General features: G+C 37.7%; 115 protein-coding genes and 1 riboswitch (2 of these 116 running past the window's edge). Of the genes, 11 read left to right on the forward strand and 104 right to left on the reverse strand.

From position 1 onward, the window contains the following. The 4 genes in view from H3T55_RS02395 to tmk are tightly spaced (at most 14 nt apart) and all read right to left on the reverse strand, a layout consistent with a single transcriptional unit that may run on beyond the window. Positions 1–66, reverse strand: partial view of a stage 0 sporulation family protein gene (locus H3T55_RS02395; protein WP_087639380.1) — the start only. The gene continues 774 nt to the left of window position 1, outside the view; the window shows 66 of its 840 coding nt (coding positions 1–66); it begins with the start codon at positions 64–66; the stop codon falls past the left edge of the window. Positions 67–80: 14 nt separating this feature from the next. Next, on the reverse strand, positions 81–1,031 hold the full coding sequence (holB, locus tag H3T55_RS02400; protein WP_225532860.1) for a DNA polymerase III subunit delta': 951 nt from the start codon (positions 1,029–1,031) through the stop codon (positions 81–83). A gap of 1 nt (position 1,032) precedes the next feature. Beyond that, positions 1,033–1,362, reverse strand: a complete 330-nt coding sequence (locus tag H3T55_RS02405; RefSeq protein ID WP_069662228.1) for a cyclic-di-AMP receptor — start codon at positions 1,360–1,362, stop codon at positions 1,033–1,035. A 14-nt stretch (positions 1,363–1,376) separates the two neighbouring features. After that, the gene (gene tmk / locus H3T55_RS02410) at positions 1,377–2,021 is read right to left on the reverse strand and encodes a dTMP kinase (RefSeq protein ID WP_225532859.1); all 645 of its coding nucleotides are present in this window, start codon (positions 2,019–2,021) and stop codon (positions 1,377–1,379) included. A gap of 149 nt (positions 2,022–2,170) precedes the next feature. Here tmk and H3T55_RS02415 point away from each other — a divergent pair, with 149 nt between their 5' ends. Continuing rightward, positions 2,171–2,836 carry an O-methyltransferase gene (locus H3T55_RS02415; protein ID WP_225532858.1) on the forward strand — a complete coding sequence of 222 codons (666 nt, stop codon included), beginning with the start codon at positions 2,171–2,173 and terminating at the stop codon, positions 2,834–2,836. 160 nt (positions 2,837–2,996) lie between these two features. Here the strand turns inward: H3T55_RS02415 and H3T55_RS02420 are convergent, their stop codons facing one another. The 11 genes from H3T55_RS02420 to H3T55_RS02470 all read right to left on the reverse strand — a co-directional run bounded on the left by H3T55_RS02420 (position 2,997) and on the right by H3T55_RS02470 (position 14,586). After that, positions 2,997–4,055: a hypothetical protein gene (locus tag H3T55_RS02420; RefSeq protein ID WP_225532857.1), complete on the reverse strand. Its 1,059-nt coding sequence runs from the start codon at positions 4,053–4,055 to the stop codon at positions 2,997–2,999. 460 nt (positions 4,056–4,515) lie between these two features. Beyond that, complete coding sequence (locus tag H3T55_RS02425) at positions 4,516–4,716, reverse strand: cold-shock protein (RefSeq protein WP_087639394.1); 201 nt, start codon at positions 4,714–4,716, stop codon at positions 4,516–4,518. 184 nt (positions 4,717–4,900) lie between these two features. Next, positions 4,901–5,497, reverse strand: coding sequence for a recombination mediator RecR (gene recR / locus H3T55_RS02430; RefSeq protein WP_087639393.1), 597 nt, complete (start codon positions 5,495–5,497; stop codon positions 4,901–4,903). A gap of 445 nt (positions 5,498–5,942) precedes the next feature. Beyond that, the gene (locus tag H3T55_RS02435) at positions 5,943–9,272 is read right to left on the reverse strand and encodes a MucBP domain-containing protein (protein WP_225532856.1); all 3,330 of its coding nucleotides are present in this window, start codon (positions 9,270–9,272) and stop codon (positions 5,943–5,945) included. Between the two features lie 18 nt (positions 9,273–9,290). Beyond that, positions 9,291–10,418, reverse strand: coding sequence for a DUF916 and DUF3324 domain-containing protein (locus H3T55_RS02440; protein ID WP_225532855.1), 1,128 nt, complete (start codon positions 10,416–10,418; stop codon positions 9,291–9,293). A gap of 81 nt (positions 10,419–10,499) precedes the next feature. Then, positions 10,500–11,297 (reverse strand): WxL domain-containing protein, encoded by a 798-nt coding sequence (locus H3T55_RS02445; RefSeq protein ID WP_225532854.1) that lies wholly within the window; start codon positions 11,295–11,297, stop codon positions 10,500–10,502. A 29-nt stretch (positions 11,298–11,326) separates the two neighbouring features. Beyond that, positions 11,327–12,145 (reverse strand): WxL domain-containing protein, encoded by an 819-nt coding sequence (locus H3T55_RS02450; protein ID WP_225532853.1) that lies wholly within the window; start codon positions 12,143–12,145, stop codon positions 11,327–11,329. 5 nt (positions 12,146–12,150) lie between these two features. Beyond that, positions 12,151–12,474, reverse strand: coding sequence for an LPXTG cell wall anchor domain-containing protein (locus H3T55_RS02455; RefSeq protein ID WP_225532852.1), 324 nt, complete (start codon positions 12,472–12,474; stop codon positions 12,151–12,153). Between the two features lie 220 nt (positions 12,475–12,694). Then, entirely contained in the window at positions 12,695–13,168 is a 474-nt protein-coding gene (locus tag H3T55_RS02460) for an ASCH domain-containing protein (protein ID WP_225532851.1), read from the reverse strand. Further along, the gene (locus H3T55_RS02465) at positions 13,155–13,892 is read right to left on the reverse strand and encodes a winged helix-turn-helix domain-containing protein (protein WP_225532850.1); all 738 of its coding nucleotides are present in this window, start codon (positions 13,890–13,892) and stop codon (positions 13,155–13,157) included. The genes H3T55_RS02460 and H3T55_RS02465 overlap by 14 nt, the downstream gene beginning before the upstream one ends. An 88-nt stretch (positions 13,893–13,980) precedes the next feature. Beyond that, entirely contained in the window at positions 13,981–14,586 is a 606-nt protein-coding gene (locus tag H3T55_RS02470; RefSeq protein ID WP_225532849.1) for a TetR/AcrR family transcriptional regulator, read from the reverse strand. A 348-nt stretch (positions 14,587–14,934) separates the two neighbouring features. On the opposite strand from H3T55_RS02470, the gene H3T55_RS02475 reads away from it, so the two are divergent. Then, on the forward strand, positions 14,935–16,425 hold the full coding sequence (locus tag H3T55_RS02475; RefSeq protein WP_225532848.1) for a helix-turn-helix domain-containing protein: 1,491 nt from the start codon (positions 14,935–14,937) through the stop codon (positions 16,423–16,425). A 110-nt stretch (positions 16,426–16,535) separates the two neighbouring features. Here the strand turns inward: H3T55_RS02475 and H3T55_RS02480 are convergent, their stop codons facing one another. The 4 genes from H3T55_RS02480 to H3T55_RS02495 form a co-directional block, all read right to left on the reverse strand. Next, positions 16,536–17,186, reverse strand: coding sequence for an HAD family hydrolase (locus H3T55_RS02480; RefSeq protein WP_225532847.1), 651 nt, complete (start codon positions 17,184–17,186; stop codon positions 16,536–16,538). 87 nt (positions 17,187–17,273) lie between these two features. After that, positions 17,274–17,588, reverse strand: coding sequence for a YbaB/EbfC family nucleoid-associated protein (locus tag H3T55_RS02485; protein ID WP_087639367.1), 315 nt, complete (start codon positions 17,586–17,588; stop codon positions 17,274–17,276). Between the two features lie 15 nt (positions 17,589–17,603). Beyond that, entirely contained in the window at positions 17,604–19,358 is a 1,755-nt protein-coding gene (gene dnaX / locus H3T55_RS02490; protein WP_225532846.1) for a DNA polymerase III subunit gamma/tau, read from the reverse strand. Between the two features lie 211 nt (positions 19,359–19,569). Further along, on the reverse strand, positions 19,570–21,063 hold the full coding sequence (locus H3T55_RS02495; RefSeq protein WP_225532845.1) for a helix-turn-helix domain-containing protein: 1,494 nt from the start codon (positions 21,061–21,063) through the stop codon (positions 19,570–19,572). Positions 21,064–21,303: 240 nt separating this feature from the next. Between H3T55_RS02495 and H3T55_RS02500 the strand changes: the two genes are divergently transcribed. After that, positions 21,304–22,326: a sortase gene (locus H3T55_RS02500; protein WP_225532844.1), complete on the forward strand. Its 1,023-nt coding sequence runs from the start codon at positions 21,304–21,306 to the stop codon at positions 22,324–22,326. Between the two features lie 19 nt (positions 22,327–22,345). Here the strand turns inward: H3T55_RS02500 and H3T55_RS02505 are convergent, their stop codons facing one another. The 4 genes from H3T55_RS02505 to H3T55_RS02520 are packed head-to-tail and all read right to left on the reverse strand — an operon-like array spanning position 22,346 to position 27,045. Next, the gene (locus H3T55_RS02505) at positions 22,346–23,332 is read right to left on the reverse strand and encodes a LacI family DNA-binding transcriptional regulator (protein ID WP_225532843.1); all 987 of its coding nucleotides are present in this window, start codon (positions 23,330–23,332) and stop codon (positions 22,346–22,348) included. Positions 23,333–23,348: 16 nt separating this feature from the next. After that, positions 23,349–24,830, reverse strand: coding sequence for a UDP-glucose--hexose-1-phosphate uridylyltransferase (gene galT / locus H3T55_RS02510; protein WP_225532842.1), 1,482 nt, complete (start codon positions 24,828–24,830; stop codon positions 23,349–23,351). 11 nt (positions 24,831–24,841) lie between these two features. After that, entirely contained in the window at positions 24,842–25,831 is a 990-nt protein-coding gene (gene galE / locus H3T55_RS02515) for a UDP-glucose 4-epimerase GalE (RefSeq protein WP_225532841.1), read from the reverse strand. Between the two features lie 53 nt (positions 25,832–25,884). Beyond that, positions 25,885–27,045, reverse strand: coding sequence for a galactokinase (locus H3T55_RS02520; protein WP_225532840.1), 1,161 nt, complete (start codon positions 27,043–27,045; stop codon positions 25,885–25,887). 160 nt (positions 27,046–27,205) lie between these two features. Between H3T55_RS02520 and H3T55_RS02525 the strand changes: the two genes are divergently transcribed. Continuing rightward, on the forward strand, positions 27,206–27,373 hold the full coding sequence (locus H3T55_RS02525; RefSeq protein WP_087639359.1) for a DUF3042 family protein: 168 nt from the start codon (positions 27,206–27,208) through the stop codon (positions 27,371–27,373). Between the two features lie 278 nt (positions 27,374–27,651). Further along, positions 27,652–28,083: a GNAT family N-acetyltransferase gene (locus tag H3T55_RS02530; RefSeq protein ID WP_225532839.1), complete on the forward strand. Its 432-nt coding sequence runs from the start codon at positions 27,652–27,654 to the stop codon at positions 28,081–28,083. Between the two features lie 226 nt (positions 28,084–28,309). Here H3T55_RS02530 and H3T55_RS02535 read toward each other — a convergent pair whose 3' ends face one another. From H3T55_RS02535 to H3T55_RS02575, 9 genes are all read right to left on the reverse strand, one after another. Beyond that, positions 28,310–28,540, reverse strand: coding sequence for a hypothetical protein (locus H3T55_RS02535; protein ID WP_225532838.1), 231 nt, complete (start codon positions 28,538–28,540; stop codon positions 28,310–28,312). A gap of 49 nt (positions 28,541–28,589) precedes the next feature. Continuing rightward, positions 28,590–30,422 (reverse strand): FAD/NAD(P)-binding protein, encoded by a 1,833-nt coding sequence (locus tag H3T55_RS02540; protein ID WP_225532837.1) that lies wholly within the window; start codon positions 30,420–30,422, stop codon positions 28,590–28,592. A 30-nt stretch (positions 30,423–30,452) separates the two neighbouring features. Then, on the reverse strand, positions 30,453–30,812 hold the full coding sequence (locus H3T55_RS02545; protein ID WP_225532836.1) for a DUF488 domain-containing protein: 360 nt from the start codon (positions 30,810–30,812) through the stop codon (positions 30,453–30,455). A gap of 137 nt (positions 30,813–30,949) precedes the next feature. Continuing rightward, positions 30,950–31,348: a rhodanese-like domain-containing protein gene (locus tag H3T55_RS02550; protein WP_087639353.1), complete on the reverse strand. Its 399-nt coding sequence runs from the start codon at positions 31,346–31,348 to the stop codon at positions 30,950–30,952. Positions 31,349–31,363: 15 nt separating this feature from the next. Further along, positions 31,364–32,335: an ROK family glucokinase gene (locus H3T55_RS02555; RefSeq protein WP_087639352.1), complete on the reverse strand. Its 972-nt coding sequence runs from the start codon at positions 32,333–32,335 to the stop codon at positions 31,364–31,366. After that, positions 32,336–32,554 carry a YqgQ family protein gene (locus tag H3T55_RS02560; RefSeq protein WP_087639351.1) on the reverse strand — a complete coding sequence of 73 codons (219 nt, stop codon included), beginning with the start codon at positions 32,552–32,554 and terminating at the stop codon, positions 32,336–32,338. A gap of 77 nt (positions 32,555–32,631) precedes the next feature. Further along, a complete protein-coding gene (locus H3T55_RS02565; RefSeq protein WP_225532835.1) occupies positions 32,632–33,333 on the reverse strand; it encodes a rhomboid family intramembrane serine protease in 702 nt (233 codons plus the stop codon). 9 nt (positions 33,334–33,342) lie between these two features. After that, positions 33,343–33,882, reverse strand: coding sequence for a 5-formyltetrahydrofolate cyclo-ligase (locus tag H3T55_RS02570; RefSeq protein WP_225532834.1), 540 nt, complete (start codon positions 33,880–33,882; stop codon positions 33,343–33,345). A gap of 115 nt (positions 33,883–33,997) precedes the next feature. Continuing rightward, positions 33,998–34,927, reverse strand: a complete 930-nt coding sequence (locus H3T55_RS02575) for an alpha/beta fold hydrolase (RefSeq protein WP_225532833.1) — start codon at positions 34,925–34,927, stop codon at positions 33,998–34,000. A gap of 120 nt (positions 34,928–35,047) precedes the next feature. Between H3T55_RS02575 and H3T55_RS02580 the strand changes: the two genes are divergently transcribed. Next, positions 35,048–35,602: an AAA family ATPase gene (locus tag H3T55_RS02580; protein ID WP_225532832.1), complete on the forward strand. Its 555-nt coding sequence runs from the start codon at positions 35,048–35,050 to the stop codon at positions 35,600–35,602. Between the two features lie 46 nt (positions 35,603–35,648). Here H3T55_RS02580 and H3T55_RS02585 read toward each other — a convergent pair whose 3' ends face one another. The 7 genes from H3T55_RS02585 to H3T55_RS02615 all read right to left on the reverse strand — a co-directional run bounded on the left by H3T55_RS02585 (position 35,649) and on the right by H3T55_RS02615 (position 46,098). Further along, on the reverse strand, positions 35,649–37,379 hold the full coding sequence (locus H3T55_RS02585; RefSeq protein WP_225532831.1) for a Na/Pi cotransporter family protein: 1,731 nt from the start codon (positions 37,377–37,379) through the stop codon (positions 35,649–35,651). Between the two features lie 306 nt (positions 37,380–37,685). Further along, positions 37,686–38,405, reverse strand: coding sequence for an MIP/aquaporin family protein (locus tag H3T55_RS02590; RefSeq protein WP_088271459.1), 720 nt, complete (start codon positions 38,403–38,405; stop codon positions 37,686–37,688). Position 38,406: 1 nt separating this feature from the next. Further along, the gene (gene glpO / locus H3T55_RS02595) at positions 38,407–40,239 is read right to left on the reverse strand and encodes a type 1 glycerol-3-phosphate oxidase (RefSeq protein WP_225532830.1); all 1,833 of its coding nucleotides are present in this window, start codon (positions 40,237–40,239) and stop codon (positions 38,407–38,409) included. 19 nt (positions 40,240–40,258) lie between these two features. Beyond that, positions 40,259–41,767 carry a glycerol kinase GlpK gene (glpK, locus tag H3T55_RS02600; protein ID WP_087639343.1) on the reverse strand — a complete coding sequence of 503 codons (1,509 nt, stop codon included), beginning with the start codon at positions 41,765–41,767 and terminating at the stop codon, positions 40,259–40,261. A 462-nt stretch (positions 41,768–42,229) separates the two neighbouring features. After that, positions 42,230–43,714, reverse strand: a complete 1,485-nt coding sequence (locus tag H3T55_RS02605; protein ID WP_225532829.1) for a helix-turn-helix domain-containing protein — start codon at positions 43,712–43,714, stop codon at positions 42,230–42,232. Beyond that, on the reverse strand, positions 43,704–45,038 hold the full coding sequence (locus tag H3T55_RS02610) for an FAD-dependent oxidoreductase (RefSeq protein ID WP_225532828.1): 1,335 nt from the start codon (positions 45,036–45,038) through the stop codon (positions 43,704–43,706). The genes H3T55_RS02605 and H3T55_RS02610 overlap by 11 nt, the downstream gene beginning before the upstream one ends. A gap of 142 nt (positions 45,039–45,180) precedes the next feature. Continuing rightward, on the reverse strand, positions 45,181–46,098 hold the full coding sequence (locus tag H3T55_RS02615) for an LCP family protein (RefSeq protein ID WP_225532827.1): 918 nt from the start codon (positions 46,096–46,098) through the stop codon (positions 45,181–45,183). 131 nt (positions 46,099–46,229) lie between these two features. Then, positions 46,230–46,398: riboswitch (M-box (ykoK) riboswitch) on the reverse strand. A 370-nt stretch (positions 46,399–46,768) separates the two neighbouring features. Between H3T55_RS02615 and H3T55_RS02620 the strand changes: the two genes are divergently transcribed. Beyond that, positions 46,769–48,283 (forward strand): lysozyme, encoded by a 1,515-nt coding sequence (locus H3T55_RS02620; protein ID WP_225532826.1) that lies wholly within the window; start codon positions 46,769–46,771, stop codon positions 48,281–48,283. A 151-nt stretch (positions 48,284–48,434) separates the two neighbouring features. Here H3T55_RS02620 and H3T55_RS02625 read toward each other — a convergent pair whose 3' ends face one another. The 13 genes from H3T55_RS02625 to H3T55_RS02685 form a co-directional block, all read right to left on the reverse strand. Next, positions 48,435–48,827, reverse strand: a complete 393-nt coding sequence (locus tag H3T55_RS02625; protein ID WP_225532825.1) for a DUF4809 family protein — start codon at positions 48,825–48,827, stop codon at positions 48,435–48,437. A gap of 228 nt (positions 48,828–49,055) precedes the next feature. Next, the gene (locus H3T55_RS02630; RefSeq protein WP_225532824.1) at positions 49,056–50,552 is read right to left on the reverse strand and encodes a helix-turn-helix domain-containing protein; all 1,497 of its coding nucleotides are present in this window, start codon (positions 50,550–50,552) and stop codon (positions 49,056–49,058) included. A 150-nt stretch (positions 50,553–50,702) separates the two neighbouring features. Then, a complete protein-coding gene (gene lepB / locus H3T55_RS02635) occupies positions 50,703–51,410 on the reverse strand; it encodes a signal peptidase I (protein WP_225532823.1) in 708 nt (235 codons plus the stop codon). Positions 51,411–51,443: 33 nt separating this feature from the next. Next, positions 51,444–52,109 carry a hypothetical protein gene (locus H3T55_RS02640; protein WP_225532822.1) on the reverse strand — a complete coding sequence of 222 codons (666 nt, stop codon included), beginning with the start codon at positions 52,107–52,109 and terminating at the stop codon, positions 51,444–51,446. Between the two features lie 59 nt (positions 52,110–52,168). Then, positions 52,169–53,209 carry a DUF916 and DUF3324 domain-containing protein gene (locus H3T55_RS02645; protein ID WP_225550080.1) on the reverse strand — a complete coding sequence of 347 codons (1,041 nt, stop codon included), beginning with the start codon at positions 53,207–53,209 and terminating at the stop codon, positions 52,169–52,171. Between the two features lie 135 nt (positions 53,210–53,344). Further along, entirely contained in the window at positions 53,345–54,193 is an 849-nt protein-coding gene (locus H3T55_RS02650) for a WxL domain-containing protein (protein ID WP_225532820.1), read from the reverse strand. Positions 54,194–54,224: 31 nt separating this feature from the next. After that, complete coding sequence (locus tag H3T55_RS02655) at positions 54,225–55,016, reverse strand: WxL domain-containing protein (protein ID WP_225532819.1); 792 nt, start codon at positions 55,014–55,016, stop codon at positions 54,225–54,227. Next, positions 55,013–55,333 carry an LPXTG cell wall anchor domain-containing protein gene (locus tag H3T55_RS02660; RefSeq protein ID WP_225532818.1) on the reverse strand — a complete coding sequence of 107 codons (321 nt, stop codon included), beginning with the start codon at positions 55,331–55,333 and terminating at the stop codon, positions 55,013–55,015. Before H3T55_RS02660 ends, H3T55_RS02655 begins: the two co-directional genes overlap by 4 nt. 20 nt (positions 55,334–55,353) lie before the next feature. After that, the gene (locus H3T55_RS02665) at positions 55,354–60,096 is read right to left on the reverse strand and encodes a beta strand repeat-containing protein (RefSeq protein ID WP_225532817.1); all 4,743 of its coding nucleotides are present in this window, start codon (positions 60,094–60,096) and stop codon (positions 55,354–55,356) included. 68 nt (positions 60,097–60,164) lie between these two features. After that, positions 60,165–60,872, reverse strand: coding sequence for a winged helix-turn-helix domain-containing protein (locus H3T55_RS02670; RefSeq protein ID WP_225532816.1), 708 nt, complete (start codon positions 60,870–60,872; stop codon positions 60,165–60,167). A 318-nt stretch (positions 60,873–61,190) separates the two neighbouring features. Continuing rightward, positions 61,191–62,312: a tyrosine-type recombinase/integrase gene (locus H3T55_RS02675; RefSeq protein ID WP_225532815.1), complete on the reverse strand. Its 1,122-nt coding sequence runs from the start codon at positions 62,310–62,312 to the stop codon at positions 61,191–61,193. Between the two features lie 430 nt (positions 62,313–62,742). Beyond that, entirely contained in the window at positions 62,743–64,134 is a 1,392-nt protein-coding gene (locus H3T55_RS02680; protein WP_225532814.1) for a M24 family metallopeptidase, read from the reverse strand. Between the two features lie 16 nt (positions 64,135–64,150). Next, on the reverse strand, positions 64,151–64,912 hold the full coding sequence (locus H3T55_RS02685) for a DeoR/GlpR family DNA-binding transcription regulator (protein WP_225532813.1): 762 nt from the start codon (positions 64,910–64,912) through the stop codon (positions 64,151–64,153). Between the two features lie 309 nt (positions 64,913–65,221). Between H3T55_RS02685 and H3T55_RS02690 the strand changes: the two genes are divergently transcribed. Both H3T55_RS02690 and H3T55_RS02695 read left to right on the forward strand, forming a co-directional pair. Then, a complete protein-coding gene (locus tag H3T55_RS02690) occupies positions 65,222–66,031 on the forward strand; it encodes a YusW family protein (RefSeq protein WP_225532812.1) in 810 nt (269 codons plus the stop codon). Positions 66,032–66,211: 180 nt separating this feature from the next. After that, positions 66,212–66,751, forward strand: coding sequence for a DUF924 family protein (locus H3T55_RS02695; RefSeq protein ID WP_225532811.1), 540 nt, complete (start codon positions 66,212–66,214; stop codon positions 66,749–66,751). A gap of 45 nt (positions 66,752–66,796) precedes the next feature. Here H3T55_RS02695 and nox read toward each other — a convergent pair whose 3' ends face one another. The 37 genes from nox to H3T55_RS02880 form a co-directional block, all read right to left on the reverse strand. Further along, positions 66,797–68,128 (reverse strand): H2O-forming NADH oxidase, encoded by a 1,332-nt coding sequence (gene nox / locus H3T55_RS02700; RefSeq protein ID WP_225532810.1) that lies wholly within the window; start codon positions 68,126–68,128, stop codon positions 66,797–66,799. Between the two features lie 82 nt (positions 68,129–68,210). After that, entirely contained in the window at positions 68,211–68,489 is a 279-nt protein-coding gene (eutM, locus tag H3T55_RS02705) for an ethanolamine utilization microcompartment protein EutM (RefSeq protein ID WP_069662185.1), read from the reverse strand. Between the two features lie 25 nt (positions 68,490–68,514). Then, a complete protein-coding gene (locus tag H3T55_RS02710; protein ID WP_225532809.1) occupies positions 68,515–69,165 on the reverse strand; it encodes a phosphate propanoyltransferase in 651 nt (216 codons plus the stop codon). Positions 69,166–69,182: 17 nt separating this feature from the next. Then, positions 69,183–70,709 (reverse strand): acetaldehyde dehydrogenase (acetylating), encoded by a 1,527-nt coding sequence (locus H3T55_RS02715; RefSeq protein WP_225532808.1) that lies wholly within the window; start codon positions 70,707–70,709, stop codon positions 69,183–69,185. 10 nt (positions 70,710–70,719) lie between these two features. After that, positions 70,720–71,259, reverse strand: coding sequence for a BMC domain-containing protein (locus H3T55_RS02720; RefSeq protein WP_225532807.1), 540 nt, complete (start codon positions 71,257–71,259; stop codon positions 70,720–70,722). Beyond that, positions 71,256–71,873: a cupin domain-containing protein gene (locus H3T55_RS02725; protein ID WP_225532806.1), complete on the reverse strand. Its 618-nt coding sequence runs from the start codon at positions 71,871–71,873 to the stop codon at positions 71,256–71,258. The genes H3T55_RS02720 and H3T55_RS02725 overlap by 4 nt, the downstream gene beginning before the upstream one ends. 16 nt (positions 71,874–71,889) lie before the next feature. After that, a complete protein-coding gene (locus H3T55_RS02730) occupies positions 71,890–72,153 on the reverse strand; it encodes a EutN/CcmL family microcompartment protein (RefSeq protein WP_087639304.1) in 264 nt (87 codons plus the stop codon). Beyond that, positions 72,147–72,440 (reverse strand): BMC domain-containing protein, encoded by a 294-nt coding sequence (locus tag H3T55_RS02735; RefSeq protein WP_087639303.1) that lies wholly within the window; start codon positions 72,438–72,440, stop codon positions 72,147–72,149. Before H3T55_RS02735 ends, H3T55_RS02730 begins: the two co-directional genes overlap by 7 nt. A gap of 11 nt (positions 72,441–72,451) precedes the next feature. Beyond that, a complete protein-coding gene (eutJ, locus tag H3T55_RS02740; protein WP_225532805.1) occupies positions 72,452–73,291 on the reverse strand; it encodes an ethanolamine utilization protein EutJ in 840 nt (279 codons plus the stop codon). Further along, positions 73,284–73,832 (reverse strand): hypothetical protein, encoded by a 549-nt coding sequence (locus tag H3T55_RS02745; RefSeq protein WP_225532804.1) that lies wholly within the window; start codon positions 73,830–73,832, stop codon positions 73,284–73,286. Before H3T55_RS02745 ends, eutJ begins: the two co-directional genes overlap by 8 nt. Further along, positions 73,832–74,974, reverse strand: a complete 1,143-nt coding sequence (locus tag H3T55_RS02750) for a 1-propanol dehydrogenase PduQ (RefSeq protein ID WP_225532803.1) — start codon at positions 74,972–74,974, stop codon at positions 73,832–73,834. Before H3T55_RS02750 ends, H3T55_RS02745 begins: the two co-directional genes overlap by 1 nt. A 20-nt stretch (positions 74,975–74,994) precedes the next feature. Next, positions 74,995–75,435, reverse strand: coding sequence for a EutP/PduV family microcompartment system protein (locus tag H3T55_RS02755; protein ID WP_225532802.1), 441 nt, complete (start codon positions 75,433–75,435; stop codon positions 74,995–74,997). After that, positions 75,432–75,776 (reverse strand): BMC domain-containing protein, encoded by a 345-nt coding sequence (locus H3T55_RS02760; protein ID WP_088271441.1) that lies wholly within the window; start codon positions 75,774–75,776, stop codon positions 75,432–75,434. Before H3T55_RS02760 ends, H3T55_RS02755 begins: the two co-directional genes overlap by 4 nt. A gap of 24 nt (positions 75,777–75,800) precedes the next feature. Continuing rightward, on the reverse strand, positions 75,801–76,751 hold the full coding sequence (gene cutD, locus H3T55_RS02765; RefSeq protein ID WP_225532801.1) for a choline TMA-lyase-activating enzyme: 951 nt from the start codon (positions 76,749–76,751) through the stop codon (positions 75,801–75,803). 16 nt (positions 76,752–76,767) lie between these two features. Further along, positions 76,768–79,308 carry a choline trimethylamine-lyase gene (gene cutC, locus H3T55_RS02770; RefSeq protein ID WP_225532800.1) on the reverse strand — a complete coding sequence of 847 codons (2,541 nt, stop codon included), beginning with the start codon at positions 79,306–79,308 and terminating at the stop codon, positions 76,768–76,770. Between the two features lie 24 nt (positions 79,309–79,332). Next, a complete protein-coding gene (locus H3T55_RS02775) occupies positions 79,333–80,760 on the reverse strand; it encodes an aldehyde dehydrogenase family protein (RefSeq protein WP_225532799.1) in 1,428 nt (475 codons plus the stop codon). Further along, positions 80,761–81,084 (reverse strand): BMC domain-containing protein, encoded by a 324-nt coding sequence (locus tag H3T55_RS02780; RefSeq protein ID WP_225532798.1) that lies wholly within the window; start codon positions 81,082–81,084, stop codon positions 80,761–80,763. Between the two features lie 16 nt (positions 81,085–81,100). After that, the gene (locus H3T55_RS02785; protein WP_225532797.1) at positions 81,101–81,439 is read right to left on the reverse strand and encodes a BMC domain-containing protein; all 339 of its coding nucleotides are present in this window, start codon (positions 81,437–81,439) and stop codon (positions 81,101–81,103) included. 221 nt (positions 81,440–81,660) lie between these two features. Further along, a complete protein-coding gene (locus tag H3T55_RS02790) occupies positions 81,661–81,945 on the reverse strand; it encodes a hypothetical protein (RefSeq protein WP_087639293.1) in 285 nt (94 codons plus the stop codon). Beyond that, positions 81,946–82,956 carry a DMT family transporter gene (locus tag H3T55_RS02795; RefSeq protein ID WP_087639292.1) on the reverse strand — a complete coding sequence of 337 codons (1,011 nt, stop codon included), beginning with the start codon at positions 82,954–82,956 and terminating at the stop codon, positions 81,946–81,948. Between the two features lie 19 nt (positions 82,957–82,975). After that, positions 82,976–83,260, reverse strand: coding sequence for a BMC domain-containing protein (locus H3T55_RS02800; protein WP_225532796.1), 285 nt, complete (start codon positions 83,258–83,260; stop codon positions 82,976–82,978). Between the two features lie 536 nt (positions 83,261–83,796). Then, the gene (locus H3T55_RS02805) at positions 83,797–84,657 is read right to left on the reverse strand and encodes a MerR family transcriptional regulator (RefSeq protein WP_225532795.1); all 861 of its coding nucleotides are present in this window, start codon (positions 84,655–84,657) and stop codon (positions 83,797–83,799) included. A gap of 225 nt (positions 84,658–84,882) precedes the next feature. After that, positions 84,883–85,644, reverse strand: a complete 762-nt coding sequence (locus H3T55_RS02810; protein ID WP_225532794.1) for an alpha/beta fold hydrolase — start codon at positions 85,642–85,644, stop codon at positions 84,883–84,885. A gap of 24 nt (positions 85,645–85,668) precedes the next feature. Further along, the gene (locus H3T55_RS02815; RefSeq protein ID WP_225532793.1) at positions 85,669–86,589 is read right to left on the reverse strand and encodes a hypothetical protein; all 921 of its coding nucleotides are present in this window, start codon (positions 86,587–86,589) and stop codon (positions 85,669–85,671) included. Positions 86,590–86,914: 325 nt separating this feature from the next. Next, entirely contained in the window at positions 86,915–87,343 is a 429-nt protein-coding gene (locus H3T55_RS02820) for a pyridoxamine 5'-phosphate oxidase family protein (protein ID WP_087639288.1), read from the reverse strand. A 178-nt stretch (positions 87,344–87,521) separates the two neighbouring features. Then, positions 87,522–87,785: a hypothetical protein gene (locus tag H3T55_RS02825; protein WP_225532792.1), complete on the reverse strand. Its 264-nt coding sequence runs from the start codon at positions 87,783–87,785 to the stop codon at positions 87,522–87,524. Further along, on the reverse strand, positions 87,778–88,152 hold the full coding sequence (locus tag H3T55_RS02830) for a hypothetical protein (RefSeq protein ID WP_225532791.1): 375 nt from the start codon (positions 88,150–88,152) through the stop codon (positions 87,778–87,780). Before H3T55_RS02830 ends, H3T55_RS02825 begins: the two co-directional genes overlap by 8 nt. A 1-nt stretch (position 88,153) precedes the next feature. Beyond that, complete coding sequence (locus H3T55_RS02835; RefSeq protein WP_225532790.1) at positions 88,154–89,452, reverse strand: hypothetical protein; 1,299 nt, start codon at positions 89,450–89,452, stop codon at positions 88,154–88,156. Continuing rightward, a complete protein-coding gene (locus tag H3T55_RS02840; protein WP_225550084.1) occupies positions 89,445–90,197 on the reverse strand; it encodes a tandem-type lipoprotein in 753 nt (250 codons plus the stop codon). The genes H3T55_RS02835 and H3T55_RS02840 overlap by 8 nt, the downstream gene beginning before the upstream one ends. Before the next feature lie 120 nt (positions 90,198–90,317). Then, complete coding sequence (locus H3T55_RS02845) at positions 90,318–90,620, reverse strand: WXG100 family type VII secretion target (RefSeq protein WP_225532788.1); 303 nt, start codon at positions 90,618–90,620, stop codon at positions 90,318–90,320. Between the two features lie 414 nt (positions 90,621–91,034). Continuing rightward, positions 91,035–91,184, reverse strand: coding sequence for a 50S ribosomal protein L33 (gene rpmG, locus H3T55_RS02850; protein ID WP_002296119.1), 150 nt, complete (start codon positions 91,182–91,184; stop codon positions 91,035–91,037). Between the two features lie 118 nt (positions 91,185–91,302). Beyond that, a complete protein-coding gene (locus H3T55_RS02855) occupies positions 91,303–93,435 on the reverse strand; it encodes a peptidoglycan D,D-transpeptidase FtsI family protein (RefSeq protein ID WP_087639283.1) in 2,133 nt (710 codons plus the stop codon). 177 nt (positions 93,436–93,612) lie between these two features. Further along, positions 93,613–95,553 (reverse strand): threonine--tRNA ligase, encoded by a 1,941-nt coding sequence (gene thrS, locus H3T55_RS02860; RefSeq protein WP_225532787.1) that lies wholly within the window; start codon positions 95,551–95,553, stop codon positions 93,613–93,615. 375 nt (positions 95,554–95,928) lie between these two features. Continuing rightward, positions 95,929–96,108, reverse strand: a complete 180-nt coding sequence (locus H3T55_RS02865; protein ID WP_069662156.1) for a 2-hydroxymuconate tautomerase — start codon at positions 96,106–96,108, stop codon at positions 95,929–95,931. 21 nt (positions 96,109–96,129) lie between these two features. Then, the gene (locus H3T55_RS02870) at positions 96,130–96,723 is read right to left on the reverse strand and encodes a class I SAM-dependent methyltransferase (protein ID WP_225532786.1); all 594 of its coding nucleotides are present in this window, start codon (positions 96,721–96,723) and stop codon (positions 96,130–96,132) included. 65 nt (positions 96,724–96,788) lie between these two features. Then, on the reverse strand, positions 96,789–98,261 hold the full coding sequence (locus H3T55_RS02875) for a L,D-transpeptidase family protein (protein WP_225532785.1): 1,473 nt from the start codon (positions 98,259–98,261) through the stop codon (positions 96,789–96,791). A 407-nt stretch (positions 98,262–98,668) separates the two neighbouring features. After that, positions 98,669–99,535 carry an aminoglycoside 6-adenylyltransferase gene (locus tag H3T55_RS02880; protein WP_225532784.1) on the reverse strand — a complete coding sequence of 289 codons (867 nt, stop codon included), beginning with the start codon at positions 99,533–99,535 and terminating at the stop codon, positions 98,669–98,671. 167 nt (positions 99,536–99,702) lie between these two features. Here H3T55_RS02880 and H3T55_RS02885 point away from each other — a divergent pair, with 167 nt between their 5' ends. Continuing rightward, positions 99,703–100,275 (forward strand): YdcF family protein, encoded by a 573-nt coding sequence (locus H3T55_RS02885; protein ID WP_263864619.1) that lies wholly within the window; start codon positions 99,703–99,705, stop codon positions 100,273–100,275. A 281-nt stretch (positions 100,276–100,556) separates the two neighbouring features. On the opposite strand, the gene H3T55_RS02890 is transcribed toward H3T55_RS02885, so the two are convergent. From H3T55_RS02890 to H3T55_RS02945, 12 genes are all read right to left on the reverse strand, one after another. Beyond that, complete coding sequence (locus H3T55_RS02890; protein WP_225532782.1) at positions 100,557–101,654, reverse strand: DUF916 and DUF3324 domain-containing protein; 1,098 nt, start codon at positions 101,652–101,654, stop codon at positions 100,557–100,559. 101 nt (positions 101,655–101,755) lie between these two features. Further along, positions 101,756–102,496, reverse strand: coding sequence for a WxL domain-containing protein (locus H3T55_RS02895; RefSeq protein ID WP_225532781.1), 741 nt, complete (start codon positions 102,494–102,496; stop codon positions 101,756–101,758). 60 nt (positions 102,497–102,556) lie between these two features. Then, positions 102,557–104,719 carry a hypothetical protein gene (locus H3T55_RS02900; protein ID WP_412523557.1) on the reverse strand — a complete coding sequence of 721 codons (2,163 nt, stop codon included), beginning with the start codon at positions 104,717–104,719 and terminating at the stop codon, positions 102,557–102,559. A gap of 839 nt (positions 104,720–105,558) precedes the next feature. Then, on the reverse strand, positions 105,559–106,278 hold the full coding sequence (locus H3T55_RS02905) for a YebC/PmpR family DNA-binding transcriptional regulator (RefSeq protein WP_087639276.1): 720 nt from the start codon (positions 106,276–106,278) through the stop codon (positions 105,559–105,561). 95 nt (positions 106,279–106,373) lie between these two features. Next, the gene (locus H3T55_RS02910; protein ID WP_225532779.1) at positions 106,374–107,543 is read right to left on the reverse strand and encodes a nucleotidyltransferase; all 1,170 of its coding nucleotides are present in this window, start codon (positions 107,541–107,543) and stop codon (positions 106,374–106,376) included. Positions 107,544–107,648: 105 nt separating this feature from the next. Next, positions 107,649–108,386 (reverse strand): class I SAM-dependent DNA methyltransferase, encoded by a 738-nt coding sequence (locus H3T55_RS02915; RefSeq protein ID WP_225532778.1) that lies wholly within the window; start codon positions 108,384–108,386, stop codon positions 107,649–107,651. A 1-nt stretch (position 108,387) separates the two neighbouring features. Further along, positions 108,388–108,726 carry a ribosome silencing factor gene (rsfS, locus tag H3T55_RS02920; RefSeq protein ID WP_087639273.1) on the reverse strand — a complete coding sequence of 113 codons (339 nt, stop codon included), beginning with the start codon at positions 108,724–108,726 and terminating at the stop codon, positions 108,388–108,390. A 7-nt stretch (positions 108,727–108,733) separates the two neighbouring features. Continuing rightward, positions 108,734–109,339, reverse strand: a complete 606-nt coding sequence (yqeK, locus tag H3T55_RS02925) for a bis(5'-nucleosyl)-tetraphosphatase (symmetrical) YqeK (protein ID WP_412523554.1) — start codon at positions 109,337–109,339, stop codon at positions 108,734–108,736. Continuing rightward, the gene (locus tag H3T55_RS02930; protein ID WP_225532776.1) at positions 109,329–109,973 is read right to left on the reverse strand and encodes a nicotinate-nucleotide adenylyltransferase; all 645 of its coding nucleotides are present in this window, start codon (positions 109,971–109,973) and stop codon (positions 109,329–109,331) included. Before H3T55_RS02930 ends, yqeK begins: the two co-directional genes overlap by 11 nt. A 19-nt stretch (positions 109,974–109,992) precedes the next feature. Then, the gene (gene yhbY, locus H3T55_RS02935; protein WP_225532775.1) at positions 109,993–110,304 is read right to left on the reverse strand and encodes a ribosome assembly RNA-binding protein YhbY; all 312 of its coding nucleotides are present in this window, start codon (positions 110,302–110,304) and stop codon (positions 109,993–109,995) included. A 31-nt stretch (positions 110,305–110,335) separates the two neighbouring features. Further along, positions 110,336–111,451 carry a ribosome biogenesis GTPase YqeH gene (gene yqeH / locus H3T55_RS02940; RefSeq protein ID WP_225532774.1) on the reverse strand — a complete coding sequence of 372 codons (1,116 nt, stop codon included), beginning with the start codon at positions 111,449–111,451 and terminating at the stop codon, positions 110,336–110,338. Continuing rightward, on the reverse strand, positions 111,448–111,975 hold the full coding sequence (locus H3T55_RS02945; RefSeq protein WP_225532773.1) for a YqeG family HAD IIIA-type phosphatase: 528 nt from the start codon (positions 111,973–111,975) through the stop codon (positions 111,448–111,450). The genes yqeH and H3T55_RS02945 overlap by 4 nt, the downstream gene beginning before the upstream one ends. Before the next feature lie 199 nt (positions 111,976–112,174). On the opposite strand from H3T55_RS02945, the gene H3T55_RS02950 reads away from it, so the two are divergent. Next, the gene (locus H3T55_RS02950; RefSeq protein ID WP_225550082.1) at positions 112,175–112,585 is read left to right on the forward strand and encodes a VOC family protein; all 411 of its coding nucleotides are present in this window, start codon (positions 112,175–112,177) and stop codon (positions 112,583–112,585) included. 308 nt (positions 112,586–112,893) lie between these two features. On the opposite strand, the gene H3T55_RS02955 is transcribed toward H3T55_RS02950, so the two are convergent. The 3 genes in view from H3T55_RS02955 to H3T55_RS02965 are tightly spaced (at most 14 nt apart) and all read right to left on the reverse strand, a layout consistent with a single transcriptional unit that may run on beyond the window. Next, entirely contained in the window at positions 112,894–113,679 is a 786-nt protein-coding gene (locus tag H3T55_RS02955) for an acetyl-CoA carboxylase carboxyl transferase subunit alpha (protein WP_225532771.1), read from the reverse strand. A 1-nt stretch (position 113,680) separates the two neighbouring features. Then, positions 113,681–114,547 carry an acetyl-CoA carboxylase, carboxyltransferase subunit beta gene (gene accD, locus H3T55_RS02960; protein ID WP_225532770.1) on the reverse strand — a complete coding sequence of 289 codons (867 nt, stop codon included), beginning with the start codon at positions 114,545–114,547 and terminating at the stop codon, positions 113,681–113,683. Between the two features lie 14 nt (positions 114,548–114,561). Continuing rightward, positions 114,562–115,343 carry the 3' portion of an acetyl-CoA carboxylase biotin carboxylase subunit gene (locus H3T55_RS02965; RefSeq protein ID WP_225532769.1) on the reverse strand. It continues 589 nt past the right edge of the window, so only the last 782 of its 1,371 coding nucleotides appear in the window; its start codon lies off the right edge, out of view; the stop codon is at positions 114,562–114,564.

Consider the following 115,343-nt stretch of genomic DNA (forward strand, 5'->3'; position numbering starts at 1 on the left):
TTTTCCAGGAGCAAAATAATAGATGTGACCAGCTTCACGGAAACGAACTCCTACTACTTCTACCATTTTCTTCCTCCTATTTATGTTTTAGGGTGGATCATTCGAATCACTAATTGCTCACAAACACTTTGCCAACTGACATTTGCTTCCCATTTTTGGCGTGCTTTTAAAATCAGCTCGATCCGTTGTGCCTGTTGTTCGATCACACGCTTGAGCTGTTCCTTAGAAACACTGTCAGTGAGTTGTTTGCGGTAAAAAGCAAGTAGTAAATCAAAACTCAATGCTTGCTGTTCTTTTTCTTTAAAGACTTTGACCATCTTTTTTTGAACATATACAAAGGCCTGCAGATCATCTTTGATCAAGTAATCAAACCATTGCTGCATAATTTCCCTAGCTTCATTAAACCATTCATCCTTGGATAATTCAACTGCTTTGTCAAAACTATTTGTGAGTTCTGCTAAAAGAGCTGCACTATTTTTACTGATACCTGTTTCTGTCAATGTATGAATCAATTTTTCTTTTACAAGCGGTTGAAAATGCAGTACCTGACAACGGGATTGAATGGTTGGCAAAATTTTTGCTAATGAAGTTGTTTCTAAAATCGCCAATATTTTCCCTTCCGGCTCTTCCAAAAATTTTAACAAACTATTCGCTGCGCCAATACTCATCTTATCTGCCTGCTCGATCAAAAAAACCTTTTGCGCTGTTTCCACACCGCTTTTACTGAACTCTGCTTTTAATGCTCTGATCTGATCGACCTTGATCGTTTGACCTTCAGGAGCTACACGCAACACATCAGGATGTTCATTGTCATTGATCCTCAAACAATTATTGCATTGATTACATGGAGTACTATCTATTAAATTGGTACAAAAAACATGCTTAGCCATCCACAACCCGAATTCTTTTTTACCAGTTCCTGTATCCCCTTCAAAAAGATAAGCATGGGCAAGACGACCATGCTCAAAGCTTTTTTGAAGTTGTTGGTAAAGCAACGGCTGCTGCTCACTTAAATATTGTGCTTCGTTCATCTTAATATTGGTGGAATCCTTCTACTGGGAGTACAAAGACTGTTGCTCCTCCAACCTCGACCTCTACAGGATAAGGTACTTGACCATCCATCGTAATATCTAATGTCACTGGTGTTGACACATATTGTTTACGAGACTGGCAGGTTTGTTTGATCAACTCTAATGCTTCTTCTACACGCTCATCATCGATACCAACGATAAATGTGCTATTTCCAGCTTTCAAAAAGCCCCCGGTCGACGACAACTTCGTTGCACGAATATTCGCATCGATAAACTCATTGGCTAAACGGTTACTGTCTTTGTCTTGGACGATCGCTAAAATAATTTTCATAGTCAAACACCTTCCTAAATTCTAAAATATTCTGGGTAACGAGTTACAATTGCTTGAAAAGTCGCTTCGACAACATTTTCTAAGCTCATTCTAGCATCGATCTTGATGATTCGCTGCGGATTTTCTTCAACTAACTTCAAGTATTCATGACGCACACGCTGATGAAATTCCAATCCCTCAGAATCTAATCGATCGATCTGCTGTTGACGGTTATTCCTGATTCGGTTCAAACCTGTATCAGAATCGACATCCAAATAAATCGTAAAATCAGGAACTGTTCCTTCGATCGCAAACTCATTGATCGAGGCAATAGCTTCAACGCCGATACGGCGGCCAGCTCCTTGATAGGCTAATGAACTGTCTACAAACCTGTCACATAAAACGATCTTGCCAGCTTCAAGCGCAGGTAACACTTTCTCCATCAGATGCTGACGTCTAGCTGCTGCGTAAAGCAACGCTTCTGTTCGTTCATCCATCTCTTGATTTTTTGGATCTAAAATGATTTTGCGGATCTTCTCAGCTATAGGAATACCGCCTGGTTCTCTTGTTTTGATGATGCTTTTTTCTGCTGCCAAATCCAATCTTGGATATAATTCATTCAAGACACTTGTTTTTCCAGCGCCATCTGGTCCTTCGATCGTTATAAAAATACCTTGCACTTTACTAATCCCCTAACTTACTTTGATTCCTTCTACCTATTATACTTTATCTATCACAATCAGTCTAATTGAATTGTCCGAGATGAATAGACTTTCATTTATTTACTTTCATGATACACTGATGCTATAAAGAAAAAGGAGTGAATCCATTGGAACATTTATTCTCTGATGTAGATGCTTATTTTAGTGAAAAATTGGTAGGAAGCGACCCACTTTTTGACAAACTCCTACAAAATAACGAAAAGCACGGATTACCGCCGCACGATGTCTCTCCCAGTCAAGGAAAATTTCTCTATCTTCTTGCAAAAATCAAAGGAGCTAAACGGATTCTAGAGATCGGCACCCTAGGCGGTTACAGTACCTTATGGTTTGCTAAGGCTCTTGAACCTGATGGGGAAATAATTTCTCTTGAGTTTGATCCCAAACACGCGGCTATTGCCAAAGAAAATTTAATGATGGCAAATGTTTCTGAGCAGGTAACGATTCTGATCGGCGCAGCTGCAGAAAATCTCGATCACTTAGCGGCCTCTGAAACTGTTCCATTTGACTTGATCTTTATCGATGCGGATAAAGAAAACAACTCTGTCTACTTAGAATATGCACTGAAATTAGCCAAACCAGGAACAATCATCATTGGCGATAATGTCGTACGTGATGGTGCTGTTCTAGACGCAAATAGCATAGATGGCCGAGTGATTGGTGTACGCTCATTCATCGATGATCTTGCTGCTCATCCTAAATTGAGCTCAACAGCTATAGAAACCGTTGGTGTTAAAGGATATGATGGTTTCACGATCAGTATTGTTGAATTTTGATAGTCGTTCTCTAAGAAAAACCGAATAAAAATTATTTACTCATTAAAATTATGTCTAAAGCAACCTTTTAATAAAAAACTCCAGACTCAAATCACACGGATTTGTATCTGGAGTTTCAGTTTTGAATTCTGTTATATTTTTTCTAAAATATTTTTATTAATCACAGTTTACTTTCTGTTTCTGGATTTTTTACTAAATTAGCGCCCCACATACCCGCAAAAGAAGTAATAACCATTCCAAGGACCATAGCTATAAAACTCCAAACAGAAGCTTTTGCCACCGTATTTGAAGCATCTTCTGCTTTTTCTCTCGCTTCTTTGATCGTTTCATCCAAATCATCCTTAGCTTTTTCAAGATTAGTTTGGGCTGTTTCAATTTGTTTTTGTGCTTCGTCAGAGGCTTTTTGTAATTCATTATAAATGTTCTCTGTTGCTTGATCAGCTTCTTCTTTTGAAAGTTCCGTATTTGCTGAGACAGCATTTGCAATCGCTTCACGATCAACAGAATCACCTATATTTTTTGCTCTTTCTTTTAAAGAGTTCCCAGTATCTTTAAAGATTTTATCAGCATTTTCTGGATCTTTTACTAATTCTTTGCCTGCATCCGTAATTTCATTAGTTGCTTCTTTCATTTGATCTTCTAAATAATTTGGTTGTAGTTCAGGGACATCAGTATCGGACAATACTTTTTTTACTTGAGATTGAAGTTCATCTGTATTCACTGACTGAACATTCTCTGTAACTTTATCGAAAGATTTACCAATTGTATCTGCAGTCCCAGACGCTGCTGTCTGTATGCCACTTCCTGTTGCTGAGATGATATCGCCAAATAAAGATCCTACTGCTGAAAAAGCTCCAATTGCTGTATACGAAAGAATAGCTACTAAAACTAAAACACTCGTTGCCCAAGTTAGAAAACCATGGAGTAACCCTATTCTTCGCGCTGCTACCCCGGCAATAAAGCCGCTACAAAATAAAGCCAAAATAAACGTTACAACTGTCCAAATTGTCAATCCAGTACCAACACCATCCAATGGATTATCAGAGGTTGGTTTAACTATACCAAAACCAATTGCTGAACCAATCAAACTTAATGTAATAAAGATTGCAAAGAATGAAACTAAGCCAGCTACGATTGCTCCCCACGAAATATTCACACCCGCGCCTTCATCAGGTGCCAAATAAGATACAAATCCTCTTTTTCTTGTGTTCTTTTCCATAATTTCCATCCTTTCATAAAATATTCAAACCATTTGTACAATTATTACTATAAAGGCTAAAATTATTTGGTACAAATGATACGATTATCTATAAGAGAATACTCATAAAAACAGAAAAGAGCTATATTTTTTTTCGCTTGAATTCACCTTTCCACGTTAAAATGTGTAAGTTTAAAAAGCTATGTATCAGATTTTATTCGTTTTATTGAATCGGAAAATTGAAATTCAACCCGAAATATTGCGCAACAATCACCAATTCTTTCATCTAAACTGTACTAATGACCTTTATCTATTATCCAAATCCCATTTATTATTTTACTCTCAGTAAAAAAAGCCATAATAACTTGTGACATTTAACTAATTATACTTTATAAATATTAATGGTTTGTGTCCACATTGGACTTCTGCGATAACATTATCATCTGACATAAAAAAAAAGCCACACAATGGCGGCTTTTTTTTATGCTTTATGGATGTTAACAGCTTGCATTCCACGTTGACCCTCTTCAGTATCAAAAGTTACTGCTTGACCTTCGTCTAGTGATTTAAATCCATCCGCTTGAATAGCTGAAAAGTGGGCAAACACATCTTGACCATCTTCTCCTGTGATAAAACCAAAGCCTTTGTCTGCATTAAACCATTTTACTGTACCGTTATTCATATATATTCCTCCTGTTGCATATCAAATATGCTATCTATTGCAAAAAATGTTTGATAAGCAAAAAAAAGAATTATATTATTTATGTATAACACTATAATTTACGTTTCAAAATTGATTACCTATACAGTGTAACACAAAGGAGAAACTAATGCTTGATTTTCTATCAACAATATATTAACCCTTTTTATAATTCTCGTCTTCCTTCGACTGCTTTTAATAGGGTCACTTCATCTGCATACTCAATATCACTACCCACAGATAGTCCATGTGCCAGACGAGTTACAGTAATTCCAGCAGGCTTGATCAAGCGGGAAAGATACATGGCTGTAGCTTCTCCCTCTGTCGTCGCATTCGTTGCAATAATGACTTCTTTGACTTCATCATCATGTAAACGCTGGATCAATGGCGCAATGTTGATATCTTCTGGTCCAGTTCCCTCCATCGGTGATAAAACTCCATGTAAAACATGATATAAACCATGGTACTCACGCATTTTTTCCATTGCCATGACATCTTTCGGCTCTTCAACTACCAAAATAATACTGCGGTCACGCGTTTTATCCTGACAAATCTCACAAGGATCTTCTTCTGTGATATTTCCGCATATACTACAAAAATGTAAATCGCGCTTCACACTGATCAACGCCTTAGCAAAAGCATTGACATCTTCTTCTTTCATATCAAGGGTATAAAAAGCTAAACGAACAGCCGTTTTTTGCCCGATTCCGGGTAATTTCATATAGCTTTCAACTAGTTTAGCAATGGGTTCAGGATAATGCATATTTCTTTAAACTTCCTTTCATATCAAGTGTTGATAGTGCCTATGATTTCAGGCGGTAACAAAAACAGTAACAACGTTTATTTAAAAACTAATAAGAATCAAGAATATCGCTTACATATTCAGGAAGTCTATCTAGGAAATCACTCATTGATCTTTATTTTTTCAAGCAGTTTTTTTCTACATTATTTCTCAGAACGTATATTGTACCATCTTTTTACCATAATTTCTCAATTACTTTTACTACTAACATCTCTTTTTTTCATATTTTCCATTTTAACATACTCTGCTAAGTATGATTAGTCAATACCATTGTAATGAGAAGTTTTGTCTGTGATTTTTCGATTAGTTTAAATGATATGTCTTATCACAAAATAGAACGCTCAACCATAAAATAGTTCGGGTGAATTGAACTATTTTATGGTTGAGCGTTCCTATCTTTTTCAACTCAAGGTCCTTCGATCAAGTCCCACGTCATTTCAGCATAGTATGCTTTAGTTTGAGCAATACCTGCTGGTACCTCTAAAGTAAATCCTTCCGTTCCAGTTCCCTTTTGATTTAATAAAAAGGAAAAATCTTTCTCTTCAGGATTCAATGGATTCTGCTTTGATCGGGTGACATCCAATCCAGAGTCTGTTATTTCCTGATTCTTATAAAGTAATGCTGCTTCTGAAAGTTTCTTGCCATCTATTGATTCAAATTCTTTTGTCAAGGATACATTTACTTTAAATGTACCTCGCGTTTTTTCAGTTTGATTTTTATATGACCGTGTATCTTTTACTTGAACCGTAAAGTCTTCTGCAGGATTGTCATACTTTAATGTCTGCGCAAAAGGAAGGATCTTTCCTTTAGTTAACTTTAGAGAATCAGTCACATGAATAAATTGCAGCTGACCTTCAAAAAGATAAGTAACTTCTTTTTTTTCCGCTGTCAAAAGGATGTCCATTTCATTTTCTGGTCGCTCTTTTAAAAGGTACCCTTCAGCGACAATCTCTGAAAGAGCATCCGTGACGACTTCTTTTGAAGTTAAATCGATCTGACTATTCACATTTCCCTCTATTGTAACCTGAGGATGTACCACTGTTTGATCCGTGTCTTCAAAATTTACCACGACGCTGGTTTGTGCATGATAGAGAGTTACATCGACTGCAACAGATACTTTCTTTTCACCGGTAATATACGTGAAATGAATGTCTGCTAACACTGAAGGTTCAGTCGCTCCCTGAATCCTTTCTAAATCCAACTGTTCCATTCCTAACCCGCAACTTGTGCCCTCTAATGCGCCATCAGAAAGCGGGATCAACGTTTGTCCTGTTTCTTGAATCGCATTGTATTCATACGCTTTTACTGCAGGCTCAGTGTTATCCCATTGTTCACGCAATTGTTTCTCTACGGTCGTCGTAGGCGCTTGATCCAGTGGATAGCGATAATCATTCGCATACAAGACAATATTATTTTCTGTATCAACAGTTGTGTTCTCTGCTGTTACGAAAACCCAAATTCTTCTGGTGATCTTCCCATTTTCCGTTTGATACGTAATATCTAAAGGATAAGGTTTTGCATCTTTTGCTTGTTGAAGACTTGATAGTTGTGTCTCGTCAATGATTACCCTATCAGAAAATAGGTTCTTCGTTCCATCTTCTTTAATCTCAAAGTTCGTCAAGTTCCATGCTTTTGTTTCAGCTCTCTTTTTGACTTCATCGATTGAAGCCAAATCTGTTTGAACAGAGGCTAGGGGAACACTAAAGTTTTTGGCATAAAGCGCATGATCATCATCAAGTGCCGTAAAATCATCTTTTTTATTGATCCATTGAGAAGTTGTTGTAACTTGATTGGCACTGTCAGAAATAAAGTAAGTGATTTGTTGTGGACCAACACTTTCCAAGTTTAAGCCTAAAGCTTCCCAATCGATAGAATTCGATTCTTTCAATGGGTTTTTGTTGATTCGCTTATTCAGCCAAATTTGTGAGTAACCGTCCCCCTTCAACGTCTGATCAAAACGATCAAATACACTAACAGCACTACTATCTTCCAACGTTCCATTTTTACTCCCAGTCAACAGCCAATTATCAAGGATAGAAGGATTTCCAGTTTTAAGATCTGAGTCACTAATGTCAATCATAAAAGAGTCCGGCGCTTTAATAATAGGAGCCCAATCTTCTTCAAGTTTCAAATAGGATACAAAACTATTCCCTTTTAGTGGGGATAGCTCTTGCGTTATCCACTTTTTATTCTCTAGACTTGATGTTTCACCTGGATAATTACCGTATATCACATCATCAATAAAATTGATTTCCTCGGTTTGTACCATTCCCGAGATTACAAATTCGTTTGACGGCTGTTGTCTCAGGTTAGTCAAAAGTATCTCACTTGAATCACCAGTAAAATTAAGATCGATCGGTTTAAAAATACTCGTTAATTTAAAATCTTTATCTAAAATACCAGCATATATTCCAGGACCACCTTTTACGTCTTTAAATATTCCTGTGAAATTCGAAATATGTCCAATAAAAACATATCCGTCTTCATAGAAATCAAATTTTACATTTGTATTTTTGGGTAATTCTAACAATTCAACTAAACTAGTATCTACCTTACACAGTTTTACATTTTCCTGCGATCTCACTTGAATATAGTAATCAGAAGGTTTTCTAGAATTTAGCGCAGATTCCACATCTACAGTAGAATTTTCAAATTCAAAAACGTAGTCTCGAAAAAAGGCATCTGGGCCAACTATCGCTCTAGATCTATATCTAATAATATTATTAAAGGTCCCAACTGCAGTATTTTGTTCTTCTATGGCAAAAAGTTCTGTGCCCGAAATTACACTATTTCCTTCACTAATCCATTTGAGACTTCCTTGTTTAATACGACTATAATGTTCTTTAGTTGTTATTGCGTTAGCTTTATCGGGATCTGTTCTAAGATTAAAATTGTCCGGAGCATATAAGTTATTAATTTCTCCACTAAGATATGCAAAACCATAATAATTATTTTTATCTGCCGTTATATTTTTTATAGTTGATGCCGATACAATATTTCTATCGCCATCTGACGTAAGCCCTATTGATTGATAATCATGTTCAGACTCCTTTTGACCCAAAGAAGTAGTTGGTAGTGGTATTTCACTATTCTCATCGTCTTTGGAGACCAATAATTTACCATCATCATCACTATATGAAGTCGTATTTGTATGAGATGACGAAGTTGCAAATGTAACGGTATAATTTGAAGGACTTAACTCGTATAGATAGGCTTTGCTTGATTCCGTAGTATTTGAGGGCTGTTGAATACTATTTGGAGATTGATAGACCCACTTAGAATCTAACACTTCACCAGTAGGAGACTGCAAAATAACTTTATTAGCTTCTATTTTATTGTAAGGTACATTATATGGAAAAGTCGTAAACTTTTGAAGAGAAATAATATTTCCATAACTTGTTATATACGTATTCACAATAGAATTCTTTATTTGACTACTCCACAGATATGTCGGGATTTGTTGTGATGAATCTCGTTGTTTTATCAACGTAGGTGTGACCTTATTTTCCTGTACAAACGCATCGTATTGTGGACTCTGTGCCAACAAATCAGATTCCAATAACTTTTTTGCATCAAACGGTAAGCTGAACTCATCAACAGTTCCCTTGTCAATGACAATTGGATTTCCATCATCTGGTTTTGCTTGGATGGTTTCCATATTTTTTAAGAAAAAGAAGCCTAGAACAATGAGTAAACTTCCAAAAAATAAGCATACCGGCAATTTCCTTTTTTTCATTCGATTTCCTCCTTTCTATTATTTTCTTTTTTTCTCTGGGACAACAGGTCTCTTCTTTCTTTTTTTCTTACGCAAAGCAGCTTGCTCTAATGCAATACGTTTTTTATTCTTGCTTCTAATGATCAATAGTATAACAACTATAATCAACAACAAGAGAATACTTGAGCCAATTCCTATGTAGAGCAACCATGGAATTTCATCTTCTAAACCAACTGCTTGATCATTCAACTGCTTAGCTTCTTCTGCAGTGATGGTAAACTCTTGTTCAAAATCCCACTTTTCTTGACTCACCTTAGATTCTGCCTGTAAATGAATCGTATAAGTGCCAGCTTTGTAGCGCTCATTTTCCCAGCTTATGGGAAAATTAAAATTAGTATTAGGTGCGATTCGATAGCCTTCTACTGCATTTTGATGAAGAACTTCTGTTTTTCCTTTTTGTGTGATACTTGCACGATACGACACCTCATCGATCAATGTTGGGGATGGATTTTGCAGTTGAGCTTTTACTGTGTTCCGTCCAGCAACTTGTGCTGCACGTACACTTTTTAGTGCTAAAGTCTCTTTGACTGGTTCCTCATTCATCTGGAGTTGTATCGCAATCACATAGGCAAATTTATTCGTGATCGTGATGCCTTCATCTTTTTTGTCCGCCTTTTCCTCATCCGCTTGCGTCACACGAATACCACCTAATATTTGACCAGGAATCGTTTCTTTAGGCATCTTGATTTCTATGGGTATCTTAACCTGTTGATTTGGCGGAATACTAACTGATTTATCTACTGTTACTAATTCTGTGATTGGATACTTCATAGAATCATCCACTTTTTCTTTTAGATCTGTATAATTGATCACGCCATTATCGCCTGTACTAGCAGGATTGATCGCCAAATTTAATGTAACATCTTCGTCACTTCGATTCGTGATTTCAAATTGAAGTGTTTGCTCCTGTTCAGGAGCCATCAACAAATCATAAAAACCCGCATCCCTTGTTCGCTGATTATCAGGTAAAATGGGCTTCACACTGATCGGCACTTCTTCTCCATATGCTGTGATTCCTACACTTAAAAACGATAGAAACATCAACAATCCCAGTAGAAAGTGTCTCTTCTTTTTTTTGTGTGTCTTCTGGATTTTTCGCTTCATCATACTAAAATTCTCCTCGATTAATAAAATGTTCGATTTGATCATTGATGGCTCATCTAAACAGTGGCGTAAGTAAATGCCCTCTTATGGTGTGACCGTCAATGTCCAAACGATATCTGCTTTATATTCTTTCAACTGAACTTTATCAGTTTGTTCTAATTTTAATTGAACATCTGCATTTGTTCCTCGATCGTTCACGTTTGCTGCTGCCGTTGTTGTGTAGTTTGCTTCGTCATAGTTATTTGAGAAGACCATTGAGCTGATCGTTCCATTAGTTGACTCTGCGCCAGTCGTTCCTGCTTTTGCAGAGAAAACTTCCAACGGCCCGCCATCAACATTTTTGACAGGCAGGATAGATTCTACCTGTACAGGGTTTACCATAGCTGCGGCATTGGCTTCGTTCAAATTATTCGTTACGCTTGCTCCTTTTAATACGATTCTCGAATTCGTCAATACATGTTCGGCAGCATCAGCACTTGTAAATGGTGTTTGCTGCTCAGCTGTGACTGCCCAGCGCGTACCTTCTTTCCCAGAAAGATCAGCCACTTGAAGAAACTGAGGGATTTCATAGGTGGTTCCATCTTTTTTATACGTCATGTATTTCGCTGAATAGTTTTTTGTCTGTAATGATGTTTTATTTAATCCAAAATTAAATCCAGGGACATACACTAAATGTACGTTTGATACCACTTCTTGAGTGATCGGATTTTCCGGTTCCACAGGTGTTTCTGTTCCTGGTTTGATTGGTTCAACGATCAGGCTTGAATCAGCTTCAAAGGTTGCTTCACCTTTTGTTGTAGTTTCTGCGTGTGTTTTAACTGGTGTAATGAATGCTGCTAAAACACTTCCTGCAATGATCATGCTATATACTCTTTTTTTCATTTTTTCCCCATCCTTTTATATCTATTGATTTATGGTGCTACAGATAATGTCCATGTTAAGTTTGCTCTGTATTTGTTATCTTTTTGAGCCTTTGCTTGGTCTTCTTGAGGAACATTCAATTTTACACCGGAATATCGAGCCGCATTTGGCGTTTTTACCGCATCATAATCTGTTTCATCATAATCTTTGATGAATACAGAAGATGTGATCGTATTATTTGTCGCTCCTGCTGCTTTTACTGATAATACTTCTAAAGGTGCAGTCGTTGTATCTTTTGTTGCCACTGGAATCATTGAAAATCCGCTTGTTGTATCAACACCGTTCACGCCAGCAGCAATTTCTGAATTAGTGTATGCATTGCTTCGTACGCTGTTTTCATAAATTCGAATTCGTGAATTTTCTAATGACTTACCGTCTGTTGTTTTATAAATATCATCTTGTTGAACTGTCACTGACCATTTTGTTTCACTAGAGCCTGATAGATCTGCTACTTGCACAAAATGGGGAATATGGAAACGAATCGCTCCGGCATTTTGTGTTACTTCTTCTGTCAAAGCTTCATATTCAGTTCCACCTGCAACGATTTTATTGCCGTTTCCAAACGAAATATTTGGCAAATGTGTCACATAAACATTCCCTGTTTCCGGTAATGGATCTACCCCAGGATCAACTGTAGTTGGCGGTTTTGGTCCTTCCTCAGGTAAAATTGGATCTGGACGCTCTCCCGCAGCGAATTCTGCATCCGTCGTTGTTTTTCCTGAACTTTCTTCTGCGTGTGTAAATGATGCCCCTGCTGTTACAGATAAAAGCAGTGCAGCAGTTGATACAATAATGTTCTTAGTTTTCATAAAAATCATTCCTTTTCGTCTATTTTCGTTTTCTTTCTACAATACATTGAATAAAAAATGAAACTGCATAAAATGAATAGCGCTCCTATGATGGAAAAGAGGAACATTGGTGTCTCACCAGTATTTGGCAAATTCTTTTTGATTCTCGCTACAACTCCATTTTTATCCGTTGATTCTGTAGTAGGTCTCTGTCTCGCATCCTCTTCAACAAACATGATATCTGTTCCCGTTTTTCCGCTAGTTTCCGCATATACAGGATGTTTCACACAGACAAAAAAGCAACCTACCATCAATACAGCTAAAACATATATTTGCTTTGTAACTCCCATTTTTTTTCTCCCTTTTTTTTACTTTTGTTTCACTATAAATCAGCGGAGAAATGTACTTGATCAACAACACATTTTTATCGTCTCCCCACCTCCCAACATTCCATAAATGTAAACTTTATCTCATTACTTTTTTAGTATACAAATTAAATTTCTAAAAGTGATTTACAAATCTTTTGCTTGTGTAAATGAATCTGTCTTGCAAAAAGTAATTCTTCGAAATTCATTTGAAAACTAAATCAAACTCGATACACATGACTGTCATATCCGTACTGAAGATACGATTATAAGGAGTCAATAAGTCAGCAAAAAATCGCTGATGAATCCTTTGCCACTGTTCTATCGAACGATCTCCTTCTGCTTCTTTAAAGACATGTTCTTGTGAGACATCTTGATAAGGCACTAGCGTTATTTTCTTTGCTTGAACGATTGCTTTAGGTTCCCCTTCAAATGTTGTGATCAGATGATAACTTCCCACTTCTGGATAGGGGATAGCATTTATTTGATAAATCAGCGGCAGCGTTGTTGTTGCTGTCTTTTCACCTGACCTTACTAATTCAGCTAGTTCGTTTGCAAATGCTGCATCCTTAGGATCTTCTGTCAGGAAATGCCAAACAGAATAGCTCATTTCAGTTGGTCGTTCTGACATATCCATACTCAATAGAAATTTTTCCCAAAATCCTTTAATTTTTTCCATCCTTTTCCTCCTGACAAAATCTTGTCGTTTCCATACAAAGCATATAACCTTTATTTCGAACCGTTTTGATCAATAAACGATTTCTTTTTCCTTTTTGACCGATCTCCAATTTTGTTCTTATATGAAATATGATATTTGCCACTCGGCTTTTTGGCATTTCTGTCGTAGTTCCCCAAACATGTTGATAAATTTCAGCATAAGAATATGCCTGATTAGGTTTTGTATTCAACAATTCGAATATTTTATACTCTAATTTTGTTAATTCGATTTCTGTATCATCGGCTAAAACAATGCTTAGGTTTCTCGAAAATAATTGATAGTCATCCAACTGCAGTTGCTTTTTTCTACCCATTGAGTCCCCTTGTTTTTGATAACGCATCAACGTATTTTTGATGCTCCATTTGATTTGCTCACATTCACATCTTGAATCAATGATCCCGTCTGCTCCTAGTTTAAGATAAAGTAAGTTGCTGGTTTGTTGAGCATTTTTAGTTATTACCCATATAAAGGAGTGGTTTTTCCTTTTCAAATTCATGATCAATTCGCAAACATTGTATAGTTCTTCTGATTTTGTTTCTTGTATGATGACTCCTGAATAACCATCTAAATCTAGTTGATCTTTTGCCAATACAAGTTTCTCACAATAGATCAATTCTTGATGTTCATGTTGCATCGGGATCAAACTTTCTTCTTCATCTATAGATATATAGGCAATTTTTTCCATTCTTCTATTTCCTTTCTTTTTTTCTTTTTATTTTAGTATAAATCGTCTAACAAACACCTTTACATCACGACGTTAGTTGTAAACATTTTTATTTCTCAATATTTACTAAGTTAGAACAATAAAGATCATTAAGGGCAAACGCCAACATATTCAAAATACTATTCGCAATAAATTCCGGAGAGCTGTTAAACTTTGTATAGAACCAATTTTCAACAATTGCGGTCACACCTTTCGTCATGAAAACAGCATATTGATCTAAGGCGATACTCGTAAACTTGAAATAATACAAATCAGGAAGTGCGGTTTTAAAATGTTTGAAATAAACCTCATATAGCCTTTCCATAAAATCCATACCACTTTTGTCACTAAGTAAAATAGTAATGGTCCCTTTTTCTGAATAGAAGTATTCTAATATTTCTAGTGTGTTTGGATACAACTTTTGTTTAATTTCTTCCACATTGCTCAAATCTATCTCAAATAAATAATTTGAATTTTTCTTTTGGATCTCATCAAATCGAATAATCAAGTTACAAAATATAGACTCTATGACTTCATATTTATTCTCGAAATGATTATAAAATGTCACTCTACTTATATAAGCCTTCTTTGCGATTTCTGTAATGCTCAGCTGATCTACATGTGTATCTTTTAACAAATCTAGGGTTGCTCGTTCAATGACTTTTCTTATTTCCATTTTATCCCTCCAATTGATTTAACAATCTTTTTGTTCACCTATCTATTTGAAATTTCTAATAGATTATTTTTTTAGCGAGCATCAATATATTTGCCAATTTTATCACCATTTTTTTTGGTAATACGTTCAATTAATAGGCACAGAATCTCTAATTATTGATAACCATCCTTGTCAAATTTTTGGGGAATCAAAAAGAAATAGTGAAGCTACTTCTTTAACTAATTTTTTGATGTTTTACTCAATGGGGAATATAATGATAAAAAAAGCATAAACTATTGAAATAAAAAAAACATTTACAAACATATTGAATGTGTAAATGTTTAATTTTTTAGAAAGAGAGTGATAGATATGTTAAATCAGACATTACTTGACCAAGAAATCAATACTAAACTGACTTTACTTTCTCTCTTGTATCGTAAAAACGATTGGTATTTGATGGAAGAGCTCATTGTAGATAGTTCTTTAGATCGAAATACAGTCTCTAAATATATTCATCTATTGAAAGAGGAAATCCCTCAACTATCTCCTGTAAATCCCCCTGTTTCAATCATTTATTCGAAAGCTCGTGGACTCCGTTTTGTTGGCGATAAGATTGCGTATCAGTCTCTTATATCTACATATGTAGACAAATCGATTGGTGTAGCTTTATTAAAAGATCTTTTGATTCTGGGGCAAGTTTCTATTGATCAATTCAACACACAACACTTTGTAAGTGAAAGCAGTGTAAGAAGAAAAATAAGTCAGCTAAACAAATTATTTTTACCTCATTCCTTTTCAATAAGGACTTCCCGAAGACAGATTTTTCTTTTGGGTGATGAACTTCAAATCCGATATTATGGATATATTTTTTTTTGGGAACTATATAAAGGACTAGTGTGGCCGTTTCCACATATTGATGAACATAGAATCTTAGAGTTTATTGACCGCGAGTTTAAACCTCTTGTTCCTTTAAAAAAAATCTCCATTTTGCATTGGAGTTACATCATTGCATTAAATATCGCTCGCTTTATAAAAAATAATAGTGTCAATCAAACAGATTTACCCTCCTACTCTAATTCATTAAATCAAGCGCTTAAGTTTGAGGGATCTTCTTTAAAAAGACGATTGATGACGAAATTTTCATTTTCTGAACCAGAGACAGACTATCTTTTTTTACTTTTTCAGACTGGGGTTAGAATCTTTCAAATTGATTTTTTTTTTGATCGATGCATTAACTTTCATAAGCAGGAGAATACAGAAGTATATCAAATGTTTCAATTATATTTTTCGACATTTGATCCCGATTTTTCATTGATTGGACAACGAGATCAAAACCTTTATAAATATTTGATTTTATCAACATTTACTACGGTCAGTCTATTTCCAAACTTTTCTACGACTCTTTCAGGTTATGATTATCTTGGACATCTTGACGATAATTATCCTTCCCTTCATACAAAGATAGAAGAAAAAATCGATCAAATGCGCTGTTTTTCTTCTTCAACTCTGTTGGATAATAAAAATTTTTTGACTATTCGTTTTTGTGAAGCTTATGCCCTCATTGGTAATTTGACTGATTTTGATTCAGTCATTCAAATCAAGCTAGAAACAGATTTACCTATCATTATGGAACGAATCTTATCAAAGCAATTATTTTCAATTTTATCGCCCTTTCACAATATTAAATTTATACCTCCAACTGACTTCGTAAGAAGTAGTGAAATAGATCTTGTGATCGCCTCAACATTACTATCTAAAGTTACTGACTCTAAAGAGAGCCCTATCATCTTCATTCATCCTGATCTTCAATTATCAGATATAACAAGCATTGTAGCTGCATTAGAAAATCTAAAAAAATAGTAAACGTGTCTGCTTTGCTCAGGTAAAAAGCACTAAAAATCCAGAGATATAACACTATAGTGTTATATCTCTGGATTTCTTTACTTTGCCTATTTCCCTGTCGTTCACTTTTAACCGATCCAAGAAAGAAGTTCCTTTGGTTCATCGATCAGTAAATCAGGTCGTTCTTTCGCCAATTCTACCTTCGCGTGACTGCCCCATGTCACTCCACAAGTTCCGACTTCTGCTGCTTTGCCCATTTGGATATCAAAAACAGCATCGCCTACCATTAGCGTTTGAACTGGATTCATCGAATATTTTTTCAGTAAATAATGAATACCTTCCGGGTCGGGCTTATAGTTAGACACTTTATCAGAACCCACGATTTCCGTGAAATAATCACTAATAGTCAACGACTCTAAATTTCTTTTTAGTACATCTGTCTTTTTGCTCGATACGACAAACATCATTTTTTTATGTGTTTTTAATGTTGCGAGTAACTCTTTGATCCCTGGAAAAATCTTTAGATAGTCGTTTTCGTATTCTTTGTAGCTGGTTCGAAATAAGCCAAGCAGTTCGTCAAATTCATTTTGTGAAAGAGCTCGGTTCGACATTTTCTTAAATGATTTTTCAATCGGTATACCCATATAATATTCAATCGTTTCTTTTTTAGGGATCGTCAGTCCCATTTTTTTAAATGCTTCTTCTGTTGCTTTAAACCCACATTCTTTTGAGTCTCCTAACGTTCCGTCAAAATCAAAAATCACATACTCATAGCTCACGCTTCAACACTCCTTTTATTTTCTTTTTCTAGACAAAAAAACGCAGAACCATGCAGTTATGCGATTGGCTCTACGTTTTTATTTCGTTTAAAATCCTGGTAATCCTTTAGTGTATTTACCCATTGTTGCTTCTGATTCCTTGTCAACTTTAGCTAAAGCATCATTGACTGCCATGATCACAAGATCTTGAAGCATGTCGATATCTTCTGGATCTACAACATCTTCTTTGATAGAGATGTCTTTCATTTTACGGTCACCAGTGAAAGTTGCTGTGACTAATTCGTTGGTTGATGCACCGATAAATTCTCTTTCGTTTAATTCAGCTTGCGCTTTTTCCATGTCCTTTTGCATTTTTTGGACTTGCTTCATCATTCCTTGCATATTGCCCATGCCTCGCATCATATTTATCGTCTCCTCTTAATCATTTATTACTTCAACGAGCTCTGAGCCAAAAATGGCAATCGCTTCGTCTACTACTTGATTGTTCACTTCTTGCGGTAATTCTTCTTCGTCTGTCAGTAAATGAGCACCTTCGCTTGATGCATCCTGTTCGTTTGCTGTCTGATCATTACCACTGTCTTTGTTTTGACTAATGAATGATTGTCGTAATTTTGGCCAGCTTTCTTTTGTGATGCAGACCATCTCCGGCGCATAATTAGCTAAACGACTAAGATTATTATGCAATGCTAATTGCAGCTCTTCGTCCTCCATAGCACGTCCACAAACGATTTCATATTCAAAAGCAATCACTAAACCTTTGGGACCTGCTGCGACCGGTTCACTAGCCTTCAGCATTGCCCGTTGCGTTACTGACATCATTTGCAGCAGATCATCCCACACATTTTTAACATTCAGCAAATGATCTTTGGTTGCCTCATTCAAGACCTTATAAACCATTTCTGTTGGGATCCTTAAAGTACTCTTACTGCTTGTGGCCCGTGACGTTTTAACAGGCTCAGCTTCTTTAGCTGCAACACCGTTTTTCTTCAAATCAATCAATTCTTTTTGCAGCTGTTCGATTTGTTGTTGCAGTACATTGATATCTTCAGTGGCTGCCTGCGGGATATTTTCATTTGTCATGATTGCAGGTTTGACTGCTTTAGCCAGCTTGACCGTTGCGACTTCTAAATAAATATTGGCATTATTTGTAAAACGAATATCGTTTTGAGTCTCACTTAAAATTTGGATCATTTGATAAATTTTTTCAGCATCAGTTTGACCAGCCAGTTCTTTAAACTGATCCGTCAGATTTCCGACTTTTTCCGCCAAGAGCTTTGGTGCTTGCTGGAACATCAATAAATCACGGCAATATAATAGTAAATCTTCTAAAAAGCGTCGGGCCTCTTTTCCTGAACCCAGAATACTTTCTAACGTTTCCAACGCTTTTTCGACGTCACCCGCGGTACAGCTTGAAATGTACTGATCCATCATTTCATACGTCAAACTACCTGTGACCTGCATCGCATCTGTCAGTGTGACCTTTTCGTCACTAAAGGAAATCGTTTGATCTAAAATACTCAAAGCATCCCGCATCCCGCCTTCGGCTGCGCGACCGATCACATATAATGCCTGCTCTTCAAACGCTACATTGATTTGATTTAAAATGTATGCCATATGATCGACAATATCTTGTGTTCCAATACGCTTAAAATCAAAACGCTGTGTTCTAGAGATGATCGTTAATGGGATTTTATGAGGTTCTGTCGTCGCTAAAATGAAAATAACATTTTGAGGCGGTTCTTCTAGCGTTTTCAATAGTGCATTGAAAGCGCCCGTTGACAGCATATGTACCTCATCGATGATATAGACTTTATATTCAGCTTGGGTCGGCGCATATTTAGCTTTATCACGAATATCACGAATTTCTTCCACACCATTATTACTGGCCGCATCGATTTCGATGACATCATTTAAACGACCTTCAGTGATCGCGATACATGTTTCACATTCATTACATGGCTCGCCATCCACACTGTGCTTACAGTTGATGGCTTTTGCAAAAATTTTCGCCGCACTAGTTTTTCCTGTTCCTCTAGGGCCGGTAAATAAATAGGCATGTGAGGTTTTCTTTTGCACGATGGCATTTTTTAAAGTTTGAGTAATTGCTTTTTGTCCTACTACATCATCAAAGCGCTGCGAACGCCAGACACGATACAAAGCTTGATAAGCCATGATTTACCCCTCCCTCGAAATTTCACTAGTTACTATTATACGTGATTTTTACAGATAAGGCATTAAAAAAATGTTAAAGCTGAGATAGTTTTCCTATGTCCCGCTCTAAAGTCCTTTGTTCCTACTCTTAAACCGATCCATCTACCAAGATCATTTTCTAATAAGCAGTTAACAAACACGCGTTATTTTAAAATCAAAAAAATAATCGTTCTCATGAATTCAAATATTGCACATCTTTTGGTAGTACTAATCTTTTTCTATCAATGAAACTTCTTAGATCCATGATATTTTTAAAGGACGGAATATCCTCTACGATCATATTGACCCCTTCATTTATATGAGATAGTGCATAATTTGAAATGTACAAATCAAATGTATTATCTTCTGTTTGCGGCGGTTGATCATAATAATGATATTCTTGGATCGTCATTGAAATTTTATCTCTAAAATTATCATGCAAAATCGAGCCTAACAGCTTCGCATGATCTTTTCCCAGATCACTAAGAACCAAAACAGATACTTGATGACGTTTTGCATCAGATTGCTCTGTTAACTGATCCCAGCGAATCGATATTTCATGCAGCATTTCGTTAAAATACATCGACTCCCAAGGAAATTTCGTCTTTTTCTCCAAATCGTTCAATGCTTTCGTTACCACAGCACCTAAAACCACATAAGTCTGTCTAATTATTTTGCTTGAATATAAAAAACGATCATATACCATATACTTTTTATAGGGAAACATTTTATGTTTTGCGTAAATGTGTTCAACTAAATTAACGATGCTTGCTCTACTCGCAGCTGAAATCTCGATCTTCAATGCATTCTTGATCGTATCGACTAAATCATTTCCTTGATTGAGTATATTTTCTTTTTCCTGTAAATTATCCCAACCAAAATCCCACCAAAAAATCGAATAGCAAAAATCTTCATACCAATTCTCCGGTAAAACGATCTCTAAGGGCGTTAAGATTGCTTCGACATCTTTCTGATATTTTTTGATATCAATCGTTTTTTTGACAAAGCTGTGGATGGGATCTCTTCTATTCTTGATCAAAAATCCCTGAGATTCACGAATGATCGTTACTGCGATCGAATTGACCAAATGAACAAGCTGACCATCATTCAATTCTAAATCAAATTTAGCAACTATTTTGTCCGCAAGGGCGAATATTTTTGCTCGGTCAAACGGAAAAGGCCAGTCTCTGGTTCCATAAACTTCTATAAAATACGAGGTAAAAAAGTAACGAACTTTTCGTTCATCTTTTCCATAAACATAATATGGCGAACGGCTCATGTTGATTTTTCGATCTTTCAGCGCAGACAGTATCGAATTCGACAGACGGTACAAGCTGGAATTACTTAAATAGATTTTTTCTTCCCAATATGCTGCTGACTGATTTGGCTGAAAGAAAATTGCTTCTAATAATGTAAACGCATTCGATTCTTTGATGATTTCTATATAGATATCATGAATCGAATGGTATGGTGATGTAATCAACCGAATACCGTATTTTCTTGAAACTTCTAATGTAAAATAATCTGACCAACGATCCTCTATGTACTGACAATCCAGCATAACTGTTTTTTTAGAACAATCGATTTTTTCAGCTAATTCTTCTGATGTGACCCATCCATTTGGTTCATCCAATAAATTCAATAACAGAACTCTACGGTGCATTGCTGGTGACAATAATCTTTCCATTTTTCCCCCTCTTTTCAATTTAATGTACATTTCTTCAAATTTTTCCAATGATGAGGAATATTTTGAAGAAATCCTTATTTGACAATAAGTATAGCATTATTTTGCCCTTTTTTGAATTGATTGAAAGCGCAACTCAATTGGATTATTTAAAAACAGCTTTTATTATATAAGTGTAAAAAACGAGGATTTAAAGTTTATCGATAAATGGAAAATCTCACCACTTTTTTGGAGGGATTAGACATGAAAAAAAACACAATAAGACAAACGATCATCGCTGGTTTCATCACTATTTTAGGTGTAGCCTTATTTATCGGCGGCTACATTTGGACAGATACTATCAGTAGAGCAAACACTCCGGACCCTTCATCTAAAACAGCAAAAATCCACCTTATAAAAAATGTACCGACGGATCAGGATGTGAAGAAATTAATCACAACTCCTAAGAAAAAACAAATGAAAGAAAAAATAGTAGCAGTCAATGTAAAAAAAGATACGATCGCTCCCTTGATCGACGTTTCAGAAGTAACAGTCGAACAAGACGCACAGATCGATATTTATGATGGCGTTAGCGCAACCGACGATCATGATGGTGATCTTACAGCCAAAGTGTCAGCAGAAAATACGTTAGATACTTCAATTATTGGCGATCAAACGGTTCACTTTTCTGTTACAGATCAAAATGGAAACATCGGCCATGCTGATCGACTCTATCATATTGTTGCTAAAAACGAACCTATTGCTGTTACTCCAGCTCCTGTCGAAGATACCACGATCGCACCAACTCCTGAAGCACAAACAACCGCTGCTTCTGCCACAGCAGCCCCTGAACCAGTGTCAACTCCTGCTTATGCACCTATGACATTGACGATGAATGGACAAACGATTCCTTATCAAAATGGCGGTCAAGGCAGTGGTCAAAGTATTATCGATTCAAATCCCGGCGGAGTTGCTTCCACTTGGGGCGGTGCAGCTGTCCAATCAGGAGATGACGGACAAAATACTCACTTCATCGGACACAATCCCGGAATCTTCTCTAATGTATTTTCTTTAGGCGCAGGCAGCCAAATCGTTGTGACTGATGCAAATGGTGCACCAACAACTTACACTGTACAGACGTTATTGCAGCTAGACGATTATGGCAACGAAATTGGTACTGGAACAAGCTATTGGGATTTCACGGTTGGTACTGGTGGTGGTGAACGAATCACCTTACAAAGCTGTATCAATGATGATGTGAATTTGTTTGTCATTGCTTATAAATAAGAAAGAGCATCTACGAATATTATCTCGTAGATGCTCTTTTGATCAATTCGGTAGCAACTGTGATTTTTCTTGCCACTGGTGCTGCTTCTTCTATAATGGAAAAAATGGTTGCTACTGCCAGTTCCCCCATCCATTCAGTATGAATCTTCACTGTAGTCAATGCTGGGCTCACATATTTTGCTACACTGATGTCATTAAAGCCAATCAGTGAAATATCTTCCGGCACTCGATAACCCAGTTCCTGAATCGCCTTTAAAGCACCGACCGCTAGTGCATCACTTGAAGCAAAAAAGGCAGAAGGATACTCTTTCGGATGCTGTTTTAGGTACTCTTTCATCACTTCATACCCACTATTGACAGTAAATTGTGCTTTCAAGATATATGCTTCATTCAATAACTCTTTGGATGCTAATATTTCTCTAAAGATCGTTAGACGTTTATCTTCCAAAGGCGTCAGACAGCCTTTGGTACGTTCTTCACCAGATAAAATACCGATTTCTTGATGTCCCTGCTGAATAAAATAATTCAAAACAGTGGATACACTTTGCTGAAAATCGACGACAAGCGAGTTATAGCCCCAATCTAACGCATCAAAATCAACAAATAGCAGGTTGCTGTTTAACTCAAATAAGGCATCAGCCTGTTCTTGATCAAACTTACCCAACGCTAAAATACCATCAACAGCTTCATCATTCAGCTCTTCCATTGAACGCTTGATCAACTCGATCCCCAGTTCTTCTGCTTTTTTTTCGATGCCTAAACGAATCGAGAGATAATAAATATCTTCCAGTTCTTCAGCTTCGTCGTACCACTGAATAAATAAAAGCTTAGCCTTCGCTTTTTTACTTACTTTTTTATGCTTAGTGTAATTCAACTTTTCAGCTGCTTCAAAGATTTTCTGTTTGGTTTCAAGTCCTACTGAAAGCGTAGGATCATAATTTAATACTCTAGACACGGTTGCTGGTGAAACGTCTGCTAATTGTGCGATATCTTTGATCGTTGCCATTTTCTCACCTGCCTTCTTATAAAATATTTATGAATCGCTTAAAGGCAGCCTGACCTTCTGTCGTCCGTTTATATACACCTGCATCTGCTAAGACACGAGCAAAAATTTGACCCACTTCTGCTTGAATGATTTCTTTCGCATTCTGATCATCGAACGTATACTTTGCTTTCATTTGTTCTGCCCATAATTTATGATAATCCGCCATTTGATGATCTTGTTCAAGAACATATTTTTCGACTTCATGCAATTCTTCATTTAAACGCGGAGGTAAAACAGCTAGTCCCATTACCTCGATCAGACCGATGTTTTCTTTTTTGATATGCTGCACGTCCTGATGAGGATGAAAAATACCATCTGGATACTCAGCTGATACATTATTATCACGTAAAACTAAGTCCAATTCAAACAACGGGCCTTTACGTCTAGCAATTGGTGTGACCGTATGATGAGGGATGCCATCCTCAGAAAAGGCTTGAATCGATACATCTTCATCGGAATAATGACGCCATTTTTCTAAAATATATGCTGCTGCTTCGATTAGATCCTCAGAGTTGGGACTTTGCAACCGAATGACTGACATTGGCCATTTGACGATTCCAGCATTCATCAATGGAAATTCTTTTAATTCAAAATAATATTCGATGTCTGCTTTTTCCATAGGGAACACGTGACGGCCGGCTTGGTAATGATCATGGCTTAAAATAGAACCCCCAACGATCGGCAAATCAGCATTTGAACCAACAAAATAATGAGGCAGCACTTCTGTGATTTTTAGCAAACGACGAAAAGTATCTTTTGAAATCACCATCGGCCGATGCTCCTCTGACAAAATGATCGCATGCTCGTTATAATATGCATATGGAGAATATTGAAATCCCCAGCTCTCTCCGTCAAGGTTCATTCGGATAATACGATGATTCGTTCTTGCCGGATGATCGATACGTCCTTTATAGCCTTCATTTTCCATGCATAATAGGCATTTAGGATAATCAACTTTTACTGCTTGGCGCTCTGCTGCAATCTGTTTAGGATCTTTTTCCGGTCGGGATAAATTAATCGTGATTTCAAGATCGCCATACTCTGTTTTTGCCGGAAAAAGAATATTCTTAGCGATCGCACGCGTTTTGATGTAGTCATTTTCCTTACTCAATTTATAAAAATAATCAGTTGCTGCGGCAGGCTCTTTCTCATAATGCTGAGCAAAAAGTGCATTAACAACAGATGGCGGCGGTGTTAAAAAATCCATTAGTTGTGCTTCAAAAATCTCTCGTGCAGAAACGTCATTTTCTACAGCTCCATTTTTTACTGCTTCGCTTACTAATTCATCCAGTAACTCTAATGAGCTTTTACTGACCACTTGAGGAGCAACGGTTTCTATAGATTCCGCTCCGATCATTCCGAGAATTCGATTTTTCAAATATAAACGGTCAAGATCCATCCAACCGCCTGCTTGGATCGCAAGTGTTACAAAGTCGGTAATCGTTTGACTCATCGACATCATTGTTCCTCCTAGTCTTCATAGCCCTTCGGATGACTGATATGCCAGTCCCAAGCTGTTTTGATGATTTCTTTGATATCTGTTACTTTAGGCTGCCAGCCTAAAATTTCTTTTGCTTTTTCACTTGAAGCAACCAATTTACTAGGATCTCCAGTTCGGCGTGGTAAAATTTTTGCTGGAATCTCTTTTCCAGTCACTTCACGAGCTGCTTCCAGCATTTCCTTCACTGAATAGCCATTATTGCTGCCAAGATTGAAGATATTGCTCTCGTTGCCGTTTTGTAAATACTCTAATGCAGCAATATGAGCAGCAATCAAATCTTCGATGTAAACATAGTCACGGATACACGTCCCATCTGCCGTATCATAATCATCGCCATAAATTCCTAAGTACTCTCGTTGACCTAATGCCGCTTGTAAAATGATCGGCACTAAATGGGTCTCTGGATCATGATCTTCTCCGATCGATGCATCAGCTTTTGCCCCAGCCACATTAAAATAGCGTAACGCAACATAGCGCATTCCGTATGCTTGATCACACCACTTCATCATTTTTTCCATCATTAGTTTACTTTCACCGTACGGATTTTCCGGATTCGTAGGCATTGTTTCTACGATCGGCATTGCTTTAGGTTCACCATAGGTTGCAGCGGTTGAAGAAAAGACGATTTGTTTTACACCAAACTCCGCCATCACTTCTAATACAACCTGAGTTCCATAGACATTATTGTTGAAATAGATCAACGGTTTTTCAACCGACTCACCAACAAGAGAGCTTGCTGCAAAATGAATGACGCCGTCAATCGATTCTTTCTTAAAAATATCCTGCATAAATGCTTTATCTCGAATATCTCCTTGGTAGAAAACAGCCTGTTCATGAACCGCCTGCTTATGACCTGTTTGAAGATTATCAACGACTATAACTTCATAATTTTTATTAATTAATTGATCCACTGCGTGGGAACCAATATAACCGGCACCGCCTAATACTAAAATTGACATGGTATTGCCTCCTTGGATTTTCTTATCCTCTTCATTTTAACATAGCTCCTATTTTACTGCTTTTTTGCGCCATCAGCAATCTTTGCTACGTAAAAATCCGCCGAATACCCTACTTTGTCTAAATAGATTTGTCCCACTTTTTGAGTAAAAGCTTCAACATTTTCTTTCTGTACCAAAGCAATACTGCATCCGCCAAAACCTGCTCCAGTCATTCTTGCGCCAAGTACACCTGGTTGATCTTGAGCAGCAAAAACTAGTGTATCCAGCTCTACTCCAGTTACTTCATAATCCTCTCTTAAAGAAGCATGGGAAGCGTTCAGCAATTGACCAAAAGCAGTTAAATCATTTTGAACCAACGCATTCTTTGCTTTGATCGTTCGTTGATTCTCTGTAACTGCATGTTTCGCCCGCCGAATCAAGCGTTCATCCGAAATCAGTTGTTTGTTTGCTTCAAAGATCTCTTCTGATAACTCACCTAATGAGTCGATCGGTAACTGTATCTGTAAAAGCTGCAACGCCTTCTCACACTCTGCACGCCGCTCATTATATTTTGAATCAGCTAGCTCTCTACGCTTGTTGGTATTCATGATTACAATGACATAATCACCAAAAGCCGCTGGAACCATTTCGTATTCTAGTGTGTTGGTATCTAACAAAATAGCTTGATCTTTTTGTCCCATACCGATCGCAAATTGATCCATGATCCCAGAATTGACACCGATAAATTGGTTTTCCACTTTTTGGCCCGTTTTAACTAAGTCCAGCATCGGTACCTCCAGTTGAAATAAATCGTTTACAATCACACCCGTCAAAAGCTCTATAGAAGCAGAAGAGGAAAGTCCGGCTCCATTTGGGATCGTTCCATAAAATAAAAGATCCATTCCCTGATCGATTTGATAGCCTGCATCGATCAAATACTTGATCATTCCTTTCGGATAATTCGTCCAATCATGTCTTTTATCATAGCTCAAGTCATCCAATGAAACTTCAATGATCCCCAACTCAGAAAAATTTTCTGAATAAAAGCGAATCGATCGATCTTCACGTTTTCCAGCCAAACCATATGTCCCGATCGTGATCGCGGCAGGAAAAACATGTCCTCCGTTATAATCTGTATGTTCACCGATCAAGTTGATTCGTCCTGGAGCAAAGTAATTCCCTTGTGCTTCTTTTCCAAAGGTGGATCGAAATAATTGCTCAAGCTCTTTTTTCATGTCTATTCTCCTTCTTTTTCATTTAGTAAATTTATTATAAAATATTTACTAAATTTTATCAATAGTTTTAATTACCTTGATTTTTTCAAGCTATTGGATTTTTTTTGACTTTTAGTTCATAATAGAAGTGTCTAAATGAATGGAAAGGAGCATTATCATTATGAAAAAATTTATTTCTGGTATGCTAGTAGGAACTGCTGTTACTTGTGCCGCAGTAGCCGGCTTAGCTGCAACGATCAAAAAAACGGTCATCGATCCGATTGAAGAAAAAGAAGATATGATCGAGGAAAACCGTAAAAAAGCAATGCGCAAACGTATTTCACGTTAGAGTAAAGAACGAGAAACTCAGTAAGGACGACTTTCGTCAGCTACTGGGTTTCTTTTTTTCTGGACAGCCCACCCTGATCTGCCAATATAGGAACGAATCATTACCATTCTTTACATCAATTGACAGACCGGTCAATCCGCTTTAAGATAGATATTATAATAAAAGAGAGACAGGAGATTCTATAATGAACAGCTATTTTAATTGGGGCTATACTCAGAAAATAATTACTTTACTAACAGAAAGGAGAGGATAAAAAATCAAATAACGGAGGATGTACGATGTTAAAAAAACGAACAGCAAATAATAGTAATCATCATTTAATTATAGAAATGTGGGAACGATCTGTAAAAGCGACTCACCATTTTTTATCAGAGGAAGATGTGGCTTTTTACAAAAAAATCATTCCAGAAAGTTTAGCAAGTGTCGATTTATCTTTATGGGTCGATGAAGAGTGTGTAGTCGGTTTTAGCGGAATCGATGAGGATGAGTTAGTGATGTTATTTCTAGATCCAGATTTTATTGGAAAAGGATATGGCAGCAAAATAATCACTCATTTGATCAACAATGATGGGATAAAAAGAATCGACGTCAACACCCAAAATGAACAGGCAAAAGCGTTCTACCTACATCATGGATTCACTATTGAATCTGAAGATGAACGTGATGGATTTGGTAAACCTTATCCTATTACCCATCTAATCAAAAAATAGAAGTTGAAACTCTAATGAGAGTCTTTAGGATCACAAAAGTGACTGAGACAAAACTCTGCGAGTCAAATCCCAGTCACCTGTAATCCGGATAAACGGTGAGAGCAGAAGTAATCCCTTCGAAAATAAGAAAGAATTCACAAAAATTTGCAAAACAATTTTCGTGAATTCTTTCTTATTTCTCGGGATTAAACACTTCTGTCTCAACCTCTTTTAGTATTGCTCTTTTTTAGGATAAATTTCTTGAGAAATGCGCCATTGCTCCTTTGACTTCATCCAGTTTCTCAGGTTTGACCAAAGGCAGTACTTTTGCTTGTAATGCATGGAAATCCTCTAAAGTCATTTTTTTCGTTTGTTGATCAGCAAAACTTTGTACAAGGATCGCTTTGGCTTCTTCTTGTTTTTCTGATAATGTATTTTCTAAGAAAAACGCTAAAAATTTCTGTTGTCCGCTATGCATAAGCTTTCTCTCCTTTTTCATCAATCGAATCACATGCTTTATTACTATATCAGTTAAAAATCGTTTCGGCAATTCTATCAGCTTCCCTTAAATTCCAAGGATCGGTACCTGGTCTAGCTGTCGCCGCAGTCAGCCAATGAAGTCCCTCTGTTGGAATCCCATAACAGAACAGACCGTTGATGACCTTTTTATCCGCTCCGATCATTTGACTGTTTTTTTTGTCTACTAAAAGAGCACCCGTGGGAGAAATATCTCCAGAGGATAAGGTCAAATAATGAATCGTTCCTAAACCATCTTTTAGAAGTTGCTGTACTAACGGGTTTAAACTCAGCTGATTTTCAGTTTTTGGCAGACGAGCTTCGATCAGGAAATGAGCCGCATATTCATTTTCTGGATCGTCTTTAGAAAATGCGATAAATGTTTCGTTTCGCATTTCTATTTGCATTTCTCCTGCTAAAATATTCACGATCCCTGCTTCGATCAATGCTTCTAACTCGGCAATCCGCTCAAGCGGCGGACCGATCGATAAGAAAGCATTCAACGGCGTAAACCAATCCCAGAGCCATTCTTTCGTTTCGTCATCTGTAAAAAGGTCATGATCCAGCATAAAGCGCACTTCATCCCGCAAATCCTTCAGACTATCTAAAGCTGTTGCAAATGGCCCGAAGACATTTCCTTTTTTAGCTGCTTCAACATCCCATAATAAATAGTCCTGTATAAATTTTTTGAAAGACTCCTTCTTTTTGATTGCTTGTTTTGGTTGTTCAAGAAAAGACCAATCCCACCACTCTTCTTCCTTGATCCCAAATTTCTGAAGAACAGTTTCATGCCCTTTGGTCCGAATAAAATCGTCTGTAAACTTACTCCTATTTACCTTTGGATAGTGTTCTTTGAGCAATACCGAATAATAGGCAAATTCAACTTCCTTTTTCAACAAAAAGAAAAATTGCTCTGCAGATAAGTTTTGCTTACGCTTGAATCGATTCAAGCTTTTCTCTTTCAAAAAACGAGGCCGATATTCTTCCCCATACCCTTTTTGATTTAATCCTCTGGCATGATATGGGATTCCCCGTCTTGCTCCTGCAATGATTTTCGGTTCTTTTCCAGAAGGATGATAGACTAATTTTCCTGATTTTTCGGTGTAGGCGCCACCTCGATCGCTTGTCAGTAAGGTAAGATAGTCAAAAAAAGCCAAGCCTAGTCCCCTTATCAAAAGCGGTTTTTGCTCTTTGACTGCTTCTAGATGAGCATCAGCAGCATTTTTAGGCGCAGAATAATACAAGCGGTGTTCACTAGCATATGCTGCTAAATCGTTCATTTCTCCTGTCAGCTCATTTTCTTGATGACCTAATGCCAAAATCACCTTATCCGCAGTTGTCTCAACAGCTTTGGTGTATACTTGGAAAAGTTCACCCTCTCTTCGGACTGCACGTACAGTATCTTTGAAAAATTTTACTGACGTTTGTTCTGTCATTCGTGTTTGAACATACTCATAAAACCATTGCTGGTATACGCCATATAAAGCTCGGGAACAATGATTGTTCGGACCTAATCTTTCACATTCTTCGATGAAGAAAGCACTATTTTCGCTATTTAGTTTTCTGATAAATGGTATTGCTTCCTGCTTTAGCCACTCAAATAAATTAGGGCCTTTTGCTATTGGACCTGCTGTGCTTAAAGTTTCATCGGTAAATAGAGTGACATGTGAAACGACTGAGTTCATCAATAGTGACGTTGATTGATCTATACGCCACACTTTTCCTCCTGGACCATAAGGATCAAACATTGTAATTTGGACTACCTGTTCATCTCTGGACCATTCAATGATTCGTTCCAACGCTGAAAGTCCACGCGGTCCTCCGCCAACGATTGCTATTTTCATCTTATCCCTCCCTTCCCTGAATACAATTTTTTAGTCCAACCTATTTTCTATAATGTCTTTCAATGCAACAGCATTATTATACGTTTGATCTTTCGCACCATAAATAAATGTCACGACCGGATAACTCTGCACGATCCTCAAAAGCGTTTGTATGGCTGTTTTGGCGTCACCGTTCTGTAATTCTACTTGGTATTTTTCTACAAATTCTGGAAATTTATTTTGTTCGTGATTAAACCACTGTCTTAACTCTTTACTAGGTGCAACTTCCTTCAACCATAAATCCAGATGCTCTTTTTCCTTTGACATTCCTCGTGGCCATAATCGATCGACCAATACTCGAAAACCATCTTCTTTTCCAGCTGGTTCATAGGCACGCTTCAATTGAATCATTTCAATCACCTCATTCTTATTTTATCTTAATTGCTAAAAAAAGAAATGATTATGCTGTTCACTAAAAAGAAAAAACACAGAGAAACAAACGCCGTTCTGAATAGAGTCACCGTTTATTTCTGCTGTGTTTTGATTCATTACATATTTTTCTTCTTCGTTTTACCAGTCCAGCCTTCATAGCCGCCTTTTAAAATATAGACGTCACTAAAGCCATTTTTACGTAATTGGTTCGCTGTACGGATACTCAATGATTTTTTCTGATCATAAAGATAAACTGGTTGGTCTTTACGAATCGAATTCAATGTCGTTTTGATTGTTGTATAAGGCATATTACGCGCACCAAGAATATGACCTGCATCGAAAGAATCTTTTTCGCGGACATCAATGATCTGTGCTTTTCTCATGCCTTCTTTAAATTCTGCTTCTGTGATCGTTTTGGCAGAACGTTTCGCCATAATTCGCAGATATAACTCATTTAATCCCATTGCTAGTAAAATCGTTGCTAAAACAATATTAATAATCCATAAAACGTTCATTCCAAAATCCCTTTCTTACTGTTTCTCCATAAATTGTAAAGCTAAAGAAGCTGCTCCGATAACACCGGCTTCATTCCCTAATTGCGCTAGTTTGACCTGTGTGCTGTTGCGAACCTCAGGAAAAGTAAACTCTTCAAAATAAGCTTGGACGCGGCTACGTAAAAATTCCCCTGCCGCAGAAACACCACCGCCAATAACAACACTAGATGGATTCAAGGTATTTCCGACATTTCCAACCGCTAGCCCTAAAAAGTAACAAACACGATCAACGACCATCAGACCAAAAGGATCATCCGCCTGTGCGTAGTCAAAGACATCTTTACTTGAGACATCTTGTCCATCGTCGATTGCTTGTTTCAGCTTAGAATCACCTGCATATTCTTCCGACATATGGCGGGCAACACGCACAACTCCAGTTGCACTTGAAACAGTTTCTAAACAGCCGCGTTTTCCACATGTACATTCAAAACCACCAGGATCTACGGTAACATGTCCGATTTCACCAGCACAGCCGTTCACCCCATGCAGTAAGTTACCTTCTGCGATGATTCCGCCACCGACGCCAGTTCCAAGTGTGATAAACACAACATCGGGATTATTTTCGCCGGCTCCCTTCCAACGTTCGCCTAAAGCAGCTACATTGGCATCATTATCTAAAACAAAAGGGATTCCTGTTGCTTCTTCGATCTGTGTTTTGACCATCTGTTTTTTGGTCCAGTTGAGATTATAAGCCCCTACAACTGTTCCTTTTTCAATGTCGACACTGCCTGGAGTTCCCATGCCGATGCCAACAAAATCTTCATGTTTCATTCCATAAAGCGACAGACGATGATTGATCGATTCAATAATGTCCGGCACGATATGACTGCCTTCTTCTTGAATATTTGTTTCGATGCTCCATTTTTGCTGAATCTCACCGTCTACAGTCAAAATCGCAAACTTAATCGTTGTCCCGCCTAAATCAATCCCTATCAGTTTCTTGTCCATTTACTCGGTTCCTTTCTCAGTTGCTCTGCTTTCTTCAATTCGATGTTCTCTTTGCAAGACACTTCTTGCATGAAGATAGGTGTCTTTGTCGATCAAACGACTTTCATAAATATTTTTCAATTCGATCATCATCAGCTCGATATCATAGATTCTCGCACCAACATAAATATAGATCCCGAATTGTTTAAATAACTGCTGCACATCGTATAACGTTTCCATTTTACCTGCACTTCCTTATAAAAACTAGAGCAGATCGACCACCATACATCTATTGATCCACTCAATCATTATACAAGCTAACTGTATTTTTTAAAACCCAAGACGAAGCATACGCCTAGTAAAAATACAAAAAAGATTCCTGAAATAATTCGTTCATGGATATTGAATTCATCTGAACGATCCGGTACCGCTAACACCGTGGCAGTCAAAAAACCACCGATCAATCCGCCAATATGGCCCATGATATCTACTTGACTACTAAACAAATTAAAAATCAGATTGATACCGATAAACGTTGCATAACGTTGTACCATAAAGGAAATCGCAGGATTGTTTCTAAAATGGCGACCTAAAATAACAAATGCACCAAATAATCCAAACAATGACGTACTAGCACCTGCTGAAATTGCATTTTGTGAACCAAAAGCAAAGCTGGCAATATTTCCTGCCACTCCGCTAAGCAGATAAATTGCTAAATAACGCCAATGTCCATAAATGCTTTCAACCTGAGAACCGACATAATACAAGGTAACCATGTTTACGACAAAATGCAGCCAGCCAATATGCAAAAACATAGGAGTGAAAAGACGCCAATATTCATGCAAATAAATAATTTCAGCGCGAGACATCGCGCCCCAATCGATCAATACCTGACTGCTCGTCGAACCACCTGAAAGCTCCATCCCCAAAAATACCAGCGTCGTGATACCAAGCAATAGATATGTCACCAACGGCTGATTGAATAGTCGTTTTAATTTCATTTGAGTTTGATAATTCATGTATTCCTCCTAGCTGATAAATAATCGTTTTACCGGCTGATCAAAAGACTCGATCGGCCAGTGCTCTTGAATTTGTTCACTGAATACCAAACTACATGTTTCTCCTTGGAACTGCAGCAAAAATCGATCATAAAATCCGCCGCCAAAACCAATCCGAAACCCCGAACGAGTAAACACGATTCCCGGTACAATCAATAAATCAATCGCCTCACGGCCTACCTCAGGTTCATCAACGGGCTCTTCGACACCAAAAGCAGTCTTTGTAAATTTAGTTTCCAGCCCAACTGAATGAAAGGACAGACGCCGCTCAGTATTTGTAACAGGCATCAGCATCGACTTGCCTTCTGCCCAGCCCTGCTTTAACAAAATATGCGTATCAAATTCAAAATCCATCGGCTTCGTGATTGCGATCGTTTGCGCTTTTTGCCAGAGAGGATCGTTGAATAACTGTTGACTGATCAAGTATTCCTTTTGTTCTTTTAGTGCTGGATGATCATGGAGCCATTTCAAATTCGCCAAGCCTAATGTTCTTAAACGTGCCTTCTCCATCCAACCCCTCCTAGATAGAAAATTCCCTAAAATACAGTATTCCAATACTTCTTATCTCAATTTTTGACTTACCTTATAAGTTTATAGAAAAATACCCGAAATAGCAAACAGATGCTTAGTGATTTTCAGAATCAAGCAACTTTTTTTGCAGCCAGCTGCTGATTGCTTTATAAACTTCCTTTTTCTCTTCTTCCAGCAAAATTTCATGCCGCAGCTCAGCAAAGAGAACCAACGCTACATCGATAGCTGCTTGGTCTAATTCTTTGGCAACTTTTCTAGGTCCTTTACCAAAGTCACCGACTGGATCTTGTTCTCCGCTAATAACCAATATCGGGATGTTTTTCTCAATGTTTTCAGCCCAGCCTTTTCGATTTGCCTTATCGACCAATCGAAATAGTGTATAAAAGCCGTTGTTAGTAAAAGTAAAACCTGTCAACGGGTCTTGCTCATATCGTCGAACATTTTCCTGATTTTTACTTAACCAGTTAAAAAATCCTGGTTCCGGGAAATGTTTATTGAATGAACCAAATGCTAACTGATCCAATTTTTTATTAATTTTTTTAGGAAATGTCTTGTTTAAGCCGCCTGTTAAGGATAATGCAAGTGGCAGCATTGCAGCTTTTTGACCCGTTCCCATGAAAATAGCCCCGCTGATTTGAGGGTTATATTCCTGTAAATACGTCCGCAAAGCAAACGAGCCCATGCTGTGACCAAGCATAAAATGCGGAAGTTCGGGATATTTCTCTGCGATCCAGCTGTTGACCTGGTCGATATCCTCTAGCACAAATCCGATCGAATCACCCTTGCCGAAGTATCCATGCGTTGAATGTTCTGCAGAAATCGATGCTCCATGTCCTAAATGGTCATGACCAACAACGATAAAGCCTAGATCATTTAAGTAAACGGCAAAATCATGATAGCGCTCGATATATTCTGCCATCCCATGAATCAGTTGGATCGTTGCGACCGGTGTTTTCTCTGTTGTCCAGTAAATCAAATGATTGTCTGTCTTCTGATCTGCTGACAAAAAAGTTTGATGTTCCATTGCCATCCCTCTTCTCGATTGATACTATATATTATATGTTAGCACTGAGCGAATTACTACCCATCTTTAGTTTTAGCTACAAAAAATACAGGCAGTTCCTTTAAAGAAAGGAGTGACATGATGAAAATTCAAATCATTGGTGCTTCCGGCACCGGAAAAAGTACTTTGGGCCAATATATTGCTGAAAAAGAACTGGTGAAATGGATCGATACTGACTGCTACATTTGGCAAGACGACACCTTCACAAAGGCTCATGCTATCCCTGAACGTTTGAAACGCTATCAAAATGACCGCAAATTATTTAAAGACTTCATTGCTTCCGGCTCCGTCTTTGGCTGGAATCCTGAAGGCTTTATGGATCGTGACCTATTGGTTTTTCTTTTTCTCGATGAAGATCTGCGAATGGAGCGCCTGAAAAAAAGAGAAGTCGAAAGAGGGGGCGATTCTGCACTGATCCTTGATGAAAATGGTGAGCAAACAAATGAGTTTATTGAATGGTGCAAAACCTACTATACTGCTCAGAATCCTTCAGATATAGGAACCTATGCTGAGCACCGCTACCAAATTGAACATTCAGTAAGTCCGGTTCTAAAGCTAAATAGTGATAATTCCTTGGAAACATTACATCACTTAATCATCGACGCATTTCACAAGCAATATAAAAGAAGAAGCTGATACCGAGCTACATGTTGTTGGTATCAGCTTCTTCTTTTATTCGATCTCATTCCGATTGTAGCGTGATCACAGGATTGACCGATTGATCGACCACGATCTCCTCGGTCCCGTATCGTTCCCCTAAAATGTATTTCGCAATATGGATCGTCCGATCACTCATTCGTTCCAAATTCGACGCAATGTCAATAAATAAAACGCCATCTGCGGCACGCCCCTTACCACTGTTCATTGTTGAAATATATTTTTTCCGGAGCTTTTTGACCATTTGATCGATTTGTTCCTCTCGATCCAGCATGTGAGCAGCCATCTCTTTGTCATCATTTTCAAAGGCAACCAAAGAATCACGAATGTTTTTCATGACTTTTTCAAATAGATCGACCACATCTTCATCATATAAAATCAGAGAGTCCCGTTCAGACACTTTTCCAGCCTTCTTGTCTTTTGCTTTTTGCTTCTTTTCAAGCTGAATTGCTTCTGTAAGATTTTGGATAATGTTTCGGCAATGATCACCGATCCGTTCAAGATCTTTCGTCAGCTCCAGCATCATCGTTTGTTCATGACTTTCAGCTATCGATAATTCTACAGCCGAAAGCTGAACGAGATATTCCGTTAAACGGTTGTCGATGTCATTGATGGCTGTTTCATATTGACCAGCATTTTCTTTATCGATCTCATGCTGATTTTCATAATAGGCTTTCGTTGCATCGAAAGCGCCAAGAACATAATCACCCATTTGCAGCAACTCGATCTTCGCCTGATTAAGTGCTAAAGTTGTTGAGCTTTGAATAATAGATTCATTCAGATTCGACGGTTTGAAATCAATACTTTTATCTTTTCCTGGAATGATTTTTCGCACAAGTAATTCGATTTTGTCGATAAACCAAAATTGGATCAATAAATTCGATACATTGAATAGACCATGAGCAACAGCGATCTGCATTGCCGGCTGAAGATTAAACACATCTGAAATACGAACAACAACAGCTGTGAATGGTGTCAACAATGTCGTAAAAATAATCGCCCCGATCAAATTGAAAATCACATGCGCTGCGGCAGTTCTCTTTGCAGCCACGCTGACACCTAAAGCAGCAATGACCGCCGTGATCGTCGTACCAATATTGTCACCAAATAGAATCGGTAGCACTGAACCGATCGCTAAACTCCCCTGACTATAAAGCTGTTGTAAAATTCCGATCGTCGCACTGGAGCTTTGCAACACCATTGTCAATAACGTCCCGATTCCTACCCCTAAAACTGGATGATGAGACACATTGACCATAAGCTCAGAAAACTGCGGCAAATCACTTAACGGCGCCATTCCATCTCCCATTAGTTTCAATCCGTAAAATAAACAACCAAAACCAAAAAGGATCTGACCGATCGTATTGATTGTCTCCCGTTTTGAAAAGAAAAGTAGTATTGAGCCGACACCAATGATCGGTAAGGCATACGAGCTTAAATTGAACCCAATAATAAATGCGGTGACTGTCGTGCCGACATTCGCTCCCATGATCACACCGATCGCCTGACGTAAAGACATAAAGCCGACACTGACCAAACCAACGGTCAAAACCGTTGTTCCCGAGCTACTTTGAATAATTGCGGTCACAATCAAACCTGCTAAAACAGAACGTAAAGGTGTCGAAGTAAATGTATTTAAGATTTCCCGCAACGAATCCCCAGCGGACTTTTGCAAACCATCTCCCATATACTTCATACCGAACAAAAATATTCCCAAACCGCCTAGAAAAGGAAATAAAACCTCTTGATAGGACACACGTGTTCCTCCTCTTACCTTGACTTTTTACTTTGTTACGCATTACACAAAAACGTTTTCACTTTTAAGAGTACAGAAAAATCCATAGGTTGTAAATAAAATATTGTTATTTTCATTAAAAATTCATGGTTCCTCATTTTCTACAAGCCACTGAAATACTCTACATGAAAAAAGGCTAAGATAAAAAGCGTTTAGCTCCGATAAATTAAGAAGCAGTTGCTTTTTTTCTCGCCGTTTATTCAAAATCAAAGCCCGAAACAAAACTATTTTTTAGTTTTGCCTCAGGCTTTTCATTTTATTCTTTCATTAAACCATCAACATATATACACCAGCAGCGATTACTGCCCCGATAACAGGTCCGACGATCGGTACCCATGAATACGCCCAGTCAGAGGTTCCTTTTGTTGAGATCGGTAGTAATTGATGGGCTAAACGTGGACCAAAATCACGAGCTGGATTGATTGCATAGCCTGTTGGTCCACCAAGAGATAGACCGATCGCTAAAATCAATGCACCAACGATCAGAGGAGTCAAACCATCAGTGATAGTATTTTGTGAAAATGACAGCAGTCCTAAAACTAAAACGAATGTACCAATGATTTCTGTGATCATATTTGCTGGATAGTTACGAATCGCAGGTCCTGTCGCGAATGTTCCTAACACAGCTCCTTGATCTTCTGTTTGATTCCAGTGCGGCAAATAAGCCAACCAAACTAAGAACGCGCCAACAACAGCTCCTAGAACCTGTGCAATGATGAATGGAACAACTAATCCCCATTCAAAATTGCCAGCCATAGCCATTGCTATCGTTACAGCAGGATTCAAATGTGCCGGTCCCATAAAGCCAGAGATATAAACCGCCATCGTTACCGCCATTGCCCAACCAAAAGCAATCACAATCCAGCCGGAAGCTTCTGCTTTGCTTTTTTTCAGATTAACAGCAGCACACACGCCATCACCTAAAAGAATCAAAATCATTGTTCCTAAAAACTCACTAAAAATCTGTGTCATACTAGAAGTATCCATTTTACTTCGCTCCTTCTTTCAATGTCGTTAAATCAGATTCCGCTATTAATTGATTCAATTCTTGTTCATAGTCTGCTTTTTGTTGTTCAGACCACTCATAGTAATTGGCCATTTCAGAAATAACTCCTTGTTTGACTGTGTCCAGTGTATCTCGCATAAACAATACATGATTCGTTCTGCGAATGAGATAATCAGAAGGAGTCAACGTCATTTCGTTTTCAAGGGCATAATGTAACCCTAATGTTTCTGCTAAAGTCAAACCAGCAACTGGTGTTGTCTCAGAGACTTTTTCAAAGAGCTGTGTCACATTTGAGCCATATAAATGAGCCAAATATTCTGCATCCTCCTCAGGTAATCCTTGCTCAACGCCATATCTTGCTAACGCTTTCAATTCTGCTTCAGCATTGGCAGCATCGATATCTCCACCAGAGACTGCATATGTTTTCGAATCGATCAACTCAATAGTTTTATTAAATTCTTCTTTTAGGATACGTTGAATTTCTTTAAGCGCACCTTCAGCCATTTTACGGTAATCAGTGATTTTTCCGCCAGATAAGGTCAACAAACCATCCTCAGAACGCTCCAGCAAGCTTCCTCTAGAAACAGCTGATGGGTTTTCTTTGCTTTCAGACAAGGAATCTTCTAAGTGATTTAAGACATTTTCTACATCAAAACGAGTGGCTGTTTTTTGCCGATATTTTTCAACGATATCAATGACCTGATCAAAACTTTGGTCAGAGACCTTTCCATTATTCCCGCCATTATAATCTGAACCACCATTTTCAGAAATCAGCGGACGCAGTCCAGCCCAGCTTGATTCGATATCATCGATCGTCACATTTGCTTCAGGATAGCGATTGTTGACGATTTCCAGCAAGTAATCTACATCTTCCTGAGTCACTGTTGGATGTTCATAATCACCCGTATAGTCCGTATCTGTCGTACCAAAATACGTTTTCTTTTCTCTTGGAACAACGAAGACCATCCGGCCATCGTGTTTGCCTGTATCAAAATACGTTGGTTGGGGCACAAACAGCTTACTGCTGTCGACAACTAAGTGAACACCTTTGGTCGGACGCATTTGCGGAATCAATTTTTCCTTGGTATCCAGTCCGCGAACTTTATCAGACCATGGACCAGTTGTATTGATCACGATATTGGCTTTGATCTCAAACTCTTCACCTGTTAATAAGTCTTTTGCTTTGACTCCACTGATTTTCCCATGTTCATAAATAAATCCGACTGCTTTGACTTTACTGACCATTGCTCCACCATCTTGAGATGCGCGTTTGATATTTTCGATCACCAGTCTAGCATCATTGTTTCTAAAATCTAGATAGACACCGCCACCTTGCAGTCCTTCACGTTTAAGTTGGGGCTCACGCTCTAAGACCTCTTCTTTTGTTAATGTATAGTTTTCATATTTGGTACCGATCACGTTCGCTAAACGGTCATATAGATCCATTGCAACCTTGACTGAAAACATGTTGAAAGTCGCCTTCGGCTCATCATAAATCGGTAAAAGCATGGGATCAGGTTTGGGGATATGAGGAGCAATGGCTTGAACGACCGCCCGCTCCTGTACTGTATCCCCCACGACTTCGACATCGAAATTTTTCAAATAACGAATCCCGCCATGAACTAATTTCGTAGAACGTGAAGAGGTTCCTTCAGCAAAATCCTGCATTTCGATCAAACCGGTCTTCATTCCAGTAGCGCTTGCTTGCAGTGCAACACCTGCTCCTGTAATTCCTCCGCCAATAATCAACAAGTCTAATTGTTCGTTTTTCAAGGTTTCGATCGATTTTTCTCTTGTTTTTATTGAAAATGTCATCACTGTTCACCTCTTCCTTCTATTTCGATTTATGCTTAAACATTTGTGTTGCTGCAACGGCCTGCTGCCAGCCTTCATACAAATCATCGCGTTCAGCATCTGACATTTTTGTCTCAAAGATTTGTCCTTCTTCATAGAACGCTTTTAATTCATCCAGATCTTTCCAGAAGCCAACTGCTAAGCCTGCCAAGAAAGCTGCACCTAAAGCAGTTGTTTCAAGATTTTGAGCTTTTTGAACAGAGGTATTTAAAATATCTGCTTGAAATTGCATCAATAAATCGTTATTGGCTGCACCGCCATCTACCTTTAAGATCGGGATATCGATGCCTGTATCATTTTTCATCGTATCAATGATATCTCGTACCTGATAAGCCACTGATTGTAGTGTCGCTTTGACAAAATCTTCTCTCGTTGTCCCGCGAGTCAAACCGAAGACCGCTCCTCTAGCATCAGAATCCCAATAAGGAGCGCCCAGTCCGGTAAAAGCAGGCACTACGTATACTTCATTTTTATTATGAGATTCATTTGCGACTGCTTCTGATTCTGCAGCTGTTTGGATCATTTTTAAGCCATCTCTCAGCCATTGAACAGCTGAACCAGCGACAAAAATACTTCCTTCTAAAGCATAATAGACTTTTCCATTGATCCCATAACCGATCGTTGTTAATAAGTTATTATCTGAAAGCTGTGGTTTTTCTCCTGTATTCATTACAATAAATGAGCCTGTACCGTACGTATTTTTGACCATTCCAGGTTCAAAAGCCATTTGGCCGAATAATGCTGCTTGTTGGTCTCCAGCCATACCAGAAATCGGAATTTCACTACCATAAAAATGGTAATTCTTCGTTAAGCCATATACTTCAGAGTTAGAAGTTGCTTTTGGCAGCATCACACGCGGGATATTTAAAATATCTAAAATATCTTGATCCCAATCTAAGTCATGGATATTAAATAGCATTGTTCTGCTGGCGTTCGAGTAATCTGTTACGTGTGTTTCTCCGCCTGTCAGTTTCCAAACTAGCCATGTATCGATCGTTCCAAAAAGCAATTCACCTTTTTCAGCACGTTCTTGAGCACCTTCGACATTATCTAGGATCCAACGAATTTTTGTGGCAGAAAAGTAAGCATCTACGATCAAACCAGTTTTTTCATGGATCATGTCACCATGTCCATCCTCTTTTAGCTGATCTGCGATCGGCGAAGATTGACGTGACTGCCAAACCACTGCATTATGAATGGGAAGACCAGTCTGTTTATCCCAAACAACGGTTGTTTCACGTTGATTAGTGATCCCAATACCAGCAATGTCTGTTGGGCGAACGCCAGATTCGATCAAAGCGCCTGCGATAACCGATTGTACTGAATTCCAAATTTCATTTGCATTATGTTCGACCCAGCCTGCTTTTGGAAAATACTGTGTAAATTCCTTCTGTGAGCTTCCAACATTGTTCCCTTTTTTGTCAAAAATAATTGCTCGTGATGAAGTAGTCCCTTGATCGATCGCCATGATGTACTTTTGTTCTGACATTGTAATTCCTCCTAAATAATAAAAGTGTAGTGGGCTCGTTCTGACTCGACAGAAAAATAGGAAAAAATTGAACGGTGCTTTTCGCCGTTTCCATTTTTTATCTTTTTTCCGAGAGACAAGCCCGTGGAACTAGATAACAATAAAAGTGTAGTGGGCTCGTCTTGACTCGACAGAAAAATAGGAAAAAATCTAAGCGGTGCTTTTCGCCGCTTCTATTTTTTGTCTTTTTTCCGAGAGACAAGCCCGTGGAACTGGATAATAATAAAAGTGTAGTGGGCTCGTTCAGAATCAAATTGTAATCCTAAACAAAATTGAAAACGCTTTATATTTCATGAACTTATAATATACGCAAATTGATTCCTAAAAATGTCATCTTTTTTTTTATTTTTAAAATAAATGAATGTTTTTACTAAAAATCCACTAAGGACAAGGAAGAAGCTGAAAAATTTTCCTCAACTTCACTCAGCCTTCTTTTTTCCTATTTCCGTGATACCCTCGGATTTTCTTACGAATTTGCTCGATGTCATACGTTGATCCAAGTTCGGATAATATATAAATCTCTCCAACAGATCGGTACACTGGCGGATTCATTACATTAGTGATCAAAAGATCATAAGTGTACTTCGGATCATATGGTTCGATCGTTAAGCCGTTCAAATTTTTCAAGCTTAAAACCAATACTTGAGTCATTGCTTCTTTGTATAGCAAATCCATTTTTAAATCGATGCCTACACGGACTTCTCCAATGATTTCAAAATCAATGATCGAAAGCACACTTAAATATTTCACCAACGACCATTCATGCAGACTATTTCCAGGCTCATAACGTTCACCCAAGTAACTAAGACTTTTATCCAAAAGAACATGAGCAAATTCACCTAAACGATGACTGGATAATTGTTGCTCTTTTTGCCAAATATTCTCCTTGTCGAATAGCTCTAATTCTCCTTTAAAAAAATAAAGCCTGCTATGAATCTGTGAGAAGTAATAAAAGATCTTTTTTTCCAATTCAGGATAAAATTTTTGTGGACGATAGTATAAAATCACGTGTTCCAAAACAAATGTGTCCGCTAAGGAAGACGGTGTGCGCCGTCCGCGTACCAAGCTATACTGGATAAAATCAGTTTCAGTTAAAACAGACATACTTGTTAAGAAAATAAAATGCAGCATACTTTCTTCTTCATCGATCTCAAGCGGATAACGACTAAAAAAACGCAATACGAACGAACGAATCGTTTTAAAAAAAGGATCCTGCTCAAGGTTCTGGCTTTTATTTCGGACTTCTTTAAATGTTTTAGACTGAACTGCCAACCTTTTTTTGCTGATCGTCAACCACAGACTGATCTTCAGTTTTCCATATTCCTCAAAGGAGAGCGACAGGGCTTTTTCCAGAGCTTCGATAATTCGGATATTCTGCTGTGTCAAGGTGCGCTCCCTGTGCTGTTCGTATGGTGTCAAAAACCAATAAACTTGAAAATAAAAATATCGAATCTGCAGTTCTTCACCTTTTAGCTGTCCATTTCGGATTTTCAGACCGAATTCAGTCAGCAGCTGGTTCAACTCTTTGATTTTTCGAAATAAGGAAGATTCACTGATCATAAATTTTGTTGTCAACTGAGCCATAGTAAACTCTCGATAATGAAACAGATGATCGATCAGCTGAAACTTGATCGATGCCCGTATATAATCATCAACGACTTTACTGACTGAAAATCGATCGGACATTTCTACAGAAACCCATTGTCCATCATAAAATAAGCGACAGTCTTTACTATATGGATTTAAATAATAACCTAATTCTTTTAAATCACTTTCAAAAGATGCCTTTGATACACCTAAATGATTCAACAGCTCAGTGTCTTCCATACGACCGCCGGCTAAGATCACTTTTTTCAGTATTTGGATTTCTCTTGCTTCTTTTTTGTCTAGTAATTCTTCAGTTTTCATTGGCATCACTCCATAAAGCAGTAAACGCGAGTTGATTTGTGATATCCATAACTGTGGAGAAATAAGGATGGTATAAAAAATCTTTTTGATAAAATTGCTCTAATGTTTGTTCTGTCTGAATGCCTAACGCAAGCGTGTTGATCTTATCCAGAATATCAGCTTTTGATACCAGCTGAGCGCCCAAAATCCGATGACTTTCCTTTTCAAAAATAATTTTCCCAGAAATCTCTTTTTCTCCAGAAAATAAAGAACTCGTTTGCTTTAAATGAGCAACTTCGATCGGCTGATCATGAAAAAGGCCTTCTGCTTCAGTCAAACCTGTACTTGCTACATAATAATCAACAAGCTTCGTACCGATCGTACGAAGCGAGCCAATAAATTTTGTCGTAGGTTCTAGTATATTTTGAGCAACTACAGCACCAGCTCTAACTGCATTATTCACTAAGGGTATATAGAAAGAATCATTTGTTAAGCTATATGGCACTTGAATACAATCACCTATTGCAAAGATATTTTGATGAGATGTTTGTAAATAGTGATCCACATAAACAGTTTGATCTGTGTGGCTATCGATTTTTTCATCCAAATAACTTAAGTCTGGCCGGACATTCATTGCAAAAACAGCTCGATCGACCGTTCGATGAGAATGTTGCGTTTCTATCTGTAATCCATCGTCCTTCTCTACGATTTTTTCAACCGTTTCATCAAAATGAAACACTACCCCTCTTTTTTTCATCTCCTGTTGCACAGGTAAAATCATCTCTTGATCAAAATATTTAAATAATAGATAGTCCATTCGTTCATATAAATGAACACTTATCCCTTTACTTAACAGCGTATCAGCAGCTTCTGCACCAATTTGACCACCGCCGATCAATGCAACCTCTTTGCAATTTTCCAGCTGAGCGATCGCTTGCTTGACGCCAGGTAAAAATTTATACTTGAGCACCTTCTCAGAATCGCTCCCCATGATTTTCGTTGACCATTGGCTGGAACCTGTAGCTAAAATCAACTTATCAAAGGATAAGATATTGAGCTCGTCTGATCGTTGATAGTGGATGACCTGCTGATTTGAATCCATGCTCACTACTTTTGCATTCAACAATAACTCGATCCTGTTTTCTTTCAACTGCTGTTCTGAAACAAAGCGAAGCTCTTCGACCGTATCTACAGCTTCGTTATAATAGAGTGTCAATCCACCTGGCAGGTAACCGACTGTCGCTTGCTTTTCAACCAGATAAATCACAGCTTCAGGATATTTTTTTCGAATCGTAAGAGCTGCTGAAACTCCTGCGAATGATGCACCAATAATCACAACTTTCACTGCATGACCTTCTTTCAAAAATTACTAAACCGTTTTCTTAAAGGATAGCATATGCGTAACTAAAACGCATGAAAATAAACTAAAACGAAAAAAAGAGCAGAACATAACCCATAGAGTTATATACTGCTCCTTTTAAATAGTTCTATTTAGTATCTTTCAAAAATTCCTGGATCGCATCTGCATTTTTAGGTGCATCCAGCTCGATCACACTGCCTGATGGAGTATCATCATTAAAATTCCAGCTGCCTTCTATCGGAACTGAAAGTGATTCTAGTGGTTTGACTTTTCCTGTCAGAAAATCCTTCGCTAGATCAATAAACAAGCTTGTCGGAACATTGGTGTCGATTTTCCCGACGATTTTTCCTGCGACCTGAGGCAGTTCCCAAATTGGGATCAAATCTTTCGATTGGTCGATCAACGCATCCATTACTTGCTGTTGTCGTCTGATTCGGCCAAAATCGCCTTCTTCATCCATTCTAAAACGGGCATATTGCAATAAAGTATTGCCGTCCATGACTTGTTCCCCTTTTAGAATATCGACACCATCTAAATTAATGTCCTTCTCAGCATCTATTTTCACACCTTTTGGATAAAGCTCATCAATGATATCACTAAACTCTTTAAAATCCATCACAACGTAATAATTGATCGGTAGATCAAAATTAGTATTGAGGACTTCTTTTGTCATCTGTGCTCCACCATAGGCATATGCTGCATTGATTTTATCAAGGCTGCCATCCGGAAATGTCATATAACTATCTCTCATAATAGAAATCAATTTTGGTTGCTTCGTTTTACCGTCATAATGACCCACCATCAACGTATCAGACCGTCCTTGATCCTCATCATCGTCGCGCGAATCATTTCCTACGACCATAACAGTCAGTTCTTTATCACTTGTTTGTTCATCACCAGTAAAATTTTGATTGATCGGGGATAGTTTTGCTTCACTTTCTTCTCTTGCTGACTGAAATGAGATTGCCGCATAACAGCCCGCACTTACGATCACAAGAAGGATAGATAACAGCGTGATGATCAATATTCGTATCGGTTTCTTCATTGTACATTCCTTTCTACAGCTCACATGTATTCCTTTGGAAAAGAAAAATCCTTCACCAAGAACACTCAGCGAAGGGGATAAAGTACTTGGATAATTATCTGAGAACTGCATAAACGCAGACAGATCGACCTAGTTCTTCTCTTCGTTGAGTTTTAGCACTATATAACGTAAAAAGCATTGCTTTTAGCTGCTTAGAAAAACGCCTTAATTCGACGATTTTTGTCCTACCCGTACCTGTCTTTCGACATTTCTGAGCAGCAGCCTGTGTTTACATAGGAGCCTCACCTAACAAGTATTTATTTCATTTAAAACTATAAGCGTATCGCTTCACAAAGTCAAATTAAATTTTATAAAAAATATTTCATTTTACTACCCTTTTTGTAACAAAACTTGATTATGCTCACCACTATCCTTTCCACAACAAATAATAACAAAAGTTACTGTATAAATCCTCTTTACATTTTCTTATAAAACCGCTCAAAATAACTACTTTCTATTTTTTTAAAACGGAATACACAAAGAAAAACGACAGATTCTCGATAGTTCTGCTCTATTAAAAAAATATAAACTGTATTTAGGAATTCCACTCTAGCAGACGTGCTATCGATTCAAATGATCTTAAATCTAGTTTTGAGATACAACCAACTATATTAAATGGAGGAACAATATTATGGTAAATGAAGGAATGACTATTTCACAAAAAGGAGTTACTTTAGTAAAACAATTTGAAGGGCTGCGTTTAACTGCCTATCAAGATTCAGCTGGTGTCTGGACGATCGGTTACGGACATACTAAGGGGGTCTACGCAGGCATGTCGATTACACAAGCACAAGCAGAAGCTTTCTTGAAAGAAGATCTGTTGACTCATGCTTCAGGAATCTTTAAATATGTAAAAGTTCAATTGAATCAAAATCAATTTGATGCACTTGCGAGCTTTCACTTTAATTTAGGACCTGATATTTTATATAATTCACCGCTGCTTTCTTATCTAAATAGTCAACAATGGCAAGCAGCAGCAACTGAGATGAAGCGATATGTTTATAGTAATGGACAAATTTTACAAGGCTTAGTGAATCGTAGAGCTGCAGAAGCAGCACTTTTTTTAGAAGCTCCTTTTCCAAGCAGACCTTGTAAAGTAAAAGTTGGAAATATTGTGTTGTTATCCGGCGGCGCAAAAATCACTTCTCCATGGTCTTCTAACGAACCGATCCCAGCCAACCGTGTCAATCAATATTACAAAGTTGAAGAAATACACACACTTAGCTCAAAATGGGAAAGCTCCGAATATGAAGTCTTGATCAGCTCCAATGAAACAAGCTACCGCAAATGGATCTACGAACAAGACCTATCTCTGGCTCCAGCAGCTAAATTCAACGTTGGGCTAAAAGTTCGACTGAGTACTGCTGCAACAAATGCCAGTATCCATTGGAGCAGACGCGTATTAGAGAAAAAATACTTGGGACAAGAATACACGATCAGTCAAGTCGCACCGACCGCTGAATCCCGCAGTCCTTACCAATACCTGATCAGTAGTCCCACGTTAGGAAATCTTTGGGTCTTAGAACAGGATCTAATGGATCGGACGATTTGGTTCATCACTAATGAACCCTTTATGAATCAGGGGCACAACCAAAATCCGGAAGTCAAAAACGGGACCTTGTACAAAACGATCATCAATGATATTCCGCTGGAATCCGGCGCAAAAAGCATGGCTGAATTCGTCCGCCAAAACACTTGGCCGATGTTGACCAACGGCAATGTCTTTTTGATCGAATATCCTACACATTTGATGGTCAAAGTCGTCGGTATCAAACCGGAATGGACAGACTACATGACGTCTGAGTGTCTACGATTAACAAAAGGACAAATCCCTGCTTACGACCAGCGTGACATGAAAGTCGTCCCTCAAGCAGATAAAAAATACAACTGGGTCGAAATCGATAATTTACCAAAAGACTGGCAAGCCATCAGTAATCGTTTGCGTGGTAATTTACGCGAGAAATTCTGCCAATATTTTCTATCCACTCGTGTTTCCTATGGCAAACAAAGTGATGGCAAATTTTATCTACAAATCATCAATATCGAAAATAATGAACGCGCCGTTGAATTGGCAACTAAATTGAAACGCTGGTTCCCTGGTGATACCAATGCTTATACAAATGCGCAGGTATTTTTACAAAAATAATATCAATAAAAATAACTAATCCAACGAATTAACTAATCAAAGAAAACAAAAAGAGAGCTCCTATATCTATCTTCAGCATTTTTCATGTGAGATACGTTATAAGAACTCTCTTTTTTAAAGTAAAAAGTTATGTTATCGTCCAAGACTTTATTCAAAAATGAATGTCTAATTCTTCTAAATTAAAAATAGTACTTAAAATTTCGTTTACTTTTTCGACTAATTTCACTTTATCTATTAATTGATCGTTTGTAGAAATAGTGGTTTTATCATTAGAATAGGTCAGAAAATCATATTCTTCTTTCAATCTGACTACCTGCTGCTCTTTTTTATACAATACAAAGTCATCTACTTCGTCCGACTCATAACTTCTTTTGAATCCTTCTTGTAAAACGATTCCTGTGACCAAAGCATTCACTGTCAATTCCTCTAACGGGATTGCTTGTTCATCGATAACCAAGGTATAATTTTCATTTTCGATTATTCCACAAACATTACAGCCGCCATCTAATAAATCGACTGTTTTGGTGATCGTTGCATTTTTCATCTAAAAAAGTCCTTTCTCTTAAAGCATTCTTCAAAAGCTTACTTGTCATTAACCATTATAACAAAAATAAATTAAATACCTATAGTCTTTTTCTACACTTGATGTCCAAAATTGGAATGAGAACTGAATGTAAAAAGCTCTCTTTTTCAATCTTACTTTAATAATTTGAAATCTACTACTTTACTTAGCTGCATCAGATGATTCATCACGATTTTCAAATATAACTGACTAAATTGAATTCTTCTCCAAAAGAATTTTTTTCAATCTTTTCCGTATTCTCAAAACATCTTCAGAACGTAAGTTCTCAGGAATATAGATGATATTGCGCCTTGACGTAAACTCTTGGAATCCGTCTACGTAACTTGTTGTAATAACAATATCTGCCTCGTCTTTTGCATATTGTTCTCCTTCATTGATAAATTTAATATTATAGGATTCTTTAATGTAGCACTTTAGTTGCTGCATGATTTTTTTCTCTGCCAACAACGGAAGATCTGTATCAATATATATCAAGATCAAAGGCTCAAACTTTGATACTTCACCAATCATTGAAAAAAGAAGAGCGTAACGCCCTGATAAAAATTCTTTTTCTTTAAATAGAGGAATCTTAGTTTCATTATAAAGTTCTTCAATCAACTGGTCTATTTTACTAGCTAAATTACGATGCTTTTTTAGCAACAATTTTCCACCTGAATAATTATTGATTCCTGTAGGAAAATTTTGAAAAAGCATACAAAATAAATGATAAGAGGTAACATATTTATACAGTTCTTCTTTTAAAGTTAGATCAATTGTTTCGATTTGCTCAGAAAATTTTTGAAAAAAGGCTTCGATGCTTTGATATAATGGTGTTTTTTCTGTTCGATGAAAAAGATAAATTGGCTCTTTATAATCTTTGATGAGATAAAACTTAGCATTTGTTTGTGCCAATAAAAGAAAGAATAGACCTTCATGTTCTGTTAACTGATACTCGTTCAACCAAGGTTTTTCAGAAGCTAAAAATTTTTTAGAAAATAATTGCTGAAGCCATTTTTCAGAGAATACTACGGGATGCCCTCTCATCTGTCGTATTTTATTGATTGCTACAATATAGTATATTTCTTCAATATTCGATAAATTTCTGATTATCTTTGATTGCTCAAAAACGGCATCGACAAAAGTTTCCGCCCATTCTTTTTTTACTGTTTTAAATACCCACTCTCTTCCTTTATACAAATTCCAAATCAAACTATAAGAAAAAAATCTAATTTGTCTTTCAGATCCCTCGATCATTAAATTACCCTTTCTACTAATGATTCTGAGATTGTAATCACTTAGATGTTGATTTATATCCTGAATCCGTCTTTTTATTGTCGAATCACTGATGTAGTATTCAATCGATAACTGGACCACTGAAAGTTGTTCACTTAATAATAGTTTTCGTAGCAGAACTATAGGAAAAGATTTTTCTATAATATACTGAATAAATTTATGGTACATCTTAAAACTTTTATATGTCACCTGTACACATTTACTAGCAGATATTTCAAAGGTTAAGTCAGCAATTGCTGCATTTTTGTAGTCATTAAAGATAGCTTCCACATACTTATAAATTGTACGTTGCTCGAATCCAGTGGATTGTGCTAACTCTTCAAAAGTTGTAGCTTTTTGACTATCTTTGATAGTAGTTAATACTAGCAATTTGTTCTGAGTATAACTATCGATAAAATTCAGTACGAAATCCATAATTTACCTCCCAAGAATATCTTTCAAATTTCTCTATTCCCTATATTATACTTGGTATACAGTTTTCCACTTGGTTTCATACACTAACTTTAACACACTGATCATATTAAAATAAAAGAAAAAACACTCTGTTAAAAGAGTGCTTCTGAACTAATACTTTCTCATTTTGTGTAACGGAAAAATTCTCATTTTTGCTACACCTATTATTTCTTTTTCATCAATCAAGCCATAAAAGCGGCTATCTGTTGAGTATGGACGATTATCTCCCAAAACAAGATACTTTCCTTCGGGAATAATACTTTCATTAAAAAGCTGACTTGTCGTAAAATCTTTTGTATAAAAACTTCCACTCAAATCGGCTTGTTGTATTTCCTCAACAATAAATGTTTCTTCGACAAGCTCATTGTTGATGTATAAGTGATCTTTATCATATCTAATACTTTCTTTCGGCTTACCAATAATACGTCTTATCATTGTTCCTTTTTTGTTAGGCAACCTTACCAAAACTAAATCAAATCTATTTTTCTCACTAAGTTTACTCACAAAAACAGTCTCTTTTGAAGATAGATTGGGCATCATCGCATATCCGTCTATCCTTACGATAGTAAAGGTCACTAAAGAGATCAACCAAACAAGAATACTTGCAATAATAATAGCACTCAATAACTCTAATACTAATTTTTTAATGGTATGTTTTCTTTTTTTTCTCTTTTTACTATTTTTTCTACGTGCCTTCTTTTTCTGAAAATTACTATTTCTATCTTTATAAGTATGTCTATTTCTCTTATTTTTTTGAGTACTTCTTATTTGCCTTTCTTTTTGTAGAGATGTCTTTTTCCTGGTAGTCTTTTTACTCATTTTACCTCCTACCTACAACCTCTGACAATCAATCTATTTTTGCTCAGCTAATGACTGCTCATCAACCTTAAATTTCTTAAATACAGCTTTCTCATTTTTTTTGACTTTCTCAATATCAGCTTTAAGTGCTTCTATTTGATTTGAATCTTTATAAACTTCAACTGGCTGAGAAGAAAGATTCACTCCAAGTTCTTTCATTGATGTATAGTACCGATTGATCAACAGCTGTCCGTCACTACTTATACGATAGTCAGCTTTATTCAAAGCAAAACCAGACAAACGTGAAGCGAGTGTGTTTACATTGGTACTAATCACTTTTTCATCTCCATTATTTGCTGCTTCTTCAAGCTGATTATCAACTTCGTTTAAATAATAGTAACCATTTACGATTGCCTTTTGATCAGACTCACTTAAATTGTTTGCTTGATAATAAATTGTATATGCCGAACCAGCACCACACATCAAGCTTATGATAAAAAAAACAATGCTTATCAACAGATTCTTTTTTTGTTTTCTTTGAGCCGTTCTTTTTGCACGAATGATTCGTTTTCGCTTCTTTTTATTTTTGGTTCGGATCTTTGCTAGCCTGTTACTCTCTTTTTTTGTTCGGAAAAAAAGAAACAAAAAGAGACACATCGAAAGCAGAAACAAAATAGCAGCTGCTAAGCAGATAACTGCTATCCAATCAAGTATTGTCATTATATTTCCCCCTTCTTAACTATCAATTATCCTTTTGCTCATTGTCAACATTTAGTTGTTCACTTTTTTCTTTTTTTCTTACTTTTTCTATTTCTCTTATTTTTATTTAAGATGACACGAATCACTACAAAGATTATTGCCACTAAAACAATAACTCCTCCAACTATCATCCCAATCAATTTCCAGTCTATTCCTTGATTTTGAACAAGCCCAACAGCTTCTTTATTAAATTTATCTGCTTCTTCTTGTGTAATTCTAAAATTCTCTGTCCATTCCCAACGTTTATCACCAGAAGTTGCAATCACATGTGCCCGATAATTTCCAGCTTTCATGGCTTCACCTGCCATCCCTACCTGGAAATTTAAAATAGAATTCGGAGCCATTCTCATTTTATTTTTTTTTGACTCATATAATACAGCATCGCTTTTTTCCCCCATGATTTGGGCTTCAACTGTGAGATCTTTTAGTACTGTCGCTTGAGTATTTCCTAAATCGATTGTCACTGAATTTCTAAAGTCTGGTGATGAAGCATACGCTTTTACAAATGTCATTTCCGGCGAAAGTTCCTGATTCGTTTCTCTTAAGCGCATACCAATCACATAAGCATATTTATTGATAACCATCGTTCCGCCATCATCAACCGCTTGTTCATCATTTGATTCTTTTTGAAGTTGAATCCCGCCAAGAAGAATCCCATCAAACTCTGCTTCTGGCATCGTAATGTTCAATTTTAAATTTTCTTCTGAATTAGCTTTTATCTTTAATGATTCAGGCGCTCTGACCACATCAGTAAATTCATACTTCATTGACTTATCTGCTGAAAACTTATTTGGTCCATATTCGATGATTCCATTCGAATTCGTTCGTGCACCATTTAACTTAACATTTACTTTGATTTCTTTATCACTAGGATTTTTCAAAACAATCTCAACTGTTTGTTTTTGTCCTGGAGTCATCCGTAAATCAAAAAAGCCTGAATCTGAATTTTGGTTTTCCGGAAAAAGCACCTGATATGTAAATCCTGTTGCGCCAGCTGAATTCTGCGATGCTTGGTTTTTCTGTTCCTCTTTTGCATATGTAGAAATACTGCCTAAAATCACACTCTGTAGGAGTATAAATATAGTAAGTATAAAAAATGATTTTGTCTTCATAGATTTTCCTTTCGAAAAAAGATAGGCACTAATTTATTAGTGCTCATTAATGCCCATCTATTTAATTTTGCTAAATTCTTATTCTTAGTCGATCGCTACAGTAGAAATTGTCCAAACCACTTCTGCTGTATATCCAGATTTCGTTTTGATTGCATTACCTGGTACGAACAAGTTTACAGAACCATTTTCAATTTTGTTCTCATCAGCTGCGTTAGGTGTACCTGTAGAATCTTCAGCGGTTGGTGTACCAAAGTTTTTACCAGCTGGCGCAGTTGCACCTACAAATCCAGCTGTGTTACCAAAACCAAGTGTGAAGGTACCAAAGCCTTCATCTGCTGAATTTGTTCCCATCACGTTTACTGAGTTTGCCAAATCATAAGATAATGTAAAGCTGCTTGCTTGTGATCCTAATGTTGGGAATAATGACTTATCCTCACCAGCACCATTAATTGTTGGGTTAGTAAATGTTAATGTTGCTCCACCCAAAGTTTTAGTTGTATCTGTTGTAGAAGTGAATTGTTTTGTCATTTTTGCGCTTAATGTCCAAGGTGTACGAGCATCAATACGTTTGTCCGTTACTTGTACAAAGTTTCCGCGCACGCCATCATCTACACCATTTTTACTAATTGGTACTTGTTTCGCAAAATAGTTTTGATCCGTTGTCACAGCTTTTTGTTGCATAAATTCAAGGTTTGTTAAAGCATCAACTGTTAGTGAGCCGCCGTCAGGATTAACAACCACTGGTTCATTAGGATCGATTTCTTTTCCTGGATCTTCATGGTCAGTTGGTGGGTTTGTTGAATTATCTTCTACATACTCGATATGACCTTCACTTGTTAAAGCCTCTGGTGCCGCATGTGCTGCAGTTGGAGCTACTAAGTTTGCTCCTAGGATCGTTAATAGTGCTGCTGAGCATAATGTTCTTGTTTTCATGTGTGTGTTCCTCCAATATATGTGTTTTTATTTATGGTAACTCGGATAATATCCAAGTCATCACCGTTTGGTATTGTCCTGGTTTCGTTGTATTCGAACCAGGCATAAAAAAGTTTATTGCATTGTTCTTATATATTTGTTTGTTCTCATAAGTCACATCCAACACTGGTTTACCAGCTTCGTCTTTCAACGGTGTCAATGTTGACTGGAGACCTGCTTCGTTTTCGTCTGAAGCACCAAACTCAATCGCCCAAGTCCCATAGCCCTGATTTTTTCCAGCAGTTGCTAGGTTATAGGTCGTACCCACTTTATCTAGCTTAATAACATCTGTTTGTAAACTTGGGGCATACTGTTTATCCATTGTAGAATTTGCCCAAGCTTTATCTAATGAAATGTAAGCACCTTTCAATGTATCATTTGTATTTGAAGTAAAGGCAGTCTCTTGGCGGACTTGAATCGTCCATCCATCTCCAGTTGCTCTACTATCAGTTACTTGAATATAGTTTCCCCGCGCATTTGTGTCTCCATGAAAAAGCTGCGCATTAACAGGATAAACCTGATCCTTTTGTGAAAGCTTATTTCGTCCAAAATTCAATTTTGGAACAAAATCGATGCGTAAATATCCGTCCGTCGATGGGCTCGGTCCTGGATCAACCGGCTTCTTAGGGTCCTCAGGATCAATCACTTGAGGTGGTTCCAATGAAGCTTCAAATTGAATACTTCCATTTCCTGATAAAGACTCAGATTCCGCTTTTACCTGTTGCCCTAATATGAGAGAAGAAAAAGACACTAGAATACTAAGTAGAATCACTTTTTTTCTCATTTTTCATCTTCCTCCTTCGTCTTACGTTTTTTCAAAACAAAGAAAAGGAATACCGCAACTGCTAATATACATCCACTTAAAATCAAAGACCGTTGAACTACTTCACCTGTACTAGGAAATCTGCCTTTTGGTTTTTCAACTTGTGGCTCAGTTGACGGTTGCGTCGGTTTTGGCTCTGATTTATCCGTATAAAACTCGATAACTGCATCTTGGCCAACTTGACCACTTTCAGCAGCTAATCCCTGTAAGGGGTCAACTGAAAAGATCACACCAACAACAATAGGAAGAATACAGACTAAAATATTTTTTAACTTCATCTCACATTTCTCCTCCTTGTTTATGGTGCATTCGTCAATTCCCAAGTAATACTTGCAGTATAACTACCAGATGCCTTCACAGAGCCTATATCTGTCTGTAGTTTCAAGCCATCTCCACTAGCAGACCAAGTACTATTGACCTTGTACGGCTTTTCATCTGTATTTGTGTGTCCTGCAACCTCTTCTGCTCCAGCATTGAGTACGATTTCTTTTCCTTTGTAGACATAACGCAATGCTCCTGGAATCGTATCTTTACCATTATTTAATGGGGTATCAAGTTTTGCTGTCAGAACCCAAGGTTTACGGTTTGCACGACTATCCTGAATGGCTAAATCACGATCCATTGACTCAGGTTCATTTATTCGCTGCTTCGTTGGTTTTACAATATGCGTTCCAAACTCAATTCTATCGGGAGCTGATGCAATGAAAATAATCCCTTTGAATTGATAGGTTACCTCTGATCCTCCTGTAACGATAGGAACGATTTCAGGATTCGGCCTTGTTTCAAGTACATAATTCTTTCCTTGAACTTCTGCAATAGCGTTTAATACCTCTTGTTCTTTAGTTAAATCAACAGTTGTACCAATATTACGTTTGAATGTTATTGGCGTATGCAAAGAGTTATTTACTTCATCTACAAAATTAACAACTAGATTAGCTTCACTCGGAATCACATGGATAGTCACAGATTTTGAAATAGAGCCACTCTCAGTATCAAAAGAATACGTTACAGGAATATCCATAGGTACATCTTCTGGTACTACAGCTTGTAATCTGGTGAAGTAATCTGCAGGTGTTGCTTTTATAGATGATATTTCGCCTTTTGTATTAATTGCAAATGCATGACTGTAGTCATTTTCAAAAACCTTTTGACTCTCTACATTGGCTATATCCAACACTCGAATTGTGACATCTTGTGCGAAAATAGCATTTTGACGATCTGTTGCAACGGTAGATCCATCTTTGACTACAATAATATTGACCTCTTTTGCCATTGTATTGGTTGGGTTCACTGTTGCAGTTCCAGCCATATAGTTTATTGGTGTTATTCTAGAGTACTGATTTTCATCTAAAGGTTTTCTCAAACTTTCCAGTAAAGTATCAGTGATTGTAGACGTCAAGAATGGGCGTCCTGCTACTTTTGTATAGCTATTAACGTCTGCTTCGGTTAACAATCGTGATGCTTCTGTTTCAGTCAAAATAACGTTTCTTGCTTCTAGCTCTACTTTATTAGAATATTTTACATCTACTTCATAGCTATAATCACCATCTTTAGATGACCAGTCGACTGGACTCGAATCCGGTTGTTCTCCAATCACTTCATCTGTTGAACCGATTTTGCTCGATTTTATAGTCGTATTGTACAACCAAGATCCTGAATTTTCTTCCGGTGTAAAGGTTAGTGTTGGCAAAATCCCTGTACCCCTTGGAATGATTAAACGTCCTTTTTGAACTTTAACTCCGTTTTGTTCCGTTCCCCAAACTGATAACGTTAACGGTAAATTGTCTCTCTTCACTTCTTTCACGTTATGTTCGATGAATCCCTTCCCATCAACGATTGGATCAGTGATAGTATAGTCTATAACAGAACCCGGAATCATAATCCCGTAACCACTACCATTTTTACCAGTGACATCATTGTCACCAATAAAGGTCTTACCAGTTGATTTTTCTATTCCTTTAAAGTTAAATGGTGAAATTACCAACGCATTTGCAACAACTGGATTGATTGTCAGAACTTGAAATGCCTTGCTTTTCCCAAAATAGGTTCCATCACTATCTATCATTTTCGTAGCATCACTAGTATTTTTAATCCAAGTCAACCGATCATTATCCGAATCAACAAACTCGATATCACTAATATTGATAATCCCTGTTCCTTGACCAGATTCTAGGGTACTTTCACCTTCAATCGTCACTTTTCCAGCTGATATAAAGTTAGTTGCTCCTAGTACCCCTAAACCAGAATTATTCTTCAAATGAATATTCCCAAATTCATTGTACGTAGTGCTATGATTCGAAGCTAATGCATTCCCACCATTTTTAATATTTCCAGTTGTACCGGAAGCAGTTATTACTGTTCCATTGTCAACAGTAATTTCATTGAAGTTGATAATACCAATTCCACTAACCAAAATTGGTTCATCTTGGAAAATATTCGACTCAGCTCCTATAACTGGGACACCAATATTAAACTCAACTGATTTACCTTTAGCTAAACTTGCCTTTGCTCTGGTATTATTCAAATAATCTGTTTGATTTCCACCAGAGATCCCTCCTAACGACTTCACTCTTTGAATATTGACAGTTACATCTCTAATTAACGCATCAGCAGCAATATTACTGTATTGCGTCGCATAAAGGGTACCGATAGTTGAACCTGGAGCATCAATGTTTATATTGAGTTTTCCATTTGTGGTATCACTACTAGCCGTTCCTCCATCACCATAAACTACAGCACCATTCAGAATATCTTTTCCATTATCATTTGCGTAGATATTTAATGTCATGGTAGCTTCTTCGCCACCTTTTAGCTTAGAAACGCCACCAGCATTGTATGGTCGTCCTGCACTAACAAAAGTATTTGTAGGGAAAATAAAGGTACTAGCATATTTCGTTCGAAGATCTAGTGTTAATTCTGTACTTCCAAAGATAGTTCCTTGATTGGTTGCTCCTCCTGAAAAGCCTTGATTTCCTTTTAAAGGAGTACCAGAAAAGTCACCACCATATATCAACATTTTCGTATTTCCAAAAACTCTATGATTTGTATCCAAACCATATGTTCCACCCATAGAAGCATTAATTACACCATCTTTAACTGTGACTGTAGGATTGCCATAAATACGGTTATCCCACCAGCCTCCGCCTGATAAGAACCAGTCTATTTGACCACCATTCACAGTAGCATTAGGATTGCCATATCTTCTTAAATCGGTGTATCCAGAACCTTCTAATGTAGAAACAATTCCACCATTGAGAGTGATAGACGAATTTCCTTGATAAACACCAGAAAATCCTCCACCATATGTCCAACGAGCCAGTACATTATTCAATACTACGCTAGTATCACCATCAATAAATATTTCTGATGCATTTACGGTATTAGAACCTCCACCACCAACAATATCAAAAGGACCATTGGATTCAGTTCTTGAAGTAGTATGACTATAAGGAATTCCACCTTCTGACATGGCCAAATTATAATTTGCTGCACTCAAAGAACCGGAATACACAAAACCTTCTCCACCGGTATGACCATCTTCATTCAAAGTACCCACTGTTACAGAGGTATTACCACGAATATAGCCTGCCCAACCTGCAGCTCTAGTATATGCAACATTATCACCACCGTACGAGACAGAGCCCCCTAAAATATCGGTATGAATGTCTCCATATATTCTGAAAGTTGCAGCTGCCTCTGCTTTTGCTGTTCGTTCCTCTTTGGTTAACAGGTCATAAGAGAAATCCTGATCATTATTTGCATTGATGCCTGAGGAACCGATTGCTGTAGCTGATAACCGATCCACAGTTTCACTTCCGCCACCATTTACCTGATTGAAAGATCCTTTATTAAATTGACCAGCACGAATTGTATTAGTAATTTTTCCTTTTATAACTCCATTTTTTTTGTTGGCTCCTGAAAAATCGCCTCTTCCAGAAGTATATTTACTAATATCGACATGACTAGTAATAGCATTTGCTGTTGAAGCACTCCCAATATTTCCTGAATTAGAACCACCATAAAAATTAGAAGATGTATTATAATACGATCCATAACCTTGTAATGTGTTTGATATGCTACCACTCACATCACCATAATTAATGCCACCTATAAATTCTGAAAGAACCATTTTGGTTTGTGCATTTTTGTTATCAATCACATTTGTAACATTTCCTACTACATTAGATGGTTTCGCAGCGGTTCCTTCTCCACCACCGTAGTAAGAGGTTAAACGTCCACCCAAATCATTAATTTTTACATTAACATTTCCATTAATAGTCCCTGATTTTGCTCCACCCGAGATTGTATCAATAGCACCAGAAGTATTATTAAAGACAAGGTTCGTATCGCCAGTTAGAGCACCGCTACTACTATTTCCACCATAAAAATTCCATGTTGTTCCAGAACCAGTAGAGTTAACTGTGATGGTTGGTGAACCTACGATGTCTGTTGTATCTGATCCACCATAAATACTAAATCCGTTTCCATATGATCCACCATTTAAAGACAAATCATGGCCATTCATATACAGATTTGTTCCACGATAATCAACATTACGGAAAACAACATTTGAACCCATATAAGCACTTGTTGCAAATGTTATATATTTGGCTCCTGTAGGTAATTTTGTCTCATTGTTAATTGGATCAGTAGCAAGTGCAGTTAGAACCAATGTTTTTACTTTACCTTCTAATGCAGAGAATGACATATTCGTTGCACTAGGTGCACCAGTCAAAGCTTTTGCATCTGCACCAGATAAGTTTGCAATACTTGTTCCAATATACATTGCGTAATCTGAGTTATTACCATATTGATACAAATCATACAAAGCCGATTTCAATCCTGCCGCTGTAGATGGGTATTCTTTATTTTTCCCGCTACCACCAGGCGCAGGAACAACAACTAAACTAGTAGTACTCGTTCCACTTAGCTCTCCTGAAATCGATGTATCCACTACTCCTTCAGCATTTACTGCTTGGCTAGTGACAAAGGTGATTAGAAAAATCCCCATAAACACTAGCAAGGATTTCAATGCTTTCATTTTTTGGCCTCCTTTATTCTTTAGTGTGTTACTAAACATTCATCCCCCCTTTCAATCATATTACCAACTCACTCTGTGACCATATAACCTCTCGAGCGAACTGTTTTGATATATTGGGAGTCATTCTTTAGTTTTTTTCTTATATGAAAAATAATATTACTGACTCTATACTTCACCGTTTTTTCTTCTTCATAAGAGTTATCCCATACAATTTGATAAATTTCTCGATGTGTTAACGCTGTTCCACAATTCTGATTCAAAGCTGAAACAACTTGATATTCCAACCTAGTCAATGGTATCTCGTCACCAGAATTGATAATGATACTTTGGTTTTCTGGTAGTAATACAACTGACCGATCACTTTCCAAAACTTGCTCTGTTCTATTTTTTCTATTTTTTCTATTTTTTCTCGAACGATTCAATATATTTCGTATTTGCTGGACAGCGATTATCTGCTCATCTTTAGCCCCTACAACACCGTCTGCTCCTAAATCAAAATAAAGATACTTTTGCTTTTCTAAGTCGATGTTTGAAAATACCCAAATGAAAGCATTACTATTACGTCTAATTTTCATAATAAGCTCACACGTATTGAAAAGATCATCCATTTCTGATTCTTCTATAATAAAAACATCAGTGAAATTATTTGATAAGTCGATTTTTTCAAATTCTTTTTCTTTAGAAAATATATCTATATTAAAATCCATAGACTTGAATTCAGTTATATATTTTTTATTTGCACCACAATCATTTGATATAATCGCAACGTTGAACATACTGCTTCCCTCCATAAAGTTTATTATCATAAATTTTTTCTCACTGACTTATTTCTTTTTTTATAAATCTGCAATGTGCTGAGTATTATGTACAAGATGGAAGAACTTATCATTTTCATTTTTTCTTCTATCTTGTTATTATCTTTTTAAGAAAAGTCATTATGATTTTTTCCTCATTGTTTCACAATGCAGAAAAACGATCTATATCCCTTTGTTCATAGGGATTTCGAATGCTTTAGACTGCTACAATGACGGCTTATAGTACAAATAAAAAATGTGAATGAGATAAAAGTTGACTTTCATCTCATTCACATTTTTTTATCCCATATAATTTAACATCTTATCTATTGTTTCCATTGCCTCTTGTCTTTTTTCAAACATGGAATCTGTATATGTATCTAACGTCATCTTAGTTGATTGATGTCCTAAAAGTCGACTTAAACTTGCAATATCTATTCCTTTTTCCAAACACCTAGTAGCAAATGTATGTCTTAAAATATGGAAATGAACATTTTCGATCTCAGCTTCTTTGATGAGTTTTTTAAACCGATAATTAATTAACCGAGGCTCCGCTGCATCCCCTTTACGATTAGAAATTACATATTCAGAATTTGAGGAGAAACGTTTTTCAAGTAAGTATTTCTTTAAATTTTCTGCAATCGGTATTATTCTTTCCGATTCAGGAGACTTAGGTGTACCAGAAATCATCTTAGTTTTTGCATTAGGATTTTCTTCGTCTAATACTCTGTAGAATGTTCTTTTGACAGATAATTGATTCATTTCAAAATCGATATCCGACCATTTTAATCCACTGATTTCTCCGATTCTCATCCCTGTATATAAAGCAATAATAACAGGGGAACATTCTCTGCTTTGAAAAGCTCTAAGTTCCAATTTCTGCTGTTGAACAGTGCTTAAAGCTCTAACCTTACTTCTTTTAAATTTTGGTAAAATAATATTATCACACGGATTTTGTTCCAAAAAATTTTGATTTACAGCCTCACGAAAACTTTTCTTGAGAATATTGAAGATATTTCGTATTGTTCCAGAAGATAGATTTTTGTCAACGAGATAATCAATAAAATGCTGGATATTTAAGCGTGTAATCGTATGTAATCGGTAGGCCCCCATAGTTGGTATAATATGTTTGTTTATAAGACGGTAATAGTTATAAAATGTAGTATTTTTGATTGATCTTCTCATATATGTGTCCATCCAATAACTCAACCAATCACCATAAGTCCCATAATATGTGTTGACACTCGCTGGTGCAATTATCACCTTAGCTTTGATAATCAATAATTTCTCTTTAACCTCAGTGTATTTCTTTCCATAAACATACCCATAAATAATTCTACGATTTTCATCTCTCTTTTTTATATAACGTCCTTCCCATCGTCCATCTTTTCTTTTATAAATATTTTCACCTTTTTTCGTCATTTTTTTGATCACATCTCTTTCACATAAATTTTGACGATTTTTTTGACGGCTAATAAAAAATATGCCATTTTAAGCTTAAAAAGTTGTTTTTTAGCCAAAATCCAATATTTTTTTCAAATGAAATTAAAAAAAATATTGACTTTTCTATCTTTTTTTTATAGTATTAATCCAGTAAAATATTAATACATAAAAAAATGTACATTTTTCTGCATTGTGAAACAATGCAGAAATTTCTTTTTAACTTGAATCTTTTTATAGATTAACAAATAAGGCTTTTAATTTTTTATCAAATCGTGTTTGTTTTTTTTGCATAGATTGACCTTTTATTCAAAAGAGATGAGCTATAACTGAAAAAGTTATAGCTCATCTCTTTTAAAAACTGAATAAACAAAGCTAAAAAAGCTTGTGCTATGAATATCCATTTCATTTTCTAATTATCTACAAAAAAAGCATTTGATTTTGCTAAATAAAATGGACGTAAATAAGCTACTGTATTTGATAATGGTAATACTTCATCAGCAAGTTCAATATTTAATTCATTTTTTATATATGCTCTTCTAGCTATGATACGTTTCCATAGTTCTGGGTACTGCTTTTCTATTGTTTGTTGAAGCTTGACATCTGCAATCGCAATACACTCTTCTGCACTAACTCCTGTATAGCCTTTGATGGAAGGAATGATATCGATTTGGAAGATCATTCCACTCTTGATCGTTTCTCTTGAATCAGCATAAATTGGCGAAGACATCCATTCTTCATCTGAAACTAAGTGGCCCGGATTTAAATGCCAGTGATACTTTTCTTTAGGAAAAACAGCTTCAATTTTATCATATAATGCGCGTCCTTCCATTCCGATCTTGATCTCTTCTAACCAATATACAACAGCATTATAGTAAGGTTTTGCTACTCGTTCCAGATAATCTCTTTGATTCGTTGGGAGCTGATCTTGTGTTTCGACAACAAAACCTGTGCGACTTGACAAGCCACCCTTAAAGGCCGTCGTCATCGATAGTGGATCACCTAATTGGACTTTTTTATGTGTAGGATACACATTTGCTTTTTCAAAACGCTGGCCTGTCGCCGCGATCGTTACCACTGTATTTGTCTGACCTTCTGCCGTCAGACATGCACCAAGTTCAGCCTCCGTTACACCAACATCTACTGCGTTCATCGCATTCAAAATACACGAAGAGGCTAAATTTGCTCCATATTCATAATGAGCGATTTCATTGGCATTATTGATCGTACGTACACCGGCATCTCCGCCGATAAATAGATGAGCTGCATTGACTACTTCACTATTTTCTGTTAAACAATTCAACAACGCTGACACAATAAAATATGGAATATCAAAGAATCCTTTAGGATCATGAAGTGTTGTAGTAAACATTTTCCAACCAACTAGCCCGATCTTTTGTTGATCAGCCAGACCGATTTCCTTAAAGATATCTTCTAAATCAGCATCATTATCCATAGGTTGGTTCGGCAATGAAAAAAGTGGACTATGCTTTAGTGTCACTTCAATACGGGAAACTGCCGCCATCTTTAGATTTTCATTTCCTAAAATGACTGTACTTTTTCCTGAAGCCTCAACCACTAACAGCCCTTCTTCAAAGCGGGGAATAAAACCTGTCAAGTACTCAAAATTTCCGCCGTGTTCTTTATCTGCATAAATGACGACCGCATCAAAATTTGATTTTTTCATTTCTTTCAGCAATTTTTCTTTCCGCTCATTGAGCGTATCATTTGTTAAAAAAACAGGTGCGACATGTTCAAAGAGCGTCGGCTCTTTTACTTGCCCAAGTACAATTTTTTTGTCCATCTTTTTTTGCTCCTTTTCATTCTGCTATTATGACTACCTCGACATCATTTTCCTCTAACTTCTGCATAAAGGCTTTCTCCAAAGGCTCGTCTGTGACCAATATATCTATATCAGCTAACGAACAAATCTTGAAAAAACCAGTAGTATTTATTTTTGTATGATCCGCAAGAGCAATGACTTTTTGACCTTGCGCAATCATTTGGCGTTTGACCAGCCCTTCTTCTTCTGTGTGGATAAAAAGACCTTCTTTAGAAATAGCAAAAACGCCTAAGATCGTATAATCGACCTGATATTCTTCGATTTTCTTTACAGTTTCAGCGCCATATAAAAAAAGTTGTTGTTTATGAAGTTTGCCCGGCAGTATGCTGATTTGAGTTTTATCATATTTCGCTAAAAGCGTCGCATGGGTCAATGAATTAGTAATTGCGTACATTGTCTGATTGCTCAACTCTCTGATGACCGCTTCAACTGTCGTCGAGGAATCGAATAACACACTTGTATTATCTTTAATGAGCATTGCTGCTTTTTGCGCGATCTTTTCTTTGATTATGGTGAATTTACTTGAGCGCTCTTCATAATTCAAGATCAACGCCTCACGATTGGCAGCTATTGCGCCACCATGCGTTCTGCGAATAACATTTTGTTGTTCTAATTTGATCAAATCTCTTCTGATCGTGTCTTTTGACACATGAAGTTTGTCCGCTAACTGTTCAATCGTCGCACTTTTATGTTCATCAATGTGTTCTTTGATTTTCACTAGCCGTTCTTCCATCAGCATTATCATCACTTCCTTTATTTAAAGGTAACACCAAATGCATTGTTTTGCAATAACATATTAAATTTAATAAAAAAAATGCAAATAAATGCATTTTGTGTCTTTTTTAACGTTTGATGCCAATCATAAAATGTATCACTTATCTAGTATTATAAATAAATAATAGTCATACATTCATTTCTCTAAGAAAATTAAATTATACTTAAAATTATGAGAATTGATTAATAACCCTTTACTTTATGATCTATCTGTCTAATAATGTAATCAAGCTATTATTCATAAAATAGTAGCTAGAAAAAGGAGGAATTTTTTATGAAATTTTTTAAAGGTATCGTAGCAGCAAGTTTAGCAATGAGTTTTTGTGCAGCAAGTTTAGGAACAGCAGTACATTCTGTCGACGCAGCAACTGTTGTTGAGTCAAACTACGCGAAAACAATCACTCTATTTAACAAAGCAGATCTATTAGAGTACACTGGTTTGTCTTTGACAAGTAAAAATGTAACTGAGGTATACAACGAATTGAAAAAGGCTGATACATGGGAAGCTGCAGGCTATAGTGCTTCTGAGGCAAGTGTGATCGCTCGTGATTTTGGTTTGTACTATTCTAAGTCGATCAACCTTTTGAAAAAAATGACTTATCAAGATGACTTGCATTTAAAAGTGATCTTAATTAAAAAAGGCTATGTAAAAGCTGAGTTTGGTTTACAATCTTACTATGTTGGTGAAACACCAGAAGTGACGGAAACGCCAGAGGTTCCTGAAACACCTGAGGAACCAGAAACCCCAGAAACACCTGAAGCTCCTGAACAGTCTGATTTGAAAAAGCTTGAAATAGAAGTAGATTACAAAAATGGTCAAGAAGTTGAGCTACAATACGAAGTAAAATCTAATGGAACAGTGAAAGCACAATATCAGGACAAATCAAAGAAAATTCAATTGCAAGGCAGCGCAGCACAAACAAAGATCGAAGGAATCATTGCAGGCTTGGATTTGAAAACAGCTAGTCAAAAAGAAGTAACTACTCATATCTTAAACAAACTAGGAAATGGTTCAAACTACAAACAATTCCAATTCCAAGGACAATTCAATGATAATACAAAAGTAAAATTTAAATTAAAATAGTCAGTCGATGATATTGAGCCCTGGACAAAACTTAAAGACAGTTTTGTCCAGGGCTTTTATTCCGAATAAACACCGAGATAAAAGCAACTTCTTCTTATTTCTCGAAGCTAGACACTTTTGTCTCAGCTTCATTATATATGCTACAATAAAAGATATCACTCAGTTCTGGAGGTATGACATATGAACGCTCACGATATTTTACATTTTTGGTTCGAAGAAACTGAACCCAGCCAGTGGTTCAAAAAGGATTTGGCTTTTGATGCGTTGATCAAAGAACGGTTTTCTGCTATTCACGAACAGGTAGCTCGAGGAGAAAAATCAGACTGGCGAAAAACCATTCACGGGCGTTTAGCTGAAATCATTGTTTTAGATCAGTTTTCCCGCAATTTGTTTAGAGAGCAGCCTCAATCTTTTGCTTATGACGGAATGGCGCTTGTTTTAGCTCAAGAAGCAATGGCTTCAGGAAAACTAGATAAGTTGACTACTCAAGAACGCAGTTTTCTCTATATGCCTTTGATGCATTCTGAGTCTTTGGTGATTCATGAAGAAGCAGTCAAACGCTTTGCAGAAAAAGGAATGGAACAAAATCTTGATTTTGAACAGAAACACCGTGACATTTTAGTCCGATTTGGTCGCTATCCGCATCGAAACGCCATTTTAGGTAGAACTTCTACGGCAGAAGAGATCGCCTTTTTAAAAGAACCAGGCTCGTCATTCTAGCAAATAACAAGACACTGAACGTAAAATACGTCAGTGTCTTGTTGATTATTCTGCTGTTAAAGCCGCCATTGTAATGTAGTTATAGGGCTGATTAAAATGCGGCAAAAAGAAAATATCTAATAATTTTAATTCATCGATCGTTACATTTTGCTCGATCGCTAATGAAAATAAATGGATCCCCATTGAGATCTCTGCACGTGAACACATTTGTGCTCCGATGATCCTACGTGAGCTTTTTTCATAGACAATTCGGATTTTCACTTGAGCGTTATCAGCCATAAATCCGGGTTTTTGCAAATCTTCATAATCTGTATGCAATACGTCGATTCCATTTTTTTTCGCAGCCTCTACTGAAAGTCCTGTTGACACCATATTCAGTCCAAATATCGAGATCCCGTTTGAGCCTTGAACACCTGAAGAAGCAAGCTTGGTTCCGCCAATATTATGGCCTGCAACTAAGCCTGTTCTGACAGCATTTGTTGCCAATGCAATATAGCTGATCTTCTTAAGTGCGTTTGAATAGATCGTGGCACAGTCTCCAACAGCATACACAGAAGGATCACTCGTTTGTTGATATTCATCTACTACGTAAGCGCCATTATGAAATAACTCTAAATGCTCTTTTCCAAGTTCATTGTTTGGCAAAAAACCGATCGCATTGATCACTAGGTCAACGTTGTAGCATCCTTTATTCGTTACGATCGCTTCAACAGCCTTCCTTCCTCTGTATTCTTTTGCTAACTCACCAAAATGCAGCTCAATGCCATTCTCTGACAAATTTTTATCCATTTTATCGGTAAATTCTCTGTCATAGTAGCTAGGAAGTGAACGTTCAGTTCCGTCAAAAAGTAGAACGTGCTTCCCTCTGCGTTTTGCCGCCTCAGCAATCTCTACACCAATATAACCGGCACCGATCACCGCAACTGTTTTGATATTTGGTTCTGACATTCGTTTATCTACTGCCTGACCATCTTGGAATCGTTTTAAAAAATGGATATTTTCTAAATCAGCTCCTGGAATATTTGGTGCGATCGGTTTAGAACCTGTCGCTAAAATCAGCGTATCATAACTTTCACAAAAACGTTCTCCTGTACTGGACTGACATTGAATGTTCTTTTGTTGAAAATCGATTTGCGCTACCGTTGTTTCGGTATAGATTTTAGCTCCTTTCGCTTCAAAGTCTTCTTTCTTTGTATAAAATAGACCTTCATAAGAATCGATTTGTCGACCGACCCAAAGCGCTGTGCCGCAGCCTAAATAGCTAAGATTAGAATTTTTTTCGATCATCATTACTTCTTGGTTTGGGTACTGATCCAGCAATGTATTTGCCGCTGCGATTCCTGCATGGTTTGAACCAATGATCACTGTTTTATTCATTTTTTCCTCCCTTTCCCGTTACTGCTAAATAAAAAGGTGAGGCACGATTGACTTCTATGCTTCACCTTTTCAACTTTATGGATTATGCTTCTGTCGGTAAAATGTTTTCTACTTCTGAATGCGGACGCGGAATCACGTGAACAGATAATAGCTCACCAACACGCTGAGCAGCGGCAGCACCAGCATCAGTCGCCGCTTTAACAGCACCTACATCTCCACGTACCATCACTGTCACGATTCCGCCACCAACTAATTCTTTTCCTACTAGTGAAACATTTGCAGCTTTGACCATTGCATCGGCCGCCTCAATAGAACCAATTAGTCCTTTTGTTTCGATCATTCCTAAAGCATCAGATTTCATTATAATTTCCTCCTAAAGATATATATTAATTTTTTTGGATAACAATCATTGCGCCAGGTTTTACCCCAAGAGCATTTGCTTCTTCTGTATCGATATGACACTCTAAGCCAGAATTTTCAACCGCTCGAATAATAACATTGCTCAGTGTTCCGCCACGCTCGCCAATAAAGGCGATCGTTACAGCTTCACCATCACGTACACCTAAACGCTCAGCATCAGTCGGCAGCATATGGATGTGACGCTTTGCTACAACAACACCTTCGGTCAATTCAACTGAACCATGCGGTCCAATCAATGTGATGCCAGCCGTTCCAGCTAAGTCACCAGACAAGCGCAAAGGAGCTTTGACACCAACTTTGAACGAATCACTTTGTAAAATTTCGACTTGCGTCTGTTTTCTGACCGGTCCTAAAATTCGGACATTTTCGATCATCCCCTTAGGACCGCAGATCATTAGTGTCTCTTTACACGCATACTGCCCTGGCTGAGATAGGTCTTTTAATTTGGTCAATTGGTATCCTTGACCAAATAGTTTATCCACGTCTTTTTGCGATAAATGGATATGGCGGTTGGAAATCCCTACAGGAATTGCATTGCTGTTAGAGGTTGTTTCTTTTAGTCCGCCTTCTGCCAGTTTCTCTAGTATTAGGCCCAATAACTCTTCATAATTATTCATTGATTCAGCTCATTTCTTTATTGATTCATCCCAGCCAACACTTGACGAACAACTTTTGCTAATGTTTCTAGATCATCATTAGCTATCTGACTTCCTCCAGTCACCTTTGTATCCGGTACAGAAACTGTTGGACAAGTCTGATCATCAATTGTTTTTTCAAAGGTAAAGGTTGGATCGTTTTCAATCAAAGTAGTGACATCTTTTAAGCCGTACGCTACTTTTTTGATATTTAATAGGTGTTTCGGTCCAACATTTTCTGAGACTGAACTACCGCCAAATGTTCCACAACCTAAGGTAAAGGATATCGGCAAGCCAGTGCTGATCCCTGTACCGCCTTGACTGCCGCCAGTATTGACTAAGATTCTTGAAGCCGGTTTTGCTGCAAATTTCATCACGATATCACGGTCATTCGTATGGATACTCATGGTATGTCCAATACCATTTTGTAATAGCTCGATACTCAAGTGACAAGCTTCTTCCCAGTCATTGACCACATAAAATGCCAATACCGTTGTCAGTTTCTCAAAAGATAACGGATAGCCGGCACCTACGCCGTCTTGTGCACCGATCAAAACTTTTGTATCCACTGGAATTGTTATTCCAGCTGCTTCAGCAATCACATCGGCAGAACGTCCGACAAATTTAGCATTCATTGCATATCCATTTTTGAATAACAGCTGACAAACCTTATCTGTTTCCTCTTTAGACATAAAATAGCCGCCCTGAGCTTTTAGTTCGCGAATAACTGCTTCTTTATTGCTTTCTTCACAAATGATCGATTGCTCAGAGGCACAAATCGTTCCATTGTCAAAAGTTTTTGATGCCATGATTTTTGCGACAGCGCTTTTTACATCAGCTGTTCGTTCAATATATGCCGGCGAATTTCCCGCACCTACACCTAAAGCAGGCTTGCCAGAACTGTACGCTGCTTTGACCATACCTGGACCGCCAGTGGCAATGATCAAACTTACCTCTGGAGCATGTAGTAATTCATTGGTTCCAGCCATTGTTGGAATCGCTGAACAGCTGATGATCCCTTCTGGTGCACCAGCAGCAACAGCTGCACGATTCAACATTTCTGCTGTTTTTTTCGTACACTCAAGAGCCGCTGGATGCGGAGAAAAGACGATCGCATTTCTTGATTTGATTGCGATCATTGCTTTAAAGATCACAGTAGATGTTGGATTGGTTGAAGGGATGATCCCCAAAACTAAACCAACAGGCTCAGCAACATCAAAGGTCCCTTTAGCTGGATCTTCGGCAACAATGCCGACTGTCTTTTCATTTTTGATTTCTTCATAAAGCAAGGTTGATGCCGCATGATTTTTATAGGTTTTGTCTAATACTTTCCCAAAACCAGTTTCTTTTACCGCCCGCTCTGCCAAACAAGCTGCGTGCTTGCTTGCCGTTTCTTTCATATTACATAAAATTTTATCGATTTGTTCTTCCGAGAAAGTCGCGATTTGTTCTGCAGCGATTTGACCTTTGCGGGCTAAATCACGCGCTTCTTGGACAGAACGTAAATCTTTGTCAAAAGTTTCCATTCCTGATCCTCTATTCATTTGTTATTAAAAAGTCAATCAACGCTGCAATCAGTGTTTCTTTACTGGTGCGGTAGATTTCTTTTTTGGCAATGCTAAAGTTGGTTTGCTCTTTCGCTAATTTTCTTAAATCAACGACTTTCATTTGACTAAGCTCTTGTAACAGCGCTTCTTTTTTATCGACTTCATTTGTTTCTATGTCATAAGCTTCTACGATAGGTTCTGCCTCAATGACTTCGATCACATCGACAGTTTCAGTGATCGGCTCTTCGATCATTTTCGTTTGGATAAACTGTTCAGGAGCAATTTCCGGACGGGCAATCACATGCGTACCCGCTAACAAACCTGATCCTAAACGCTCCACACTTGCTGCAGCTGCTTGAACAGCTGTAGTAACTGCCGCTACATCCCCTGTGATCAGCACAGTGTTCAACCCGCCACCGACTTTATTTTTACCTAGAAGTTGTACTTCTGATGATTTAAGCATGACATCAGCTGCTTCGATCATCGCAAGTAAGCCTCTTGTCTCAATCATTCCGATCGCTTGATTCATTCTTTACCAACACCTTTCGATTTTCCACAGAACATCGTGACCTTGTTTGGTGTAGACCAGCTGACCGCTTGATTCTCTGGAATGAAAATCGTATCCCCTTTAGTTGCTGTAAAAGTTGCTCCGCCGATCGTCAATTGAAGTTCGCCTTCAATGATGTAGTTGAATGACTCCAACGTTTGATCATCATAAAAGCAACTATCTTGTATTTCCATGATTCCGCAACTGAATCGACTTTCCGCTGGTGTGATCAATTCTTGATAGCGAATTTTGGGATCATCTAGATTCAAAGGACTAAGCTTTACAGTAGAACCTTTGATGATCTTCAATCCACTGCTATGTTTTTCATATGCAAAAGGAACGTCTGAAAAACTATCGATTCCAGCATCATTTAATAATTGCCTTAATAAGGAGACCAATCCTTCTTTAGAAATCGTTTCACAGACAGCTGGATTCATCGTTCTTACAGGTTCTTTTTGAACTTGGAATACAATGTTGTACTCTTCTGCTAGATCTTTTGCAGAAGGTGTAATAATTGTTTGTTTTGTTACTGTCAGACACTGTTTTCCCTCTTTATAAAGGGTTTCGATATCTTCTGCACAAATTAATTTTTTCATTTTGCCACACTCTCTTTTATACAGACTCACAACTTTCATCAATGATCCCGACAACAGCTGCATCGATCGGAATCAGGTCATCTTCCAGCATCCGTCTGGCAGCTGATCCTGTAGCGATAATCACGCGATCACCGATCCCGGCACCGATCACGTCGCAGACTACCATCCGTTCGCCATCTCTAGAACCACCAGTGACTTGCGCCAGCATCAACTTTAAGCCATTTAATTTTTCTGATTTGCGCGTAGCCCAAATATTATCCATCAAGGTTGCAGTTACCATTGGCCATTCTTCTCTCTTCGTTTGATTTCTTCGATTGCAGCTGTGACCGAAGCGGTATCGCCAAAAATTGCTAACAAGATCATATTCTGCGGACAGCTGCCCCGAATATCTTCGATCGTTACACCGACTGCTTTTTCAGCAACATCTGTGGCACAAATCATCTCGATCAATTTTCCTTGCACTAATCCGACTGCATCTGGCGTACCTAATTCTTCCTTTGAGCCCTTTCGGCGATTTAAAATCGCTAATGTATTTTCCCCTGGTGATTTGATAATGCGGCAATCCATGACCTTACCTCCTACTTTAATACTTGATCTGTACAACTTAAGGCAATTCCCAAGGGTGTTGCAAACATCGGATTGATTGGCTTGAATGTTGGGATGCCTGTCGTTTTTTCTATGATTGTTTCAATATTTTTCAAACAAGCTGTACCGCCAACCAGATAAATACCGTTGACAGTAAACCCGGAGGTTTGCTGTATAATGATCGATGAAATTTTTTCGATCACTGGTTTTAGGACTGGCAATAACTCATCATGGTGTTTAACTTCTCGCTTATACTGCTCAGCTTCGTCAAAGGAAAATTTATATGCACCGGCCAAAACTAAAGATAGATGAGTACCACCAGTCGCCTCGTCTGCAACTTTGACCACTTTTCCTGCTTCGATGATCGAAATACCTGTTGTTCCTCCGCCAATATCAACAACCGCTCCGTCAGCTATTTTCAGCAATTGATTGGCTGCTGTCGGCTCGTCCAGCAAGTTGGTCAGTTCAAAACCTGCACTTTGAACAACGTTTTTGATTGCACCACCATCTAATTCATCCGTTCCAGGAGGCAACGAAGCCGCTGCATAGACTAGTTCTGTTTTCAGTTGTTGTTCCAGCTCTGCTTTTAGCTCACTGACGATTTCAACTGCGCCAATGTAATCAACCACCATGCCATCTCGAACAACATCGGCATAGCGATACGCTCCCGCAACAGGCTGATACTGTTCATCTAAGACTGCTAATACAATACATGCTGTTCCTAAATCAACTCCTGTATAGTAAACGTTCGAAGGATGTTTTTTTGGTTTTTGGATCACTTTTTCAAAATCGGCAATAAATTGATTGCATTTCTTTAGCATTTGTTTATTCATCGGCATCCCCTACTAGTTGTTTGACTAACACACTAAGTTCTTGAGCAACAGCTGTTAGCCCAGATTCGTATTGTGGATTTTCAGTTGAAATCAGAGTAATGAGGCCATAGATTTTCTTAAGTTTGATCAACAACAGACCTTGTTCACTAAAAATGTGAATAGCGTCAAATTGAAATAATGATGCTTTCACTGGTTCTATTGATTCTTCTGAGCCTAAACAGTCATTAGAAAAAAAGGTCATGATTTTTTTTTGTAATACGAGTAACTTTTGTCCTAGTATTATTTGCTTTTCCTTAGCTAAAATAGCAGCTTCAAGTAATTCTGCAGAAAGAATCTCCTGGTAGGCGATCAAACTAGACCGTGTCTCTCTCTCTTTTTTTTCTTTTGCTGACTGTTTGTTTGTAAGAACCAATTCGATTCGTTTATCCTGCAAAAATTGCTTTGCTCCTGGTGTTAAGCGTTCCGTTTCTGTCAATGTCATATGTGTAAAAGGCTCCTTGCGGAAATGGGTTCGTAATTCACTTTCAGTAATAAAGTGCATCAATAACCACCTCTTAACAGCCTCTGATAAATCGATTCTAGTTCTGCTTTTTTCGGTGTTCTTGGGTTAGTCAATGTACATTTATCTTCTAAAGCTTTCTCAGCCATTTCAGGAATCGCCGTAATAAATTCTTCTGGATCGATCCCGTATTCATTGATGGTCTTAGGAATGCCCATTTGTTTAAACTGACGCTGAATCCCTGTATTCATCGCATGAACAGTTGCCTTTGAGGTCCCGGCTTTAAAGCCTAAAAGCTCCGCTATATTTTTATATCTCAGTAACTGCGGAATTTCTTTTTCTATCTCTAGACCGGCATTGTAACTGATCACATGAGGCAATAACATCGCATTCGCTCGACCATGCGGAATATGGAAACGACCGCCTAGAGCATGTGCTAAGCTATGACAAATTCCTAAAGAAGCTTCGCTGAATGCGATTCCAGCTAGGCATGAAGCATTGTGGATTTTTTCGCGCAGCATACTATTTTCGCCATCATTAAAAACTGAAACCAAGTCATTCCAAATGATTTTCATTGCTTTTTCAGCACAAGCATCGGTAAAGTCAGTAGCATTTGTTGAAGCTAAAGCTTCCATACAATGAGTAAAAACATCGATCCCTGTATCTGCTGTGACATTTTTGGGAACACTCATCGTTAACAGGGGATCTAATATTGCATAATCAGGAATCATCTGATCATCGACCAAAGCATATTTACTTTGTACAATAGGATCAGATATCACTGCAAAAGCGGTCACTTCACTACCCGTACCACTCGTTGTAGGAATACAGATCAACTGAACGGAGCTTTCTTTTTCAGCTGTGATATACATTTGTCGAATCACTTTTGCTGCATCCATCGCTGAGCCGCCGCCTAAAGCAATCATTCCATCAGGTTTGGACTTGATTGCTGCAATCAGCCCTTTCGTTACGACATCAATCGTTGGATCTGGAATGATTTCAGAAAAAATACTATAGCCAATCTTTTTTTCTTTCAGCAGCTTTCCAATTTTTTCAGCAGATCCATTTTGTTCCATAAATGGATCACAGATGATCAAGACTTTCTTTAAAGATAGTGCTTGTAGTTCTGCTAAGCTTCCTGCTCCTGTAATGATTTTGGTCGGCATTTTAAATTGATTAAACAAAAAATAGCCTCCTTTCTTACTTATTTCATGTTCAAATACTTTTCAACGGTTAATAAATCGTTTTTATCAGTCAAATCAACTTGAATATGTCTTCTTTTGATCCCTATTTCTTTTAATGATCGCTGTGCTTTTAGTACTCTTTCTTCGGAGTAATCGCTAGTTTTATAAGTAATGACACCCGCTATCGGTATTCTAAAAACTTGAGCAAAATTAGGTGGATAACTTTTTTTCATGCTCTGAATAGGTAATAGAAACAAGGCTTGATGAGCTTCTTGCTGCAATGCAATGATATGTTTATGCATCCAAGGACTCTCAAGATACTGACTTGGAACAATGATCGTTTTTTTGGTATAAAGTAGATTAGCAACTTTCCGAATCGGCTTGTCTGTTTGCTCGATCGCCTGGGCAATGATACGACTGCCGCTTCCCTTTGGGCCTACGATCAACAAACGTTTATTCATGTCTTTGTGACCTGAACAACTTCATAATCCAGCCGTTCTTTTAAAATAGTCACGACAGCCCCTAAAGCTACTTCTACACTTTGAACATCGCCCGTCAACAACACTGAACCAGTAAAGCGATCAAGGAAACCGACTGTTACGTCTGCACTTTTTCCAGCGATATCCGCAGCGATGATCGCTGTCTCAAACGGAGAAATGGTTAAGATACCGATTGCTCCCGTGTCTTCGACGCCTAGTGACTCATAGACTTCTGTGATCGGCGAAGCAATGACGTGAGCCAAGGTCACTTGCTTTCCTGGAACAGATTCTTCTATCACCCGCTGTGCATTACTTTCCAGCATCAGATCGCTTCCTTTCTCACTTTTCTAATGACGAACCACTTTCACCGGAAAATCATAGTCTTTGATCCAGCGTTCGATTTGATCCAGTTCAGGATCTGTCAACGAAGGATCTCCAGCAACAGGATATTCCATACCGAGTTGTCCGTATTTATTCACCCCTAATTTATGATAAGGTAACAAATCGATCCCATGAAAATTAGGATAATCTTTATACGGCAGTAAAAATTCGATGATCGCCTGAATTTCTTGTTGGCTGTCATTGATCATTTTCAGCATCGGCATCCGAATTTGTACGTCATGCCCCAGTTCTAAAACTTCTTTTAAATTTGCCAAAATTTTTTCATTACTGATTCCAGTCAATTCATTGTGTCGGACAGGGTCCATATGTTTTAAATCAAACAAGAAAAGATCTACATATTCAGCGATTTTGAGCAATCGTTCCATTCTAGAATGTCCACAGGTTTCAATTGCTGTATTGATCCCATCCGCTTTACAAGCTTGTAGTAATGCAAGCGCTGCTTCTGGCTGAGCAGTACATTCACCTCCGCTAAGTGTCACACCGCCACCGGATTGTTCATAAAATTCATCATCTTCATGAACGATTTCCATGACTTCTGAAATCGATTTGATTTCACCTGTAATGTTCAAGGCTGCCATTGGACAGACATCTGAACAAGCGCGGCAACCTGTGCAGGCGATATCCCGATTCACTTGATGATCGCCATTTTCATCCATATAATGAATCCCCACTGGACACACATCGACGCATGCTCGACAGTCACTACAAACACTTTCTTTATACATTACTTCAAACTTGCGCTCCAAACCTTCTGGATTCGCACACCACTGACAACGCAGTGGACAGCCTTTAAAAAATACGATCGTTCTAATGCCAGGACCGTCGTATAAGCTATATTTTTGTACATTAAAAATCATGACTTGTCTCTCTATTGTTTCCGTGCTTGGGTCATTCATTTTTCATCCTCCAGAGTTAAAACTTGGTCAACATTGTCCGGCTGATGATTTCATCCTGTACATCCTGACATAATTCAACGAAGAAGGCACTGTAGCCTGCTACTCGAACGATCAAATCACGGTATTCTTCCGGATGCTTTTGTGCTTCCAACAATGTTTCATTATCTAAATAGTTAAACTGCATTTCACCATTGCCCAGAACACTAGCAGTCTTCAATAACGTGATCAAACTTTCTTCCCCTTCAGGTGTACTTAACAAACCTGACATGATCTTGAAGTTGTGGACCATCCCCATATTCATCGTATCGTTCGCCATTTTTGAGATCGATTTGATGATCGCTGTCGGTCCTTTGAAATCGGCTCCTTGCGTTGGGCTGATTCCATCTGATAATGGAATCCACGCTTTACGTCCATTGGCAGAAGCACCAGTCATTTGACCTAATGGGGTATTATTTGAGATCGATAATGTTCCGTGACACAATTCTGAATACAAGGTTTTGTATTGTCTGTGTTCTTTTTCTGTAAAATGAATCAAGTCTGCTGCGATCAAGTCAGCATAATCATCATCATTCCCATATTTAGGTGCATTTAAGCAGTCTGTACGAATTTGTTCGTAACCAACAAAATCAGCTTTCAATGCACGATTCAATTCTTCTAACGAATATTTTTTCTCATCGAAAACCAGTTTTTTGATGGCGGCCATTGAATCAGCGTAGGTTGCTAAGCCTGACCAGACAACTCCCGGACCAAAGTTATACATTGCTCCGCCACTTGAAACATCTTTTCCACTTTCCATACAGCCTTCATACATCAATGACATCAACGGTTTCGGTGCTAAATCACGATGTACTCGTTGCGTGATGACGGTCGCTACTGATGACCATTTCGTGATGTATTTGATTTGCTCTTTGACTGCATCTTCAAACTGTTCAAATGTTTTGAAATTCGCTAAGTCGCCTGTATCAGGACAAACTTTTTTACCATACCATAGCGGTACGCCTTTATTTAGAACTAGCTCGATACAAATCGGCCATTGCGTATAGGCAGTTGATGTCCATTGATATAAACGTCCAGATTTTTGCGGCTCTACACAGCCCATTAAACAATAATCTCGGGCATCTTCGATCGATACACCTTTAGCCAGCATCATTTTGATATGTGTATCATCAAAGTGACAAGCTGGAAACCCGATTCCTGCTCGAACAACATCAACGATTTTTTTCAAATATTCTCTCGGTGAACGATTATGGATTCGACAAGCCAAGGATGGTTGATAGACTTTGACATGGCGGACAGCATCCATCAATAAATAGGTCAACTCATTCGTCGCATCATGTCCTTCACGCGTCACCCCGCCGACACACATATTGACAAATGGCTGATAGCCAGCAAAGAATTTAGAACCGCCTTCGCTTGTGATCCACATCATTTCAGACATCTTGATCAGCATACAGCCTGCTAATTCAAAAGCTTCGAATTCATTCATTTTGCCTGTTGCTAAATCATTTTTGAAAAATGGATACATGTATTGATCCACGCGACCGATCGACATCCCTGTTTGATTTTCTTCAACGACTAATAATGATTCGATCGTCCAAACAGCCTGGATCGCTTCCCAAAAGGTTTCTGGTTTATGTGCAGGAACTTTTGCATTGACTTCAGAAATCTTTTGAAGCTCTGCTTTACGTTTAGGATCCGTTTCTCTTTGCGCCAACTGTGCAGCGTACTCCGACATTCTGCGTGCATAGATCATGACACCCTCTGCTGTATCGATGATAGACTTATAAAAATAAATTTTTTCGATATCTTCTGGGTTTTCATAATCCATTTTTTCAAGCTGCTCTTGCGCTTCTTTTTGAATATCCAGCATCCCTTTTTTCATCAAGATCACGTCATATCCTGGATTTGAGTCACCACCGCCATTTAATTGATGGTAGGAACAATCAGAGACAAAAGACTCTCCTGATAGTTCCCAAACTCCTGCTTCACGAAACTGATCTTCACAATATTCGTCGATCGATTTGCCTTTCCAGAACGGAAATAGTTCTTCTCTCATGATTTTCTTGTCTTCATCAGAAATGAAAAATGGATCTTGCGGACGGCTGGAAATCGTTTCGATTTCTTCTTCCATCCAACGCCATGCAATGTCTGGTGAAAATGAACCCGCACGAGGAGCACCATTAGGAGCACCAACGATCAGTTCATTGTCCTGGATCACTAAAGGTGCTGTTTCGCAGCAGCGTTTGAATGATTTTGCTCTTAAAATATTCTTAGGCATTCCCGGATTTTCTTTAGCGATCTCAGTGATCACTCTTGCTCTATGTGTAGTGATCGTAGGCACTTGCTTTAAGTAGTTTTCCTTTAGTGCCTCTAAACGAGGTGTAATGCCTGCTGGGATCGTCGTTTGACCAGCAGATGCAAATCCACCGCTCGTTGAGCTTGGAGTATTTAAGTCATCTGAAACGGTTGCAAACATCTTCATTAAAGCTGTTTGTTCTTCCGGACTTAATTCTTTTGTTGCTTCAGCTAATTTTGCTGAAAACTCTTTGATATCCATTTTATTCCCTCACTTTACGCCATTTTATTTTTCCAATATTTTCCTCAATACTTTTTCTAATAATTGTTTATCAACAGGTTCTGCTGTTACTGTTGACTCAGCGATCTGAATCGGATAACTGATTTGCCGTTTGTAAGTTAAATCAGCTGCTGTGATATTTTTAGCACTGATGCCTCGCCCTGTCGTAAACCCGCCTAAGATAACCGATAACGGCAAGTTAGAGTTCAGCCCAAGACTTGCAAATCCCGCTGGTGCATTGACAATCATTCGTCCGACAGGTTTTTTTAAAGCAAATTCATTTAAAATTGTCGTATTTTGGGAATGAATCGCTAAAGAGTGACCATGATTTTTCTCTTTCAATAGACGAATAGATTTTTCACAAGCATGGATCCAATCTGGTTCCAAATAAAAGGCTAAAACTGGACATTTCATTTCATTAGTAAACGGGTCTTCTTCATGAAGGTATTGTTGTTCCGAAACTAACACTTTGATTTGTGAGTCAACAGAGAAGCCAGCTTTTTGTGCTAACCAAAATGCACTTTTCCCAATGCACTCTGGATTGATCTGATTCTCTTTTGGCTGAAGTAGATGTAAAAGTTTAAGCTCTTCTTCTTTAGATAAAAAATGAGCACCTGATTGTTTCATCTTCGTTTTTACTTCTGAGGCGATCACACTTTCAGCAATCAAATATTGTTCTGCACCAGGTAATAAGCCGCCATCAAAAGAACGACTTTGAATAATCGCGTTCACAGCTGATTGGATCGCAGCTGAGCGTTCGATAAAAACAGGTGTTGCGCCCGAACTGCCATAAATAATTGGTTTTTGGTTGGTGGTCGCGTTTGTATATTTTGAATTTCCGATAACCAAAATCATCGCAGTATCTTGATGGTTCAACACTTCTTGTACACTATTTTCTGTCACTTTCTCTAAACAAGTTAAACAGCCTTTTGGTAAACCGTTTGATTCACAAATTTGCTTCACTTTTCTGACGATCTGATACGTTGTCTTACATGCATTCGAATGAGGAATCACCACTAGTGCATTTCCTGATTTAATACCGATGATCAAACTATATAATGTATTTAATACAACATTTTCATTTGATAAAATGACAGGAATCACACCGACTGGTACACCCACTTGTAAAATATTCCCCGCAGAATCTTTCGCAAGTGCTCCAATACATTGTTGTTTTGGCAAATCTTCAGTCAACGCTTCTAGAAATTGATTGATCAATGCTTCCTTATCTTTTGAATTACCTAACTTTGTTTCATTCATTTCAGATGCTACGAACTTACTGATTTCAGGTTTTATTTGTTCCAGTAACTGTTTGAGGATTTGATCAAAATGCTTTTGTCCGTAATCTTTGATCAAATAATGTGCATCTCTGGCTGTTTCCACTAAAATTCGCGCTTCTTGTATCGATAACAGATCCTTATCTATTTGCTGCATCTAAACTGCATCTCCCTCCTCTTCAGTTAGAAGGTTATTTAGCTGATAACGGTTGATTATTTTATTCAAATCGATATGCGGACCAGCGATCACAACTGAGCTGTACACCTCCGCACCTAAGTTTTCTACTGCTTTGATCCCAGCATCAACAGCAGATCGGCAAGCAGCTACATCTCCTTGCACAATGACTGAAATATAACCGGATGCGACATTCTCATAACCAACTAATTCAACATCCGCCGCTTTACACATCGCATCACACGCTTCTAAGACAAACACTAAGCCAAAAGTTTCAATGGCTCCAATCGCTTCAAAGGTTTTCATTTATTTCCCCCTTAATCTACACATCTATTGCATGGACAGAAACAATTTCCCCAACAGACGGAATCGGTCTTGGCATCACATTTTGCGCAGTCAAAGTGCCGATCGCTTCAGCTGCCCGAGCACCTGCTGAAACCGAAGCTTCAACAGCAGCAACATCCCCTTTGACCATGATCGTAACTAAAGTAGAACCAATATTTTCATAGGAAACCAGCTCAACATCTGCTGCTTTCAACATTTCATCACACGCTTTCAACGCTGGAACCAAACCAACAGTCTCAATAAGCCCCAACGCCTCTTCACCACGATAAACCAAATACAATCCCCCATTTCTAAACTGAAAGCTGAATGGGCTCATTCAGCTCTGACCGAAAAATAGAAAAATTTGATTGTGACTCTCTTTGTCACAAACCAATTTTCTCTTTTTTCCGAAGAGCTAGCCCATGAAGCTGAACAATCAAAGAGCCAAGCTGACTCAATAATTTCAAAAGAAAATAGTAAATCCCAACTGAGACGCCTTTGGCTCATTCACAATTCACATTCTCTCAGAGAAATTTCTCTACATAACAAGCTAAATCATTACATCACTCTATATACTTTATCTACATATTTCTCAACTGTCGTTCGGCCTTCCTCTGTGATCGTATACGACATAATCAATTCTTCTTGATCATCTAAACAATAATTCGTCAATTCAACTAGACCATTGGCTTCTAAAGCCATTAAATGCTCTAAATATAATTTCTCATTGAATTGCTTCTCATGCCCATACTGAGGTTTCAATTCCTCCATGATCTTTTTTACGTCTAATTCTCGTTGATCATACATTTGATTCAGTACAGCTGTCCGGCTAGGTAAAAGCATTTACGCTTCCCCCTTTCTAAAGAAGTCCAACGGATTCATCGTAACTAAAATCGCTCCGATCACGATTACGATCGAACCGATGACCATGGTCGGTGTAACTGTTTGACCTAAGAAGATCACACTGAAGATCACACCCCAAAACGCATACGTTACATTCAGCGACATCCCAACAGCAGTCCCCACCATCGCATTCGCTTTATACCAGGTCAAGAAAGAAATTCCTGCGCTTAGTCCAGATAATAACAACCACATCACTGGTGTCCCAGCAGCTAACGTTTTAAATAATAAGCCTACACCACCAACAAACGGCAAAACCAAAATCATCACGAATAAACCAGATACTAATTCACGTAAGTTGACTGCTACATCTGTATCGATCATCGCACCGCCGAAACTTGAAAAGACTCCTTCTAAGCCCCAAGAAACAGCTGCAATCAACGCACAGATAATTCCTAATGTAAAATTCGGTGCGCCTTCTGGTTTGACCATATTGATCACGATCGCCCCCATCACACAAACCACCATTCCCAAAACAATTCTTGCTGTTGGCTTCTGCTTTAAGAAAATCCATGAGAACAATGCGCCGAACAAACTACAGGTAGCAGAAATTGGGATCGCATAAGCGCCAGCCATTGCTAAACCAACAAGATAAGCCCCATTTGCGATCGGCCCGCCTAATAAGAACCCGATCACAAGCATTTTTCCCGGCTTTGTTTTTACCATGCGAATGATTTCCTTTAATCGTCCATGCTTTGCGTTATAAAATAAAAGAAAAATACCAGCAAAAAAATCATTTAACCCTGAACAAACAAATGGCGCAGCTAAAAATCCTGCAGCACTGATCAGCGGATCATAACCACTGGCAACTACAACTAAAGTAGAGTAGATCCCATAAGTGATCCCTGAAACAAGCCCGTTCGTAATCCCCTTGACTTGAAATCCTTTGCTAACTTCTTTCATTTTTAGATCTGCATTTGAACTTGCACTCAGAATACTTTTTTCACTATTCATTGACGTTTCCCCTAACTATTTATTTGACTTTATTTGCTGGCAAAATATTTTCCACTTCACCATGCGGACGTGGAATCACATGAACGGATAAAAGTTCTCCTACACGTTCAGCAGCACTTGCGCCAGCATCAGTCGCTGCTTTCACTGCGCCAACATCTCCGCGCACCATCACAGTAACAATTCCGCCTCCAACAAATTCTTTTCCGATCAAAGAAACATTTGCTGCTTTGACCATCGCATCTGCTGCTTCGATCGATCCGATTAATCCTTTTGTTTCTACCATTCCTAATGCATCATATTTCATCGTTTATTCCTCCTAAAATAGTTACCGTAAAACGGTTTCATTTCTTCTATCACTCACTTTACAGTCTTACCTTAAGGGAGCAGTCAAGAAGATTTTTTTTCTGAAACACATCTTTTACCGGGTAATACAGCTTTCCCTTCTCAATTATCCTGTATAAATGAGAATCTACTCCTGTTATAGTACGCAAAATATAATGGAATTCGTGTTTTATAACAATCAAATGATTAGATTGATTTTACTTATCGAAAAAGAACAACTCTTTTGCGTTGATACAGAATTTGTTGTTTTTTTCACATGATCGATTTTTGAGCAAATCTATCTTGCTCATTTTTTCACTTTCAAAGAGGAAGCACAATCTAAAAATAACGTAAAAAGCAAAAGAAAACTTTAATAAAACAATTCCCAATATACTTTTTATAACAATAAAAAAAGGTTGCCCTTAAGGGCAACCTTCAATAATTATTTCTTTGCTAAGTAAAATCGACTTCCATGAACTCTGTTAGTTACAAAATCCATACAAGCCGATTTACACAACCCTATTTTCTATTTTTTTCCGCTGGAATCAATAGTTCGATCACAAAATTATCAACATTCATGGTAGACCAATAATCGATCACATAACGTTCATACACCTCATCTGAGCATTGATAATCATGTTCCTTTGCCCATAACAGCATCTTTTTATATTGCTGACAAATCTCAGCCGGATCCCCTAAATAATAACTGGATAAAAACATCTGCCCACCAAAAAAAGTCATCGGCATCTCACTATTTGCAATACTGACAGGTTTTTGCATCACATTCATTTTACGGGACTTACAGGCCATCTTCTCCTCACAGTTCTCAAAGTGAAGAATCACAGGACCCGTAATTTCACAATCCTGCTCCTCTAAATAATTGACCCAAGGAATATTGATCACCGCATCCATATAGTTATAACAAAAATCCTGTTCCATAAATACATAGCTTTCACGGTCTAAATATTTCACATTGACATTTTGCAGCTGATTTTCAATTGCGATTGATCCTTCTCTCAACAAACCGATCCAGTCTGAGACAGCTGTATAACTATTACGAATACGCTGTTCTTCTCGTTTTAACTCAGACAGCTTCGTTAGAAAATTCGTCTCTTGATAAAAATAGTCTCCAGTGTTCTGCACATTACCCATTTCCTGTAACTTAAAGCCCATCTGCTTGTAATACTTGATGACAGGAATCAAATTCATAGTCTTTTCCGTATAATAACGGTAGCCATTTTCTAAACTAACATGATCTGGCGTCAATAAGCCCAATTGTTCATAGAAACGCAATGTTTTGCGGGAAACATTACAAATCTTTGCTACCTCACCAATCGAGTACATTTGATTTACATTCGTACAGTTTTCCATTTTATTCATTTGCCTATCTCCAATAAACGCAACCCCTTACATTATTCATAATACGCGAAAGTTTGTCAAGAGCGATTCTAAGAAATGAACTTCATTTTCCATTATTAACGCATATTTTCAATGAATTAAAATGAGCTATTTTAAAAAGTGCGGAACAAAACGAATGATCGATTTTGTTCCACACACTAAATCTGAACAGGCTGCTTCTTGCTACTCAGAGCAAAATACTTTGCTTTAGTCTCTTAAATTCTCTTCAAACCATTCTGCCACAACATCCATCATTTCACCTTTCACTAGATGACCTTCTCCTTCGCCAGTCATAAAACGACTGTTTCGAGCATAAGCTTCATCTGAAATCAGCTGATAAAAGTCTGCCATATCTTCATATGGAATTTTAGGATCTTTCGTACCATGCCAGAACAAAACAGGACGTTCTGCTATTTTTTCAGGTGCTTTTGATAGGTCATAATGTGTGACCCAACTTTGCAGTAACGGCAAATCTTTAGGTACAAAATAATTCATTTCAGCTGCCCGTTCCATTACCCGTTCGATGTAGCGTAAGGGGGCTGGCGTTCCCATCATACAGGCTGCCGTATTGATTTCCGGATGCTGAGTTAGTAAAGCACATGTCGTGATCCCGCCCATCGAAACACCCCCCACACCTATTTTATTATTTTCGATCAGCTCAAGCTTTTCAAAATGACGAATCAGTTGTGAAAACTCTATGATATTGTATTGGATGCTAGACCAAAATGTCACAGACGGAATCGGTGACACAGGACCTGTTTTACGTTCACCATGATTCATAGCATCTGGTAAAATCACCCGCATCCCTTTTCTCGCTAATTTTCGTGCTTGAGTCAATGATAATTCCTTAGCCGACTGCCAGCCATGATAGTAGACGACCAAAGGCAAAGCTTTGTTTTTTTCTTCTTCTGAAACAACTTCAAGTACAGGAATTTTTTTGATATAGCGATGTCGAATACTGATTTTCACTCTTATCACTCCTTCATCGATGATTCAACGAAACTGCTTTTTCCTCAGTCTGCGTCTTTTTCTTCTCTTTAGAATAACTCTTAAACGCAACAATATCAAAATTGCTGCAAATAGCCCCAATAGCCATTTTAACATCAATAATGCGACTGCCGCTATTTTATTCGCACGCACTGGCGTCTTATAGCTGTTTTCTATCTCTTGTAATTTTTTTTGCGGAATTTGATATGTCGTCCGCCCTTCTTTTAAAATATCGAGGGCATTCGCATAGTTTCCTAAACCATCACTGGCTCTTAGATACATTTTACCTGGCTGACCCTCTCGGTGTAGATCAATCGTAAATTTTCCATTGTTTTCTACAACAACTTCCTGATAATGATACTCATCATGATCTGTATAAAACAGCTCTACTTGATAGGTACTTTTAGAAGCAAACATTTTTATCTCTCCAGATATCTTTGTTTTTTCCTTATCAAAATCGATGCTAGAAAAAAAAGCCGTTGGCTGATCACTACTCACCACATAGGGAACATTTTTATAGTGATAGATTTCATCATCCTCTGAAATGATATATAAATCTGTTGTAAAAATACCTAGTTTATCCGTTCGAACGGGATTCTTTTCATAGTAGATTTGTTTGACTTTGAGCTTATCTCTATAATAAATCGTCTCTACAAATCCAGCATAAACATTGGCTGGACTATTTAGTACAAAATTTGCAAAATACTGATATGGTCTTTTTTCAAATGGAAATGTTAAATATGTCTCTCCTTTTTTCTTTTTGATTTTTGTTGTCTTACCATTGAGTACTTGTTTTCGCATATATTTCCTCGACAGCTCATTCGACGAATCAAACTTGCTTTCAGAAGAGTCCGTTACGTCTTCTGCATAAGAAATACTAGGAAAAAAAAGTACCCATAAACTAATGATAACAATCAATTTTTTCATAGAAACTCCTCCAACACCTTTGTACCTACCCTTTGAGATGAACGTTCATTTAATGACATCCTTACATTCCTTATTAAATAACAGTTGTCCCTCTAATTAGAGTATAAAGAATTTACAGCGTAAAGCAATGGATATTTGATGTTTTTAAAGTAAATATAGGAAAATAAGAAACAGTTTGACTTCTTAAACTTAATCTAATAGTATAAAAAAATGCACAAAACCTCTTTCCAGAGATTTCATGCACTCATGAACTATTTTCAGTTTGTGAATAACTTTTGCTCAATAAAAATCGTCAGCTGTAAATCATTTTGATTTAGCTCATCCTTCAATGATCATCAAAATCATCCACATCTTTCCAAAAGGTTTTTGTTTGAGAATGAACCTTAACAGTATAGACTTCAAAAGAAAGAACGACTGGATTCTCATGATTCAACTCTTTTTGATAGTGATTCAAACGATCTTTGAGTAGTTTGAATTCTTCGATGTCCTCAACGCTGAAAATCCCTTTTAACAAAACACTTTCATGCCTGGCTTCATCAAAGCAACAAACATTGCCTTTTTTATTATGCAGAATATTTTCCACTGTTTGACCATTACCATTTACATAAAATTTAAGATTGTAAAAACTCGCTCTAATGATGGGTTTTGACACTACGATCGTATTTGGAAATCCGTTCCGATCATTTGTGGACAGCAAAAATGAGTCACACGTTGCCAATAATTCTTTTGCATGTTCGATTATTTGTTTATCCATATGCTTCACCTTTACATTCTTTTCTAAAATATAACATGAAATGGCAAATAGAAATAATGATATGATGAAGAATGGAGGAAATTTATAATTAAACATAAAAAAGACCCTGTTTCCATTATTCATGGTACACAGCCATTCATTTCAAATCAAGACTCTTATTTTAAAACATTAAGTATAGTTATTGTTCAAACCCTTTGGCAGTTTCTTTAAATGATTGCTGAGCTGTCTTAACCCATTGTCCTTTTGCGGTAGCATTAAATTTCTCTATATAGGCACTACTATCCGCCTGTATTTCATCAAATGCTACTGTTTCCATTTGCTTCGTGATTAATTTTGCATTTTCAGAGATCGTGACATGCTGACTAGCCGTAACTGTGCGAATAATCGTTTTTTGTAGCTTTTTCTGAATCTCTTTAAATGCTTTACCGACACCATCAAGCATCTGCCTCACTCCTCTCTTTTTGACAAGCAATTATTTTCTCTTCATAGTCAAGTGTTTGTTTTTTATGCTCGAAAGCAATTTCTTCTTGCTTATCTTCTAGCAATCGTTCTTGCTCTTTCGCCAAAAAAAGACCTTCTTCCTGTGCCTCATCAATGAGATGATACACCTGAGATAATTCTATCGGAGCTTGTTCCTCATGTCTTCCTAGCGTATAACGAACCGCATTACCTGTCTCTTCCATCTCTCGAATGAAACGTTGTTTTTCTTGAAAAAGTTGGTCAAATTGATCCGAAATCTTTCTATTTTCTCGGATAAAATCGTCCTGTACCTGCTCTAATTCTCTTCTGTATTGTTTTTCTTGTTCCATCTTAATTCATCCCCACCAGTTGCGCCAAGCTTTTATCTGCCTGTATTTGTTCGTCTATTGCTTGTTTAGTCTGTTCAATCAATTGATCGTACTTCTCTTCATGGGCGGTTAATTTCGCAAGGGATGATTCAAGTTCTGCCTTAGGTTGGTGGCGTATACATTCTTCAGTTGCCCTACCTTGGTTTAAGCTCTCTAATTGCTCCCCACTAGAAAGAACAAAACCCACCGTCCCCGCATCAGATAAAGTATCTATCCAGTGTCTGTCTTTATCCGACATTGCTTGCTTATATGCTACTTTTAACCCATCTATAGTTGTTTGTAGGGTTGCTTTCATGCCACGCGTTAGCGCCAATGCTTCGGAAGCATCTAAATAAATTTCTTGTGAAGAAGTCAAACGTCCGCCACCTTGTTTTAGAAATTTCTTTTTCAAATTTGAGAGCTCCTTTAGTTTCTGCCTCGTAGAAGCTTCTGCCATTTGTTGACCAATAATTTTATTTACTGTTGTATATTTTCCTAAAGATGAGCGAATAAACTGTTGTTCTTTGTCTGTCAAGAAGCCTGTAATCGAATGCCCTTTCCCATTAGGGATCGTTACCCGTTGCCCAAAATAATATGCTTTACCAAGATCAGACAACCCCGTCAACATATCTTTACTAGAAGCAATATGGATCACGTTTCCTTTATAATCAAAGAAGCGTTGCTTCATATCTGCCGCAGAAAACGCTCGCTCGCCTAATTTCCACATTGGGCTATTAAAAGTTGTTAGTAATTGTAAATAATCATGTGAAACAGGAGCGGGGTTATAGGTCACAATATTCGGAATATCATTTCCCACACCTAAAATAACGCTATCTCTTCCGCCTTTTGAATGCCCTGTGATCGTACCTACGGGGTATTTTTCTTGCAATTTATTGATAAAATCATTTCCAGATGCAAAATAATTAGAAGATGGGTTTGACCCATTGAATGCGATTGATGCATCGGCAAGATAATCTTTCATAGAATCGATCGTTCCATTGTCGGCATTCGTTCCTGCTATACCAACGGTAACAATGCCTGTATTACGATCTCTAAAAGCAACACCGCTTAGACTTGTGTTTTTATTTAAAAATGAGTCCACGTATTCGAGGTTTTCTGGAAATTTCCCTTTATCTTGGAACACCTCTATCTGACCTTTTATTTGTCTGTTGCTCAGTCCTGCCTGTTTCGCATTCTCTACCTCATAAGCAATGGTTGAGATAGCGCTAGTTGTTTCCGAATTTTGCTTAAGTCCTTTATCTTTTAATTGATAATCACTCATTTATTATATCCTCCTCGTTTGATCGCTGGTAGTCAATGGAATCGGTAAAATACACAGGCGGTTTTTTTGTAAATTGAAATGTCAATTCTTTCGAGCCCACAGAAGATCCTTCTAAGCTACCTCGCCCACTCAATACCAAAGTTGGTGCTTCTTTGGTAGGAATGTCATATCTTTTTCTTAGCTCTTTTACATTCTTATCGTCATTTGTTAATTGATATTCAAGGTTGTACATAGGAACTTCTGGGTTGTACATTTTTTTAATATTTTTATAGCTATCTAACTTATCAAACACCCCATATTGTACAAAAAATTGGAAGTTCAATATTTTCTCTTTTAATTCAGGGTCAGATACCTCTTTTGTTAAGTGAAACCCCTTTTCATCATAAGTCACTGGGAACTCTTCTTTTGTATCTTTCTCTATATCATCTTCTGTGTAACTTCTTACATAATAGAAACCCTTTGCAGTTCGAGTATTTCGATTCATTCGCAATACTATACCTTCGTTAACTAATGGCGCATCATCGTTTTTAGTAATTCCCATTGAAGAACTTAGAACCCATACTCCCTTATCATCTTTGTCAAATTCATCATCCCTGTAGCCCTCCATGTCATAAAAGTCCAGTAAATTCTTTGTCGGATAAATAGACAACTCTTTTTCAAAACTCTGTTCTAATTCAGCTTGATCTTTTGTTTCACAACCACTCAATACACCTATCATGAATATTCCTCCTATTATGCCTAGCATTATTTTTTTCTTGTTCAACGTTATGACCTCCAGTCTATGTACACAAGATAAGCAACTGAGTTTTACCTGCTTTGCTTATTCTAGAGAAAAACAGGAACTTTACAGCTCCTGTTTATCCTTTTATAGCCCTCTGCCAATTGCAGAAGAGATATTTTGATCTGTTTCTTCCATGATCTGGGCAACCTCGTTTAATTGCTTGTTGATTTGTTCCAACAATTCTGCAAACTCACTCACTTTTGGTTTTAACGCTGTGAATTGATCGTTGAAACTATCAAAACCTGATCCTTCCCAGTTTCCTTGGATTGTATCTTGTTCTGTTTGTAACTTCCGTAAAATGTCGTTCACTTGGTTTGAACCATCCGTATATTTAGTTGCTGAGGTTCTTAGTTCTTGTGGTGATAATTTAATGCGATCTCCTGCCATAGTTCATTATCCCCTTTTTGTTCGAAATGGATTACCATAATAGTTTAACATATCGTGCAGAATATTTTCATCAAATTATTTACTAATCTCGATAATTTTTGATAAAAAACGGTCATACTGTGATGAATAGTTAAACAAAAAAGGTTATACGTGCCGTGAAAGGATTCTATTTAATTGTATTTGCTTTATATGCTTTTTAAAGCTGTAGTCAAGCATAAGAACTGCTTGAACATAGTTCCATTACAGAAATAATGGATATCTATACCTATTTGACTAATAAAACAAAGTAAGAAACTGTTAAAAAATTAATTAGATTTGCTAATTTTTAGCTGATGGTATTCAAAACTATTTATAAACAAACAAAAAACGCTCAATCCCTTATCTGACAAAGGATTGAGCGTATAATTTAAAATCTTATTTAGTTTCACGGTGTAAAGTAACTTTTCTTTCACGTGGGCAATATTTTTGTTTTTCCAAACGATCAGGATTGTTACGTTTATTTTTGCTTGTAAGGTAGTTACGTTCTTTACAAGAAGTACATTCTAAAGTGATGTTTACGCGCATGTGTTTTCCCTCCTATATCTAATTTCGTATTCCTAAGATATTTCTTAGCCTCAAATATCATACCATGTTTATTCATGAAATTCTACCCTTTTAGCTAAATTTGTAAAGGAAAACTACTTTACGAATTTTTTTCGGCTTTATACGCCGCATACTCATTTACGATCGCTGTTACCATTGATTGGTTTGGTCTGCTGCTTTCACTTGTTAAATGCGGTAGAATTACGCTCACAGCGATCTCAGGATCATTCGACGGTGCATAGGCGACAACATTACTATTTACAGTAATATGTTCTCCTACGTTAGTTTCCGCCGTACCAGTTTTTGCTGCAATATCTAAAGCTGCTCCCTGCATATAACGTCCCGTAGTAAAGGTATCGTTGCCGTGAACTACATTATAAAAACCATTCTGGATAATTTGCATTTGTTCCGGTGTGATATCCACCTTATTTAATTCTTTTGGTCCCATAGCTTCTTTTAACTCACCGATCGAACCATCCGAATTGTTGTTATAAATGCCTTCGACAACCCGTGGTGCGTACCGCGTACCACCATTTGCAACCGTCGAAGCATATTGAGCAAGCTGCATCGCTGTATACGTATCGTACTGACCAAAAGATAAGTCAAGTAAATGTCCTGGCATTGGTGCGTATTCAGGATCATTGAACGCTTTGTTAGAAAGTCCTGTTTCTTCTCCCGGTAGGTCTATCCCTGTTGAGACCCCCATACCATATTCCCCAAATGTTTTACGTAAAACTTCAAATAGCGTTGGATCACCTGTTTTATACGGCAGCTGCATGTTGTATTCATAGTCTGTATTCATCATTTTCAAGACTAATTTCATCATATAAGCATTCGAAGAATATTCTAACGCTTTTTCTGCTGTCAATGGAATCTGATTTCCTACTATTTGATTGTTAAACACTGAAGCTTTTTGCTTACTTCCATAAATTTGGATCGGTTCATCGATCAGTACATCATTCCCGGAAATCACACCTTGTTCATAACCAGCAGAAATCGTTGCACCTTTTACTACAGATCCTGGTTCAAATGCTTTATTGATCGTTGCCAATGGATTAGAAGTCAGCTCATTCGTTGCCGGATCTCTATCCAAAGCAACCATGGCCATAACATTTCCATTTTTAGGATTCATGACGACGACATAGGCACCATCTGAGTAATTGGCATTACCGGTTGCTAATAGCTGTTGATACTGTGCACGAACAACTGCATCGATTCTTGCCTGAAAATCCATATCGATCGTCAATTTCAAGTTCTCACCTTTTTCACCATTAGAAATCGGTGTTTGCGTCACGATATTCCCTTCACTATCCAGTGTTACTTCTGAGATAGATTTTTTGCCTTGAAGAACATCTTCATATTGTTTCTCTAAATAACTGGTTCCGACACGGTCATTCAACTCATAGCCTTTTGCCAAGTACTCATCAGCTTCTTCTGCCGGCAGTCCAGTTTTTTCAGAAGAAACTTTCCCAAGTATACTTGTCAGATCTGTCTCATGTGGATATTCACGATCCCAGTCCATTCCTGTGGAAACACCAGCAATTTCTGATGTGTGTTCTCCAATAATTGCGATCTCGTCCTGTGTCACGCCTTCGTTTTTGATAAAGGCTGTATTTAGCTCTTGAACAGCATTCATCCGTTTGAAAATAGTCGCGACCTGCATCGTCTGCTCATCGAAATTGATTTCTTCCGGAGTAACTTTTTCCACGGTTTTGACATATAACGTACCTTCATCGGTAATAGCATTGCCCTTTTCATCCACTTTATCTTTATCCGTCAAACGTTTTTGTGCCGTTTTTAGATTATCTGGATTAGCCAGCCAGAAGTCCTTCTTATCACGTTCTGTTAGCTCATCCGCTGGTACATGGATCAACTCATTTACCTTGTACGCAATATCAACTAAATCCTTTGCCTGCACTTTTTTCCCGCGAGTATAGGTGATAGCTAAATTTGATTTATTGCCGACTAAAATATTGCCTGAAGCATCATAAATTTGCCCACGTGGAGCACTGCTTTTGATTTTCAGAGTCGAATTGGCATCGACTTTTTGAGCATATTCCTGTCCTTCTGCAATCTGTAAATAACCTAAGCGGACGATCAATGCGACAAACAATCCAAAGATGACGAAAAATAATAGATTCAATCGAAATGGGATATGGGATTTTTTGGTCCGCTGTGTATCTGGTTCTTCATTTTCATTTTTTAATTTATCTAAAAAGCTCATTTTTTTCATTTATCCTAGTCCTTCCATATGAGAAAAGTCTTGCCCCTCTATTGTAACGAAAAAATGCAAAAAAAAATAGAGGGAATCCTCTTACTAAGCAAATATTTAAAATTTCTTCTAATTTTGTTCTAAAAAAACAGCGCAAAGGAATTCACCCTTGCACTGTTTCTCTGATCAAAGCATTGTTTATCTTCTGCTGTAGTTTGCCACATCTGCAACCATACTGTCCACAAAGATATTTAGATCCATGACATCCGTCTCTTTGCTACCATAGCGACGGATATTGACAGTTGCATCATCCATTTCCTTATCGCCGACAACAACTTGATAAGGAACTTTTTGTGTTTGAGAAGCCCGAATCTTATAGCCCATTTTTTCATTACGGTCATCTACTTCAACACGTAAGCCTTGTTCTTGTAGACGTTTTTTCACTTCATAAGCGTAATCAGAATGCGCTTCTACAGAAACTGGAATAATAGTCGCTTGGATCGGTGACAACCAAGTTGGAAATGCACCTTTATAAACTTCTGTCAGGTATGCGACAAAACGTTCCATCGTTGATACGATCCCACGGTGGATAACAACTGGACGATGATTGTTTTCACCATCTTCACCTACGTAAGTTAGATCAAAGCGTTCTGGTAATAAGAAGTCCAATTGGATAGTTGATAGCGTTTCTTCCATGCCTAAAGCAGTTTTTACTTGAACATCCAATTTAGGTCCATAAAAGGCCGCTTCTCCTTCAGCTTCAAAGTAATCCAGTTCCATTTCATCCATAGCAGCTTTCAGCATTTCCTGTGCTTTTTCCCACATCGCATCATCATCAAAATATTTATCCGTATTATTCGGGTCACGATAGCTTAAGCGGAAACGGTAGTCGTCGATATTGAAATCTTTATACACCGCTACCATAAGCTCTAATGTACGTTTGAATTCCTCTTTGATTTGATCTGGGCGAACAAATGTGTGACCGTCGTTCAAGGTCATTTCACGCACACGTTGCAAGCCAGATAATGCGCCTGATTTTTCATAACGGTGCATCATACCAAGTTCAGCAATTCGAATCGGTAACTCACGGTAACTATGGATATCATTTTTGTAGACCATCATATGATGCGGACAGTTCATCGGACGAAGAACGAGCATTTCGCCATCACCCATATCCATTGGCGGGAACATATCTTCATGGTAATGATCCCAGTGACCAGAAGTTTTATATAAATTCACATCTGCCATAATCGGTGTATACACATGTTGATAACCTAAACTGATTTCTTTATCAGTGATATAACGTTCGATCGTACGACGAATCGTTGCACCTTTTGGCAACCAGAACGGTAATCCAGAACCAACTTCTTGAGAAATCATAAATAAGTCAAGCTCTTTCCCCAATTTACGATGGTCACGTTCTTTGGCTTCTTCACGCATTTTGATAAATTCTTTTAATTCTTTTTTATCAAAAAATGCTGTTCCATAAATCCGCTGCATCATTTGATTATCAGAATTCCCTCTCCAGTATGCGCCAGCTACAGATAATAATTGGAAGACTTGGATTCGTCCAGTTGACGGTACATGAACGCCTCGGCAAAGATCAACAAAATCACCTTGATCGTACACTGTGATTTCTTCATCAGCAGGCAGATCAGTGATCAGCTCAACTTTATATGGATCATCAGCAAACAATTCCAGTGCTTCTTCTTTTGTGACCACTTTTCGAACGATCGGGTTATTTTCTTTCACGATCTTCATCATTTCAGCTTCGATGGCTGGTAAATCTTCTGCCGTTACCGCATTCTCTCCATTATCAGTGTCATAATAAAAACCTGAATCAATTGCAGGACCGACCCCGAATTTAATGTTCGGAAATAAACGACGAAGTGCATTCGCCATCAAGTGCGCAGTCGAATGACGTAAAATTCCTAACGCATCTTCATGATCAGGTGTCACGATTTCAAGACTTCCGTCTTCTTCGATCGGACGAGTTAGATCGATTAATGTTCCGTTTAATTTCCCAGCTAAAGCTTTTTTAGCTAAACTGTTGCTGATACTTTTAGCGATATCCAGTGTTGATGAACCAGCGTCAAACTCTTTGACTGCACCATCTGGAAATGTAATATTGATTGACATTTTGTTTCCTCCTTAAGAATGTTTATGATTGAAAAGATCGATTGACACACAGTAGTTTTTTCAAAAATTTGTTGAAATAAAAAAAGTCCTAGCATTCGATCATATAATCGAATACTAGGACGAAAAATTCGTGGTTCCACCTAATGTTTAAACACAGCAAATAGCTATGTTCCTCAAACGTGTTAACGGTACGACCGCCTTTGCTTCGACAAAGGTTGGAAAAAGTGGTCATTCCTTGTGCTGGTCTGGAAAATTTTCAGCCGAGATTTTCCTCTCTAATAGACTGCCCGCAAGTTCAGTTGTCTTTCTCATCAATCATTTATGAATTAATTTAAACACTTCTTTAAATAAAAAGCAAGCATTAATTCAAACAGATCATTTCTTCCACTCGCCGCCTTGAGCATAACGATCTTTTTTTAACTCGTTCACGATCACATGAATATTCTCTTTCGGCGCACCAGCATTTTTTGCAACAGCTTCTGTAATGTCTTTCACCATATTCGTCAATTGTTCTTCGGAGCGTCCTTCAATTAATTCTACATGTACAAATGGCATATTTTTATCCTCTTTTCTATTTTATTTTTCAGCACGAAGAAGAAACATTGAAGCATCTTGTCTCATAAACAATTCTTCTCCGTGATAGAATGTTTTACTTTGAACGGTCTGAAAACCAATTTTTACTAGTTCAGCTTTTAGTTCCGCTTGATCAAAACCATTATGGACCTTCTCATGACTGACCTTTTCATTCGTATCGAAATCAACGATCAATAAAGCTCCTTCTGGCGTTAACACTTGGTACAGAGCTTCTAAAATTTCTTGTGTATTTGGGATATGCAGCAGAACCAACGAAACAATAATCACATCCGCTTTTTGTTGCGGAACATGTTCACTAGAAAAATAGTCTACACTTGTCTTAATATTTTTTAGTTCCATCTGTTCAACTTTCTGATCGACGATTTTGATCATTTCTTTAGATGGATCCACAAGAAGTACATGTTCAAATCGATCAGCTAATTGTAACCCGATCAAGCCAGTGCCGCAGCCGTAATCTAAAAGTGTTTTTCCAGCTGTCAGTCCTAAATGCCTTTCAAGTTCGTTTAGCATCGTTTGAGCTAATTCTAATTGTTTTGGTGAATCATAATGTGAAGCAATTCGATCAAACACACTCACCGTTCATTTTCCTCCATTCCTATACTAGTGAAAAAGAAGCCCATAAAGGACTTCTTTTTGTTCTCTTACGCTGGTTCACCATAATCAACTGGCTTATCAAATTCTCCTGGAGCATCATCGTAGATATGTCCATAAATAATGACTGGCATTCCTGCATACGCACCATTAAAGATTTGTGCAACAGCATCTCCCGGTGTATTGATACATCCGTTGCTTCCAAAGTTTGTTTTATAGGCTTCTTTGTTTCCAAAGTATTCAGCTTTATAATCAGCATCGTGAATACCGATTTGTGTGACTACACCACCATAACTCTTCAAAGGCATCCAATATTTTACTGGCACACTATACTCTGAACCATCCAGCATTTCACCTTCTAGTTTTGTATCTGTGTCTTTATATAAAATCGTATGGAAACCAGGAACAGTTGCCGTTCCTTTATTATAACGACCAGTGATCACATCGGTTTCAACGACTTTAGCACCATCTTTAAAGAAATACATTTTTTGATCATTTAAATCGATCTCAACATAATCTTTATTGACCGTTGAAGATTGAGTAACATCTCCATCGATCGGTACAGTGATTTCTTCTGTTTCTTTTTCACTATTGATTGCTTGAACGATCAAATCTCTTGTTTGCGGCATATTGATATCCCAGCCGTAGCTGCCATTATTCTTATATTTCGTTGTTACACCATGAACGTTTGTAAAAATGATCGGTTTGAAAATCGAACCATATTTTTGATTCGTTTGTTCTACCCAAGCATACACTTTGTTTGGATCAACATCCCCTGACTCATTCATAAATGATTGTAATTCTTCTTTAGTCAGTGTCAATTTTTCACCATTGATATCTAAAGTGATCGACTTGTTTTCTTTTTTAGATAATACGGCTAATTTATCCTGCAGCCCTTTATCATCTTTAGTCACAGCAGGTTTTTGATAGAAGTCTTTCACATCATAAACATATGTGCCTTTATTTTCGTCAACGTCTTTCAAAACCTGAGCGATCAATGCTTCCTTATCCACCGTTGTTCCAAGCTGTTCTGGCACGATTTGATACACACCATCAACTTTTTCGACTTTAGCATCTTGACTTGGTGTTCCTTCTGCGAATGAAAGTGCACCCAGCTTATTTTTCAGCTCGTTTTTATAATCTTCATTGATTGGCAATTTGATGGAACGATTGCTGATGCTTTGTTTCAAATATTCTTCTGTGATCTCATACTTTTCAGGTAATTCGATCGTTTCTTCCTTGCCGTCAGCTTTGATCACTACTGGCTCAGACTTGTTCAATTCCTCTAATTTTTTCTTTGCATCCTTGACACTCAAGAACCCGATATCTACACCATTCGCTTTAGCAGTGACGAAAAAATGAGATTGAAAATAAAAGAGACCAACTGTAAATACCAACGATAAACCGATCAGTAAGCCGACAACCGGTACTAACCAACGGTTTTTCTTTTTGTTTGAATGATTGTTATTTTGAGGGGCTCTTCCATTCTTAGCTGAGCGGCTGACTGTTTCTTCATTTTCCATTGAGCTATCTTCCTTTTTTATGATTTGTATGCTGACTTTGATTCAATACGTTTCCCTAATTAAAATAGCAGAAAAGAAGCCATGCTTCCTTTAATTGTTTAAAATATCTCACGAATATAAAATAAGTAGCTTTATTCGATTAGTGTAGTTAAAATTCTGACAATCTTCAATTAATTTGCTTATATATGAGAAAAATTTATTTTATATGTATAAATGCTTAATTTTACTTTTTTTCAAATATAAAGGAAATCGTATGTATCAAAATTTGATACAGTGCACTTATCATTCTACCACACATCAGGGCTAGGAAAAAAGCCCATTTTCTAATAACTTTCACTAATTTCCAAATTATTTATAAATGATTTAAGTAAAATAAACTCTTAATGTTCTTTTATCCTTCTATTCCATCAGTACTGCTTGTTTTCTGATAATAAGTAGTGTTTTTTTGTGTAAGTCATTACTTTTTCTGCTTGACCATGATCATAACCAAAATGGTTCATTTGTGAAAAAATTCGTGCGTAAGAACAGAATGCCTTTTGTAGTAAAATCAAAGAGTCCCATAGTTGTTCACTATTTGACATCCTCATCGTCTTTGACAACAGCTCATTATGCTTATCCGACAAGTAGTTCGGCAAATATTTATAGTTTTTCCCGACACTGAGTGCATAATCATTTTCTGCCCCCACTTGCCAGCTCAGCAATCGTAAAAGCTCTTTGCGGCAATGTTCATATAGATGATCAGCAGCATACAGTAATTCATTTCGGCACAGTCCTTTGACTACATAAGTACTCACCCACCAAAATTCATTGCAGCAATCCAAAAATTCTTCTTGTGTCGGCTTTTTGACCCAATAATCCTGATCTGTCGCTTGAGATAAAATAGGCAGTATCTGTATTTTATCCAACAAGATTTCCGCCAAACGGTCTCCCTCATTCCAATTGTTTGCCTGCTCTTTTGGACACAGAGTCAAATCGATCCGATTTCCATCCTCAAAAAGCATTAAATATGTAAAACGTCCATTTTTAGTCGCAGGGAACAACGTCATAGTTTCTGGCGTCTGCATGATCAAACGTGTACCGAAGCGATCGATCCACTCTTGATCCTCAATAAATGGGGCAACAGCATCAACGATATAGACAATATCAAAATCTTGAAATGTATCCTTTGGCACCCGCTGATTTGTCCTTGAACCATTCATTCCTACAGCCAAGATTCGAGAATCATTTTTTGCGGTATCTAAAATCAAGCGAAGCATTTCTTGCTCTGTTCTCATATGTCTCTCCCCTTTCATTCAAGTCATATATAGTGTACTATAAATGACTAACGATATTATGCTTTTCTAAAAAAAGTTAAAAATAGTTTAAATAAAATAAATTGCCCGCCACTACTTTCGTTTATCTACTAAACTGAATAATGAAAGGTTGTGGTATGGTGAAAAGGATGAAACAGATCGTGGTCATAATAATTGGTATTGGAACAATATATGCTGCCGTTGTTCTAGCAATGATTTTTAGCGGAACAAAGGATCAACCCATAAAGAATCCAGATACTGTCTTGATTTTAGGTGCGCAAGTCAAAGGTTCTTCAAAAGATAATGCCTATCCAAGTGCTGTCTTAAAAGAAAGACTTGATGTCGCGGTTCCCTATCTGAAGGAGCACCCAGAAGCAACAGTGATCGTCTGCGGCGGCCAAGGAGCTGATGAGCCTGATAGTGAAGCGAATGTCATGGCTGAATATTTAAGAGTCAAGGGAATTCCCGACACTCAAATTTTAAAAGAGGATACCTCTACCCGAACCAAAGAAAACATTCAGAATGCACAAAAAAAACAATCACTCGGCAAAACGGTCATCGTAACTAGCGATTTTCATATCTATCGATCAAAATTATTAGCCAAACGCTTAGGAATTTCTAGTATTAGCGGGCTTCCAGCTGTTTCAAGATCCTCAGCAAAAATCAAAACTTATATTAGAGAAGTTTGTGCCTTAGGATATGGCCTAATTTTTGATCATTGATCGTTACGAATTAAATACTACTATTTCTGCTTCATCTGGTTTATCTCGTATGTCAAAAGATAAATCAGATGATTTTTTTAATAAACGGAAATCTAATAAAAAATAGCCCACCCTCGGGGAAGGGCGGGCAAGGAGTTAAAAATGAAAAAGTGTTTTGTTAGGGTTGTTTGTTTGGTATGAACTAATAATACTGCTCAACTGTGAAGAATTTGTGATATTTATGTTTGCATTCTGTTACTATTGTTTAACTATTTTAAGTTACGTGATATATTCGGACTTATCTATTTTTCTTTTTCATTTAATTGATCGAGATTCTTTTTCAATTCATCATATTTTTCTTGGTGCACTTGCTGCGTCTTCTTCATTTTCTGTTTGAAATAATAAATGATGCCAATGATAACTATAAGAAGTCCGATTCCTACACTGATCACGATCGCCCAAGGGAATTGTTTTTTTGGCTCAGGAGGTAAATTCACAGCTGTTGCATTATATTTTTTTACTTCTTTTTCTTTTATGTCAAATTTCCGTTCCCAAGTCCAATCTTTGTAGCCATCATTCGCTTTGATTTTTACTGTATAATTCCCTGCTACAAAGGGTTGTTCTTTTAAATCGATTCGATAGTTGAAATTGGTGTTGGGAGCCATTGTCAGAGCTTCTTGATGGTTTTCATAGCGCGGCTTTTTCTCCTGCTCATAATAAAGTTTTGCATCTACCTGCAGCTTTTTGATCATTGCTGATTGTTTATTCTGAATATTCATCGTGACAATATTGTTTCCATTGAACTGGTCTGCCTTAACCTCATTTAAAGCTAACTCTGGTCTCACTTCCTGATCCGTTTCACTCAGCAAAACTCCAACGACGTAAGAAAAACGATTCCCGATAGCTACGGCTTCATTTTTATTTGTTTCTTCTGCCTCATCCTTCTTCTGTTCAAAGTATAGTCCGCCTAAAACATAACCATCAAAGGATTTTTCCGGCATTGTAATGACACATTCTACAATTTTTTTGGATTTTTTTGCCAAAACGATTTCTTCCGGCATTTGTGCTATTTCACTAAACGTTATTGCAGCTGATGGGTCTTTTTTCGTCTTCTTATGAGAGTAATCAGCGATTCCATTATCATTGGTAATCGCTGAATTGGCAGACATGATGATCGTGATATCATGGTCCGTATCATTGGTCAATTCGATATCGAGCGTTTGTTTTTGTCCGGGTGTTACCCTCAAATCGAAATAACTGGCATCTTGACTTCGCTGGTTTTCCGGTAAAATGGCTCTTACAGAAAAATCCATTTCATTCGCATAGACATTATGACCAGCAACAAAAGAAATAAAGAATAAAATTAGTGCGAAACCTTTTTTTAACCTACTCTTAGTCATCATAAAAACTCCTTTTAGATACCTTTAATTATGTAATTGAAAAGAGCACGATTCATTTCTTGAATTGTACTCTTTTCAGAAATTACTTAAATCTGTCTTACCTATAATGGTGTATCATCTAAAATCCAAGTCAGTGTTGTTTTGTATTGGCTTGAAGCTACCTTTTTGGTTGCTGTAGGCACTGTTAATTGCACCCCTTGTGCAGCACTTGCACCTGTACCAAAGGCAAGCGTCCAAGTACCCATTCCAGTTGAAGCTGCAGCAGTTGCCACTCGAGAGGTTGCAGCACCTGTTGGGTCTAAGATCACTGGCACTGAAACTGGCGCTAAAGCAATCAACTGAGTTGAATTTGGTGTCGCTGCTAGAAAGCTTAAAACAGCATTATCTAAAACTGCTGGCGTCGTATCGCTTGTCGCAAATTGTGCATCTTGTTTTACTGATAACTTCCAACCTAAATTCAACCCACGTTTATCTGTTACCTGCGCATAGTTTGGTACACTGATAAGATTTCCTCCACTATTTTGAACTTGATCCAGTTGGGCATAGTATGTAGCACTTCCCGGTTTAATTTGCTGTGTGCCAAAATGAAAGTTAGAAACATAGTCGATACTCAATGGGCCTGCGGTTCCAGGCTGATGAGGATCTGCTGGATTTGGTGTCACAGGTTGTGTCGGATCGGTTGGATTCACTGGGGACGTTGTTGAATTGTCTAAAGCGAATGTAATATCTGCATTTGATTTGATCGTACCTGCTTGTGCTGCCTCAACTCTACTTCCACCAAAGAAACTAAAAGAAATCGCTAATGCAGTAAACACGCCTGAGATAAAGAATACCTTTTTCATTTTTACTTCCTTCTTTCCATTTTTTTATTTTAACTTCCTGATTAAAGAAGCTAAAGCAATTTAAATTGGTGTATCAGATAAAATCCACTGTAATTCAGCTGTATATGCCTCATTTACATTTATATTGATATCTGGACCTATTTTTAAAAACAGTCCATTCTGCTGATTCCAAGGGATCTGAACGTTCGTATCATCTGCTGCTGTATAGGCATACACTTCTGAAGCTAACGTAGTAATCGGATAATCAACCCCGCTTTTCCGGTAAGCAAACGCCTGATTGACTGTTTTACTTGTTGTTGTCGAGTGCATCGCTTGACTTTCTCTGACAAGCAAATGCCATTGACTTTTTGTCACACGGCCGTCTGCAATAACAAGAGGAGCGTTTATATTACTAGGACTGTAAGCAGTTGTTTTATTTGGAATCGGTATTTTAGTAAATGAAATTTGTGTAGGAGACTGAACAAATCGTAATGCACCGCTTTTTACTGTTGTAGAAGCGGTACTGCTTTGAGTAGGAATCGCTGTTCCTCCACCATCGCTCCCGTTGATCGTATCTAAAAATGCAAGGGTTTGATCTACAGCTCCATCAGCTACAACTCCTGTATATTGCAAGATAAAACTGGTATTGGCTTCAGTAAAATTATTCGCTGCTAATGTATTTTGATAATACCAATATTGTGTATTTGAATTTGTATCTGTTAAGAGTTGAACACCCAAGACTGGTGTACTGACACCAGCTGCTGATTTTTTCGTCAACGTTGCTGCACTTAATTGCGTTAAACCGGCTGGAATCGACGATTTCAATTGTTGGTTCATCCATGTTGCTGGTTGATTAATTAAAGTAGCCGTCAAGGTATAACGAACAGTTTGACCCGTAACGACCGATGATGCAGACTCCCAACTGCCTTGAGCATTTCTACGTTCAATCGTTTGAACGAGTGAGATTTGTGGAACTGGATAAGGAACTGTCCGTATGAAATCACTACTTGCTAAAAGCTGAGCCCCTGTACGTGTACTTAGACCTTGGATCCAGATTTTGACAGATTCTCCACCTTGGAAAGTGGGTAAGCTGGAAAACAGAAAACTTCCATTAGCATTTAAAGAAGTGGTATAGGTCGTACCGTTGTTTATTTGTAATTTCACTTGATAACTCCCCAGTGAAGTTTGTGTTGCTGTTCCTGATAATTGAGTTGCCCCGCCGACTACTGTGATAGCACTGACTGGATTGATCGTCCAGCTCACTGTTCGAAGTGTTGAAGATGCACTTTGAACATAATCCGTATTTGTCTTGGATCTAGCATAAACGATCGAAGATAGCGTATCACCATATTCAAGCGCGGAAGATAATGTTGTGCTAAAGTTTCCCGAACTGTCTACTGGTATATTGTTAACAATAATCGGTGTCGTTGTCCCATCTGTATGATTGATAGTGAGCTGAACAGTATAATTATAGCCGCTGTCTTGTGTCTGCTGGATATTCCCGGTCACATTTGTTTGAAGATGGGAAAGTGCATTGACGCTAGCTGGCGTGACACGCGGCACTGGATATGTGCCTAAAACCAACTGCGTTTTATTGATCGTCCCTGTTTTAGTATTGTTTCCGACAATGATACTGATTGCCCCTAACCCTGTGCCGACATCTGTAAAGGTTCCTCGAATCGGATAATTTGCCCCTGTGGCTGCTGGAATCGAGATCCCCCGTTTATACATCGCACCAACATCAAAGGAGAGAGAAACAGACCATTTAGTTCCTGGAAGTAAAACTAATGAACTCGTTGGAAACGTCACATAAATGGAATTATAAGCATTGCTGTAGGATAAGCTGACTGAATTCGTCGTACTATGGATATCTTGATTTGTGGTTCCAGGATAGCTGACTGTCCCTGTGAGTAAAGCTAAAAAATCCTGCTGCTTTGTGACATCGTTGTTTATTTGGTTAGCGATCTCAGATGGCAGTTGTATAGTGATGATTGGTTTATCATTGATTGCTAATCCAATAACAGTAATGCTATAGTCATAAGAAATCGTAACGATGTCCTGTCCATATGAACCGCTGGCTACTGAAGAACTGAGTGTACTATTTCCGACAGAAACTGTTCGAGGATCTGGTGCCACATACTCTTTGACATCTGTAGGAACGGTTTCATTTTCTACGACTTCTTCTTCGCTATTGATTGTTTCCTCTGTTTGATCTGTTGATTGGATATTTATTTCTGATGACATCTCACTGGATGATTCTGTAGATTCATTCAGATTTTCCGTAGAAGTTGTCTGAAGCGTAGTCTGACTCTCATCAGCAGTTGCTCGAATAGAGTCTCCAATGACGAATAATAGCAGAACACATAAAGACAAAACAGTTCCTACTCTTTTCAACTTCCTCTCCCCCTTAACCAAATTTACTTTCACAGCCACTTTTATTATTTAAATGTTATTTAGTTATCTATATAAACAATAGTTTTAAATAGATTCTATACTGCTAAAATGATAAAGTAAAATAATTGAAACAGGAATCGCAGAATAATTTCTATTAATAACAGCTTATATTTTGAGGCTGATTTCCTTATGCTACGCTTTGTTTTTTTTAGGATTATTTATTGATTAATACTTGTTATAAATGAAACATAAAAAGAATATTTTAAATTATTTTATAATATAGTACGCTATGGTTTCTTCTCTAAGGCAATCGATTAAATAACGAAAAATTATATAAATAGATTTCTTCGTCTTATAAATTCTCAAAAATTTCTATAAAATGCTAAATATTTGAGAATTTCAAAAGAAAGTGATATTATATTCTTGTTCTTAGTTTTTCATATTGTGTTTCCCTTCATATAGTGTGTGTATGAAGGGTTTTTTTGTCTTCATTTTAGGTACAAAAAAAGACCGGAACAAAACTGTATTCTAGTTTTGTTCCGGTCATTGCTTTTTTTATAAACGATGTTCAAAAGTCAAATTCTTCAGCAATTTTGCAAAAAACGAGCAATACGAAGAACATATTGTTCGGCTGCTACTCCCATTGCTAGAACCAAAGCGGCTTTTGTCTCATTCTGTTAAAAAATCCCTTATTCACCTAAGTCAACGTTGTGGTATACTTTTTGAACATCATCTAAATCTTCCAGCACATCAATCATTTTTTCGAATTTTTCTAGATCTTCTCCAGACAGCTCGACATCATTTTGTGCAATCATTTCTAATTCTGCCACTGAAAATTCTTCGATGCCCTTTTCTTTTAATGCTTCTTGCACTGCATGTAAATCCTCAGGCTCAGTATAAACAATGATTTGTCCATCTTCTTCTGTTACATCACGAACATCGATATCTTTTTCCATCAAGTATTCAAGAATATCATCTGCATCATCACCAGCAAAACCGATCACACCTGTATGATCGAACATGTAAGCAACAGCACCACTGACACCCATATTTCCACCATTTTTACCAAAAGCTGCACGTACATCAGAAGCTGTACGATTCACATTATTTGTCAGTGCATCTACGATAACCATCGATCCATTGGGACCAAAGCCTTCATAGCGTAACTCAGAGTATTGTTCGTCTCCTGAGCCTTTCGCCTTTTCAATTGCTCGATCAATGATATGTTTTGGTACATTATATGTTTTTGCGCGCTCGATAACAAACCGTAATTTTTGATTTGCTTGAGGGTCAGGATCACCCGATTTCGCTGCTACGTAAATCTCGATTCCGAATTTCGCATAAACTCGGCTGTTATTCGCGTCTTTGGCAGCTTTTTTCTCTTTAATATTTGCCCACTTACGACCCATATTCTCACTTCGCTTTCATTCATTATAGTTTTTTTGATTATTGCGCCTTTCTTATTATACTTGTCAATCAAACTTTTGTTAAGTCTTTTTTGCTTTTATGGCAAACGGATTGGACTTCGACCAAAATTTTGTTCCGAAATAGCAGTATTTCCTAAACGATAAATCTGATCACTACGGATATCTAATGACAATCGATCATTCAAAGTTTTAGATACTTTAGTGATCAGCGGTAAGGACACAGTCTTTTTCTTTTCCTTTAAATACTGCTGTCCTTTCTCTGTAAAACCTAATACATGTAAATGACTATGGCGCCAGGAAGCTTCGATTTCCTGTTGACTTACATTAATCAAAAGATACGTCGCTAACCTTTGCAAACGTGTCCAAGTATAGCGCTTTGTTTTTGCTTTTTCTATAAATACAGAAAAAGAATCAGCATCCTTGGCAGCTTCTTTTAGGCGATATTCAATGCCTTCTTTCATTTGATAAATCTCCTGCAACTCTTCGATTGAACTACTGATCAATTTATATTTCAATAACGGCCAATAATTTTCCCATGACACGATAGCAGCTTGTTCCAGATCTTTACTTACTTGTTCAGGTAAAACTTGTCTGATTCCTGAAAGTTCATTAGCAAAAACAGCTTGCCTAATCGCCGTTGCACTAGCAAATCGGCTATGTATCTTCAAGTCGTGATAGCCAGCCTGCTCTCGTTTTAGCGGATATAATACCATCGGTTTATCATAATGGGCATTTTCTTTTGCATAACTTAGGCCTAAGATATGGTTTGGCGTAGAAAAATTAAGTCCGTTTTCAGGATAAATTTTGCGAAAAACTTCCGTCATCTGCTGTGGATAGCTCATCCCATTATTTTTGATCGTTTGATATTGCTGATCGATTTCAGTTTGGTGGTCTTTCACAAACTCACCAAATCTTTGATAATCCATCTCAGAGCGATCATCTGTACCAAAGCATAATGAATCACACTCCAACGCATGAAGAAGCTTGATGCCCCCCCTAGCAAAATAATCTGCCGATTGCACAGCATAAGCAAATGGCAGTTCGACCACTAAATCAACACCATGATTTAGCGCTTCTTTCGCTCTCGTCCATTTATCAATGATCGCTGGCTCTCCTCTTTGCAAAAAATTTCCACTCATGACAGCAATCACTACATCCGCTTGACTTAGTTCCCGAGCCATTTTTGCATGATACTGGTGGCCATTATGAAAAGGATTGTATTCAACGATGATACCGCAGCTCTTCATTTCGTTTTCTCCTTTACCCAGATTATTTTTACTTTCCTTATAAAAAAAGAGCAGGCAAAAGCTCAAAAGCTTCACACTGCTCACACGTCGATCTTAAGTATCTTTTTATTTTTGGCAGACAAAAAACCAGCGTTTACTTTCTTCTGTGGGTGCTTCATCCGTGAAATCAGCATAAACTTCAACATTCGCAAATCCCGCACTTTCAAGCATCATCAAGTAATTATCCATAGAATATGTCCGCTCTTTATGAAGTTCATCCTGACGAATAAACACTTCATCACTCTCATGCTCCTTCACAAAGAAAGTCAGAAAATGCTCAATACTGTGTTCTTTTTCTCCAGGGTAGCTATCCCACAAAAAAGCAAACTCTTCCGTTTGATAATGATAGCTATACTCTGGAAACACATGATCTACTTGATGAACAGAATGAACATCAAAAATAAAAATACCCTCTTCTTCCAACGCTTGATAGGTATCATCAAAGACTTGCTGGACTTCCTGACGATTTTCCATGTAGCATAGAGAATCAGAGAAACAGGTGATTGCCTGGTATTGGCCCATTTCAGATAGATCCATCATATTTCCTTGAACAAACTGAATATGGACCTCTTCTTCTGCCGCTCTCTTGCTTGCCATCATCAGCATTTCTTCAGATAGATCCAATGCCGTTACTGAAAAACCCGCCTTCGCAAAATTCACAGCCAATGCACCTGTACCGCAAGCCATTTCTAAGACTTCTTTTTTATCTTCTGGTAAATGACGCTTTGAAAAAGCCAGCCATTCGTCATAAAGACTGTCGTCCATTACTTCATCGTATACAAAAGCAAATGTTTCATATGCCATGTTACTCGACCCAAGCGTGAAGATCGACCATTGGTGCATCTGACCAAAGTTTTTCTAGATTATAAAAAGTACGCTCTGATGATTGGAAGACGTGGACAATGATCTCACCTAGATCAATCAAGACCCATTTCCCGCCATCTTTCCCTTCGATTCTTTTTACTTCTACTTGTGCTTCTTCTTCTTTTTCAATGATTTCTTCCACAATAGCGTTGATTTGACGTTCACTTGTGGCTTCACAAATCATGAAGTAATCTGCTAAAAGTGAAATCTCATGTACATCTAAAGCGACGATTTCCTCTGCACGTTTTGAATCCGCTGCTTTTACAGCGATTTCTAATATCTGTTGACTATCTATGATCTTTTCCTCTTTTCTTACTTACCCAATAATTGTATGTTTCAATTGTTTTGGGATAAATTTTTTGTTCTTTTTCAATTAAATGCATCAGTGTATGCTTCGTTTCGTAAGCAACAGCTTTATCTAAATCAAGTAAAGCTAATTCTCTTGCTTCCTTCACTCCTGGAAAATCTCGACCAGGTTCAATATAATCAGCAACGTAAATGATCTTATCCAACAAACTCATCTCAGCAGCACCTGTTGTATGAAGACGAATCGCCTGAAGAATTTCTTCATCTTCTATACCAAGCTCTCTTTCCACCATACTAGCACCGACCAACCCATGCCAAATTGCGTTTCCATAGGCTAAAAGCTCAGGGTCATATCCATCCCGCTGAATAATCAATTCAAATTCTTCATCTGGACGTTCTTTTGCATAATCATGAGTCAAAGCTGCAATACTGGCTTTTTCTTCGGAAGCACCGTATTTAGCTGCTAAGGCAACAGCTGTTTCTTCCACACCTAATACGTGTAAAAAACGACGTTCACTCATACGCATTTGAACTTTTTGCATTAGTTCTTCTCGTTTTAAGGATGTATAAGCTCCGCTAAATTTCATCGACATACAGCCCCTTTTCTTCTATATAGTGTATCACACTATCAGGCAGTAAGTAACGAGTCGAACAGCCATTTTTCATTTTTTCACGAATCAAGGTCGAACTAATATCCATTTGCGGAACATCGACCCAAATGATCGGGTACGGTGTGATCGTCCCATAATTAGGTCGGCGAATCCCAACAAAATTGGTAAGTGTCAATAATTCATCGATTTTATACCACTTTGGTAAATATTCTACCATGTCTCCACCAATGATGAAATAATAATCTGTATCGGGATTGTTTTGGGTCAAGGCCTTCATCGTATCATAGGTATAACTTTTGCCTTTACGAAATAACTCAATTGGTTCAATCGCTAAATTGCTGTTGTCAGCAATCGCCAACTCTAGCATATTTAAGCGATGCTCACTGTCGATCGTCTGTTTTTCATCCACATGCGGCGGCAAATAGCTCGGCATCAAATAAACTTTATCCAAACCAAGCTGTTGTTGCACTTGGTCTGCCATCACTAAATGAGCTGTATGAACTGGATTAAAATTACCGCCTAAAATTCCTACTTGCTTTCGTTTTTGAAATAATTCAGCTTCTTCAACAATCACTTGCGTTTTCAATGCAGCATTCGTACTTGTCCCCATTTTTACTTCCCTCCAAGGTTTAAATTGCTTTAACTTCTTTAGAGATCTTTTGGTATTTTTCTTTTGATGATGGTTTAAATAAAACGAGTACACGACCGATGATTTGAACGATGTCGCAATGAATCTCAGTTTTTAAAGATACTGCTACTTCTTCAGCTATTTCATCTGTATTTTGTAATAATGTGACCTTGATCAGTTCGCGCTTTTCTAGTGCTTCGTTGATCTGTACGACCATCGCTGAATTTAATCCACCTTTACCGATTTGAAAGATCGGTTGTAAATGATGGGCTTGACTCCGTAAATAACGCTTTTGTTTTCCTCTTAATTCCACTAATTTTCCTTCTCTCTATGTTCACTCGTTTTTATATCAATGCTTTTCTTCTTAAAACATCGACGCCTTTGGGAGCCCAGCCTGCAACTACACAAGGTTGTGTCACAGTGATCCAACCTAACCCTGCAAAGACGATATCTGTTTTTTCTTTGATCGAAAATTCAAAGCGAACCAACTCTGGAAAGTCTGCCACTTCATTTGGGCGCGGCGGTTGTAACAATCCGCCAACATGTTTTTCGTAAAACTCTGTTGCTTTTGCTAACTTCGTTCTGTGGATAGACAGATCATTAGAAACATAAGCGATAAATGAACTACGTTCTCCCTGAACAAAATCAAAACGAGCTAATCCACCCAAGAATAGGGTCTGCTCTGGGTTCAACTGATAAACTTTTGGTTTGATTTCTTTTTGCGGAGCAATCAATTTCAAATCTTTTTTACCTAGATAATGAGCCATTTGGTGACGATGAATGATTCCTGGCGTATCGATCAAGAAATGACCATCATCTAACGGGATCTCGATTTTATCTAATGTTGTCCCTGGAAATTGCGACGTTGTGATAACATCCTTCACACCAGCCGTTTGCTTGATGATTTGATTGATCAGTGTTGATTTCCCAACATTGGTCACCCCCACTACATAAACATCTCTACCTTCACGATGTTTTTCGATCGTTTCAAGCAAATTTTCCATTTCCTGTGGTTTCTTCGCACTTGTCAATAATACTTCAACTGGACGCAACCCTTCTTCATGCGCCCGTTCTCTCATCCACTGGATCATTTTCGGTTTCTTTAATGATTTTGGCAAGATATCGACTTTATTGCCCACCATCAATACTGGATTATCACCAATAAAACGATGCAGACCTGGAATCAATGACCCGTTGAAGTCAAAAATATCAATGACGTTCACGATCAAAGCATCTTCACGACCTAGCTCATTCAACAGACGTAAAAAGTCATCATCAGTTAAATGAACATCCTGGATATCATTATAGTGTCTCAAGCGAAAACAGCGTTGGCAATAAACCTCACCTGTCTCCAAGCCTTTTTCTAACGCCGCTTTTGGCGTATAACCTAATTCATCAGGAAGTTCTGTTTGAATGACTGCGCCACAGCCTATACAGTGAATTTCTTCAAGTTCACTCATTCTAGTCCGCCTTTCCACACCATATCCGGGTGCTTTTTCGCTAAGTGTTTCATGATTTTACGTTCAAAAAATCGATTGATTCGTGTATTCCAGCCATCCGTATCTACGATAGGACGTACTAAAATGTTTCTGATCCCAGCTGCATTAGCACCACGGATATCTGTCATGATTTGATCGCCCACCATGACTAACTCACTTGGCTTTAAATTCAACATTTTTTCAGCTTCTCTAAATCCTCTTGTAGAAGGCTTCAGAGCTCTTGATACATACGCTAGATCAAATTTTTCGACAGCTCGTTTGATTCGGCTGGATTTATTGTTAGACACAACTACAACTGGAATCCCAGCATTTTTCATCTCCAAGATCCACGTTAGTAATTCTTCTGTGCCGTCAGGGTTGTCCCAGGCAATCAATGTATTATCTAAATCTGTTAAGACCGCTTTGATCCCCATTTTTTTTAATTGATTCGGGGTGATTTTATAGATCGCATCAACCATCCATGTTGGTTTAAATTTTGAAAACATAGAAACTCCTTTCATCCTCACGATGAATTTTCTCATAATGAAAGGAGTACTAGACCAGCACTCCTTAAGTATGTATTATACTGCATTTTCCTAAAAATTTCTATAAATGCTAATCAGAAATTCATTCATGCATAATTTCTGATATAAGCAATCGTTTTCCCTTGTTTTCACTTTGTATGGTACACTTTTTTTAAACAAAATGAAACGAGGAATCTCAATGAGCGTAACGATCAAAAAAGCATCTATCAATCTTTTTGTTCCAAAAACAGAGACAGCCATAAACTTTTATGAAGAGCTGTTTAATGCTAAAAGAATCGAACTGAATCGTTCAGAGGAAGGCAGTTCTGCTCGCTTTAGCATCGGTGAAAGTTTATTCGCATTAGCAGATGAGCAACCTGGCTCCGAAGCAAAGTCTCCTTTAACGTTAAACGGCACACCATTTTGCATCCAGCTCATCTGTGACAATGTTGACGAACTTGTAGAAAAAAGTCTTGATGCCGGCTGTACTTTAGAAATGCCTATAACTATTGTTCCAAACAAATTCAAAGTAGCAAATATCAAAGATCCTTTTGGCTTTATCTGGTCGATCTCAGAAGTCTACAGTGATTGACGGAAAAAACGAGGGACTGGGACATAACTCTATGAGTTACCACCCAGTCCCTTTAAAATGAATAAACGGTGAGAACAGAAGTAACTCCTTCGGATATAAGCTGAAATTCACAAAAATTTGAAGATCGATTTCCGTGAATTCCTTCTTATTTCTCAGAGTTGAACACCTCTGTCTCAACCTCTCTAATTCTTGATAAATAATAGCCAAAAGTCAGGTCCCTCGGCAATTTAAAAAAACTGAGCACTACAAAAAACGTACTGTTCTATTTTTACTCCAATTGCTCGAACCAGTCACATTCCTGTTTTGGCTTAATATTTACGGAAACGTTCATAACGTTTTTCTAGTAACGTCTCTGTATCAAGTTGGGCTAATTCTTTTAATTTACTAATAAGTGCTTTTTGAATCATTCGATTGATTTGAGGTTGTTCTAAAGCTTCACCGTTCATTTCTTCTGGTATCACTCGATCAATGATCGTCAATTCTTTTAACTCATTTGCTGTGATTTTCATCAGTTCCGCTGCCTCTTTTGCACGACTACCGTCTTTCCACAATATCGAAGCAAATCCTTCTGGAGACAATACTGCATAAATCGTATGCTCCAGCATCCAAACTTCATCGCCTACAGCAAGCGCCAAAGCACCGCCGCTGCCGCCTTCACCGATAATGATGGCAATAATTGGAACTGTTAAATCAGACATTTCCAATAAGTTTCTGGCAATTGCTTCACCTTCACCGCGTTCTTCTGCTTCAATCCCGCAATAAGCACCCGCTGTATTAATAAAGGTAATCACTGGGCGACCAAATTTTTCTGCTTGTTTCATCAATCGTAAGGCTTTCCGATATCCTTCTGGATGCGGCGCACCAAAATTGCGATCAATATTTTCTGGTAAATTACGCCCTTTTTGAATGCCGACTACAGTGATTGGTTTTTCATCTAAAGTCGCAATACCACCGACAACTGCTAAATCATCACCAAAATAGCGATCGCCATGAAATTCCATAAAGTCATCAAAAACTGCATCGATATATTCTAAAGATGTAAAACGATCTTGTGCTCTGGCTAGGGTGACAATATCATTGGCTGTTTTTTCCATTTTATTCCCACCCTTTCATCGTATGGAGCTTTATCAATTTACTAAGAACTTCCCGTAATTGATTTCTAGCGACAATTTGATCGACAAAGCCGTGATCCAGTAAAAATTCTGCCTTTTGGAAATCATCAGGTAATTTTTGACGAATCGTCTGTTCGATCACACGACGTCCTGCGAAACCAATCAAACTTTGCGGCTCAGCTAAAATAATATCGCCATCCATTGCGAAACTAGCAGTAACGCCTCCAGTCGTTGGATCTGTCAAAACTGTTACATAAAGCAACCCAGCCTTACTATGACGCTTAAGCGCGGCTGAAATTTTTGCCATTTGCATCAGAGAAAAAATCCCTTCCTGCATTCGTGCTCCACCGGAAGCTGTAAAAATGACTACCGGCAATCGTAACTGTGTTGCTCGTTCAAATAAGCGGGTGATTTTTTCTCCCACAACTGTTCCCATGCTTCCCATAATAAAATTAGCATCCATCACACCGATCGCAATTTCTTGTTCATCAATACGAGCTTTCCCAGTCAAAACAGCTTCATGAAGCTCTGTTTTTTCCTGCATTTTAGTGATTTTTTCTAGATAATCCGGAAAGTTTAGCGGGTCTTTCGTTACGATGTCTGTATCCCATTCTTCAAAACTCTTCTCATCAACCGTCAACGCAAGCCTTTCCCAAGCACCGATCCTAAAACTATAACCACAATAAGGGCAGACTTTCTCTGCCCCCATATCTTTTGTATACAGTGTTCGTTTACAACATGGACACTTGGCCCACATATTGTCAGGAACTGCTGGTTTTTTTACAGAAGATTGGTCCCCCGCGCGATTCGGATTGATTCTAATGTAGTTTTTCTTTTTAAATAAAGCCATACACCTGCTCCTTTTTAATTATCGCTTTCTGGTTTCCAATTTGGTAAAAATGTTTCTTGTAAAAAGCTAGTATCGTATTCTCCAGCCAATACATTGTCGTGAGTGATCAAATCCAGCTGAAATTCAGCATTTGTAATAATGCCATCTGTTACGATCTCATTTAAGGCTCGCTGCATTTTCATCAAGGCATCCATCCGATCCGATCCATGAACAATAACTTTTGCGATCATCGAATCATAATACGGCGGAATTGAATAGCCCGAATACATTGCACTATCTACTCTTAGCCCCATACCACCGCTCGGCAATAATAAATTATTGATCTTCCCTGGTGAAGGTGCAAAATTGAATGCTGGATTTTCCGCATTTATTCGACACTCGATGGCATGACCAGTCATTATCACATCTTTCTGCGTGTAAGGTAATTCTTCCCCTGCAGCAATTTTTAACTGTGCTTTTACGAGATCGATGCCTGTAACCATTTCTGTAACTGGATGCTCTACCTGAATACGCGTATTCATTTCCATGAAATAAAATTCTCCATCTGCATCCATCAAAAATTCAATGGTTCCAGCATTTTCATAGTGAACAGCTTTAGCAGCTCGTACAGCCGTTTCTCCTAACAACTGGCGCTTTTCAGGTGTAATAGCAATAGATGGAGATTCTTCAAGAACTTTTTGATTGTTTCTTTGCAAAGAACAATCACGTTCGCCCAAATGGATCACATGCCCATACTTGTCACCTAAAATCTGAACTTCAATGTGGCGCGCAGGATAAATGATTTTCTCCAAGTACA

Source organism: Enterococcus sp. S22(2020), from assembly GCF_020295385.1.
Taxonomy (GTDB): Bacteria; Bacillota; Bacilli; order Lactobacillales; family Enterococcaceae; genus Enterococcus_L; species Enterococcus_L dunnyi.

Coding starts and splice junctions, on each gene's coding strand:
- holB (WP_225532860.1), bottom strand. CDS start 1,031: ATGAACGAAGCACAATATTTAAGTGAGCAGCAGCCGTTGCTTTACCAA.
- H3T55_RS02405 (WP_069662228.1), bottom strand. CDS start 1,362: ATGAAAATTATTTTAGCGATCGTCCAAGACAAAGACAGTAACCGTTTA.
- H3T55_RS02420 (WP_225532857.1), bottom strand. CDS start 4,055: ATGGAAAAGAACACAAGAAAAAGAGGATTTGTATCTTATTTGGCACCT.
- H3T55_RS02425 (WP_087639394.1), bottom strand. CDS start 4,716: ATGAATAACGGTACAGTAAAATGGTTTAATGCAGACAAAGGCTTTGGT.
- recR (WP_087639393.1), bottom strand. CDS start 5,497: ATGCATTATCCTGAACCCATTGCTAAACTAGTTGAAAGCTATATGAAA.
- H3T55_RS02435 (WP_225532856.1), bottom strand. CDS start 9,272: ATGAAAAAAAGGAAATTGCCGGTATGCTTATTTTTTGGAAGTTTACTC.
- H3T55_RS02440 (WP_225532855.1), bottom strand. CDS start 10,418: ATGATGAAGCGAAAAATCCAGAAGACACACAAAAAAAAGAAGAGACAC.
- H3T55_RS02445 (WP_225532854.1), bottom strand. CDS start 11,297: ATGAAAAAAAGAGTATATAGCATGATCATTGCAGGAAGTGTTTTAGCA.
- H3T55_RS02450 (WP_225532853.1), bottom strand. CDS start 12,145: ATGAAAACTAAGAACATTATTGTATCAACTGCTGCACTGCTTTTATCT.
- H3T55_RS02455 (WP_225532852.1), bottom strand. CDS start 12,474: ATGGGAGTTACAAAGCAAATATATGTTTTAGCTGTATTGATGGTAGGT.
- H3T55_RS02460 (WP_225532851.1), bottom strand. CDS start 13,168: ATGGAAAAAATTAAAGGATTTTGGGAAAAATTTCTATTGAGTATGGAT.
- H3T55_RS02465 (WP_225532850.1), bottom strand. CDS start 13,892: ATGGAAAAAATTGCCTATATATCTATAGATGAAGAAGAAAGTTTGATC.
- H3T55_RS02470 (WP_225532849.1), bottom strand. CDS start 14,586: ATGGAAATAAGAAAAGTCATTGAACGAGCAACCCTAGATTTGTTAAAA.
- H3T55_RS02475 (WP_225532848.1), top strand. CDS start 14,935: ATGTTAAATCAGACATTACTTGACCAAGAAATCAATACTAAACTGACT.
- H3T55_RS02485 (WP_087639367.1), bottom strand. CDS start 17,588: ATGATGCGAGGCATGGGCAATATGCAAGGAATGATGAAGCAAGTCCAA.
- dnaX (WP_225532846.1), bottom strand. CDS start 19,358: ATGGCTTATCAAGCTTTGTATCGTGTCTGGCGTTCGCAGCGCTTTGAT.
- H3T55_RS02495 (WP_225532845.1), bottom strand. CDS start 21,063: ATGGAAAGATTATTGTCACCAGCAATGCACCGTAGAGTTCTGTTATTG.
- H3T55_RS02500 (WP_225532844.1), top strand. CDS start 21,304: ATGAAAAAAAACACAATAAGACAAACGATCATCGCTGGTTTCATCACT.
- H3T55_RS02505 (WP_225532843.1), bottom strand. CDS start 23,332: ATGGCAACGATCAAAGATATCGCACAATTAGCAGACGTTTCACCAGCA.
- galT (WP_225532842.1), bottom strand. CDS start 24,830: ATGTCGATGAGTCAAACGATTACCGACTTTGTAACACTTGCGATCCAA.
- galE (WP_225532841.1), bottom strand. CDS start 25,831: ATGTCAATTTTAGTATTAGGCGGTGCCGGTTATATTGGTTCCCACGCA.
- H3T55_RS02520 (WP_225532840.1), bottom strand. CDS start 27,045: ATGAAAAAAGAGCTTGAGCAATTATTTCGATCCACCTTTGGAAAAGAA.
- H3T55_RS02525 (WP_087639359.1), top strand. CDS start 27,206: ATGAAAAAATTTATTTCTGGTATGCTAGTAGGAACTGCTGTTACTTGT.
- H3T55_RS02530 (WP_225532839.1), top strand. CDS start 27,652: ATGTTAAAAAAACGAACAGCAAATAATAGTAATCATCATTTAATTATA.
- H3T55_RS02535 (WP_225532838.1), bottom strand. CDS start 28,540: ATGCATAGCGGACAACAGAAATTTTTAGCGTTTTTCTTAGAAAATACA.
- H3T55_RS02540 (WP_225532837.1), bottom strand. CDS start 30,422: ATGAAAATAGCAATCGTTGGCGGAGGACCGCGTGGACTTTCAGCGTTG.
- H3T55_RS02545 (WP_225532836.1), bottom strand. CDS start 30,812: ATGATTCAATTGAAGCGTGCCTATGAACCAGCTGGAAAAGAAGATGGT.
- H3T55_RS02550 (WP_087639353.1), bottom strand. CDS start 31,348: ATGAACGTTTTATGGATTATTAATATTGTTTTAGCAACGATTTTACTA.
- H3T55_RS02555 (WP_087639352.1), bottom strand. CDS start 32,335: ATGGACAAGAAACTGATAGGGATTGATTTAGGCGGGACAACGATTAAG.
- H3T55_RS02560 (WP_087639351.1), bottom strand. CDS start 32,554: ATGGAAACGTTATACGATGTGCAGCAGTTATTTAAACAATTCGGGATC.
- H3T55_RS02565 (WP_225532835.1), bottom strand. CDS start 33,333: ATGAATTATCAAACTCAAATGAAATTAAAACGACTATTCAATCAGCCG.
- H3T55_RS02570 (WP_225532834.1), bottom strand. CDS start 33,882: ATGGAGAAGGCACGTTTAAGAACATTAGGCTTGGCGAATTTGAAATGG.
- H3T55_RS02575 (WP_225532833.1), bottom strand. CDS start 34,927: ATGGAACATCAAACTTTTTTGTCAGCAGATCAGAAGACAGACAATCAT.
- H3T55_RS02580 (WP_225532832.1), top strand. CDS start 35,048: ATGAAAATTCAAATCATTGGTGCTTCCGGCACCGGAAAAAGTACTTTG.
- H3T55_RS02590 (WP_088271459.1), bottom strand. CDS start 38,405: ATGGATACTTCTAGTATGACACAGATTTTTAGTGAGTTTTTAGGAACA.
- glpO (WP_225532830.1), bottom strand. CDS start 40,239: ATGACATTTTCAATAAAAACAAGAGAAAAATCGATCGAAACCTTGAAA.
- glpK (WP_087639343.1), bottom strand. CDS start 41,767: ATGTCAGAACAAAAGTACATCATGGCGATCGATCAAGGGACTACTTCA.
- H3T55_RS02605 (WP_225532829.1), bottom strand. CDS start 43,714: ATGAAAACTGAAGAATTACTAGACAAAAAAGAAGCAAGAGAAATCCAA.
- H3T55_RS02615 (WP_225532827.1), bottom strand. CDS start 46,098: ATGAAGAAACCGATACGAATATTGATCATCACGCTGTTATCTATCCTT.
- H3T55_RS02620 (WP_225532826.1), top strand. CDS start 46,769: ATGGTAAATGAAGGAATGACTATTTCACAAAAAGGAGTTACTTTAGTA.
- H3T55_RS02625 (WP_225532825.1), bottom strand. CDS start 48,827: ATGAAAAATGCAACGATCACCAAAACAGTCGATTTATTAGATGGCGGC.
- H3T55_RS02630 (WP_225532824.1), bottom strand. CDS start 50,552: ATGGATTTCGTACTGAATTTTATCGATAGTTATACTCAGAACAAATTG.
- lepB (WP_225532823.1), bottom strand. CDS start 51,410: ATGAGTAAAAAGACTACCAGGAAAAAGACATCTCTACAAAAAGAAAGG.
- H3T55_RS02640 (WP_225532822.1), bottom strand. CDS start 52,109: ATGACAATACTTGATTGGATAGCAGTTATCTGCTTAGCAGCTGCTATT.
- H3T55_RS02650 (WP_225532820.1), bottom strand. CDS start 54,193: ATGAAAACAAGAACATTATGCTCAGCAGCACTATTAACGATCCTAGGA.
- H3T55_RS02655 (WP_225532819.1), bottom strand. CDS start 55,016: ATGAGAAAAAAAGTGATTCTACTTAGTATTCTAGTGTCTTTTTCTTCT.
- H3T55_RS02660 (WP_225532818.1), bottom strand. CDS start 55,333: ATGAAGTTAAAAAATATTTTAGTCTGTATTCTTCCTATTGTTGTTGGT.
- H3T55_RS02665 (WP_225532817.1), bottom strand. CDS start 60,096: ATGAAAGCATTGAAATCCTTGCTAGTGTTTATGGGGATTTTTCTAATC.
- H3T55_RS02670 (WP_225532816.1), bottom strand. CDS start 60,872: ATGTTCAACGTTGCGATTATATCAAATGATTGTGGTGCAAATAAAAAA.
- H3T55_RS02675 (WP_225532815.1), bottom strand. CDS start 62,312: ATGACGAAAAAAGGTGAAAATATTTATAAAAGAAAAGATGGACGATGG.
- H3T55_RS02680 (WP_225532814.1), bottom strand. CDS start 64,134: ATGGACAAAAAAATTGTACTTGGGCAAGTAAAAGAGCCGACGCTCTTT.
- H3T55_RS02685 (WP_225532813.1), bottom strand. CDS start 64,912: ATGCTGATGGAAGAACGGCTAGTGAAAATCAAAGAACACATTGATGAA.
- H3T55_RS02690 (WP_225532812.1), top strand. CDS start 65,222: ATGAAATTTTTTAAAGGTATCGTAGCAGCAAGTTTAGCAATGAGTTTT.
- H3T55_RS02695 (WP_225532811.1), top strand. CDS start 66,212: ATGAACGCTCACGATATTTTACATTTTTGGTTCGAAGAAACTGAACCC.
- nox (WP_225532810.1), bottom strand. CDS start 68,128: ATGAATAAAACAGTGATCATTGGTTCAAACCATGCAGGAATCGCAGCG.
- eutM (WP_069662185.1), bottom strand. CDS start 68,489: ATGAAATCTGATGCTTTAGGAATGATCGAAACAAAAGGACTAATTGGT.
- H3T55_RS02710 (WP_225532809.1), bottom strand. CDS start 69,165: ATGAATAATTATGAAGAGTTATTGGGCCTAATACTAGAGAAACTGGCA.
- H3T55_RS02715 (WP_225532808.1), bottom strand. CDS start 70,709: ATGGAAACTTTTGACAAAGATTTACGTTCTGTCCAAGAAGCGCGTGAT.
- H3T55_RS02720 (WP_225532807.1), bottom strand. CDS start 71,259: ATGAATCAAGCGATCGGAATGATTGAGACAAGAGGCTTACTTGCGATG.
- H3T55_RS02725 (WP_225532806.1), bottom strand. CDS start 71,873: ATGAAAAAATTAATTTGTGCAGAAGATATCGAAACCCTTTATAAAGAG.
- H3T55_RS02730 (WP_087639304.1), bottom strand. CDS start 72,153: ATGGTAACTGCAACCTTGATGGATAATATTTGGGCTACGCGCAAATCA.
- H3T55_RS02735 (WP_087639303.1), bottom strand. CDS start 72,440: ATGGATTGCCGCATTATCAAATCACCAGGGGAAAATACATTAGCGATT.
- eutJ (WP_225532805.1), bottom strand. CDS start 73,291: ATGAATAAACAAATGCTAAAGAAATGCAATCAATTTATTGCCGATTTT.
- H3T55_RS02745 (WP_225532804.1), bottom strand. CDS start 73,832: ATGCACTTTATTACTGAAAGTGAATTACGAACCCATTTCCGCAAGGAG.
- H3T55_RS02755 (WP_225532802.1), bottom strand. CDS start 75,435: ATGAATAAACGTTTGTTGATCGTAGGCCCAAAGGGAAGCGGCAGTCGT.
- H3T55_RS02760 (WP_088271441.1), bottom strand. CDS start 75,776: ATGCTGGAAAGTAATGCACAGCGGGTGATAGAAGAATCTGTTCCAGGA.
- cutD (WP_225532801.1), bottom strand. CDS start 76,751: ATGAATGACCCAAGCACGGAAACAATAGAGAGACAAGTCATGATTTTT.
- cutC (WP_225532800.1), bottom strand. CDS start 79,308: ATGGATATCAAAGAGTTTTCAGCAAAATTAGCTGAAGCAACAAAAGAA.
- H3T55_RS02775 (WP_225532799.1), bottom strand. CDS start 80,760: ATGCAGCAAATAGATAAGGATCTGTTATCGATACAAGAAGCGCGAATT.
- H3T55_RS02780 (WP_225532798.1), bottom strand. CDS start 81,084: ATGAAAACCTTTGAAGCGATTGGAGCCATTGAAACTTTTGGCTTAGTG.
- H3T55_RS02785 (WP_225532797.1), bottom strand. CDS start 81,439: ATGAGCCCATTCAGCTTTCAGTTTAGAAATGGGGGATTGTATTTGGTT.
- H3T55_RS02790 (WP_087639293.1), bottom strand. CDS start 81,945: ATGCTTTTACCTAGCCGGACAGCTGTACTGAATCAAATGTATGATCAA.
- H3T55_RS02795 (WP_087639292.1), bottom strand. CDS start 82,956: ATGAATAGTGAAAAAAGTATTCTGAGTGCAAGTTCAAATGCAGATCTA.
- H3T55_RS02800 (WP_225532796.1), bottom strand. CDS start 83,260: ATGAAATATGATGCATTAGGAATGGTAGAAACAAAAGGATTAATCGGA.
- H3T55_RS02805 (WP_225532795.1), bottom strand. CDS start 84,657: ATGAATAAAATGGAAAACTGTACGAATGTAAATCAAATGTACTCGATT.
- H3T55_RS02815 (WP_225532793.1), bottom strand. CDS start 86,589: ATGAAAAAATTGATTGTTATCATTAGTTTATGGGTACTTTTTTTTCCT.
- H3T55_RS02820 (WP_087639288.1), bottom strand. CDS start 87,343: ATGGATAAACAAATAATCGAACATGCAAAAGAATTATTGGCAACGTGT.
- H3T55_RS02825 (WP_225532792.1), bottom strand. CDS start 87,785: ATGCTTGATGGTGTCGGTAAAGCATTTAAAGAGATTCAGAAAAAGCTA.
- H3T55_RS02830 (WP_225532791.1), bottom strand. CDS start 88,152: ATGGAACAAGAAAAACAATACAGAAGAGAATTAGAGCAGGTACAGGAC.
- H3T55_RS02835 (WP_225532790.1), bottom strand. CDS start 89,452: ATGAGTGATTATCAATTAAAAGATAAAGGACTTAAGCAAAATTCGGAA.
- H3T55_RS02840 (WP_225550084.1), bottom strand. CDS start 90,197: ATGCTAGGCATAATAGGAGGAATATTCATGATAGGTGTATTGAGTGGT.
- H3T55_RS02845 (WP_225532788.1), bottom strand. CDS start 90,620: ATGGCAGGAGATCGCATTAAATTATCACCACAAGAACTAAGAACCTCA.
- rpmG (WP_002296119.1), bottom strand. CDS start 91,184: ATGCGCGTAAACATCACTTTAGAATGTACTTCTTGTAAAGAACGTAAC.
- H3T55_RS02855 (WP_087639283.1), bottom strand. CDS start 93,435: ATGAAAAAAATGAGCTTTTTAGATAAATTAAAAAATGAAAATGAAGAA.
- thrS (WP_225532787.1), bottom strand. CDS start 95,553: ATGTCAATCAATATTACATTTCCAGATGGTGCAGTCAAAGAGTTTGAC.
- H3T55_RS02865 (WP_069662156.1), bottom strand. CDS start 96,108: ATGCCATTTGTACATGTAGAATTAATTGAAGGACGCTCCGAAGAACAA.
- H3T55_RS02875 (WP_225532785.1), bottom strand. CDS start 98,261: ATGGAAAATGAAGAAACAGTCAGCCGCTCAGCTAAGAATGGAAGAGCC.
- H3T55_RS02880 (WP_225532784.1), bottom strand. CDS start 99,535: ATGAGAACAGAGCAAGAAATGCTTCGCTTGATTTTAGATACCGCAAAA.
- H3T55_RS02885 (WP_263864619.1), top strand. CDS start 99,703: ATGAAACAGATCGTGGTCATAATAATTGGTATTGGAACAATATATGCT.
- H3T55_RS02890 (WP_225532782.1), bottom strand. CDS start 101,654: ATGACTAAGAGTAGGTTAAAAAAAGGTTTCGCACTAATTTTATTCTTT.
- H3T55_RS02895 (WP_225532781.1), bottom strand. CDS start 102,496: ATGAAAAAGGTATTCTTTATCTCAGGCGTGTTTACTGCATTAGCGATT.
- H3T55_RS02900 (WP_412523557.1), bottom strand. CDS start 104,719: ATGTCATCAGAAATAAATATCCAATCAACAGATCAAACAGAGGAAACA.
- H3T55_RS02905 (WP_087639276.1), bottom strand. CDS start 106,278: ATGGGTCGTAAGTGGGCAAATATTAAAGAGAAAAAAGCTGCCAAAGAC.
- H3T55_RS02910 (WP_225532779.1), bottom strand. CDS start 107,543: ATGAAGAGCTGCGGTATCATCGTTGAATACAATCCTTTTCATAATGGC.
- H3T55_RS02915 (WP_225532778.1), bottom strand. CDS start 108,386: ATGGCATATGAAACATTTGCTTTTGTATACGATGAAGTAATGGACGAC.
- yqeK (WP_412523554.1), bottom strand. CDS start 109,339: ATGAAATTTAGCGGAGCTTATACATCCTTAAAACGAGAAGAACTAATG.
- H3T55_RS02930 (WP_225532776.1), bottom strand. CDS start 109,973: ATGGGGACAAGTACGAATGCTGCATTGAAAACGCAAGTGATTGTTGAA.
- yqeH (WP_225532774.1), bottom strand. CDS start 111,451: ATGAGTGAACTTGAAGAAATTCACTGTATAGGCTGTGGCGCAGTCATT.
- H3T55_RS02945 (WP_225532773.1), bottom strand. CDS start 111,975: ATGTTTTCAAAATTTAAACCAACATGGATGGTTGATGCGATCTATAAA.
- H3T55_RS02950 (WP_225550082.1), top strand. CDS start 112,175: ATGAAACGAGGAATCTCAATGAGCGTAACGATCAAAAAAGCATCTATC.
- H3T55_RS02955 (WP_225532771.1), bottom strand. CDS start 113,679: ATGGAAAAAACAGCCAATGATATTGTCACCCTAGCCAGAGCACAAGAT.
- accD (WP_225532770.1), bottom strand. CDS start 114,547: ATGGCTTTATTTAAAAAGAAAAACTACATTAGAATCAATCCGAATCGC.